We start from the raw sequence: 115343 nt of genomic DNA, 5'->3' as shown, positions 1-115343 counted from the left end.
TGGTGTGTATCTTTCAGGACTTCCATACAGTTTTGAAAACACACGTATTCTATATCGATCAATTTTTTATGCGATGAATAAAGAAAATCAAATGAAACGTTACTTCGCTTCCAATATACACTGTGAAGTGAATGTTTATCCACAATCAGTAGCATTATTGAATAATACGCATGAAACGCAAAAAACGATATTCTATGATGGTTTAGGTAAAGGGCAAGAGATAACCCTTGAGCCATCGGAAATTAAGTGGGGTGAACGCAATGAAGAAACTGTTGAATGGTCTTATTAATGTAGGTGTGTTTATCTTGGGTATTTGGATGGTAATTCATTTCCAAAAAACCATTTCAATGCAATCATTATTCATGATGATTATTGGTTTGGGAATGTTACTGTATTTGCTCTATCGATATAATAAACGTTTTCTTTAGAGTATTAAAATAACACCTGATGAGACAGGTGTTATTTTGGTCTAGAATAGGACTTTAGAAGGATAAAATATGGAATCTATAAATGAAATAGTTAAAGCATTTTATTTGAGTGGAGATGTAAAGGAAATTGTTCCATTTGGAAATGGACACATTAATGATACTTATCGCGTAGTTTGCACCCAGGGAAGCTATGTTTTACAGAGAATTAATCATGAAATATTTTTAGACCCGAATGGACTTATCGACAATATTGAAAAAGTAACAAAACACATTCGTCAAAAAGTAATAAAACGTGGTGGGGATCCAAGTCGTGAGGTTTTAGATCTCATACCAACAATTCATGATAATTATGTTTTTAAGAGTGAAATGGGTGATTTTTGGCGTGCTTATAATTTGATAGAAAATTCGAAATCATTAGAACGTGTTGAAAATAGTGAGGATTTTTATCGAAGTGGTGTTGCCTTTGGATCGTTCCAGAAAGATTTAGAAGATTTTCCGGTTGAATCGTTAAATCTGACGATTCAAGATTTCCACAATACACCCAAACGATACGAGGATTTCATTAAATCGATTGAAATAAACAAATCAGGTCGAAAACATTTAGTATCTGAAGAAATTAAATTTGTGCTTAAATATCAAGACTTTGTAGAAACTTTATGGAATTACTATAATCAAGGACTTTTACCACTGAAGGTAACACATAATGATACGAAACTTAATAATGTTCTTCTGGATAAAGATTCAAATGAGGTGTTGTGTGTTGTGGACTTAGATACGGTTATGCCAGGGTTTTCTTTGGATGATTTTGGGGATTCGATTCGATTTGGTGCAAGCACTGCATTGGAGGATGAGAAAGACCTGTCAAAAGTGCACTTAAGCATCCCTTACTATGAGGCATATGTGGACGGGTTCATTACTGGTGCTGATGGAAGTTTGTCTGATCTAGAAATAGAACTCTTTCCAGAAGGTGCCAAAATGATGACACTTGAATGTGGCTTGCGCTTTCTTAAAGATTATATTGATGGAGACACTTACTTCAAAACAAATTATCCAGATCACAATCTAGTAAGGGCACGTACACAGTTTAAATTAGTGCGAGAGATGGAAAATTCATGGGACACGCTCAAAAAAATTAGTGAGGACCGTCTAAAAGTGTAATTATGAAACTTCTAACTGAAAACTATGAATTTTAGGTGATATCGGTTACAATGATTACTATATAAAAAGAAGGTGACATAATGATACGATTAGCTACGCCCGATGATTTAGAGGCAATTCGTTTGATTGCTTCGATTACATGGAAAGAAGCGTATAAGGATTTAATCCCACTGGATATTATTAATCGTTTTATTGAAGATGCTTATTCGCCCACAGTCCTTGAGCGTCGAATTGAAACGACAAAGCTTGTGGTAGCAGTTCAAGATGATTATATTGTTGGATTTGGAAACTATGAGATTCGTGACAATGATTTATATATTGTTGCATTGTATGTACTTCCTACACATCAACGTGCAGGTGTAGGATCGGAATTACTTTCATATATTGAGAAGAATGTTCCAGACTCTATTAATCAAGCATATGTTGATGTAGAAAATGGTAATGTTAGCGCAGAGTCATTTTATAAGAAATATGGATTTGTCCAAAAAATATGTATTCCAGATACACTGTACGGTTACCCACTCAAAACTTTACGTATGGTTTATGAAGTAAAACGTTGATGATTCAACGTTTTTTTATGAACTTTTGAATACAACCATGCTATGCCAATAACCAATGAAATAATCGTCTTTGAAGCAAGGTGGTAGAAAAGGATATTTGTGTGTATCTTGATTAATGGCAAAAATGAATTGTGAAAAAAGTGAGGATGTTAATGACAAACACTGTAATTATAGAGTGAAAAACACCACGAACAAATAAAACACCTTGTTATGACAAAGAAAGCGAAGTGTGAGCAAAAAGTTCTAATAACACGATAAAAACGAAGATTTAATCGATATAAGATAAACATATTATGAAAACCAAAGCAAATACTTAGAGTTGATTATACTTCTATGTTATCGTGTAAATGCGTGCTTACGGAATGGGGAGGGGAATTAAATAAACGCAACACTTTAGTATGGATAAGAAAAGGAGTATTTTATGATGAAAAAAAATAAACTATTAAACAAGATTATGACAATTGCATTAACATTTGTCTTGCTCGTTACAAGTATTTCAATGAATCAAAATTATACAATATCTGCACAAGAGACAGAGGAATTGTTTCCATTCCGAGGCAATAAATTACAAAACCCCTATCTACGATACGGTATTACTGATAAGACTATACCCAATTGGAAAATTACGTCCACAAATAATGTATATGGTGGAGAACAACAAGGTGTAATAAACACGAAAGTGGTTGATGGTTTTAGAGATGTCGGGAAACCTAATTATTTAATCGGTGAAAAAAACAATACTGACCAAACTGTATTTAAATCAAAATCAACAAAAGAAGCAAGTGCAACAACTGCGGAAAATGTTGCATTTATTTTGTTTGGACAAACCGTCCAACTTCAATCCGGATATGAGTATTACTTCCGAGCAGAACTTAAAAGTTCAAAAGGTACTAATAAAGGGGTATTAAACATTTATCCAAATTCTGCTACTTCAGGAGGGAATGTACTTCGTTCTCAAGCTTTTGAAGTCTCAAATAAAATGCAGATTGTAAGTGTACCATTTACGGCTGAAGGTAATGGGGAAGTAACGGTCTCTTTACGTCATTTTGCGAATAAAGACAAAAATACAAACCTAGAAATTCATCGTATGGGATTCTTTTTGAAAGATGACTATTTAATTCAAGAGGATACGCATGCACTATTTAATGATAGTGAGTTTACTGAGTTGGTTGGGAAAGATACCAAAGAAATTCAGAAAAACATTGATGCAATCCGAGCTAAAATTACTGCATCAGGAAACCCTTATGCAAGTGATGTTAAAGCATATGTAAACGACTTACTTGATAAGGCTCAAGCGTTATTAGATCATGCAAAAGGAATTGAGAAAGCGATTAAGGATACTTTTGAAAACTTTGATGAAAAAGTATTAAAAGGCGATGTAACTCAAAACACAATCGATGAACTGAAAAACAACATTGGTGAAGTATCAAGTCCTGGACTTAAAGAAAAACTAACTAATGATTTAAAAGAAGTTGAGCGTGTTTATGAATTGCAAGAGTTAAAACCAGTTCTTAAAGATGAACTTGAGAAGAAAGCTAATGAAGCAATCAAAAAAATTGAGGACTTAAAAAACGTATCTGAGTCTGAGAAAAAAGAAAAAATTGAAGCTATTCAAAAAGAATTAGAGACTGGGAAGAAGGCTATCGAAGACGCGAAGACGCGTGAAGATGCTACGGATGCAAAGGATACATCAGCTGGAAACATTGATAAAATTGTAAGCGATGTAACTCTTGTCGATCGTAAAAACGACTCAAAATCTGATCTTGATAAAAAAGCTGAAGATGCTAAGAAAGAAATCGATAAGTTACCAAACTTAACGGATGATGAAAAGCAAAAAGCTAAAGATGACATCGATCAAAAAACGCAAGACGGAAAAGATGCAATTGATCAAGGAACGACACCAAAAGATGTTGAAGATGCAAAAAACACAACGGATACAGCGGTGAAAGAAATTGTCGATCAAAGTACATTACAGGATGCAAAAAATAAAGCGAAAAAAGAATTAGAAGCAAAAGCCGATGAAACAAAAAAAGCGATTGATGCACTTCCTGGAATTTCCCAAGAGTCAAAAGATAAAGCTAAAAACGAGATCGATAATGCACTAAATAAAGGTCTTGAAAATATTGAAAAAGGTAAATCTATTGAAGATATTACTAAAGTAGTAACAGAAACTTCAAAAGAAATGGATGCCATTAAAGATGCACTCATTAAAGAAAACAATGATACAATCGATGCTTTAATTAATGATAAAAAGTCAAGTCTTGATGCAGAAGCAAAAAAAGCAAAAGAAACAATCGATAAACTTGAAAACTTATCGCAAGACGAAAAAGATGAAGCAAAGAAAGTAATTGATAAAACTGTTAATGATGCTTCAAAAGAACTTGATAAAGCAACAACACCATCAGATATCGACTCAATTTATAATCAAGGTAAAGATACTATCGGTAATGTTGTTGTAAAAGCAGAACTAGATGATGCAAAGACTAAAGCTATAGCTGATTTAAATGCTAAAGCTAAAGAAGTCCGAAAACAAATTGCTGATAAGCCGGCATTAACCGATCAACAACGTAAAGAAGCAAATGATGAAATCAACAAAACTCTCGCAGATGCAACTAAGCGTATTGAAGATACAGCGGTTCTTACGGATATTCCTGAAAACTTAAAAACAGGAATCGATGAATTAGATGCAATTGAAAAAAAATATGAAGCAAAAAACACTGAAAACTTAGACAAGAAAAAAGAAGATTCTAAATCAGAGCTTGATAAAAAGTCTGAAGATGCTAAAAAAGAAATCGATAAGTTACCAAACTTAACCGATGATGAAAAGCAAAAAGCCAAAGATGAAATCGATCAAAAAAATCAAGACGGAAAAGATGCAATTGATAACTCAAACGATCCTAAAGACATTGAAAAAGTTGTCGATACAACTGATAAAGGGATTAAGGACATCGTTGAAGACAATGTGCTTCTAGATACTAAAAATAAAGCTAAAAACGATCTTGATAAAAATGCGGAAAATGCTAAGAAAGAAATCGATAAGTTACCAAACTTAACGGATGAAGAAAAGCAAAAAGCTAAAGATGACATTGATCAAAAAACGCAAGATGGAAAAGATGCAATCGATCAAGGAACGACACCAAAAGATGTTGAAGATGCAAAAAACACAACGGATACAGCGGTGAAAGAAATTGTCGATCAAAGCACATTACAGGATGCAAAAAATAAAGCGAAAAAAGATTTAGAAGCAAAAGCTGATGAAACGAAAAAAGCGATTGATGCACTTCCTGGTCTTTCCCAAGAAGTAAAAGACAAAGCTAAGGTTGAAATCGATAATGCATTAAATAAAGGTCTTGAAAACGTAGAACTTGGTACGTCAACTGAAGCAATTAATAAAGTTGTAACAGACACAAAAACCGAAATGGACGCTATTAAAGATGCGCTCGTTAAAGAAAATTTCGAAACGCTTGAAAAACTTAAAGATGACAAGAAAGCAAGTTTAAACGCAGAAGCTGAGAAGGCAAAAGAAAAAATCGATAAACTTGAAAACTTATCACAAAACGAAAAAGATAAAGCGAAAAAAGAAATTGATAAAACGGTTAATGACGCTTCTAAAGCTCTAGATAAAGCAACAAAGCCATCAGACATCGACTCAATTTATAATCAAGGTAAAGATGATATTAGTAATGTTGTTGTTAAAGCAGAGCTTGATGATGCAAAAATCAAGGCTATTGCAGATTTAAGAGCAAAAGCAGAAGAAGTTCGTAAACAAATTGCTGATAAACCGTCACTTTCAAATCAACAACGTAAAGAAGCAAATGACGAGATTAACAAAACTCTTGCAGATGCAATTAAGCGAATTGAAGATACTGCGGTTATAACGGAGATTCCTGAGAACTTAAAAACAGGTATCGATGAATTAGATGCAATTGAAAAAAAATACGAAGCGAAAAACACAGGAAATTTAGACAAGAAAAAAGCAGATTCTAAATCAGAACTTGATAAAAAAGCAGAAGATGCTAAAAAAGAAATCGATAAATTACCAAACTTAACGGATGAAGAAAAAAATAAAGCTAAAGATGATATCGATCAAAAAAATCAAAACAGCAAAGATGCAATTGATAACTCAAACGATCCTAAAGAAATTGAGGACGCGATCGATACAACCGATAAAGGGATTAATGAGATTGTTGATGACAACAAGCTTCTCGATTCCAAGAATGAAGCTAAAGACGATCTCGATAAGAAGGCTGAAGAAGCTAAAAAAGAAATTGATTCGTTACCAAACTTAACGGATGAAGAGAAAACCAAAGCTAAAGATGATATCGATCAAAAAAATCAAGAAGGAAAAGATGCAATTGATCAATCAAAAGATTCTAAAGAAATTGAAAAAGTGATTGATACAACGGATAAAGGAATCAATGAGATTGTTGATGATAATAAACTTCTCGATTCCAAGAATAAAGCTATAGACGATCTTGATAAAAAAGCTGAAGATGCTAAGAAAGAAATCGATAAGTTACCAAACTTAACCGATGATGAAAAGCAGAAAGTTAAAGATGATATTGATAAAAAAATTCAAGATGGTAAAGACGCAATTGATCAAGGTACGACACCAAAAGATGTTGAAGATGCGAAAAATACAACAGACAAAGTAGTGAAAGACATTGTTGATCAAAGCACGTTACAAGATGCAAAAAATAAAGCGAAAAAAGATTTAGAAGCGAAAGCAGATGAAACTAAAAAAGCGATTGATGCATTACCGGGACTAACTCAAGACGAAAAAACTAAAGCTAAAGCCGAAGTAGATAAAGTCTTAAAAGAAGGTCTTGATTCAATTGACTCTAGTTCGAAAATTGATAAGATAAATAAATCTTTAAATTATTCAATTAATGAAATGGACAAAATTGTTAAGAATTTAATGAAACCACAACCGGTTCTTCCTGCAGCTGGAATTACTGCAAGCAGTATTCGTTTATACGGACTACTATTGAGCCTTGTTGGTATGTTAATCTTTGTAATTCAAACAAAGAAAAATCGTTATAATAACTAAATAATTTAATATAAAATGTATTAATAGCCGAAACTCATTACTTTAACTGAGTTTCGGTTTTTTTTATGAATTTCAAACTCTTTATTAGCAACTTTCAACATTTTAAGTGTGTAAAATATCGTACAATATCACCCAAAACACTTTGACACCCATAGGTGCATTTGTTATTATTAATACATAAAGGGAGTAGAAGCCTATTCTTTAGGTCCACAGTTTCGTCAACACGACTTTAGAGTCCGGAACGTGTATAAATTCGAGACTTTATCCAAGTTTTTTTAGGCACGGATAGGGTCTTTTTATTTTACTTACTATCCAATGTATAAGGAGGAAGCCTGTGAAAGATACAAAATGGTACGCAAAGTCACTTGAAGAAGTGGCAGCAAAGACGGATATCGTCAAAGGATTAACGGATGCGCAAATTGAGGCATCACGTGAGAAATATGGGATGAATAAATTGGCTGAAGCAAAGGGACGTAGTTTTATGATGCGTCTATTGGATCAGTTTAAAGACGTAACAATCATTATTTTACTTGTTGCTGCTTTAATTAGCGGTATTGTGGGGGAACATGCAGATGCGATTTTAATTTTCGCAATCGTAGCATTGAACGCACTTATTGGAATGATTCAAGAAGACAAAGCTGAGAAGTCCCTTAAAGCACTTCAAGATATGTCTACCCCAACCGCAAAAGTAATTCGCGGCGGTGAAGAACAAACAATTAATTCGAATGATGTTGTTGTTGGAGATTTGATTGTAATGGATGCAGGGGATTTAGTGCCTGCCGATTTACGAATTGTCCAATCAAATTCCTTAACTGTACAAGAAGCATCTTTAACAGGAGAATCTGTCCCTGTTGAAAAACATGCGGATGTTGTATGTGCTGAAGATGCGGTCTTAGGAGATCGTAAAAATATGGCATATTCATCCGGAATGGTGAGTTATGGTCGTGGGCAAGGAGTTGTCGTTGCTGTCGGTATGGACACTGAAGTAGGTAAGATTGCTACGATGCTAACCGAAACAAAATCAGATCCGACACCACTGCAACAACAATTAAATCAACTGGGTAAAATCCTAGGCGTTGGAGCGATTATTGCTTGTGGAATTATTCTCCTTGTTGGTGTATTGAATAATCATGATTTCTTACAAATGTTCTTAACAGCGGTTTCTCTAGCGGTCGCAGTTGTTCCCGAAAGTTTGCCAGCTGTTGCTACAATTGTTTTAGCACTTGGTGTTCAACGTTTAGTTGAACGTCATGCAATCGTTCGTAATTTACCATCTGTTGAAACGCTTGGTTCCGCAACGGTTATCTGTTCAGATAAAACTGGTACTTTAACACAAAATGTTATGACGGTAAAAGAATATTGGACTGAAAGTGAAGTGAATGAATTATCACGTGGTTTATTACTCTGTAATGATGCACGTAAGGTCGATGGAAATTGGCTTGGAGACCCAACTGAGACAGCACTATCTGCATGGGCAGAAGCGCTTGATCTTGATGCTGTTGGCTTGATTCAAAAGCATACACGATTAAATGAGGTTCCTTTTGATTCAGGACGTAAACGTATGAGTACCATCAATGATATTGATGGGGATGCTACAGTATTTGTAAAAGGTGGCGTTGATGAAGTTCTTGCCGTTGTAACACAATACCAAGATGAAAATGGTGTTCGTGCAATTACTCAAGAAGATATTGAACGCATTCAAAAAAATAATCAAGAAATGGGTGTCAAGGCACTACGCGTTCTTGCACTTGCTAAAAAATCTGTTTCAAATACAGACTTAGAAGCAACCGAAATTGAAAGTGAATTAACATTTGTTGGATTGGTAGGGATGATCGACCCTCCACGTCCTGAAGTTACAGAAGCAATTAAAACAAGTAAAAAAGCGGGTATTCGGGTCGTAATGATCACGGGTGACCATGCTGTTACCGCATCTGCAATTGGTCGTGAAATTGGACTCCTTGAGGATGGACAACGTGTTATTTCTGGAAAAGAATTAGATGCAATGACGGATGATGAATTGTTTGAACAAGTTCAACATATTGGCGTGTATGCACGTGTTTCTCCAGAACATAAAATGCGCATTATTTCCGCTTGGAAACGTCATGGTGATATCGTGGCGATGACAGGTGATGGTGTTAACGATGCGCCTGCCCTAAAACGTGCTGACATTGGTGCAGCAATGGGTATTGTTGGAACGGAAGTTGCTAAAGGTGCAGCGGACATGGTTCTAACAGATGATAACTTCGCAACAGTAGTAACTGCAATTGGTGAAGGTCGTCGTATTAAAGATAATATTATGAAAGCAATCTCTTACTTACTATCATGTAATGTTGGAGAATTGTTACTGTTATTAATCGCGGTACTCCTTGACTGGGATGCACCCCTTCTACCAATTCACTTATTATGGATTAACCTTGTAACGGATAGTCTTCCAGCATTAGCACTTGGTGTAGATGGTGCAGAAGATGGTATTATGGAACGTCAACCGGACCGTACAGGCTCACTTATCAGTAAATCAATGCTTTGGCGTATTGGGTACCAAGGTGCTGTTGTAGGGGGAGTTGCACTTTTCGCTTACATGTACGGTGCAGGTCGTCTATGGGCTGTTGGTGATACTGAAACAGGTACGACAATGGCATTTATCGTATTAGCATTCTCACAATTAATCCATTCCTACAGTATTCATTCAAGTGAAAAATCAGTATTCACATCATTCTGGAAAAATAAATACCTCATCATGGCAACGCTCATTAATGGGCTCATGATTCTTGCGGTATTATTCATTCCGGTTCTAAACGATTTATTTAAACTTGGAACACTTGATGGACATCACTGGATGATTGTTGTTGTGTTGATGTTTGTACCAATGATTATCGTTGAAATTATGAAACTACTTAAACTTAACGGTAAACATTAATTAAATTGAATAACCAAAGAGAGGAATATCCTCTCTTTTTTTATGGAGATAAGACCACTTTCACCTTTAAATAGAAGGGTCTATGTTATAATAGGCCTATAAAAAGGGGATGGGTTTTTGATATGCACATAACGAAAATCTTTAATAATAATTGTGTCGCTACATTTATCGATGGAGAAGACATGGTTGTTACGGGTTCAGGAATCGGTTTCCAACATAAAATAGGGGACGAAATTGATGCTTCGCGCATTGAAAAGATGTTTAAAGTGGTTCGTGATAGCCAAGATGACTTTGAACAACTTCTTAATAAAATACCAGTGGATTATTTTGAAGCCACGCGAGCGATTGTGGAATATGCTCATTCTGTTTTGGATATATCACTGAGTGATACGATAAACGTGGCACTTACAGATCATATCTACTATGCAGTACTCAGATCAAAAGAGGATGTTGAATTGCCAGGACTTTTTACGGAAGAAATTAAAATGTATTATCCTGATGAATTTAAAGTAGGCACATGGGCTTTGAATTATATTAATAAACGCTTCGAGGTAACACTTCCTGAAGATGAAATCGGCTATCTCGTAATTCACATCGTTAATGCAAGTAATGGGAATATATCGCATCAAGCTCAAAATACCATGATGTTTCTAAAAGATGTTATGGCGATTGTTCAAAGTGAGTTGGGTATTGAGATGAATACCAGTCAACCTGCGTATACACGTCTTGCAACCCACCTAAAGTATCTTGCACAACGGATTATTGGAAATCAAAGTTCCAGTCATCCATTTGATGAAAGTATTGGTGAACTGAATCTATTTATTGCAGCGAAGTTAAAAAAATATAACGATTGTGTCGCAAAGATTAATCAATACGTCAATACACGATTTGACTATGAACTCTCGATGGATGAACGCATGTATCTTGCAATACATCTTTACCAAATTATGAAGAATGAAAAAAACCGGTAGCGATACCGGTTTTTTTATAGAGTAGGATAATACGTGTACGATTATTTGATTAAGTTTTTGAATTCATCGGCTACAAATTGTACGTTTGTACCTACGATAACTTGAAGACTGCTTCCACCAGGTCTTACGATACCTGCTGCACCAGTTCCTTTAATTGCTTTTTCGTCAATATTTTCAGTTTCAAACAATTCAAGACGAAGGCGTGTTGTACAGTAGTCAACACTCTTAACATTTTCTTTACCACCAAGGGCATTTAAAATAATTTCAGCTTGGTGTGCAAATTTGCTGTCTGATGAAGTGAGTACTGAATCATCAATTAATACTTCTTCACGTCCAGGAGTTTTAATATTAAACTTAACGATCAAGAAACGGAAGAGTACGTAGTAGATTACAAAGTATACAACACCAAATACAACAATCATATAAGGTTTGTTTGCAAGTGGTAGACGTGAGCTTAAGAATAAGTCAACAAATCCAGCACTAAATCCAAATCCTGCTGTCCATCCAAAGGATGAAACAATAAATAATGAAAGTCCTGTTAGGATTGCGTGTACTAAGTATAATGCTGGAGCTACGAACATAAATGAGAATTCAATCGGTTCTGTTACCCCAGTAAAGAATGCTGAGAATCCAGCTGCAAGCATGAGCGATCCTACAACCTTTTTATTTTCAGGTTTTGCGGATTGATACATTGCAAGACCAGCACCACAAAGACCAAACATCATAACTGGGAAGAATCCAGCTTGATACATTCCGGTAATTCCTTTAACACCGGTACCGCCCCAGAAGTTTCCAATGTCATTAATACCAATAGTATCAAACCAGAATACGGAGTTTAAAGCATGGTGTAATCCTGTAGGGATTAAGAGACGGTTAAAGAAACCGAATAAACCTGCTCCTAGAGGACCCATGGATGAGATTGCGGTACCAAAGGATACAAGTCCACCATAGACGATTGGCCAGATATAGAGTAATGCAATGGAGATTGGCATCATCACAACAGCAGTCATGATCGGAGCCAAGCGTTTACCACTAAAGAATGCGAGTGCGGTTGGGAGTTCTGTTTTGGAGAATTTGTTGTACATTAATGCACCAACAACCCCAGAAATAATACCAATAAAGGCATTATCAATTTTCCCAAATGCTGCATTCACAGCTTCAGGTGCAATTCCTTTTAAGTTTGCTACAGATCCCACAGAGAGTAATGTGGTAATCATTAAGAAACCAACGAGTCCACTTAAGGAAGCAGCCCCATCTTTATCATTTGATAATCCATAAGCAATCCCGACCGCAAAGATAATCGGAAGTTTTTCAATGATTGCTTTACCCGATCCAATTAAGAAAGCGGCAAGAACACTGTTAGCTCCCCATCCAACAGGGTCAATCCAATAACCAATACCCATTAATAAACTTGCAGCCGGTAATACCGCTACTGGAAGCATTAAGGCACGGCCTAATTTCTGTAAATGTTTCATCATATAAGTCACTTCTCCTTTTCTATATGATTTAGAAATTGTTACGTAAAGATATAAAAAGACCTACAAAAATAGCGTATCGCCATATTTGTAGGTCTTGCCTTCTTCAGTAACAATCCTATCTTACAAGCACATATTAGCACGAGGTGTAACCGCTGTCAATAAAAAGCGAAAGAAATGTGTGTCTTTATGTGATGAGTGGTAAATGAGGATATGATGAGACATTTAGAGAATTGAATGTTTTGAATTGGCTGTGTGGTAATCTAAGGGTATCAACGCACATTTCGACAGTATCCCCATAATATCGGTTATAACTGATAATTAAGTGTCGAAAGTGGCGTTCAGTGTTAGAACTTGGTGGATTTTAAGTGTTTTTGTCGAAGAATGATGAAACTAAGGACGAAACCTCATCCCCTTCGTACAATAGAGACAGTTAAAGTCACCATTGAAAAAGAAGGAGTATCTATGAATACAAAAGAACAAATTTATCAGTATCTTGTTTTCGAAACACAAATTCTACTCGATCATGACTTTTCCTTACTCACAACCGCAGTGATCTCAGAATCGTTACACTTAAGCCGTTCCTTAGTATCGCAATACTTAAATGAATTATTTCAGGAAGGGCTCTTGATTAAGGTATCGTCACGACCGGTGTATTACTTTGATAAACACGAATTTGAGAAGCGCTATCGTGTTCAAAATGTATCGCGTGAGTATTTAAGTGTTAAAGCACTCATGGATGAAATAAAAAGTTCGGAAGGGTATGATTCCTTCCAAGATTTAATTGGCTTTGATGGATCGTTAAGTCACATCGTTCAACAAATTAAGTCTGCCTTGCTTTATCCAGGACGTGGATTACCGATTGTTTTGTTTGGAAAACGCGGAAGTGGTAAGACGTATTTATCGCGTATGATTCATAAATTTTGTGTGGAACATGACTTAATTCAAACAGGACAAAGCGTCTACCATCTAAAATTTATTGATCCACAATGTGATTATGAACGCCTGCTTTTTGGGGATGAAACACAAAGTGGTTTATTGGAACAAAAAGATATCGGTGTTCTCTATCTTGAACATGCAGATCGCATGCGTCCAGACATCCAATATCAAGTATCTAATGTTATTAAAGATGGCTATTACACCAAAGACCGTAAGGTTGTGAAGGTTCATTGCCGCTTGGTTTTTGGAACTTCTTATAATCCCGAAGATGCCTTTGATTATTCCTTACTTCAAAGTCTTCCAATTATATGCAAGATTCCGCACTTTGATCAACGTGGAACTCAGGAAAAGGAACACTTCATCCTGAAATTCTTTAAGCAAGAACAACAAAAACTCGGCTTAAAAATCTTTATTTCATACAAGTTGTTAGAGGCATTGCTTCAACTTAAATTTGATGAAGATATCCATGAGTTAAAAAAATGCATCACGCGCATCTGCGCAACAGCCCTAGAATCAGCGCAACAAGGTGTCATGCATTGTCACTTATATCATTTACCAGAAGATAAATTGAACTACAGCATCTCAAAAGAACAAGATTTGAAGCTACTTATTGAAATTGATACCTATATTATTCATGAATCAACGGATAAAATAGTACATCTATTTAAAAACATCTTAAAAGCGTTTAATGGTTTTCAAAGCAATCAGATATCGTATCGTGAGATGTTAGCACAAGATTTTGAGTCCATGCGTAATTATTATGATTTGATGATTTTCGATCAATCGTATAGCCTTCAAAAAGTATATGGACTTGAGAAAATTATTGATGATGTGCTTGAAGATGTGAAACAAAAAAACAAAATCAACATTCCCAGCAATTGCAGTTTTGTCTTATCACGGGTTTTGTTGTCATCATCACATGAAAAAATAAAACTTGATCGGTGGACGTATAAACATCGTAACGACATCAATGCTTTATTAGAGTTTTTAAAAGAAGAAATGTATGACATTTTCATGATTTCAAATGAGATTTCAAAGATGATTTACCAAGCTTTAGAGTTAAAACTTAATGATTTCAATCTAATCTTTCTGATTTTAAATATTTATTTCTATAACGACAACATTAAACACAAAGATACGGCGGCCGTGATTGTATCGCATGGATACTCGACGGCAAGCAGTATTGCGGATGCTGCCAATCAATTGTTAGAGGAACATATCTTTGATGCCTTTGATATGCCACTAGATAGTAGCAGTGAAGAAATCATTATGAAGGTGAATGACTATATCGCCTTAAATCCGTATTATAAGAATTTGATTTTACTGGTTGATATGGGATCGTTGGAATTAATTGGGGATCGCATTCTTAAAGATTTAAATGTTGGTGTCATTAATAACAGTTCAACGGCAATTGCCTTGCATATTGGTTCAATGGTTCGTCAAGAATATCCACTGGAAGAAATCTTAGCGAAAGCTTCGAAGCAAGCCGTAACCAAGTATAAAATCTTGAATCGTGCAGAGAAGACAAAAGCCATGGTCTTTGTGAGTGATGCAGGGGTATCCGTTGCAGATCGGATGGTCAACCTCTTTAAACAGTCCTTGCCTAAATCCATTGATCTTCGTTTTATTCGGTATGACTTTAAAGAATTATTAACAAATGGTTTAAAGGATCCCTTATTTGATAAGTTTGAAGTGATGTTAATGGTGAAACCACACTCATTACTGCTGGATTCGATTCGCAGTGTAAGTTTGGAGGATATTGTCAGTTTTAAAGATATTTCCATTGTGGATAAGGCCTTGGAAGATTATCTGGATGCAGATGAGATTGAAGTGTTTAACCGGAATCTGCTTAAAAACTTTTCACTTCAAAATGTGATGCAGAATCTAACGATTCTAAATGCAAACAAACTTTTGAACTTTGTCAGTGATTCCACATCTCATTTAGAACGCAAGATGCAAAAGACATTCCAGAGTAAGACGATTGTTGGTATTTATATTCATGTCTGCTTCTTAATTGAACGACTGGTAACCAAAACAGCGATTGACGACTATAAGGACGTGAAGCGCTTTGAGAAAGATCATCAAGCCTTTATTCGTGATGTGAATGATAGTTTTGGCCCTATGCTCGAACATTATAATGTTATGTTGCCGGTATCAGAGATTGCACTCCTTTATGACTATATTGAAAATGATAAAAATCGAGAGCATGGAGAGGATGATTCATTTTGAAACTATCAGCAATGAACAGTCACTATCGATATTATAGTTTAAATACATTTTTTAAAACCATTTCAAGTCTAGGTTTTGATGCATGTGAGATATGGACCAGTCCACATCACTTCTTTGTGGATTACCAACAGTATGATGATCCTTTTGCACTCAAAACCCATGCAGAACATTTTGGGTTACAGATTATCGCAATCTGTCCTGAACAGACAAATCCTAAGCCCCATAACATGGCGACAGGATCACTTGAACAACAAAATCGTGTGTATGCTTACTTCCGTAATATGATTGATATTGCGCATACAGTCGGTGCGAAACTGGTGGTGGTAACAAGTGGTTGGGCATTCTATGACGAAGCCCTAGAAGCAGCCTATCAACGCAGTGTCGCAATGATGCGAAGATTGTGTATTTATGCGCAAGAGAAAGGAATTCTTCTTGCCATTGAGGCATTACAACCTTATGAATCACGCTTGGTCAATACCGTTCAAGATTTGAAAGCGTATAAAGATGCTGTGGCGTGTGAAAACTTAAAAATTTGTCTGGACCTTGGGGCAATGACCCAGACTGAAGAAACAATTGATGATTACTTTAATATTTTTAAAGACGATATTGTTCATGTGCATTTTGTGGATTCAGGACATTGTGCGTGGGGGGATGGACATCGAAACATGCAGGAAGATCTTACAAAATTTAATCAATATAAGTATCGAGGTTATTACTCGCTGGAAACAGCCAAACAATGTTATGAAGCAAAACCAGGTGATGCGGATTTACAAAGTCTAACGAAATATAAAGAACAGGGAGGAATCTAAATGAAACACTATATTATCGCAAGTCATAAACACCTGGCCGAAGGATTCTACAGTGCCGTCAAAGCCATTGTCGGAGATGTGGATTCCGTTCATATTATTTCCGCCTACGTTGATCATCATGATCTCACACAAGAAATTATGATGTGCTTCGAGGGAATTCCAATTGAAGATGATTTGGTGGTCATGACGGATATTTATGGCGGAAGTGTCAATACAGAGTTTATGAAGTTATTGGGGAGCCGTGATTTCCATCTCATTGCCGGCGTTAACCTAGCGCTTATTATTTCAATCATGGTTGAAATTCAAGGCCCTATAACGCGTGAAGAACTTATAGAAAAGATCGAAGCGTGTCGTATGTCGTTACGATATTGTAATGACGATCTTGTTGGAACGGACGTCGAAGACGAATTTTAGGAGGAACTTATGATTGTATTATGTCGTGTTGACCATCGTCTCTTACATGGACAGGTTGCATTCTCTTGGACCAATGCCCTGGGTGCAGACTGTATCTTGATTGCAGATGATGATGTCGTTTCCGATGATATTTGGAAGACCACATTGAAACTGGCAAAACCAGCCAATGTTAAGTTAGTCATAAAGAATGTTGAAGATGCAATAAACGCATTAAACAGTGGCGTTACAGATAAGTATCAGCTGTTAATTGTCGTACGGACCATTGACGTTGCGTATAAGCTTGCGCAAGCATGTCCACAGATTCAATCCATTAACCTTGGTGGAACGAAAAAAGAAGGTGATGATGAACAAATCAGTAAAGCCATCTTTGTTAGTGAAACCGATAAGAAATTGTTGAAGGAATTAATGGATGCTGGAAAAGAAGTAGAAATACGGATGTTATCCAGCGACTCAAAGCAGGTAGTAAAACTATAAAAGGAGGAAGAATTCATGTTACAAGCAATATTGATTGGTTTAGTAGCGGCATTGGGTGTCTTCGGGGATCAACTGGGATCACTGTATATTAATCGCCCAATTATTCTTGGACCCATTGTTGGACTTATCTTAGGAGATGTTCAACAAGGTGTTATTATTGGTGCTACTTTAGAATTATTCTTTATGGGGGCCGTGTCAATTGGTGCCTATATTCCACCGGATGTAATTGTTGGTGGGACACTGGCTACAGCGTTTGCAATCTCGATGGGATCTGGAACCGAAGCAGCGATTGCGCTTGCTATGCCACTTGCATTAATCTCACTTGCAATTGGAAATATCTTTAACGTTGTCAATTCCTTTATCCTACGCATTGCTGATAAATCGGCAGAGGCAGGTAGTGTTGGTGGTATTAAAACAGCACACTGGGGTATTGGAATGATTACAGTAGTTCGTCGTTTCTTGTTAGTATGCCTTGGATTTTACTTCGGTGCTGAAGCAATGTCTAATGTTATTGCATCCATACCAGAACAAATTATTGCCGGTATGGATGCAGCTGCGGGACTTCTTCCTGCGCTTGGATTTGCGATGTTAATGCGTATGATTTTAAACAAGAAACTTGTACCATTTTATTTCTTAGGATTTGTTTTATCTGCTTATCTCAATGTACCGGTATTAGGGATTGCGATTATCGGTGTCATTATTGTAATTGAAAAATTTGACTTCTTAGGGGGCTTTAGACAAGCACCGGCAGGATTAAATGTGGAGGACGATGATGATGACTTCTAACAACAGTGTAATTACCAAACAAGACATTACCAAGATGGCCTTCAATGCTGGAAGTTTAGGCATGGAGTTTTCTTGGAACTATGAACGTCAGATGCATCTTGCATTTGGCATGATGATGGATCCAACCCTTAAAAAAATCTATAAGGATGATCAAGAAGGTTATGCAGAAGCGTTACAACGTCATATTGAATTCTTTAATATTACACCCCAATTAGCGCCATTTGTTGGTGGTATTGTGTGTTCGATGGAAGAGAAACATAAAGATGGAGAGGTCGATGCAAAGGCGATTAGTGCGATTAAAACGGCGTTAATGGGACCCCTATCTGGAATTGGAGACTCGATCTTTGTAGGGTGTATTCGAGTTATTGCATTAGGTGTTGGTTTATCACTTGCGATGAGTGGGAATATCCTTGGACCCATCGCTTACTTTTTAATCTATAACATCCCTGCTTTCTTAGCACGTTATTTTGGGGCACATCTCGGTTACAATATTGGTTTTAATTATCTTGAGAAAATGCAACAAAGTGGTGTGATGGATAAAGTTCTTGCGGCAGCAGGTATCTTAGGGATCATGGTTATTGGTGGTATGTCGAAAGAAATGGTTTATACAGGATTGGCCTTACAAATTGGTACTGGAGAAACGGCACAACCCTTCCAAGAAATATTGGATGGTATTATGCCAGGACTTGTCGGTCTAGGAACAACATGGCTTTATTATTGGTTACTTAAGAAAAAAGTAAATCCCCTTATTCTTATTGTTGGGACGATGGTAGTAGGTATTGCTGGTGTTTATTTAGGAATCTTTGGATAGGAGAAACGTATGTTAAAATTTGATAAAGAAAAGCAATTAGCGAGTTTTAAAGGGGGATTAGCCCTTCGACCTGAAATTGAAAAGGTTGCTGATGCAATTCATGATAAAGGTTATAACGGTATCTATTTTGTAGGGATTGGAGGAACTTATGCTTCTGCACTCCAAGTTGCTCATCACGTAAAAGAGATGAGTACACTGCCAATTTATGTAGAACATGCTGCGGAATACTTAGTAACCGGGAATAAGAACATTACAAAAGATTCAATTATTGTTTATTCTTCTGTAACTGGGACAACACAAGAGGTTGTGGCCGCGGTTAAGGTTTTAAAAGAAGTTGGGTGTACGATTGTCGCATTCGTCGATGAACCCAATTCAATCCTTGCGGAACTGGGTGATTACACCATCTCTTACGGTCTGAATGAACAACTTAAGTTCTTTATGTTTATGGATCGTTTAATGCAACGTAAGGGTGATTTTGATGATTATGAAGCAATGTATCAAGAATTTGATCAATACTTACCTGAAGCACTTGTTGATGTGGAAATCAAAGCCGATGCATTTGGAGAAGCTTATGCGAAACGTCATCACGATGATGCCATGCATTACTTTGTGGGTGCAGGGAATCAATGGGGTGCAACGTACTCCTATGCAATGTGTTATTGGGAAGAACAACATTGGCTTCCTACAAAATCAATTACAGCACCTGAATTCTTCCATGGTATGTTTGAGATTGTAGAACGTGACACCCCTGTAACGATCTTCGTAGGAGAAGATACATCTCGTCCATTATCAACACGTGTTGTCGATTTTATTCCGCGTATATGCGCAAACTATGAAGTCATTGATAGTAAAGATTATGAACTGAAAGGGATCAGTGAAAAATATCGCGGTCACATTTGTCATCTTGTAATGATGGCGGTTAACCGCCGTATTGATGCTCATATTGAGAAAATAAACTGTCATCCTACAGAAATTCGTCGTTATTACCGACAATTGGATTATTAAGCGAAAACCCACTTTAAACAAGTGGGTTTTCTTTCTTAAATTTTCAGTTCAAACACATTGTTATTCGCTTATACATATGTTAGACTTATCTTCCATGGAGGTTTAGCTCAGTTGGGAGAGCATCTGCCTTACAAGCAGAGGGTCAGCGGTTCGAGCCCGTTAACCTCCACCATTTTTATTCTGGATCACCCACGACGAGGGTGGTTTTTTTATGCTTTCTCATCTGTGGATTTTGAGTGTGGGGAATGCGTCTAATTTCAGGGCAAATAAAAATAGAAAACAAGGAAATCCATGAACAGTTTAACTCAAAATTAAATGCACCTTTGTAGGTTCATTTTTGACTTACGGCTCCTTTTATGACTATAATGAAACCGCTAAGCTTTTGTTTTTTAGAAAAACATGAGTAAACTCGGTAATAAATAGCGCATCATTTTTTGGGGAAATGGATGTAAATAGAATTTGGATAAGTGGGTGGGGAATGTTTATTAAGAGAAGAAATGAATTTCGGTATTATGTTTTGCTTTTTTGTGTATCACTATTTTTATTTGGATTTATGTTCTTAAATGAATTGGATATCTATCAAATCATCGTTTCGTATTTCCAAAATAGTAACGAAAGTTTATTTAATTCTGATGTCGGGATTTTCTTCTCAGACAGCAGTGAGATCACATTTATCAAATATACTTCAATTGAACTCCATAATGCATTGAAGTATTCAAGTTTTGAAGCGAACTTAACAAGGGCTCTGTCACTTTTCCAAATCGTGGTTCCTTTACTTGCTTCATTTGCGGGATTAATAATGTATCAAAACCAAACCAGTTGTAATGTTTTAAAATCATACCGTGTAAAAAAATATCGTAACTTTATTCGCAATGAACAGTTAAGAATCGCGATAAGCGTGGCGGGTTCAATTTTTAGCGCATACGTTTTATATTACCTACTTATTCTATTTATAAGCGGAGGACGATTTGACGGATACACAATTCACACGGATTTATTTTTAGATGTACTGGGAAATAAATTTTACTATCAACACCTCAAGTTTTATTATTTTTTACTGGGGATTGTAAAGTATTTACTCATTCCATTTGTTTTAGCCTATTTATCAACATCGATTGCGCTCTTCTCAACTAAAAAGAGTACGGTGGTGTTTGGGCTCTTAATTTATTATTTTGGTCTCTCGGTTCTTATGTTTCCTCTGGTTTCTGTGGGAACAATTGATAAGTTTCCAATTGCCATGTTGTTTGCGCCATCCACTATTTTTTCGATTAGTGATTACAATACAGCGCCCACAATACTGCTTTTTATCACAAACTCAATGCCCCTTATTTTAGGTTATGTATTATTTAACCATAAGACGCGAGGTAAGCATCTTGAGATTAGTTAAAAAAGCAGCATTTGCAGGCTATATCATGTATATTAGCTTTATATTTTTGATCGGTAATGCAGCGTCATTCCAAAATCTTTTCAATGATATATATTTTGTTATTGGTACGGTTGTCTTGTACTTTTCGATCTATATAAAAGAAGATTGTGAGATGATGACGGTACATCGATATGGCTCAAAAATAAATTTTGCTTTAAAAACAATTGGGAACGCTGTGTATCATGCTTCAGTGCTTTATTTTAGTTTAGTTCTATTTTATCTAATCCTATCAATCTATTTTTATTCGGGTTTCGATTTTTATTATTTTCTGAAAATAATGGTGCTGGTGGTAGTGTTAGGGATATCGGAAGTGCTCGTAAAACTTTTACGTCTTGGCTCAAAGTTACCCATAACAAGTTTTGTGGAATTTCTGTTAATTCTTTCCTCTACAAGTTACTATATGCCAATATTGGATAATCCCATGAATCCGTTCTACTTTTTTTATCATTTAGAAGGCTTAAATTGTGGGTTGATTATTTTAAACTATCTACCCTATGTATTCTTGTTGATGTTAGTCTTCTACTTAAAAATGGAGGATTTAGAATTATGACCGTATTGATTTATTTTATCACCTTGATACTTGGAATTATAATCTCTTTACTCCAAATATTCCCTGGGCCGCATGGAGTCATAACATTGAGCGATCTTATGAATGTATTATATTTAAACTTTGAAAGTTTTCCTTTGTACGGCATTGATCAAGCAAGCATTCAAAATGTCATTGTGTTTACGTTAATTACAATTACATTAATGAATACCGTTTTAAGGGAATTTAAAGACTTACAATCATTTTATGGTCTCTTACTTTATCGGAAGAATATAATCACGTCTTATACAGTTCTAGCGAAGTATCATGTTTTGAATGCAATTAAGATGATGGTCATGACCTTTATATTTTTTGTTTTCATGACTTTAGTCTATAAGAGTACATTAACTACGATGTTTGTAATCATACTTTATCTCACCCGATTAACAAGTCTAATGCTAGCGATTGGACTGTTATTTGAAGCAATCAGTATCCGGTTCAGTGAGAATTTGGTTACATCAATTTTTCCATATTTTATGATTATGATTATGATATCAATTGATTATTACAGTTCAATAAGTATTGTTTCTTTTGTTGGTGAATTAGAACTTGAATTGATGCGAATGATTCTAGCTTTCGTATTTGTTTTAATTGCCTTCGGAGGTTCCATACTTATTTTAAAAAGGAGTATTTATTATGATTCAATTTAATGGCGTTTCTAAAAAGTTTAAAGACCTACTTCTTTTTGAAGATGTCAATATTAATATAAGAGAAGGAAAAAAGACCGCCATCGTAGGTCCAAACGGTAGTGGTAAGAGTGTGTTATTGAAACTCATCGTCGGCTACTCTGTCCCAACATCAGGGAGTATTGTGATTGATGGGAAGAAATTGCAGCAGGATATCGATTTTGTACCCAATGGCGGTGTAAGTATTAATGCACCAGAGTTTATTGGTTCATTAACAGGACTGGAAAACCTCCGTGAAATTGCACGCATTCGAAGATGTGTGAATGAAGCGGATATTATCCTTCTCGCTAAAAAGGTTAATTTTGAAGCGGAGTTATCTAAGAAATATAAAACGTATTCCTTAGGAATGAAACAAAAAATGAGATTGATTCAAGCTTTAATGGAACGTCCTGATTACTTAATCCTTGATGAACCCTTTGATGGACTGGATCGATTAAGTAAAAAAATTGTGATAGAAATGTTGGATGAATATGTTGAAGAGACAGGATGTACCCTTGTTTTTACCAATCATGGGGAAGAAGTTTTTGAAATTGCCGATGTTGTATATGAAATTGATGATAAAAAACTAAGACTCATCAAAGGTGAATCGGAATGTTAATGAAAAGACGGGTTCTCATTTTTTCGTTACTTATAACACTCATTCTTGTTGGATGTACACATCAAGAAGAACCGACATTGTCATTAAATGAAGAAGTGTTAAAGGAAATTAGAAATTCCGCATTTATTTTTAATGATAACTATAAAGATCCGGTAATTAAATCCTATTCCGATCGTTATACTCAATATTATTTAACGCTTGGCGATCACAATAACGCCACAATTTATCAAGTAGTGATGGATAGCGAGGAAGATGAAATTCTTGAAATTGTAAAATCTGAAGAAGTGCCATTGATTGAGAAACCAGGTTTTGGATACTATTTTGAGGCTGAATACAATGATACAAGTTATGAATCAGATTTTATTTACCTCGATTTTGATCGTCATTTTTTAAGAGTGTGTATTTTAGAGTCAAATCCGAGTGATTATCCAGCCACCGACATCCACGCTTACGGTCAAAATTTTTATCTAGAACCAACCGCTTTAGATTTTTTAGATCAATAATGCATTGTTTTAATTGATTTGAATCCTGCAATTTTTCACAGAACCTGTTGTTAAGGTTCTGTTTTTTATAGATTTACAAACTTAATAATCTATGTTATTCTTTTATTACTTTGAGTGTCAAAGTATATGAGGTGACAATGAAACATTTAAGAAAATTAATAATCGTTGCAGGTATATTGGTGGTACTACTTGGTTTTGCGGGTGGGTACTTCTTTAAACTTGCATCGATCCCGGGGGATAAAGATTTTATAGACGCGGATGTGAAAGCTATATGGAAGCCCGATCAAGAATGGTTAAAATCGGTGAATAAAACGTCTCAAGAACTTGTCAGTGATTCCGGATTGAAACTTAAAGCGTGGTATGTTCCTGCGAAAACAGAAACGAAAGATACAATATTAGTTGCACACGGTTATGGCAATAACAAAGACCGTGTGGGTCATTATATCCGACTGTTCCATGAGATGGGATTTAATGTGCTCGCACCGGATGCACGATCACATGGTGAAAGCGAGGGAAACCTTATTGGATTTGGTTGGCCAGAGCGATTTGATATTGAAGCTTGGGTCCAAAAAATCATAAATCAAAATGGTGAAGATTCTCGAATCGCATTATTTGGTCTTAGTATGGGAGCATCCACGGTAATGATGGCAAGTGGTCTTGATCTCCCAGACAATGTCATGGCTGTTATTGAAGATTGCGGTTATACCAGTGTTGCGCATCAACTGTCTTATAAACTCAAAGATATGTATAATCTACCCGCCTTTCCAATGATTCCAATTACAAGTATGATTACGCAAGTCAAAGCAGGCTTTAATTTCTATGAAGCATCTGCAGTCGAGTCTTTAAAACGAAGCACGTTGCCTACGTTATTCATTCATGGGGATGCAGATGACTTTGTACCTTATGAGATGTTGGATACCTTATACCAAGCACATCCTGGTCCCAAAGAAAAGATCGTAATAAAAGGGGCAAATCATGCAGAGAGTTATGAAAAAGATCCTGTATTTTACAAAAAATCCATTGAGTCATTTCTAACTCGTTATTTAAGTCAAACACCAAATAATTCTTAACCTTAAAGAATGAAATACGCTCTTTTTAAAATATCAATTCTATGGTATTATATCCATGCATTGATATGCGTCCGTGGCGCAAGGGATAGCGCGTTTGATTCCGGTTCAAAAGGTTGCAGGTTCGATTCCTGTCGGGCGTACCAATTTATAATTAATTAAGAGTCTCAAGATATTATCTTGAGACTTTTTTCTTTCGTTAAAATCATTAGGTTCTTCAGCTTTAGAGGGATTAATCTACACATAACTATAATATGAATCGGTGTGCGTTTATGGTACATTTAAGGAAAGGGCGGCCTTCTTATCAAAAAAATAAATATGGTTTTTACGATATTGTTAGCAATCTTAATTACTACAAGCAGCTTTCAAGTATTCAATTATGAGTACCAGGTAGGACTCAGGATTTTAGGTACGGACCAAAGTCTTAGAGAAAATTTAAAACCTTACTATATTAATATTACTCCGAGTGCAGTGAATCGTTCGATTAATGATTTGATCGAAGACGTTCGAACTTTCGAAGAAAAATACGAGTACGATGTTGCGATTACAACTTCTGAGGGGGATTATACTAATCAAGAAAACGGTGTGTATTATTTTATAAGTGGTAATGAATCGGAACTCTTAAGCCACATAATCGTGAAAGAAGGGAGATTAAAGGAAAGTTTTTTTGTTAATGACGATTGGGTTATATCTAATAATCACCTCAAAAAACTAAGTTATTTAATTGATTATCTTGATCATCGTTTCTATGATTTTGATTCAACTTATAAAGATCCCATTTCAATCTAACCCTTGTCCAAAATAGAAGAATACTATCCATCAAGTGGTATTCAAACTTTAGTTACAATTTTTGTTGACGAATATTCAACACAGATACAAGAGACGATCGTTGATTATTTTCAAGTTTATAATTATATGAATGACCCTTCCGAAATTTTTGTATATGAGTTAGGACAAATGAATGATGTAAGTGTGGATAGAGAATTACAGCCGGCTACTGTTGTTGCTGCGATCAGCGTTCTTATGTTAATGGTACTTACAGTACTTAAAAATGGTAAGGAAATCGGGATACGTTATTTGCAAGGACAGTCAACAATACAAATTATAAAAAAATTATTTTTAAAAGACATTATAGGTCTATCAATTCTATTCGCTTTTACGATTTTTTGTACAGCCTTTGTCATCTCGGATTCTTATGGAACGTTACTATTTATGTTTTTAGTAAAACTGATTCCATTTGTTCTTATTTATGTTTTTAGTATCTTAGGATGTTTATTCGTTACATACTTTTTGATTGTTAAACGAACGTCTAATGAAATTTTAAAATCGAGCATGTCAATTGTACCAATATATATGTTAACGCTTATTTTGAAAGGTCTATCCATAGTTATTCTTCTTATTCCTGTTTTTACTCGAATTCAAAACATTGATTACAAACAGGCCCATATAAATTCATTGACAGAAAATCCAATGGTTTTAAATTCTAAGCGCATTGCTTATGCTTCAAAATCTCCTGAGGACAACGATTACAAGGATTATGAGAAAGATTTGTTTGAACTCGTAACCCAAAATGATATTGCATACGCAAATCATGATGCATATGATTTCTACCTCAACGACCTAAAACGAAATCAAAACGGGAACAGTGAAGTATCGATGGCTGAATTTGTACCGCCATCCGTTCACATTAATAATGCATATTTAGATTATATTAATATCACTGACGAAACAAATCGAATGTTAAATCCTAAAATGTTATCAAAAGATAAAAATTATATCTTGGTTTCTAAGGAACGAGTTAATACTTATTATAATTACTTAGAGCCATATATGAGTAACTATGAAATTTTTTATATTCAATCAAATTCAACTTATGTATCCGCCAATAGAACGATATCCATTCCAGCAGGGACCATAAATGATCCTATTTACTTTGTAGATAATGTTTACTCAAGAGGGATTGATAACTTTACTGTGAGCTTGTTATACAACGGAGATTCCAATAGCCTTACAAAGATCTTGGAACGTATGGATCAAGAATATGATGCGAGCTATAAAGTTGTGAAATCGCGAGATATCTATGAATTAAGTATTTTTGAAGTGAAAAATGATTATTTAGTTTGTTTGCAATTGATTGGACTGTATTTTTTAATACTACTAATAATAAACTATACATCAATTAAAATCTATGTTGATGGCTATAGCAAAGAAATTGCCGTTAGATATCTCAATGGGACGAATTATTACAATCGCTATGCAGTGCTCATTAACGGATCAGTCTTTTCAACAATTGCTGCTTTTACATATCTTCTCTACCAGGCATCAGGAGACAAAGCAATTGCTGCGGTATTATTAGGAATATTTGTCGTGACATTAATGTTGGAATGGATCACCATTAAGGTGAGCATAAGAAAATATGAATCGACGGAAGTGTCTACAATTTTAAAAGGAGATGACTAAATGGAATCAATTATAAAGTTAGAAGGGATTTCTAAACAGTTTAACGATATACCAATCTTAACTGAAATTAATCTAGAAATGCCATCTCATGAAGTTATTGTAATCTCAGGCCCATCAGGAAGTGGTAAAAGTACATTATTAAATATTATTGGACTCCTGGATACGCCAGACGAAGGCACAGTGACCTTGTTTGGAAAAGCAAATCCTAAACCGTTTTCTAAAGAAGCAACGACATTATTACGCACAAAAATCGGTTATCTTTTTCAAAATTTTGCGCTCGTCGAGAACAAATCCGTCGAGTATAATTTAATGTTAGCTTTAGAGAACGTTAAGCTAAAGAACAAAAAAGAAAAGGTGAGTGAGGTCCTAAAAAAAGTAGGTCTCGATGGATTTAAAGATAAAATTGTTTATCAATGTTCCGGGGGAGAACAACAGCGTATCGCACTTGCACGAATCCTTTTAAAACCTTGTGAACTTGTCTTGTGTGACGAGCCGACAGGGAGTTTAGATGAGCGAAACAGAGATAAAATCATAGAATTATTGATGATGTTGAAGGATGAAGGGAAGACAGTAGTGATTGTTACTCATGATTCCTATCTTATGACACTGGCAGATACACACTTAGTCCTAGAAAGTAATGATGGTGAACCAGGTTTTTCAATCAATAAAAAATCCGGAGCGACATCATTTTGAGGCGGCATGGAATCTAATAAGACCTTCAATTTAAAGTGATTAATAATAGTGTTCGTGAAAAAATCTCGAGATTTGAACTTGAGATTTTTTTTGTGGATACAAATCAAGGGTGAATCGGGAGGATGAATACGCTGTTTTTGACTTCGTGTTAAAAATATCTAGATAGCGTTTACATTTTATGTGTAAATGCTATTATAAAGTTAGAAAGAACGTACCAAGGGGGGGAACTATGTTCAAAATAAAAAAGCTTTTATGCGTGGGATTATTGCTTCCGTTATCGGGTTGTGGGACAACATTAGGTTCAGATTCAATTCAGATTCAGCCGTTTGATTTATCAACGCTTTTAATCGAATCATCCATTGCTAAAACGGATCACGATGTGTATTTTGTCGAGAATGCATCGCTTTATTACTATAATATCAACCGACAAAAAGTAGCACGATTAACCGGGATGTCCTTTGCGGATGACCAAGAAGTTGAAAATGATCGGGTATCCTATACACGCTACTTTGAGAGTTTTGTGCAAGATAGCGACTTAATTTATTATGGGGATTATCTTTATGGACTTTTCGCGCGAATGAGTGCCGATGGTGGAAGTGCTTATTCGCTTGGACGCTTGAATCGCAAAGGGGAAGCTTATGAAGAAGTTCTCCGCTTTGAAACCTTACCGCTTCGTTTTCGAATTGATTCAGGCTTCATCTATGTTCTTTTTGAAGATGAAGTAACCGGGGAATCCATTATTGAAGTTTATGACCATCATTTTAAACTAATTGAACGTAATCTGTATCCTGAATCCATACAGACATATCAATTCTTCATTGATAAAGGGCAATTGAGAATTCCAGAAGAACCGTTGACCGTTTATGAAGAGGAGACCATGCGACTTTATTATGAGATCCATCGGACAACAGATGATTCAAACACTTCTTTAGAAAACGCTCGCGTCACGGCTGTTTTTTCAAAGAATGATCACGAAATTAGACTTGATAATAAAATTATTATGTATGCAAATAAAGATTATTTCTATACTTCAAGTCTTGATGGCATACAAGCATATGAACAGTATGATCATAATGGAACCTTGATCAGTAGCGTAGTACCCGCTGAGACAATCACATCTCTCGGACCGGAGCGCGCGATGTTTACGCGTAGTGATTTTTCACTGATGTTACGCGTCGTGGATGATCGTTATGTTTTCGGGAAATCACAGGAAGCTCACTTTATATGCGATTTGGCGATGAAGGAGTGTGATTATCTTGTTAAATAGGTTGGAAGTAAGGAATTTAAATAAGGCTTATGGCGCTACGAAAGCTGTGAATAATCTTAGCTTTGATATGGAGAACGGGATTTATGGGCTTGTTGGGCATAATGGTGCAGGGAAGAGCACTTTAATTAAAATACTTGCAACCTTGATAAAAGCAGATTCGGGAACAGTATCTTTTAATGGAGAATTGATAAAAGATTACACCGTATTTCGAAGTCTTTTGGGTTATATGCCTCAAAATCAATCGTTACCTGCACAGATGACTGTCGAGCATTTTCTCTTCTATATCGCATCCCTAAAGGCGATTCCAAATGATTTAGCGAGATTGCGGATTGAAGATCTTTTGACGCGTTTTAATTTGGAAACAAAGAAACATCAAAAATTAAGTTCTCTTTCCGGTGGGATGAAACAACGGGTCTTGCTTGCGCAAGCGATGTTGAATGACCCCGCAGTTTTAATCTTGGATGAACCAACCGCTGGTCTTGATCCTGTTGAACGGAGCAATCTAAGAAATGTAATCATGGAACTTTCTGGTGATAAAATTGTTTTGATTGCAACGCATATTATATCCGATATCGAATATATAGCCGATAAAATAATGCTTCTTCAAAAAGGAAATATCATTGAATTTGATACACCGGATAAACTTATTTTAAAGATGCGTGTCTTTGAATCCACGCTATCTTTTGAGGCGTATAAACGTTTTGCTCAAGAACATAAAATTATCAATAACATTCGCATTGGGGAACAGGTAAGAATTCGCCATTTTAGTGATGACATTGAAGGGGTAAAGGTTAATCCAACAATCGAGGATCTTTACCTGTACGCACTATCATGATCCATCTTGAACTCAAAAATCTAAAAATGCGCATGAATTTTCGAATGCTCGTGGTGATTGTTTTAGCCTTTGTCTCTTTAAATAGGGTTTATTTGAAATCTACAAGTGCGTATGATGCACTTTATAAGGAATATTCTAAGCATACCGACTTGTTCACAAATGATTCAGTCGATGATGCCACAATGTATTTTGAAGAACAGATTAAATACATATCAGGTTATCATGAAAACATTGATCAAGAGCTTCAAGAAATCAATGACAAACGTGAGACTGGCCTTTTTGAAGATCCCAAAGATGTTCATAAATTGAATAAGGAACATGATTTTTATGAGAAGCTCAAACTTGAACCCGTTGAATTTATAAACATCCAACGCCATGAACTAATTTTACGCAGTCCAACGCCTAAGATTGTGATGCTGCTCTTTGGTTTTTATTTACTCTCCTTACTCTTTGGAGAAGATCTTTTAGAAGGGACACTTGAGATTTATCAGCCAACACAAAGAGGTCTTTCAAAATTATTTCGTTCAAAAATGGTGGTACTAACGGGGTTACTCTTCGTTGTGATGGGCCTTCTAATATTATTTGATGGGTTTAGATTGGGGTTTTCAAAGGCATCCATTCACAGCATTCCCTATTTCAAACATGTTTGGCTTATGGGAAGTGTGTTTCACTATTCAATGTTTAGGTATATCTCAATTTTTGTAGTGACCCTAATGCTTTTACTGTTAACTTTAATTTTTATGACCCTTACGCGAAATACACTTCTTACAGTAATCGCAGGATTAAGTGTTTTCTTTGCGCAAGGCATGCAATATGCAATGATTCCGATTCATTCAAAATATGGCTTCCTTAAGTTTTATAATATTTACTATATGGTTGTCCAAGATAAAGGCGATTACCCTTATAATTTACTTCTTTTTAGTGTAGTTCTGACTGGAATTTTGGGCATTGTTTCATATGAGTGCTACGTAAAGCGTGGACCAATCCGTAAGCATAAGGGGGTGGGAATTCCGATTCGAAGTACACATCGAATTGTTCATAGCATGTATCAACTTTGGATAAGTTCTTATGGGTTAATAATTCTTGTTTTTGTACTAATGTTTGGTATCTATAATATTAAAACCTTTTCGATCAGTACGACGTCAAATGAACAGTCTTATCAACTTTATAAACAAAATTATCTTGGCCCCATTGATGATTCAAGTATCATAAGACATAACCAAGCACTTGAGATAATTCAAGAAGCTGTAAGAGAAAAAGAAAAGATTCAAATAATGATTGAACGGGAACCTGAGCGCGCTCATGATCTCTATGTGGAGCATGACGCGGTATTTAAACGTGCCCATGAAATTTCAAATGCACTCCGATTTGATGAAGAACTGAAACAGGCACAGATGTTGGGTGTTGATACCATGATTGATAATCGTGGTGCCTCACTCATCGTTATGAAGAACCAAGTCTTCTATCGTCTTATTTTTATGGGTGTTTTACTGGTCCCAATGTTTTTCTTAGGCTATCAACAATACCACCTTATTTATGACCGCCGTAATGAAGGATTTATTCATGTAAGTAAAACGGGATTGAAGAACTATCGAAAGACCCATAGATATTCACTCTTGATTGATTCAATGATAATGAGTTTCACAATGATTGCGATGCATATTCTAAAAATTACCAAGGTCTTAAATGTAGATTTTTCAAATACAATGAAAGACCTCCTCATTACATCGATTCCGGTCACGTTAAAAACAGGCATTGTTTTAGTGTGGGTTATGTTGACGCTCATGAGTTATGGTATCGGACGCATTGGAAATCTGATGTATTTAATCCAAAGGAATGTATTTAATGATAGCCTTTAAGTGATTTATAATCTTTTTAAAATTCATCCGTAATTCTAGAGAATACGATATAATAGAAGATATTGAAATGAGGATGAGATATGCGATTGGATAAATTTTTAGCTCATAATGGATTTGGAACACGAAAAGATGTAAAGATTCTTGTGAAAAAGGGTATGGTTACGGTAAACCACGATGTGGTACGGGATGCAGGTATGGTTTTAAACCTTGAAAAGGATGAAGTCTTTGTTCAAGGGGAAAGTGTATCGTACCAGAAGGATATTTACTTTATGATGAACAAGCCGGCTGGATATATTTGTGAACATAATCCTGAAATGTATCCCTCTGTTTTAGAACTCATCGAATCGTATCATCGTGATTTGGTTTTTGTCGGTCGCTTGGATGCGGATACGGAAGGGTTACTCTTAATTACAAACGATGGCCAGTTTTCACATCGTGTTGCGCACAGTAAAAGTAATGTTCATAAACAATATTATGTTGAGTTGAATAAACCGTTTGACCTGCGCTTTTGTGAGGAATTAGAAAAAGGGATGATGTTAGGGGATGAACTCTTGAAGCCTGCTCAAGTTGAGGTTGTGGGGGAACGCGCCATCCACTTAACAATCGGTGAAGGAAAATACCATCAAGTGAAACGCATGATGCATGCCTGCGATAATGAAGTTACGTATCTAAAACGCATTAAGATTGGTGCGTTGGAACTGGATTCATCTTTACAACCTGGTTCATATCGAGATTTATCAGAAGAAGAAATAAACTTATTTATCAAATAAGTGGTAATATGATGAGTCTTATGTGATTTGGGTATCTTTTTGAATTAAAAGGTACTACGATTAATGTAATATGAGTTTATAAACTTGAAAGGAGCATTGATATGGAACCATTAAAACGTTCAGACAAAGTGAAAAAGTTCAGATATGTTGGTTCAGTTGCGGTTGTTTTGATTCTGGTAATTATTGTCTTTGTATATCAACTAACAAAACCAGCCAAACCAACAATCGTATTTAAAGATAATGCGCAATTAGAACAATACACTTACTTAAGTAATGCCGCACTACAAGATGCGATCGATCTCGAGAAGAGTAATTTTGGAACGTATCACGTTGAGTTTTTGAAAGATGGTAAGATTGTGGATCCAGAGACCATCCGACAAGAACAAATCCAGTTGTATACAACAATGCATAACATTCCCTATCCATTTCCAGAAGGCTTTGATGATAAGGGAATTATAGACTTGTTGGATAACGGGGATGAAATTCCTGTTGTTGGTGATTTAGAAATGCGCTTTATCGCATCGTTTTCAAATGGTGAAGAAGCAACCTTCGAGAAAGTCTGTAAAGCCGTTGATACAATTCCACCCAAAGTAACGTGTCTTTTGGATGATAAAGAAGTTGAAAGTGGTGCGCGTATTGCGGTCCAAACAGGGGGTGATGAAGGGGAGTTGCGTGTTACGGACACGCGATTTGATCACGATATTGAGATTCAATTCAATGCTTCAAAAACACCTGTGAAAGAGGCGACACTGCTTAAAATTGAAGCTTCTGATGGTGTCAACGAAACGCAGTATCAAGTCTATCTCTATTATGTGGATCTGGAAAATGTTTCCGAAGAGATGTATCAAATCTTAAAAAATGCCGGAGTTATTAATTTAGATCGTATCCAAGTCAAAGAGTCGTAAGACTCTTTTTTTATGGTTCTCATTAATATCTAACACGATGTTAGATATTTGTTGACTGAAAAGACCACTTGTGTTAATGTTTATCTAACATAACATTAGACGATGATATAACTAAGTGTGGGAGGATGGTTTATGATCCATAAATTAAAACGCGCATGGCGCGAAAGCAATCGTTTCAATCGATATGTGGTACTCCTTGGTAGTTTCGTATTAATTGGAGCCATGGAATTAATGGCATCGCAATATTTTGGAGCACTAACCCAATCGATATTACTGCGTGATTTTACTCAAACTCAAGCCAGCTTAATAGGGTTTGGTTGTCTTACCCTCCTTGCGGTTTTGATGACTTATCAGGCTCAAAAATATCAAACTCAAGTGATTGAAACAATGCGCAGTCAATTTAAAACAAAAACAGTTGATTGCATTTTGGAAAGTGATTATCGTGTCAGTTCACAACTGGAACAAGGTGATCTCATTGGACGGCTTGAAAATGATGTTTCCAGCATTGTTTCCGCAACAAATTTAAGTGCCACCTTATCCAAAGCGGTTGTACTTTTAATAATCTTATCCTTTGGGATTCTTCGTATTGATGTGCGTTTATTAATCTTGTATTTTATTCCCCTTCCACTGGCTTTTATCATTCAACGTTATGCTTCTCAAAAATCCAGTGATTTCATCCTTCCATGGAAAACGGCTATGGGTAAAACCAACGCCCTCACACAGGATGTCATGAATAACCGAACGACCATAAGAACCTTTGGTTTGTATGATACGGTTGCTTCATGGGTCGAAAAAGCACTGGTGGATTCACGGGATAAGGGAATCTACGGAATCCGTTCCCTCTACTTACTGCAATTTCCATTTTCAGTCTTTGCCATGCTTCCTAATTTCCTCATTGGTATTGGTGGAACCTATCTTATCGCACACGGTGAGCTCGAATTGGGTCAACTTGTCAGCGCCTTTCTTTTAGTTCAACTGATTTCAAATGAATTTAATGTTATTGCGAATATGGTTCAAAACATTCCGCAATTATTGGTTTCAACGGAACGAATTTATCCAATTTGGGATGCTGCGAAAGAATCGTTCGGAAATGCGGTGGGAGCAGAGGATAGCGATCCTGTTATTGCTTTTAAAGATGTATCTTTTGGATATCCAAATACGGATACTCTCGTATTAAAGGGCTTCAATCTTGAGATTTATGATCAGGAACACGTCGGTGTTGCGGGAACCAGTGGTTCAGGGAAATCAACGCTGATGAAGCTCCTGTTAGGACTGTATACGCCTCAATCCGGGGCGGTTTATTATAAAGGGATTTCGATTCAAGATTGGGATAAACAAGCCTTACGTAATGACTTGGCGGTTGTATTTCAAAATAGTGAATTGATGAATCAAAGCATTCGTCAAAATCTTCAGTATGGCAATCAGATGGTATCGGATAAGCAACTTCATGAGGTGCTGGATCACGTTCATCTCTCAGACTTTGTGGATCAAAACGGTTTGGACTTTATTGTTGGCGAAAAGGGAAACCGTTTGTCCGGGGGACAACGTCAACGCTTGTCGATTGCACGAGCACTGCTTAAAAAGAGTGATGTCTTGTTGTTTGATGAAGCAACTTCGGCTTTAGATGTGGAAACAGAACAGCTCATCCAGCATGTTATGGATACGACAGAACGTACGCAACTGATTATTGCGCATCGTCTTGCAACCTTACGCAATTGTGATCGCATTATTGTGATGGATCAAGGGGCGGTTGTTGCGAGTGGAACGCATCATGAACTGATGGCTCAAGACGGAATCTATGCAAGCTTAATCGCAATACAAAATGGAGGTGATCATCATGACAAACGTATTTAAAACCATGCGACGAATATCCAAAATTGGTTCTTGGGCGTTTGTTGGCGCAATTCTAGGCGGTTGTGTTGCCAGTCTCGCAAATTTTGGCCTTAACTTTACGTTTGGAAAGATGACGCAGATTTCCATCGAACAAGCTACAGCAGGAACTTTTGATTTACAAATCCTCCTCACAATAACCGGTCTATTCCTCCTTATGTTTCCACTTCTTGTAATGGGACAAACGGGAAATCTCATGGGGGGATTAAACGCAGAGAAACGTCTCAAAGAACACATGATTCATCATATCTTACGTCAAAAAGAAGCAACAATTCGTGCTTCACATACCGGAGATATGATGACCTTATTAACCAGTGATGCGGATGTCATTAATAATTATTATTTCCAAGCATTCAATTACATGTTTATTCATCCTACTGTGGGTGGTCTTGCAGCTTTAATCACAACATTCTTTGTGGATGTACGATTTGGGGTGATTGCGGTTGTGCTGGGAATTGTAAGTGTATGGGTGGCAACACGGTATGCAGACGCAATTCAAAACGATTACGTATCAGCACGAAACTTTCAAAACAAAGCAACCAATCAAGTCTCTGATATTATTGCGAATGAAACAATGGTGCGTTTGTATAATGCACAGAATACGGTGGTGGATGATTATCGTGAATTAAACCAAGCGCATGCAAAGGCCCTCATAAATGCGGAAGTTAAAAAGCATCGAGTTACTATGTGGAATGATGGATTTGGGGCTTTGGGTAAAATATTGTTTGTGGGAACTGGCTTTTACTTAGCACGGACCACTGATTTTGAATTTGCGAAGGTAATGTTGTTGTTACCATTACAGGCATCTATTGGATATATGTTTGGAAACTTTGGTGTTGCTTGGAACTATATTTTGGAAGTTCAAACATCTGCGGATCGCATCTTAACGATGTTGGACATGGAATGTGAAGAGGGTCGTATTGATAGACCAGACCTAAGTCTTGGGAAGGGTCATGATTTAATTACCTTTGATCAGGTTCAATTTGGATATCAACCAGATCATACCATTTTAAAGTCTGTTGATTTTACGATCAGTCCACAATCTAAGGTGGCGTTTGTGGGAGAATCGGGAAGTGGGAAGTCAACCATTTTTCAATTACTTCTTGGCTTTTATAAACCCGAACAGGGGCGGATTTTGTTGGATGGAAAGGATGTGCAAGATTATTCTCTGCAAAGTGTCCGAAATCAAATTTGTTATGTCCAACAAGAATCCCCCTTGTTCAACACCACCATCCGAGAAAACATTCGTCTAGGCAGTAAAGGCATTGTCAGTGATGCGATGATTGAGGCAGCCGCACACAAAGCCGCAATCCATGATTTTATTGTATCGCTTCCCCAAGGGTATGATACACATGTGGGCGAACAAGGTGGAATGCTTTCAGGGGGACAACGTCAACGCATCGCGATTGCACGTGCACTAATAAGTGAAGCACCCATTCTCATTATGGATGAACCAACATCCGCATTGGACAGTGAGTCAGAACAACTGATTCAAAAAGCCATCGCAAACATCCAAAACGAAAAAACAATTCTTATTGCGGCACATCGATTGAGCACCATTCGAGATGCTGATAAAATTATTGTATTAAATCAGGGTGTGATTGTGGAAATGGGAACCCATGATTCACTGTTAACAGAGCACGGTGTCTATGAACGCTTTGTGCAGTCCCAACATATTTAAAGGAGTTTACGATGAAATTTGAGAAAAAACTAAATTATGAATTTGAAGCTTATGTAATGTTTCGACGTTTTTTGACCCAAGAGGCCCCTTATGCAGAGGATGCTCATGCGATTCATGATCGCATTGATTCAATTTATAAAGGGTGTGAAGCATCGATGCTTCAAGTTCAAAAAGATTACCCCCATGCAACTGAAATTCTTGAATTACTTGGCAATGAAAAAGCACAACTGTACTATATTCCCTTTAAATGTTTTCTTGAAATCCAAACACGTAATCAAAACGAGATTGAGGCTTTATTGGTCGAAACCATTGAAGATATTTTAAAAGCATTTTTTAGTGAAGGATCCACGCGTCATGAAGAGATTTTCCAGGTAATCAATCATGCATCGTTAAGTTATTCTGAAAAGTGGGCATTAGTAAGTATGGTCGAGTCCGCTGATGTGCTGTATCACGAGTTTAAAGGTATTGTGACAGACCTTTCAAAACCGCTGAAACAAATGTTATCGGTGTTTGATCAAGAAATTGAGATCTTAAACCAAGAGTGGACCGCGCGTCTTGAGTCAAATACTTATATTGAATATCTTCGTGATACGTTTGGAATTGTTTGGGATGATCATGAGGGGATTATTTATCCAAGTGTGATGGCTAATAATTCATTTGTGGATGTAACGTATTTGGGAATTACGATGACAGAAGCATTTTTAAATCGAAATCAACTCAGCGATAAAAATGCATGTAAGATGATGAAAAGTATGGGTGATCCAAGTAAATTTGCGATTTTAAAAGCCTTGAATCATGGACAAAAATACGGAAAGGAACTCGCGACCCTGCTTGATTTAACACCCGCAACCATTTCCTATCACATCCAAGAATTATTAAATGATGGGTTGATTCAATGTGAACCCAGCAGCAATAAACGGGTTTATTATAATATTGCGAAAGACAGGGTTCGAGAATTGTTGGTGTTTGTGGAACACGAATTGGAACTTTAAACAAAAACACACTCTTAGAGTGTGTTTTTTTACGGAAATAGAGGATCTAATGATTCAATCAGGGATATAGACATTGTATAGATACAAAATGATTTGAGTTAATAATTTGATGAGAATACTCTAGTAGTGTATCAAAAACACAATAAATACTTACAAAAACAACAAGCAAATCAACAAATAATGCGTTGTACAGCATTGTCTAGAATGATAAACTTATTATTAATACGGGGGAAAAAATGTACAAATCAAGTAAAAAAAATTTACTATCAATTATGTTACCAATAATTGTAGTCCAAGTTATTTTTGTTTTAAAGCAAGAAATATTTAATTTCGATGCTTCTTTCTATTATTATACAATAACAAATCCAGGATTCTTTTTTGTTTATTATTTAATAATAATTAGTTTAGAGAGCATATATGCTCTAAATTTCGAATATCTCATCACACAAAATAAATTTGATGATTTAGTAATATTAAGAACTGGATATTTTAAGTATTATTCGAGCAAGATCAAAAACGTAATAAAGCGAACTCTTTTTATTTCGTTGTTACAACAAATTTCGTTACTATTAATCATTATATTTATCAAATCTCCACTGACCTTTGAAGTCAATGATCCGACATTAACGCAAATGTTACCGTTTAGCACGCATAATACGATTAATTTCTTTGTTTATTTTTTACTTTCAATTATCGGAACCACAGTTTATTGTGTCTTTTTAAGCAGTTTAATTTATTATATAAAAAATAAATACTTATATACTGCACTAAGTCCATTAATTTCTATCACAACTATTTTTATAGTTGGAGTTTTTATCATTCCATTTACGAATAAATTAAGTGCATTGAAGAACTTATCAATGTATTTCTATGGCTTTGTTATAGGAAATCTTCCAACAGTTGGCAACTTCTCATCGGGAGCAAACAGACTTAACATATTTCTTGCTTCTGTTGTTCTTTACCTTTTAATAGCGATTCTTTTTTATGTTATAACTGTTAAAAAGAGAGAAACAGAAGGATGAACCCAAATAGAAAAATACTTTCGTGTGTTTCAAAGAAACAGTATATCTTGTTGTTTATATTTACAATTCTAAATATAATTGAATACGCTCTTATTTATAATTCAGGAGCGCGTGCTATCGCTGTTTTGTTGAATCATAATTTTTATTGGATGAGTTTAAATGTTGTATGTCTAATAATTGGTTTTACTATAGTTTATAAAATCTCAAAAACAAAAATTTTTCTGTTGGCTCGTGTAAATGATCGCGAATTATCGATAAGGTTACAAAGGACTATTTTTTTAATTTTTTTCTATGGTACGCTAGCACATATAATACCCGTAATATTTTTTGTTAAATTTGAATTTCTCACAATTTTATTTATCTATATCTTGTCACTACTTTTACTGTACTACAGTATATCTTTACTCTTATCCTTCGTAATTTATTTTAATAATCGATATTTTTTATTTGTTTCGCTCTTAAGTTTTTTGTTAACTTTTGGATTTCACGTTGTGTTTATGTCAGTTTTATAAAAAGGAGTAACCTATGTTAATATTAGAAAATATAAAAAAAAGCTATAAGGATTTAACTGTTTTAGAAAATCTAAATTTAGAACTAAACGATCATTCAATCATTTATATAAAAGGTAAAAACGGATGCGGTAAATCAACTTTATTAAAAATTATATCTGGAATACTAAAAGCGGATGGTGGCAGTATAAAAACAAATTATAAAAATATAGGGGCTCTTATTGAAAATCCCTCTTTTATAGAAGACCAAACATTATTAAAAAACCTCAAATTTTTATTTAATATAAAATCAAATTTTAATTATGAATATGTAAAAGAATTAGCAGACGCTTTTGATTTAGAGATTGATAGTAAAATCAAAATGAAAAATTATAGTGTTGGGATGAGACAGAAAGCGGGTCTAATTCAGGCAATCATGGAAGATCAAGATCTTATTCTTCTTGACGAGCCAACACGAGGTCTCGATGATGAATCTATTTTAAGTTTCACAAATATAATCAGTAATATGAAGGCGAAAACAATCATAATTTGTTCACATGATGAAATAGAAGACATAAATTTTGATAAGAAATTAGAGCTCGTAAATGGTAAATTGGAAAAAATATAGATTTTTCTTACTTAACCTATTATTAATATTGTCTTGTATAACAAAAAATATCGTAGAGAGTAGTCAGATTGAACACCTTATTTTTAAAATTCCTTCGAGTAATTTCACATTAATGAAACTTTGCGCTTCTCTATTAGTTTCTATTTTTAATATTCTATATGTATTTGATTTCTTGACTCCATATTTGGATGTTGAGACAAATATTAAAATCAGAAAAAAAGAGAAGTATTATTATTTTATATTTGAAAAATTAATATTCTCAATCATAACAATTTATACGACCAATTCGCTTTTTATTTATTTTGTTCAAGCAGATTCTTTAGGTGTTTTCAGACATTTAGAATACTACTTATTACTTTGTCTTTTTGGAATCATGTTTCTTTATAACAAGAAAAATTCACACATTACTTTTTTTGTGTCTTTAGTAGCGATGATTGCTTATAGACTTATTTAAAGGGAATCAATTCATTTGTAATTACAAAATTAACCAAGGATTTCGTTCAGTGTTCACACATTGTTGTTTGTGAAACATGAATTCTAAGCAAAAAACACACTTCTAGAGTGTGTTTTTTACGGTAATAGAGGCTTTAATGATTCAATCATGGATAAAACTGCGGTTGTTCCCCCTTCGGTTAGGTACCAAACTTCAGGATCCACATAGATGATATGGCCATTTTGGTAAGCTCGCGTTGCTTTCACAAAGGCATTGTCCATCAAGACTTCCGCATTTCCTTCACCACCGGTTACCCGGGAGCGATCCATTACAAGGATAAAGTCAGGGTTAAGGTCTTGGATTTGTTCAAAGGAGAGGGTAGAACCATGGGTTGAGACATCAAATTGTTTGGAAACGGGCGTAAATCCGAAATCACGGTACACATGATCATATCGACTTTCAGGTCCGAAGGCTTTAATCTCATTACCATTGGCCATTAAGAAAAGTAAGGTGCCCGTTTGTTTTTGTGCTTCATTCTTGAATGCATCTACCTGACTTTCTAAATCAGTCATCAAGCCTTCAAGATCACGACCTGGGTAGAGTTGATGAAGTATCTCAGTATTTGCCTTCATCGATGCGATTAAGCCATCAGGATGGCTGTCTCTTCCCATATGGATCGTAGGGGCAATTTTTGAGAGGGCTTCGTAATGTTTCGCACTGCGACCGGATATAATAATCAGATCTGGCTGGGCTTCGCTCATGCGTTCATAATTGGGCTCAAAAAGGGTGCCAATATCGGTGAGGTTTGAATCCAACTTCGACTTCAGTGTTGTCGTTAAGGAGGCAGTAGGGACCCCGGAAATTGGTAAATCATAGGATTCCATCATATCAATGATTCCCATATCAAAGACAAATACGTTCTGTGGGTTTTCGTTAGCCTCGGTTGTTCCTAATTTATGTGTAATGGAAAGGGTGGTATCTTTTGTTTTTTGAGGTGTACATCCCGTCACGAAGATGAGGGCAAAGCACACGATTAATGTTTTAAAGTTCATAGTTCCTCGTTTCTACACAACATTGTTTGATTGTGTTATGGGTGAAAATTGTAAAGTCTAAATCATAAAGCTGTTTTAGGATGGGTTGTGTTAGCGTTGAATCGACAGCGCCATGCGCAATGCATTCCCCATCTTTTAAACAAACAACCGCATCACAATACCGATATACCATATTTACATCGTGCATAATCATGACGATGGTTTTATTGCGATGGCTTACGAAATGGTTCATGCATTGCATGAATTCATGGGCATGTTTTAAGTCCAAATTATTTAACGGTTCATCCAAAAGAATTATTTCGGTATCTTGAGCTAAGACCATCGCGATATAGACACGCTGAAGCTGACCTCCAGAAAGGGTTTGGATGGATTGGTCTTTAAAATCCCAACATTCCATGTCTTGAAGACATGTCCTCACAATTTGGTGATCTTCATCCGTAAGGTGACGTGGATTATGGGGGTAACGACCGTAGGATACAAGATCGTAGACACTTAAATTCAAGTTATGGTGATTGCGTTGTTTTAAAATCGAAACGTGTTTCGCAAAATCAATGGCTTTGAAGGTTTGGATATCGTTGTCGTTAAGATATGTTTTCCCTGATGAGGGATGGGATAATCGTCCAATCAGATTGAGTAAGGTTGATTTGCCCGATCCATTTTCGCCAAGAATGGCGGTCATAGCACCTTTTTGAATTGTGATTGCACAGTTCTCTAAAGCATTAAGGCTCCCATAGGTTTTAGTAAGGCTTTCTGTTTTAATCATGTTTACGCTCCTTAATCATAAAAATAATAAGTGTGAACGAGCCAATCAAATTAATAAAAACGGTGATGGTTCCGGTGAAATTAAAAAGACGTTCAAAGATAAGTTGGGATCCGAGAAGCAGTATAAAGGCTAGAAGCGTTCCGGTGATGATAATCGGTTTTGTCTTAGCATTTGGACACAGTTCTTGGGCTAAATTGCTGGTCAGTAGACCAAGAAAGGTCAGTGGTCCGACAAGACTTGTGACAAGGGAACTTGAGAGAATGACAAGAAATAAGACTTCCTTGTGGACCAAAGGGACATCCAGACCCAAACTTTGTGCAGTATCATCCCCAAGGACTAAAACATCAAACTGGTGGCGTTTGTGGTTATAGATGCCGATGATGAGAAGCGTAAGCAACACGGAAATACCTAAAAATTGTGGTTGGATGGCATTAAAGGATACAAAGTTTTGACTTTGAAGGATACTGAATTCCAGGGGGTCCATCATCATTTGTAAGGTTGTGGACAGTGCACCCATTAAGGTTGAAAAGATTGTCCCAATTAGAAGCAACAGATAGATGTCATTTCCACATCGTTTTAAGATTTTTGGGTAGATTATGAGGCCGATGATTGACATGGTGAATAAGGCGATAAGTGGATTGAGCATTGGATTGTTTAGAATCATAAGACACCCGATCTGAATCAAAAGGTACATGCGTTCAAAACCCAATAAAGCTGGAGAGACAATGCGGTTGTGGGTTAGCCTTTGGAATAACGTTGTGCTTAGATTAACCAAATAAGAAGTGATGCATAGGGTGAGGATTTGAACGCATCGTCGCTGAAAGATATATGCGCTGTTTAAGCCACTCCCCAAATAATAAACAGCACAGATAAAGGCAATCCATCCTAAGATTTTTTTATAATTCATGGCGGATCATCCCTAGAAATCCTAAAGACCCAATAATTCCCAATATAAATCCTACGGGAAGTTCGTAGGGGAAGATTACGATGCGTGCAATGAGATCACATACTAAGACCAGGCATGAACCATAAAGCCCACACAGTAAAAATGAGTTGGATGAACCATAACGCATGGCAACCATATTGGGGACAATCAGGCCTATAAAAGGCAATGTTCCCACCGTCACTACGACTGAAGCGGTAAGCAGCGATACGAGTACCAATGCAAGGTTCATTACGGACTTAGGTTTTAAGCCAAGATTACGCGCAAAATCATCACCCAGTGATAGAATATCAAATTTACGGGCGGCAAATAATGCACACAATAACAGCGGAACGGACGTAAAAAGCAACTCATAACGCCCTGCAATAATTTGGGTAAACGATCCCGTCATCATCCCTCCTAATGCTTGCATTAAATCAAACTTAAGGGCTAAAAAGGTGGTGATCGATTCAATCATGGTTCCGACCATAATCCCAAGCAGGGGAATAAAGACCACATTCTTTAAGGGAATTAGACGTAAAAGCCTCAGAAAAAGGGCGGTACCTAAAATCGCAAAGCCATAGGCAAGCAAAGTCTTATGCAGTAATGATGCCCCTGGAAAGACAATCAAAGCAATGAGAATTCCCATCCGGGCTGCATCCATCGTAACAGCGGTTGAGGGAGACACAAATCGGTTACGCGTCACCTTTTGCATGATCATGCCCGAAATGGCTAATGAGCTACCGGTAAGAATAATCGCGCAAAGACGGGGAAGACGGCTTGTAAGCAGAATCGACCACGCATCACCACTCCCTGTAATCAAGGCGTTAAAAGACAAGGGCAAGACGCCTACAAATAAGGATCCAAAACTTAAAACAAACAAGATCATTACAGCCCATGTGGTGTGTCGATCTTTAAGCGTAAAACGAATAAACATATTCTCGATTCCTTTCTGTTACTGCCCTTTTAGTGTATGGAAGTGCTTTAGAACACACAAGCAAAACATTAATTAAGTTTGGCTCTTTTTTCACAAACTCTCGATATTCAGCTCTTGTTCTGATTAAAAATGACGTTTTCGAGGTCTAAATGATACTGGTTTTCGTTATCTTGTGAAAAACTACGCTTCATCAACAAAAACCACCCTGATTGCGCTTCTAAAATGAACGTTTTGTGAAAAGCGTTCATTTTATGACAAAAATTGAATTTTTCAGGACAAGAAAGCGGTCTTTATGTGTGGAAATGATACGATGTCGTTGTAGAAAAGTGTCCGTATATGTGTTTAATGGATTGTAGGTAGTCAAAAAGGAGTTTTTGTCTTTTAATTATTAAACGAAATTAGGATACTTTTGTGTATAATTGAAATTTTCAAACAGATGGATTTAGCATAATTATCCCATATAGACTAATTAAAGCGATGAAATCCTTAATGTTGTATATGTCGATGAAAAAGAAGTATTGATTGTGATTCTTTGAAAAGAACGGGTTATTGAATATCATGGTGATGTAAAACTATTTCTTATTTAGAAACGGCTACGGATAAGTGAGGAACGCCATATAAAACACTTCAAAAACAATGGTGTGGATACACATTTAAACAAGCAAATGACTATGATGTAGAAGGCTTGAATTATAGATTGATACCCTCTTTTAGCAATACAAAAATTTACGGAAATAACATTAGCATCTATACCAACAATACCAACAATACCAACTCCTAAAACGCCTACATTATCTTAAACTGGAGTAAACAGTCACGTGCTACTTATAGCGGTATGCGTGTTTGTGTTGAATTTCTAATCGTTTTCAAAATAGAAAAGGTCAGTCTTAGACCCAGAAAGGAATAAAAAATGAAAAAAATAATGACTACGATCTTAATCGTTCTTGTCTTGGTATCAGGATGTTCTAAATCAAACAAACCAACTGATGAACAAAAAGCAAAGCTCAATGAAGCTTCAGATCGTTTAATGAACGCAAATGCAATTGATATGGACTTAACACTTGAGATGAAACCAGAAAAGCGTGAACAGCTTAATGATGCGGTATCCGCAAATATGGGAATACAATATGCGAAAGGTGAATCAGTCCTTGATTTTGATTTGATTTTCAAAATCAACGTACCTGATGAAAAAGATGCATCAATGAACATCTATAAAAAAGGTTCTGATGTTTATATGGACTTTATGGAACAAAAAATGAAGATCGATCTTAAACAAATTCCACAAGTTGGTATGTTCTTAGAATTACCACTTAACGATATGCAATCAGAACCGGTTGATATTAATTTTGAAAAAGCAACCGTTGTATCGGAAAACAATCAACTGGTGTATACCTTTGACTTAAATGACTTCTTACAATCCGAAACTTTTAAAAATGCGTTGGAAGAACAAGGTCAAGATGTGGACTTAGATTTCAAGCAAGGTCAAGCGATTGTGAAGGTTGGGGAAGAGATTGAGAACATCGACCTGAGTTTCATGGTCACCGAAAAAAAATCAATGGAATCGATGGAATTATTGATTACGATTGAAGTAGTTGGGTTAAATGATTCAGTAGAAATGTCATTCCCAAACTTTGATGCATTCATCGACATGACTCAGCTATACCAGTAAATATTAGTAAAATTTACGCAATAAAAAAAGCAAGAAAATAACATTTCTTGTTTTTTTATTACATTGCATTAATCTTGTAAACTGATAAAATAAACTTAGAAGAAGCCAAGAATTGGCCTTGGGAGGTAGTATGAAAGTTTTAGTTACAGGTGGTGCTGGTTATATTGGGAGTCATACATGTGTTGAATTATTAAACCAAGGATTTGAAGTTGTTGTGGTTGATAATTTAAGTAACTCAAGTGTCGAAGCACTCAAACGTGTTGAAGCAATTACTGGAAAAACCGTTACGTTTTATGAAACCAATGTTCTTGATAAACCAAGCTTAAATGCAATCTTTGAAAAAGAATCCGTTGATGCTGTCATTCATTTCGCAGCCTTAAAAGCAGTTGGTGAAAGTGTATCCAAACCTTTAGAGTATTATCAAAATAATATTACAGGTACACTTACACTTTGTGAGGTAATGCGTGATAATAATGTAAAGAATATTATCTTTAGTTCATCCGCAACAGTTTACGGAGCACCTAAAACGGTTCCAATCAATGAAACATTCCCACTTTCCACGACAAGTCCATATGGAAGTACAAAACTCATGGCAGAGGATATGTTGCGTGATTTAAATATTGCGGATCCTTCATGGAATGTTGTAATTTTACGTTACTTTAATCCAATTGGTGCTCATGAATCGGGAACGATTGGTGAAGATCCAAAAGGTATTCCAAATAACCTTGTACCTTACATTACTCAAGTAGCAGTTGGAAAATTAGATCATCTATCTGTATTTGGAGATGACTATGACACGGTTGATGGTAGTGGTGTTCGCGATTACATTCATGTGGTTGATATTGCTTTAGGCCATGTGGCAGCCCTTAAGAAAATGACAGAAACACCGGAATACCGCGTTTATAATCTTGGTACAGGTCAAGGCTATTCGGTTCTTGAGATGGTTAAAGCATTTAGTGATGTTGTGGGACATGAAATTCCTTATGAAATTAAAGAACGTCGTCCTGGTGACATTGCGGAATGTTATGCCGATCCACAAAAAGCTCGTGAAGAGTTAGGATGGGAAGCAAAACGCGATCTTCATAAAATGTGTGAAGATTCATGGAACTGGCAAAAATCAAATCCTAACGGATATGAACAATAATCTTAAAAAAGAGATCGCACGCGATCTCTTTTTTAACGTGCTGATTCAAGTTGAATGCGGGAAGTAATAATTTGTGGATAAATCTCATTCCCGTCTACCATAAACTTAAATTGCCCCACTTGCTCATTCACATTCACAGCCATAAATCCATCAAGTTTTGGTTCATCATAATGATAGACAAGATTTTTGGTTGTAGCAGTAAAAATAACGTGAGGTACCTTATCAATCATTTGGTTGGAAATACTCATCTGTTCAAAGTTACGTGCTTTCGAGTAAATATAAAAATAAGCATTGTCCTGGGTATCGCGTATGAAGTAAAACCCTTCGTTAACTATAGACAGTTCGTTTTGTATGGTGGATAAACAAAGATCCGTATGACTTACAGTTCGGATTCCATCATGCATCGACTCAGCACTGCTTTTCGCATTACATCCAGTAAGTGCAATAAGTAAGATTACAAAAACCATGAAACGCTTCATAAACACGCCCCCCTTTACAGTCATTGTATCACTAAGATATAACAGTTACTTTAAGGATATTGCTATCATTGTGTAATTACGGTGAGATTTAAAATTTGTAGGTACTACCTTGTTGGCGTGCACCCAAAAAATAAAACGGACAATGTATAATTGAAAGTGTATAAGGAGGGCTTTTCTATATGCAATATGTTTACATGTTTTCTGAAGGAAGTGCAGCGATGCGTCCAACCCTAGGTGGTAAGGGTGCAAACCTCTGTGAAATGACCAATTTGGGGTTACCGGTACCTCAAGGATTTGTAATCAGTACGGATGCGTGTCTTCATTACTATGAAAAAGATCATGCGATCGCGCAAAACATCCTTGATGAGATATTTGAAAATCTTAAAAAGTTGGAATCGTTAACGGGTAAAACGTTTGGTGGAACGGATAAACCATTGCTTGTATCCGTTCGAAGTGGTGCTCGAGTTTCTATGCCAGGGATGATGGATACCGTCTTGAATCTCGGTTTGAATGATCAAGTGGTCGAAGCGCTGGCCAAAGATAATGAAAAGATGGCTTATGACTCGTATCGACGTCTAATTCAAATGTATGCGGATGTGGTTATGGGGATTGAAAAGATGAAGATGGATCGTGAGGTTGCTTTAGTGGTCCATAAATATGGTGTTGACAGTGATCATGATTTGAGTGTTATCGCTTTAAAGGAATTGATTCAACGTCTTAAAGAAACGTATCGTATTGAAGTGGGTGAACCATTCCCGGATTCTCCTCAAGTTCAATTGGTGCATGCTGTAGAGGCAGTCTTTAGAAGTTGGAATAATCCAAGAGCGAAGTATTATCGTAAAATGCATGATGTTCCCGATGATTGGGGAACTGCGGTAAATATTCAAGAAATGGTTTTTGGAAATCGTGGCGAAGGGTGTGCTACAGGTGTTGCGTTTTCTCGAAATCCGGCAACCGGTGAGCATGAACTTTACGGTGAATTTTTATACAATGCTCAAGGAGAAGATGTTGTTGCGGGAACACACACACCGCTACCCATCTCAACACTCAAAGAAACGATGCCAGAGGCATATCATGAATTTGAACGACTCGCAGAAAAACTTGAAAAGCGTTACCATGATATGCAAGATATGGAGTTTACCATTGAGAAAGGAAAACTCTTTATGTTGCAGACACGAAGTGGAAAACGAACGGCTCAATCAGCTGTGAAAATTGCTTATGATATGGTTCATGAAGGAACCATTACCAAACAAGAAGCCATCAACAATCTTGATGTATCCATTTTGGATGGATTACTCCATCCTCAATTTGATACCGAAAACCTAAAAACAATTGAACCGATTGCGAAAGGATTACCGGCATCACCCGGTGCATCAAGTGGTATGATCGTCTTTGATACGCTTACGGCAGTCAAATACACGCAAAAAGGAAAACCTGTTATATTAGTTCGTTTAGAGACATCACCTGAAGATATTGAGGGGATGCATCTAGCTGAGGGAATTCTCACAAGTCGTGGTGGGATGACCTCACATGCTGCGGTTGTAGCGCGTGGGATGGGGAAATCCTGTATTGTAGGATGCAGTGATGTGATTGTGCATGAAGATAATACCTGTGAAATTGATGGTAAGGTTTATAAACTCGGTGACGAAATCTCAATTGATGGAGGAACCGGTTGTGTTTACCATGGTCGACTTAAAACACAAGAAGCAACCATGTCACAGGAATTTGAAACCCTCCTTGAATGGGCGGATGCATTGAGTCCCATTGATGTATACACCAATGCCGACACACCAAGTGATGCGCAAACCGCAATTGAGTTTGGTGCGAAAGGGATAGGATTAATTCGTACTGAACACATGTTCTTTGAACGTGATCGTATTCGTGCAATGCGTGAGATGATATTAAGTAGAACACCCAAACAACGTGAGGCTGCATTAACGAAAATCTTACCCATTCAACGAAAGGATTTCGAAGCAATCTTTACGGTAATGGAAAATCGAAGTGTTACTGTGCGCTATCTCGATCCACCCTTACATGAGTTTATGCCAACCACAACCCAAGAAATTGAGGAATTGGCAGAATCAATGAACTTGGGCGTTGCGGAGATTAAGACAGTCATGAGATCGTTACATGAATATAATCCAATGATGGGACATCGTGGTTGTCGTCTTGCAATCACGTATCCTGAAATTGCGCTTATGCAAACACAAGCATTGATTGAAGCTGCAATCAATGTCAATCAAAAAGGTCACCATGTGAATCCAGAAATCATGATTCCACTTGTAGGTGACGTCGATGAGTTTAATTATCTCGCAACTCGTATTCGAAACCTTGCGGATGCATTAATTGAGAAGTCGGGAGTAGAAGTTCATTATCGTATTGGTACCATGATTGAGCTTCCGCGTGCATGCTTGCTCGCTGATAAGATTGCGGAAGAGGCAGAATTCTTCTCATTTGGTACCAATGATCTAACTCAGATGACTTATGGGTTTTCACGTGATGATGCAGGAACGTTCTTAAAAGATTATTATGATAAAGGTATTTATCAAAATGATCCCTTCGCATCTTTAGATCAGGAGGGTGTAGGACAATTAATTAAACTTGCGATAGCAAAAGCACGCGGCGTAAAACCAGACTTAAAGATTGGAATTTGTGGTGAACATGGTGGTGATCCACGTTCGGTTAAATTCTTCAGAGATGCTGGATTTAATTATGTATCCTGTTCACCATATCGTGTCCCTATTGCACGCATTAGTGCAGCACAAACTGTCTAAAAGAAAACACCTCGTTTTAAACGAGGTGTTTTTTGTATTGTTTAGGCATCGGGTGAGGCACATGCTTTGGTACCATCACTGATGTAGATATTAATATGGTCGGTTGTGGATACAAATTGGTTGTTTTTGGAAGCACGTACAACCGTTCCTTTTTCACCACATTCCGCAACGCGAGTCACATCATAGGTGATGTGTGCGCCTTTACCACTGAATTCATAGAAATAAGCCGGTAAATCGCCTTCTGTCAAGCCTACAAGACCTTTAATATAAGGTTGACCAATGGAGTAGTAAACAATCACAATCGTCTCAGGATCATCGTTTAGAATAGTTCCTGGTTCTGTGTTTTGTTCAACAAAAGCGCCATAGGGGTAATTCATTGTGTAAATTTGTTTTTGAATTACTTGGGCACCCATTGAATTGATTGTATCGAAAGTATTGAGATCAGAAGAGGAATAATCAGGAACACGTACGGCTTTCCCTTTTGAAATTACGAAGGTAAGTTCATCATTTTTCGCAACTTTCTCTGCTGCACTCACGCTTTGTGAGATCACACCGCCTGCTTCGATTTTGTCATCAAATTGTTCTTCATAGGTAAAGTTACTTACAAATTCTTTTTCTTTTGCCCAAAGTTCAATATCCATCTTTGTTCGATTTTTAAAGTCTGGAACGATGATGTTTTTTTCGTATTTTTCCGGTCCATTAGAAATTTTAATAAGTGCTTTGTTTTTACGTTGGAAATGATCTTTCGTTACATTTTTATCTTTTATTTCAAATGAGATAAAATTACCCTTTGCGACATCTTTGGAGAATACATTTTCGACTTGGATGTAACGCATTTTTTGGTCTTCAATCCATGCATTGATTTCAGTTCCATTAAGTTTTTCAAAATCAGGGAGCTTAATGACTTCTTCAAGATTGGGTCCCTTACTAATCACGACACTTACCAAGCTGCCTTTACGGATTTTAGTTTTGGGTTCGAATTCTTGTGAGATGATAACATTTTCATCGTATTCCAAACTGAATTCATCTTTGAAGTCTACTTCGACTTTGTGTCTTTTAGCCCATATCTCGACTTCTTGACGTTGTTTGTCTGTAAAGTCAGGCATGATTGTATGAGATTGTTTATTCCAAATTACACCGATGAGCAGCAGTGATAGGACCATACCGATTGCGATAAAAACCATCTTTTTTTGTTTTTTTGCTTTATAGGAGGGATCAAGTTCCGTTTCTTCTTCACGCACATAGAAGCGCTCCTCATCCTGATAGGTGCTTGTGGATTCAAGGTCATCCATTTCTATGACTTTCTTTTCAGATTTTTCAGTTCCTATATGTATTTTATTTCGGTCATAAACACCGGGTTTAAACTGATCAAGAAAATTACTCATTCAAGTCACCTCTACTAATTTCTTCCAATGATCCTTTTTTTAGATATAAAATTTTATCGGCTTGTTTAGCGATTTCTTGGGAGTGCGTCACAACAATAACGCATTTCTGGTGATCATGGGCAAGATGTTGGAAGATATTAATGATTTCAGCTTCCATTTCTTCATCCAAGTTACCAGTCGGCTCATCCGCTAGAATTACATCCACATTGGTTGATAAGGCACGCGCAATCGCAACTCGTTGTTGTTCTCCACCGGAAAGCATGGTTACAAGACGATCGGCCTTGCTTCGGGTAATGCCAATAAAATCAAGAAGATTGTATGCAACTTCTTTTGTTTCTTCGGGAAGTTGGTTGGCAGTGATGTTCATGGCTACAAGTACATTTTCGACAGCCGTTAAATGAGGAATAAGATTATAACTTTGAAAGATAATTCCTATTTGGTCGCGTCGATACTCGGCAAGTCCAATCTCGGAGATGTTTTTATCTTTATAGTAAACAGCACCTTCACGCGGTGTATCAAGTGCACTCAGTAGGGATAAAAAGGTCGTTTTTCCAGATCCGGATTGGCCCAAAATGGCATAAAAGGTACCGGCTTCAAAACTGGTATTTACATCACGTAAAATAAAGCGACGTTGATCCCCATCTTGGTAAAAATAATTAATGTTTTTGGTTTCTAATAGTTTCATGATCGCGCTCCTACATTAAGATTTTCTTTGGTTTCATGCGTGTAACATAAAACATTGGAAGGATGCTTGAAGCAACCGCAACACCTGCACCCAAGAGATAGACAGACAAGACATAAGAAGGGGACAGTTCAATGCGATAATCTTCATTCACTTCAATCATATTAATTGAAGGGAGATAAGAACTTTCCGTGTCAATAAATACGTCATCCATATAAGAATCCGAAATAAGAACATCTGAGACCTTATTCGCAAGCATTAAACCCGTTCCAAACGACAAGGTTAGACCCATAAGTGTAATCATAAGCACCTCAAGGGTTACTTGCCCTAATACACCCCATTGACGATCTCCTAACGCAAGATAAATTCCCATCTCATGTTTGCGATCTCTTAAAAAGAGAATCACCACAAGGGAAAGCACGATCGTTGTGGTAATGGCTGCACCTTTTAAGGTATAGTCTGCCATCACATTCAACATTGCCATGGGTGCTGCAATCATTTCAAACGATTGTTGGGAGGTGCGAACCATGAGGCCATCCTCCAAAAGCTCTTTTGCTTGTTGTGTAAATGCGTTTAAATCTGCTTCCGATTCCATCACAAATACGGAATCTCTATAGTTATATTTTTCTTCATTATAGATTGAGTCATTACCGAGGATATCAATCCCTTGTGCTTCCGCAATCTTCGCTTCTTCAGCACGTAGCGTTCGTAAACGATGATTAGGAATGTAGATTCGGTTATACATGGAGGCAAGACCCCAGTTTTCATTATCGGATTTTTGACTAAACGATACCGGTTTAAACGATCCTACAACTTTAATTTTAAAGCTTATGTTTTGCGCTGCTTCACTCTCATTAACACCATAATTAGGGAGCATCGTTTTAAGTTCGATGACTTCATCAAGACGAATGTTATTTTCAGTCATAACTAAATCCGAAAGAATGACTGGATAGACATCAGACTTTAAATCATCATCGGTAAAGGTTCGTCCTGACGTGAGTTCGATACGACCGGTTTTCGTATCGAGAAGGTCAAGATATTCGACACCTTGAAATGAGAAATAGTGAATCGGCTCTTCAGTATCTGCACGATCTCGTGCATGAGGCATTTGATAGGATTTTAGAGAACGCGATTGAATATCATGCTTTAACGCGTAATCAAAAAATGCGACCTCAGGGAGTTTTCCTAATTTTTGAATGGTTGATTCGCTAATCTTAAGCGTTTCGAAATCAATACGATCAAAGGCTTCGTAGTCAAGCGCTACGGTTGCATTATAACCCAGCTTCTCCTTAAGATTTGTTTCAACACGTGATGTGCCTTGTTTAATAGCAAATGTTCCTGCGATTAAGTTACCGAGTATAAATACAACGGTTAAAAGAATTAAAGATTTCCCTTTTCGTCGTGAGACACTCAACCAGGCTCTTTTAAAATGATTCATGATACCTCCTACTGTACTGCTTGCAATAGTACGCCTGAATTTATAATAGCGTTTACATTACCGTAAAGCAAGAAAAATAACACAAGAGGAAAAGATATTTATATTATGTGCGAATTGAAGTGGATTAGTGTATAAACATTTCAAAATTATGTTGGTTTTTAATAAAATTTCATTCCGTAAAACTAAATTTATGATATGATTTATACGGTTAAAAGGAGAAGGAAATGAAAAAAATAATTGTAGCAGTATTATTTTCACTTGTACTTGTCGGATGTTCCGCAAATAAGAACGTTTGTACAGTAGAAGCTGATGGCATTAAACGTACACTTAAGTTGGAAGTGAAAAATTCTGAGGTTGTTGGTTTAGAAGAAGAAACCGTAATCCAAATGGATAAAGCAACTCAAATGAATACCTATGATGACTTGTATAAGCAATTTGCTGAATCAAAAGTAACAGATGGTGTTACCTTTGAATATGAGAAATCCGATACCGCAATCACAGTTAAAACAACTGTCGATCTTGCAGTTGCTAAAGGTACTCAATTAGAGAAATATTTCTCATACCTAAGCAAGTCTGGTCAAAAAATAATTCTTGATCAAGAAGACTTAAACGTTGATGCTGTTAAAGCAGTTCTTGAATCAGAAGGTTCATTCAGCTGTTCAGGAAAATAATATAAAAAGCATCCGGCATCGGGTGTTTTTTTATATCTAAAATAAAGAGATTGATACCAAACGTTACTTTGAAAACATAAAACCCTTATAATAAAAGCTAAGGAGGGTTTGAATATGCATCATAAAATTCGTAATTTTAGAGATTTAGGAGGGATTCCTGTAAAGGGAGGCCACGTAAAATACCATAAACTTCTAAGAGGGGGTCCCTTATATGATTTGGATGAGACTACAATTGCACATCTCATCAATGAATACCACTTGAAAACGGTTATTGATTTACGATCCGATCGTGAAATTGAAGAAAAGCCAAATATGGTCATTGATGGTGTTGAAGATGTTCATCTTGATATCATGACCAAAGCACAACAAAATGCAGACCCGGAGAAAATGGCACTTAAATATCGACGTGAAATTTCTACGGAACACATGAAAGGTTTAAACCGATTGTTCGTGGAAAGTCACTACGCTCGTGATGAGTATCGTACATTTTTTAAATATCTCCTTAATAATAAAGAGGGATCTCTCTATTTTCACTGTACAGCAGGTAAGGACCGAACAGGTTTCGCGGCGGCTCAAATTCTTAAAATATTGGGTGCGAGTGATGAAGAAATCTTAGCGGATTACCTTGAAACCAATACGATGACTCATGAACTTGTTGAAAAAGAATTGGCGGGATTTAAGGTTAAAGAAAATCTAACGGACGATCAAGTAGATAATATTCGGGGATACATGACGGTTGATACAAGCTATCTCAAAGAAGCATGGGATGCGATTAAAGAAATCTACGGAGACTTTGAAACCTATGTATCTAAAGGTCTATTACTTTCAGATGAAGATGTGGAAACACTTAAACAAATTTATATTGAAATCTAACGGTTGCCATTGGCAATCGTTTTATTATAAATTATGGTATAATATTCACGAAAGTTTCACAAAGTGATTTGAGGGGTTTAGATTCATGGCATCTCGTTTTAAAAAATGTATTAATGTTATTCTCGTGTTCGCATTGATTGGTATTCAACCCATCGATGCCTTTTCACGTAAAGACTATGAGCGTGATGAGGGGTATTATCATGAATTGTGTTCGGGTGCTAAGGCTCGCGATCATCAGGACGAATGTACCGGATTCACAGAATATATTAATGAAAAACTTGCCGACTCGGAAACCTTATTGCGGCGTATTCGTGAGCAGAAAGATACTGTTTTAGAAGAAATTGAAGATAATAATGAATTGTTAGAGGTTTATCAAAAAGAAATTCTTGTTTTAAAAGAACGTGTTACAGAAATACAAGAGAGTATTCGAACGATCGAAGCTGATGTTGTTGAGACGGAAGCTAAGATTGAAGTGTTTGAGAAAAAAATTAAAATATTGGAAGAAAAGGTAAAGCTTAATATTCGCGCTTCGCAATCTTCGCTTTATGTTAATAATTATATCGATTTTGTATTTGGTGCTGCAGATTTTGTAGATTTGATTCGAAGAATGGAAGGCTTAACTCGTATTAAGCAAAGTAATGATGGGGTCGTTAATGAATTGATTGAAGCGCGTAAGGCTTTTGATGAAGAGAAAGATCACTTACTTTCTCAGAAGGAACAAATGGAAGCGAAGGAAGCATCAGTTAAAAAAGAGGAACATGACATTAAAGTTTATCAGATGGAAGTTCGAGATTTAATTCAATCGTTAATGGCAAAACATCAAGTTCTTGAAGATCAAAGTAAAGAGGTTCAAGAAAAGCTGAGTTTTGAAAATAAATTGTTCTTAGACCTGCGTAATTTACCTAATGAAAATGGATTTGTACGACCGCTTAAGTCGAACTATTGGGTATCAACGGGTACGTGGCATTATGCGAAGGGTGGTCGTCATATGGGGGTCGATCTGGCGCATATTGATGCCCGTGTTGGAATGGATATTTTAGCACCAGGGTCTGGAATAATTACGGGAACGCAAGGTGGCTGTCCAACCTATGGCTCTTATCCTCGTGGAAATTGTAATGGGGGATGGGGTAATTATCTTACAATGATGTTTAGTGTGAATGGAAAGGTTTATGGAGCGCTGTTTGCGCATCTTGAAGAAAACTCGTTCAAGATGTCACCGGGTTCTGTGGTTCGCGCTGGTGATGTGATTGCGAATATGGGATCTTCAGGATTATCTTCTGGTCCTCACCTACATCTTGAAATTTATTATCTTGGATCTGATAGTATTGAGGCTGCATACGATCGATGGGATGGAAATATCACGTTTGGCACGGGTGGTGCAAATTGGGGTAATGGTTGGGAGAAACGTTGTGAAATGAATAATCATGATGCACCCTGTCGCGAAAACCCCATGAAACTATTTAATTACACCTATGAAGCAGAATATTAAAAGTCGAGTGAAAATCTCGATTTTTTATTTTTTTTGAACATATCCATTGACAAAAAAGAAGAACAAAGTTATTCTTTTGTTGCAAACGTTTCGCATTTAAACGAACTAATGTGAATTTAGGGTAACACCTAAATCATTCATATTTAGGAATTGCAAGGGCACGAAGGTGAGGATTTAAAATGAAAAAATTAGGTTTAATGTTATTAGTCTTGATGATGCTTGCAGGGTGTCAGTCACAAAAAAAAGATGAATCTGGAAAATTAAAGGTAATGACAAGTTTTTATCCACTCTATGATTTTGCGCAAAAAGTCGGAGGGGACAAAGTATCTGTTGAAAATATCATTGAAGGTGGGGAAGCACATGGTTATGAACCCAGTGCAAATGACATTATTCGCATTCAAGAATCTGATGTTTTTATCATTAATGGAGCAGGTTTTGAGGCATGGGCTCCCAAAACATTACAAAGTGTAAAAAATGATAAATTAAAGATTGTGGATACAAGCCAAGGTGTTACCCTTCATGAGGGCCATGATCATGACCATGACCATGACGATCACGATCATGAGGAACATCATCACGGAGAATATGATCCACATATTTGGATGAATCCGATGAATGCGTATCAACAAATGAAAAATATTAAAGATGCTTTTGTGGAAGTAGATCCCGAAAACAAAGATTATTATGAAGAAAACTTTAAACGCTTTGGTGCGGAATTTGAATCATTGAGTAATGATTTTGAGAATAAGTTACGAAATGTGAAAAATAAAGAAGTTGTCGTCGATCATACTGCCTATGGATATATGCTTGAACCTTATGGTATCGAACAAGTTGCAATCGCAGGAAGTCTCTTAAGTAGTGAGCCAACTGCAAAACAAGTTGATGAATCCATCCAGTATATAAAGAGTCAAAACATTAAGGCTATTTATATGGAATCACTCAGTAATGATAAATTACTCCAAACGATATCCAAAGAAACAGGTGTAAAAATCTTGAAGCTCAATACACTTGAGAGTTTATCAAAGCAAGATTTAGAAAACGGAAACGATTATTTTAAAGTCATGAATGAAAACTTAGAAAGTCTCGTTGAGGGCTTGTCGCTCTAATGATTAATAAACGAAAGAGTGTAAGTATACTCATAGTGCTTTCACTCTTTTTTTCAACCTCGACCATTCATGCACTATCTGAAAATGACTTTAAAAAGGATGAAGCATATTTTCATGACTTATGCTCAGGTCAGGCATCACGTGACCATGAAACTTTATGCAGTCAATTTACAGAGTATATAAATCAAAAAATAAGTGATTCGCAAACCCGTCTAAAAAATATCGAAAAACAAAAAGACGATATTAGTACATCAATTGAAAATCAACAAGAAACGATACGGGTGTATCAAGAAGAAATTAACGCGCTCTCTACAACAGCTCGGGAATTAAAGGCTTCAATCACCGCAATCAACGAAGACATTAAACAAACGCAAATCAATATCGATGTCTATCAAAAAGAAATCGATGTATTAAATGAAAAAGTAAAGAAAAATATTGCGACGTCTCAATCACAGCTTTATGTAGATCCACTTGTAGAGTTTGTTTTTGCAGCCGTAGATTTTGTCTCCCTAATTCGCCGTGTCGAAGGTATTGCACGTATCAAAGAAAGCAATGATATTACCGTTAATAAATTAATTCAAGCAAAGAAGGTATTTGATTTAGAAAAAGAACACTTGAACCATCAACGACGTGAGTTAGAAAAAAAGAATAAACTCATTGAAGAACAAGAAACGATTAAGAAAACATATATGGAAAAAGTCAAAAAGACGATTGCATCTTTAATGGAAAAGAATAAAGCGCTCGAACTTCAATATGACGAACTCCAGGAAAAAATTGACCTTGATAGTCGATTGTTAAGTCGTATTTCAAGTTTAGAAGAAACAAATGGCTTTATTCATCCGGTTGAAAGTGGGTATTGGGTATCGGCGGGAACGTGGACCTATCCCTGGGGAGGCCGTCATATGGGGGTAGACTTGGCTTCCGTTACAGGATCAATCGGTCTCAATATAGTGGCACCGGGATCGGGACTTATTACTGCAGTTAATGGGGGCTGTCCCACATATGGATCTTATCCAAATGGATCTTGTAATGGGGGATTTGGTAATTATATTACCATGATTTTTAAGACCAATGGTATTGTTTATGGCGCGATGTTTGCGCATCTAAAAGAAGGTAGTATGAATGTATCCCCTGGTGATATCGTTTCGGGGGGAATAGTGTTAGCTCAAATGGGCTCTTCGGGTTTGTCCATGGGTCCGCACTTACATCATGAACTTTACTATCTTGGTGAGGATTCAATTGAAGCTGCGTATGACCGATGGGATGGTTCGGTAACCTTTGGTACTGGTGGTGCTTATTGGGGGAATGGCTGGAATATGCGTTGTGATACTAATGGACGAAGTATACCTTGTCGTGAAAATCCAATGACGATCTACCAATACACACTCGGAGGTGAATATTGATGCGAAAATACCTATCCCACGGCGTCATCCTATTAATTATTATCGTATGTTCGTTATTAAGTGTTTACTTTCAAAATCATGCCGTTATGGCACAGTCCGTGGAGAGTAAACAGGAGGCTTTGTATCAAGGTACAGTGACTAAAGTACGAACCGAAAAAGATGAGACTTCTAAAATGACAAAATTATTTTTAGACGTATATTCTGAATCCTTTCCCTATCTCAATAAAACAATCTCAATCGAACAATCCTTGAGTGAAAATACGGCTCAAGCCCTTCTTCCGTTACAAAAAGGTGACTCCGTTCTGTTGAATCAAACAACCAACGATGAGGGCGTACAGTACACCCTCAACGGTCCAACCCGCAGCATGCGTGTATTTGTCGTGATTGGGATATTTAGTATCATCTTACTCCTTATTGCTCGAAGACAAGGCTTGAAAACGTTAATCTCGTTTGCGTCAACGGTTTTTGTGGTAGGAACTGTCTTTATACCAGGTATTTTAGCCCAACAAAATATGTATCTTTTGATACTAATTGTGTCCTTGTGTATAACACTTTTGTCATTTATCACATTATCCGGATTTTCCAAGAAAACAATGGCTTCGATTGTGGGAACACTGGGTGGTGTTCTGGTCGCAATTGTATCAGCGATGCTTATTGTCTTTTTTTTGAAGATTCGAGGCGCGGCTTCAGAAGAATATTCCTATATTGCGATGATGAATCGCGAACAGCCTTTCAATGTAAATCAAATACTTTTTGGATCTGTGATAATCGGGGGCCTTGGCGCGATGATGGATATTTCAATGTCGATTGCTTCATCAATGTGCGAGATGATCGAAATCGAAGCTTCATTACCTAGACGTGATTTAGTGAAAGCGGGCATGAACGTAGGAATTGATGCGATTTCAACAATGGTCACAACATTAGTGCTCGCGTATACAGGAGGCGCGTTGCCATCCATAATTCTTTTGAATTTATATCAACGAAGTGGTACGTACATCCTTAATAGTTTGTGGTTTTCGGTTGAAGTCCTCCAAGCTCTTGTCGGTTCCATCGGTATGATGGCAGCCGTTCCGTTGACCGTATATTTTATGAGTTGGATTCAAAAGCGATCACGTCAAAAAGCTATCACAAAAACGTGAATCTAAATGGTTGTATAACATAGTTTTTCATATCTATGTGTGGTAGAATTATCATCAGTACAAATAGATGATAAGGGGTGTTTATATGAAAAAAACTATTGTACCAGAAGGGTATCAGTCCAGACTTGGTGTTTATGACACACAAACTGCGATTGGTTTTATTAAGCGTTGCTTCGAAGAGGCGCTCACAGGAAGTTTAAAACTAAAACGGGTTTCTGCGCCTTTGTTCGTGGCACGAAATTCGGGTTTAAATGATGACTTAAATGGTGTGGAGCGTCCTGTTCGTTTTGACGTTCCCTCACTGGATGCAGAGGGTGAAGTAGTACACTCCTTGGCAAAATGGAAACGCATGGCATTACATCAATATGATTTTAGAGAAGGAAACGGTCTTTATACGGATATGAACGCAATCCGTCGTGATGAAGAGTTGGACAACATCCACTCTATCTACGTGGACCAATGGGATTGGGAACGTGTGATTTCACGTGAACAACGTACCCTCGACTATCTTAAGGATACAGTTCAAAGTATCGTGAATGCGATTGTGGAGACATCAAGTCGCTTGCATACGAAGTATCAAGATGTGGATGTCATGATTGACTCTAATGTGGCCTTTATTACAAGTCAGGAATTAGAAGATCTTTATCCAAACCTGAGTTCTAAAGAACGTGAAAATACATTTGTTAGAGAACATCATACAACGTTTATCATTCAGATCGGTGATAAACTGAAGAGTGGAAAACCGCATGATAATCGCGCGCCTGACTATGATGATTGGTCTTTGAATGGAGATTTATTGTTCTGGCATGAACCGCTTGGGATTGCACTTGAATTATCAAGTATGGGAATTCGTGTTGATCGTGATGCGATGTTATATCAACTTAAAGAGGCAAAGCAAGAAGACCGCTTAAAGTATGATTTCCATAAGATGATCGTCGACGATGAACTACCACTGACAATCGGTGGTGGGATCGGACAAAGCCGTATGTGTATGTTGTTATTAGGAAATGCACATATTGGTGAAGTTCAAGTAAGTCTTTGGGATGATGAGACTTTAGATACATGTAAGGGTAAAATAGAACTCTTATAAATCAACACAAAAAAAACCTCTCGATTTAAATGGAACTAGGTCAGTTCCAATTGAGAGGTTTTTTTGTTTTAGAAAGCTGGTGAGAGTGTTGCGCTGTGTTCTTTTGTTAAGAATTTACGAACAGCATCACTGGTCATTGCTTTTTTAAGTGCTTGAATTTTAGCGTCATCTTTATTATCTTCACGAGCTACTAATGAAATCGCATAGTGTCCGTCTGATTTTTCTAAAATAAGGGCATCACTTGGTGTAAGTCCAACTTGTTTTATATAAGTAGGATAGTTGAATACAAGATCAACTTCTTCATATGCTTGATTTAAAGTTAAGAGATCAACTTCAATAAACTGATAGTTTTTATGATCTGTTACGTCTTTGATCGTTGCATCATATTTAACGCCATCTTTTAATGTAATGAGTCCAGCATCTTGCAAGATTAGAAGGGCACGTGCTTGGTTGACTGCATCATTTGGAATTGCAATTTTAGCGTCATCTTTAAGATCTTTAATGTCTTTAAGATCTTTAGAGTAGAAACCTACGATTGCGTCATAGATTGGCTGAATGCCGACAAGGGTTCCACTTTGACTCTTGTTGAACATTTCCATAAAAGGAACATGTTGGAAGAAGTTTGCATCGATTTCTTTATTATTAAGAGCAGTATTAGCTTGGGTATTGTCTGAAACGGATACAAGTTCAAGTTCATAGCCGTCTTTTTTCAATTCCTCTTTAGCAATTTCGACAACATCCGTCATTGGCATCATGTGTGATGCAACCTTTAACTTCATGTCATCTGGATTTTTTTTGGCGCCACATGCGGTAAGCATAAGCATTGCTGTGAGTAATACAAGTCCTTTTTTAATCATCTTTTCTCCTTATCGCTTATCAATTCGTTTAGCGATTCTATTACCTGTAAATTGAATCATCAGTACAAGAACAATCATAATGAGAATGGTTGCATACATGATTTGCCACTCAAATCGCTGATAACCATATCGCATTGCGAAGTCCCCAATCCCGCCTCCGCCAACAACACCCATCACCGTCGAGTAGTTTACATAACTAATAATGGAAGATGTAAGTCCGAGGACAAGTCCTGATCGTGCTTCAACAAACAGAAATTTAAAAACAAGTTGAAACGGTGTTGCTCCAAGTGAAAGGGCACTATCGATAATTCCTTGAGGAACCTCAAGGAGTGCTTGTTCAACAAATCGAGCATATAACGCCGCTGCAACAAAACTCATGGGTACTGAGGCTGCATAAGTTCCAAGTGAAGTCCCAATTAAGAATCGAGTCACTGGAATCATAAACACAATAAACAATAAAAACGGAAACGAACGTACCACATCCACATATCCATTTAAGATAAACGAAACAAATCGGTTCTCGTAATACCCGTCTTTGCGGGTAAGGTAGATAAGTGTGCCCAGTGGTAATCCAACTAAAAGTGCAGAAAGAATTGAAAATCCTAAAAGAATAAAGGTTTCGCTCAGTGCTTTAAGCAACTCAGCATGAAATTCAGCGTATATCGATATCATTGTAATAAGTAGTCCTTTGCATGGATTGCGTAAGAGCGTGCTGTATTATCTTCGTCGTGACGATTTACTGAAATCACTTCATGAAGCGTTCCATTATCCAAAATCGCAACCCGATCACACAGCGTCTTCGCAACCTCTAATTCATGAGTAACAATCACAATTGTTGTGCCGAATTGTTGATTAATCTGTTTTAAAACCTCAAGAATTTCTTTGGTAGTATGAGGATCTAAGGCAGAAGATGGTTCATCACAAACCAGAATCTTAGGTTTTGTAATCAGTGCCCGCGCAATGGCGACACGCTGACGTTCACCACCACTAAGTTGTGCAGGATAGTGGTGGATCTTTGATTCTAAGTGTACAAAGCAAAGTGCTTCAGACACCATATTACAATCTTTATTCTTTGCAAGTCTTAGTGGCAAGGCAATGTTATCAAACACTGTACGATTCCCCAACAAATTGAAATTCTGGAAAACGACGCCAATCTCTTTACGAAGTGAACGCAGTGCGTTACTTGATAGTGATTTTAAATCGGTGCCATCAATGAAAACCGCACCCTCATCGGGCAGTTCTAATCCATTGATTAAACGCAATGCAGTTGATTTACCGGCTCCGCTTTCACCAATAATTCCAAAAATTTCGGATTGATTGATTTCAAATGAAACGTTGTCGAGTGCCTTGAATGTTTTGTTTTTACCTTGATAATGTTTAGAAACATTTTTAAACTCAATAATAATAAAACCTCCCAGCTCATTAACCCACCGTTATTATAGAGTCTCCACTCATCTTTTTCACTCAATATACTCAAAAAAACACAATTGAACAACGTGATTTTACTAACAAAATGAGCGTTCTGGAGGCTCATAAATACAGACTCATGTATAATAATAAAAAAAGGAGAATGATAAACATGACATCGATTTATAAAACAACGGCTATAAATGAAACAACTGTGCCAAATCAAACGCGAATTGAAGATGGGCTTGCACTTATAATGACACCGCCTTTAGATCAACAAGAAGGTTCCAATCCAGAACAACTTCTTGCAATGTCATGGGCAACATGTCTTAATGCCACAAGTCAAGCACTTTTAAAAGCAAGAAAACTCGAACATAATTCAAGAGTACGTGTTGAAGTAGACCTTCATAAAGAGGCAAATGGAGTAGGATTTCACTTCAGTGCCTATGCCTACTTAGCCGTCGAAGGTTTTACACTTGAAGAAAGTGAACGCCTTGTACGTCAAGCTCATGAACGATGTCCTGTATCGAAACTGATACATGGTAACGAACATGTGGATGTGTTTGTGGAATCATACTAAGCAGTCCTAAAGACTGCTTTTTTGTATTATGTTATTTAGTGTAAAGTTTGGGAATGAGGCTTTGTTTGCATTAAGTCATGATATAATCAAAACGTAAAAAGGTGGTATAAGATGAAATTAGAAAATGAATCGTTACTTTTAGAATTTGATTGTAAAGGTGCAGAACTTCGTCGCGCATTAAATAAAGAAACACAAAAAGAATTAATGTGGAACGGTGATGCTGCATTTTGGGGACGTGTTTCTCCAGTCCTTTTCCCCATAGTAGGAAAAGTATTTAATGGAAAATATACGATCGATGGCCAAGACTATCATTTATCCCAACATGGGTTCTTAAGAGATCAAGAATTTGAAGTGGTCCGTCATACTGAAAATGAATTTGTATTTGAGTATCACAGTGATGATGCAATGTTAGGCGTTTACCCATTTAAACATAAAGTGCAGATTGCTTATAAATTAGATGGAAAACGCATCACTGTAACGTGGCATATCTTTAATAAAGATGAGAATGAAATGTTTTATGCAATTGGTGCACATCCTGCTTTTCTGCTTGATGATGAAGGCGATTATGAGTTTGTCTTTAAACAAGCTGAAAATGTTCATCAATACGGACTTAAAGAAGGGTTTATTGATGGTAAGGTTCCGGTTCAATTGGATCGTCTTGAGGTGAATGAAGCAAACTTCAAAGATACAACCTTAATCTATGATCATACTTCAGAAGTGATATTAATAAATAAGAACACCCAAGAATCTGTTACGCTAGGGTATGAAGGTTTTGACTATTTAGCGCTATGGCGTCCTTGTAAGGAAGGTGTTATGGCACCTTTTGTATGTATCGAACCTTGGGTTGGTATTGCGGATGAATACGGTGGATATCGTGATATTCGCGAAAAACTTGCAATTAAGCGTCTTCAGAAAGGTGATGACATTGTCCATCAATATACGGTGACGTTTCAATGAAACAAAAATTTATTCAAATGATGCAGGGCCGTTATGGAACGGATAAGTTGAATCAACATCTTCTTTATTTAGGTGTGGTTGTGGCGATTGTTGGGATTTTTACCCGCCAGGTTTGGCTACAAGGGGTTTGGCTTTTACTCTTAGTTTATGTCTATTACCGTACCTTTTCGCGTAAGATTCAAAAAAGATATCAAGAGAATCAAGCTTATCTTACATTCTTAAGTAAGGTAAATGCGAAATGGGATCGTATAAAGTCATGGCCAAAGTACAAATATTTCACATGTGAGGCATGTAAAACGCGACTTCGCGTACCCCGAAGAAAAGGAAACATCGAAATAACGTGTCCAAACTGCAAAACAAAATTTGACGCAAAATCATAAAACTTACTAAATTCGTGATAGTTTTCACAATGAAAACGCTTAACTTGTTTCTTCTTCACGAATTTAGTTTTTATTTGCGCATTTTTACGTTGATTTGTTTGAGTCATCCTTTGATCCAACATACAATATGTATGTGAAAGAAATAACAAGGGAGGTCACATACCATGACAACTAAAAAAGTAGAATTGGACAACGAAGTCAATGAACTCGTTGCGAATGCTCAAAAAGCGTTAAAAGGTTTTATGGATTTAAATCAAGAACAAGTCGATTATATCGTTGCGAAAGCAAGTGTTGCTGCACTCGATCAACACGGTGTTTTAGCTCAACTTGCTGTTGAAGAAACAGGACGAGGCTGTTTTGAAGACAAGGCAACCAAAAACTTATTTGCATGTGAACATGTTATTAACCATATGCGTCACCTTAAAACAGTTGGCGTTATCAGTGATGATGAAATCACAGGAATTACCGAAATTGCGCATCCAGTAGGGGTTATTTGTGGAATTACACCCGTTACAAACCCAACATCAACTGCAATTTTTAAATCATTAATTTCATTAAAAACAAGAAATCCAATTATTTTCTCATTCCACCCATCTGCACAAAAATGTAGTATTGCGGCTGCGAAGGTTGTTTATGAAGCTGCAGTTGCTGCAGGTGCTCCTGAACACTGTGTTCAATGGATAGAACGCGGATCAAAAGAAAAAACAGATGAACTTATGAATCACGACGGTGTTGCGACAATTCTTGCAACCGGTGGTAATGCAATGGTTCGTGCTGCTTACTCATGCGGTAAACCTGCACTTGGTGTTGGTGCCGGAAACGTTCCTGCATATATTGAAAAATCAGCAGATGTTGCCCAAGCTGTAAATGATATTGCCCTATCAAAATCATTTGATAACGGTATGATTTGTGCTTCAGAACAAGCAGTTATTATTGATGCAGACGTTTATGATGAAGCAATTGAAAAATTCAAAAAATACGGTATGCACTTCCTCTCAGCTGTAGATAAGAAAAAAGTTGAGAAATTTATGTTTGGTGTTTCCAGTGGCGATGCAAATGTCCTTGAAGCAAAATTAAATCCAAATGTTGTAGGTAAAGATGCAACATGGATTGCTGAACAAGCAGGGATTAAAGTACCTTCAAATACAGTAATCTTAGCAGCAGAATGTAAAGAAGTAGGCCCAAATGAAGTTCTAACACGTGAAAAACTATCACCTGTTCTTGCAGTCTTAAAATCAAAAGACAGCGACGAAGGAATTAGCTTAGCACGTCAAATGGTTGAATTTGATGGATTGGGTCACTCAGCAGCAATCCATACAAAATCAAAAGAACTTTCCGAAAAATTTGGAGAAACTGTTCCTGCAATTCGTATTATCTGGAACTCACCATCAACCTTTGGAGGAATTGGTAACATCTATAATGACTTTATTCCTTCATTAACACTTGGTTGTGGTTCATATGGACATAACTCAGTAGGCGATAACGTAAGTGCTGTTCACCTCTTGAATATTAAAAAGATTGGGAGACGTAATAACAATATGCAATGGTTCAAAGTACCATCAAAAATTTATTTCGAAAGAAACTCAATTCAATATTTAAAATCAATGCGTGATGTTGAACGTGTATTCGTTGTAACAGACCGCGCAATGGTTGATTTAGGTTACTACAACTTAATTGTTGAACAACTTAATAAACGTCGTAACAAAGTTCAAATTCAATTATTCTGCGATGTTGAGCCAGATCCATCATTAAACACTGTTAAACGTGGTTATGAAATGATGAAATCATTCCAACCTGATACAATTATTGCTTTAGGTGGTGGTTCACCAATGGATGCCGCTAAAGGTATGTGGATCTTCTATGAACATCCAGATGTAGACTTTAATGATTTAAAACAAAAATTTGTGGATATCCGTAAACGTGCATTCCGTTACCCAGACTTGGGCGAAAAAGCACAACTTGTATGTATCCCAACAACTTCCGGTACCGGTAGTGAGGTTACACCATTTGCAGTTATCACTGATACAGATGCAAATAAGAAATACCCACTTGCTGACTACTCACTTGTTCCAACTGTTGCGATTGTCGATCCAATCTTCACAACAAACCTTCCTGCATCCGTAACTGCAGATACAGGTCTTGATGTGTTAACACATGCTACAGAAGCATATGTTTCAAACTTTGCAAATGACTATACAGATGGTCTTGCAATTCAAGCCATCAAAATGGTCTTTGAAAACCTTGAACGTGCAGTATATAACGGTAAAAACGACTTAGATGCACGTGAAAAAATGCATAATGCTTCAACTCTTGCAGGGATGGCATTTGCGAATGCATTCTTAGGTATGAGTCACTCATTAGCGCATAAAATTGGTGGTAAATTCCACGAAATGCCTCATGGACGTATTAATGCAATTCTCTTACCATATGTTGTACGTTATAATGGTACACATCCAGAAAAACCTTCATTATGGCCAAAATACAATGTATACCGTGCACATGAACGTTATGCTGAATTAGCACGTATCCTCGGATTACCTGCAAGCACAACTGAAGAAGGTGTTGAAAGTTATGCTCAAGCATGTCATGACTTAGCAGTTCGTTGTGGTATTAAGATGAGTTTCCAAGAACAAGGTGTAAATGAAAAAGCATTTATGGCTGAAACAGAAACCATTGCTTATCTTGCATACGAAGACCAATGTTCACCATGTAACCCACGTCTTCCACTTGTTAAGGATATGAAAGAAATTATTGAACATGCTTACTATCCTGCAGGAAAAATTCCTACAAAATCAAAAAAATAATATAATGATTTAAAAAGCATCGCTCTACCGGTGCAAAGAAAAAGCCCACATCAGCAGATGCGGGCTTTTCTTTAATTATTTAAAATCTTTTTCGAATTCGTCAAGGCTTTCTTTAAGTAGTGTTACCGTATATGCCATGCTTGGACCACCACCAAATGCAACAGAAACTAGTGCAGCTTCTTCAATTTCTGGACGTGTTGCACCATGTTTTAATGCTTCATGTGTATGGTAAACAATGCAGTATTCGCAACGGTTATATACCGCAATCCCAACACTGATTAATTCTTTCGTTTTAGGGTCCAATGCTCCGGGAGCATAACTTTTTCCTAAAAGATTCATAAACGCACCAACACCCTCGCGTTGTGTACGTGATAATTCAGTTAAACCACCTGTAAAAGCTTTATACATTTCTCTAACATCATATTGTGCCATGATCGTTCCTCCTGTATGTATATGTCCATGCTAACACAAAAAGAAATATCTTCAATTGTTTTATCCATACTTTTTTTGAATTACCGATATTTGTTAAACTTATGGAAAACGGTGGCTGCTGAATCAATTGTGTAAAAGGTTCTTCACATGAATAAAATATCAGTTACAATAGAAGTAAGAATGGAGGGGGAATATGAAAAAAGTTAGACTTAAAGATATTGCGAAGTTAGCCCATGTTTCAGAAGCATCCGTTTCTTTAGTATTAAATGACGCGCCCTCACGGATTTCAGAAGCTAAGAAAACGGAGATTAAGCGAATCGCGAAAGAGCTAAATTACCGACCAAATTATGTTGCTCGTAGTCTCTCTACCAATAAAACGCAAACAATCGGCTTAATTATTCCAGATATTGAGAACCCTTATTTTTCATCGTTTTCGAAACATGTCGAAGACTTACTCCGTAAAGAAGGATATCTCGTTTTTATGGTCAACAGTGATGATCATGTGGAAAATGATCGCACGCTTATTAAAGAACTTAAAGATCGGCAAGTTGATGGGTTAATTCTCTGTCCTGCTTTGGATGCATACCGTGTGAATGCGGATGTACAGCAGGAATTGGATTCGATTGGTGTTCCTTTTGTGTTGGTAGACCGCATTTTTGAAAACATTCAAACAAATCAAGTTTCCTATGATAATGAATATGGTGGATATCTCGCGACACAATACCTTATTGAACAGGGTTGTAAACACATTGCATGTTTTACCGGATCTTTGCTTACTTATGGGGGACGACAACGTTATGAAGGACATCTACGTGCTTTAAAAGAATCGGGACATTCTATAGCGAAAGAAAACCGTTATGAAGGGGATTATCGTTATGAGACGGGGTATGTTTTTGGGAAGGATGTTGTAGCACGTAAAGACATTGATGGGGTTTTTGCATGTAATGATCTCATGGCTTACGGATTGCTTAAGGCGATGGATGAAGCAGGGCTTACTCAGAAAACCCTTAAAGTTGTGGGGTATGATAATTTAAAACAATCAGAGATGTTTGGGATTCCGTTAACTTCTGTCTCTCAAGACCTTTCCGTTTTAGCGATGCATGCATGCAAACAACTGCTTAAACAAATTGAAGATCAAAGCTACCAAGAAGATACTGTATTAAAACCGGAACTTGTTAAATAAGCATGAACAATTGGTTCATGTTTTTTTATTGATTTTAGGTTAAACGCTTAATCTAAAACTATTGACAGCGGTTACAAAGCGGTGTAAACTAGAATTACAAGGAGGTTAAGCGCTTAATCATGAAGAAACAAGTATTTGAAATTAAAGAGAACGTGCTTACTCCGGAGCTTTATCAAGCGATGCATTCAGTCTGTAAATTTAAAGCATATGCTTTAGAGGATATTCGAATTGCGCTTGATCATGATTTATACGATGTTGTGGTGTTTGATGGTGACCAAGCGGTTGCCATTGCCCGACTGGTCGGTGATGGAAGGATTGTGTTCTTTCTCAAGGATGTCATCGTACATCCGCAATATCAACATCAAGGCTGTGGCGATTTACTGATGCAATCAATCTTTAAGTATCTCGCACGGGTTGCCTGTCAAGGTGCTTATGTAGGTCTCATGGCAACGCCAGGTGTTGAATCGTTTTATGTTCAGTATGGTTTTATCACAAGACCGACTGAAGAACTAGGAAGTGGGATGGTGTTATTTTATGAGCAGTAAGATTTATGTACTTGGAAGTATTAATGTGGATTTGATGATTTCCGCAAATCGTATGCCTCAACAAGGTGAAACGATTGCAGGCTATGATTATTTTGAAGCAATTGGTGGTAAGGGTGGTAATCAAGCAGCAGCATGTGCAAATCTTGGTGCCCCTACATTTCTCATTGGAAGTGTTGGACGGGATTATCATGGTCAACTTGCTTTAAATGCTTTAAATAATTTTGGGGTTAATACAAACCATGTTCTTCTCAGTGATGATGACCATACAGGGGTTGCGATGATTTTAAAAACAGATCACGATAATCGTATTATCATCAATCAAGGTGCTAATGCGAATATTAGTGTTCCACGCATCCACGAATCCCTACAGGGAACAAACCAGGATTTCTTTTTAACCCAATTTGAAGTTCCACTCTATGCTGTTTACGAAGGTCTCAAACAAGCAAAAACCTTGGGAATGACAACGGTGGTGAATCCAGCCCCTGCGGTTGTGATGAATGAAGATTTCTATCCCTTAATTGATTATCTTGTGGTAAATCAATCAGAGAGTGAAATTTTGACAGAAATCTTCCCACATGATCTTGAGGATTGTAAGCGTGCTGCCACCACCTTATTTGAACGAGGAGTTAAGACGGTTGTCTTTACCTTAGGTGGCTCTGGAAGTATCTGTATTTCTAAAGATCACGTTGATATCATCCCATCTTATGCAGTGGATGTGGTGGATACAACGGGAGCAGGTGATGCTTATATTGGAACGTTCCTATACGGTCTTAGTAAACAATGGAATCTTCAAAAAGCATTAACTTATGCAAGTGCTGCAGGTGCTCTTGCATGTACAAAACAGGGTGCTCAAGAGGCGCTTCCCACACTTGAAGCGTTAACGGATTTTATGAACCAAGGAGGAAATCATGAGTAGACGAAAAATTATTATTGATACAGATCCAGGCATTGATGATGCTGTTGCACTGGCAATCGCTTTATTTTCAGAAGAACTGGATGTTCAGTTGATTACAACAGTTGCAGGTAATGTAAGTATTGAGAAGGTTACAAAAAACACATTAAAGTTGTTGCCTTTTTACGGTAAAAAAATTCCAGTAGCTATGGGAGCATCCCGTCCCTTACTAAGAGAACCGATTGATGCAAGTGGTGTCCACGGTAAAACAGGGATGGATGGTTATGATTTCCCTGAGGAAGATCAAAGCCTACTTCTCGATAAAAATGCGGTGGAGGCAATGCATGAGGTCATTATGAACAGTGCGGAGAAAATTACACTCGTTCCAATTGGTCCGTTAACCAATATTGCCTTATTAATTCGAGAATATCCGGAAGTCATCGAACGCATTGATGAAGTGGTATTAATGGGAGGTAGTGTCGGTCGAGGTAATGCAGGTGTCTATTCTGAATTTAATATTAAAGTAGACCCAGAAGCTGCGAAGATTGTCTTTGAAAGTAGTTTAAATATTGTGATGGTAGGTCTTGATGTAGGTCTTAAAGCCCTTGTTTATCCTGAAGATTCTGCATTGATTAAAGACATGAATCCTGTTGGGAATATGTTTTATCACTTATTTAAAACCTATCGAGGCGGAAGCTTTAAGGTTGGTTTAAAGATGTATGACAGTTGTGCGATTGCATACTTACTTAAACCAGAAATGTTTGAAGTTGTGGAGACATTTGTAGGTATTGAGACCCAAGGGGAATATACATCAGGTGCTACCGTGGTAGACCTGAAAGGATATTGTGGTCAGCCCGCAAATGCGAAAGTTACGACTGATATTGATGCGGATATGTTTAAAACATGGTTCCTCGAATCAATTCAAAAGTGTCAAACGAAAAACTAATATAAAGGAGAATGAAGGTTATGAGTCCAATTGTTATGTATGGAGCTGGCTTGATTGCGGTCGCAATCGTGGTTGTAATGCTTCTTAAAAAACTAGATATTAAGATTACGTTATTTGGTGTTGGTATTTTACTGATGATGGTTGCGATTATGATGGGGAATGCGGTCATTGAAGAACCGGTTCATATCTTAGTTGATCCACTACTTGCGATTATTGATCAATTTAAGAAAACACTCCCAAGTTCTGGGTTTGTGATTCTTGTATTGGGTGGTTATACGGCTTATATGAATGCGATTGGTGCAAATGAGGTAACGGTTAATACACTCACAAAACCCCTCAAAGGCATTAAATCAGCATACGTTTTGGTTCCGATTGTATTCTTACTCGGGAACTTGTTATCCCTTGTAATTCCAAGTGCATCCAATTTATCCATTATTTTGCTTGCAACCTTGTATCCAGTTTTAAAAGAATCGGGTATGTCGACATTAACCGCAGCCGCAATTATTGCGACAACGGCAACGGTTATGCCAACACCATTAGGTGCAGATAACGTTGCGATCGCTGCGGAACTTGGAATGCCTGTTGCAGACTATGTCTTCCAACATCATGCAATTGTTTCGGTACCAACACTTCTTGTGATGGCACTTGCACATACATTCTGGCAAAAATACTGTGATAAAAAACTTATTGCAAGTGGTGAAGAAAAGGTTGTTTTGAATGTAGAAGCACCCAAACAAATTGAAGGTAGTGGTCTTTACAAATTTGTCTACACATTACTACCCTTGTTACCAATCTTAATCTTACTTGTTGTTTTTGCGATTAATGCGATAACAGGATCAAGTTTGAACTTATCTGTTGAAGTGGTATCGATGATGTCCTTTATCATTGCGATTGCGTGCGAACTGATACGTCATCGTGATGGTAATAAGGTATTAACCGCTACGGAATCTTTCTTTAAAGGTATGGGAAATGCAATGGGGATTGTTGTATTACTTGTTGCTGCTTCAACCTTTGTGAACGGTCTTAAAGCGATTGGTTTAATTACCCAACTTCAAACGGTAATGCAAACAACTCAAGCTTCAGGCTTTGTCTTACCACTGATTCTTGCACTCTTTACAGCACTGATTGTGCTTTTAAGTGGTAGTGGAATGGCACTCTTCTATGCAATGGTACCGCTTATGGTTCCACTTGCAGCAGCAGCGGGCATTAGTCCATTTGCGGTAACTGTGCCAATGGGACTTGCAGGAAACTTACTGCGTGCTGTCTCTCCGGTATCTGCCGTTGTGATGATTGTTGCAGGAACTACAAAAGAAGAACCGTTTGATATTGTGAAACGTACATCCGTTCCAATGATTGTTGGTACGGTCTTTATGTTTGTACTTTCGATGATTATATTCTAAAAAAAAAAACACATCACCGCTTAGGGTTGATGTGTTTTTTTATGAATGTCAAAGTCTAAAATCATCCTGACGGTTTTGTCTGTTAAACTGTCTGTTTGATCGTACCCTCGAAGAAAGGATACAAAATAATTGAGAAATTCTTCAACATGGTCTTTATCGTTTGTATAGGATCCTTTGAGAATACGACGGATAATCCCTTGATGCATAATATAAGCAAAATTCACAATCGTTGAAACATCATCGGCTTTAAAATATCCTGCTGCAACACAAGGATCAATTGAAAGTTGATTACGTCGTTTCATCCCTTGTCCTAAGACAAGATCACTGATATGTTTTGCGGGTTTGCTTTTATGCATTGGGAACGTTGCGTTGTAAGCATCCATATGACTTAGAATTTCATCAGATTTATCAGAATCGAATACGTATGTGTAGATTTCAGGATCTTTAAAAGACCAGTCGGAATAACATCGCCACATTAATAAATACTTATCAAGTGCATTTAGCTCTAAGTTGATTATGGTTTCAAGGTCACTGAGGTAATCGGTGATGGTATGGATCATTGCGAAGGCAATAAGTTGGTCAAGATTTTCAAAGTAATTATAGAGGGTAGCACTGTTGTATCCGGCAATGTCTGCGACTTTTCGGATGGTAATTGCTTGCATGCCTTCGGTATTTACAATTTCTTTGGCTGCCTGCATAAAATAGAGCATGGTTCGTTGTTTTTTTAATTTTTTATGGCTCATTGTCATGACAACCTCCTCACTATGTGAATTATATAACATATACAAATAAATCACAGTGGGTTTCCGGTTTTTTTGGTGCTTTTTTATAATGTTTATCGATATTTAGGGTATTTATAGCTAAGTTGGTGAATTATGTGCATTTTCGTTCTTTACACCAAAGGTAATGAATCTCTTTCAAGGCTATGCTATAATTAAAGAAATTAATGGGAGGAATTTATATTTATGGCTACACCACATATTAATGCTGAAAAAGGGCAAATCGCTAAGGTTGTATTAATGCCTGGAGATCCACTTCGTGCAAAGTTTATTGCGGAAACATTTTTGAAAGATGTGAAACAATTTAACGATGTACGTAATATGTTTGGATATACAGGAACCTATGAAGGCGTTGAAGTATCAGTAATGGGTTCAGGAATGGGACAACCAAGTATTGGAATTTATTCTTATGAACTTTATTCACAATTTGATGTTGAAGCAATTATTCGTATTGGTTCAGCAGGATCTTATGTTGAAGGACTTGATGTTTATGATGTAATTCTTTCAGATAGTGCATATAGTGAATCTTCATTTGCGAAGGTTGGATTTGGATATGAAGAAGATGTTCTTGAACCAAGTACTTTGTTAAATGATCAATTACGTGCTTCTGCACAAAAATTAGAGATTCCTATGCAAGAGGGACGCATTCATTCAAGTGATGTCTTTTATCGCGACTCCGGTGTTACATGGCAAGAACTTGCAAAGAATCATGGTGTCACATGTGTTGAGATGGAATCATTTGCACTCTTCGCAAATGCTAAGAAATTAAACAAACATGCAGCATGTCTTCTAACAATTTCAGATTCATTTGTAACACAAGAAGTAACTTCAGCTGAGGAACGTCAACTCTCATTCACAAATATGATGAAGATTGCGTTGGATGCAGCAATTTCTTTAAAATTCTAAAAAAATGAAACTCATCGATGATCGGTGAGTTTTTTTTATTTCTCATAGAACTACATTTGTAGTCACGATACTTGATATCGAAGAAATGTCATGATAAACTACAAATGTAAACGATAAAGGAGGACCAAAATTATGGATAAAAAGACATATAACATAACTGGGATGATGTGTGCATCCTGTCAAAGCCAAGTTGAAAAAGCATTGCAAGGTGTTGAGGGGGTTGATCATGTGGAAGTTAACTTGCTTACCAATCAAGCAGTTGTTTCTTCTCAAAGCGACATCCCCGAAGCAGACTTAATCCAGGCCGTTGAAGATCAAGGTTATGGCCTTGAAATCCCCAATCCTATTCAAGAAAAAACGGTGGATCTAAAACTTACTGACATGACCTGTGCATCCTGTGTTGCGAATGTAGAAGGTGCACTCCAACACTTAGAAGGCGTTATGTCCGCCAGTGTTAATTTAATGACGGAACGTGCACGTGTGACCTATGACCCTCATAAACTAAAATTGGTTGATATGATTCTAGCGATTGAAAATCAAGGCTATGGCGCAAGCCGTTTGGATGAAGTTGAAGCGATATCCACGGATTCTCAAAAACACCAAAATCAAAAAGAGAATCGTGCGCTTTACTTTAGTTTAATCTTAGCTGCAACCATGCTCTATATTACGATGGGTCAAATGTTTACCTATAAACTACCCTTACCATCCTTTATCGATCCTAATATTAATCCTTTGAACAATGCGCTCTTCCAAATTGTTATTACCATCCCTATTGTTTGGTTAAATCGTGATTACTTTAGAAGAGGCTTTAAAACATTATTTAAAGGGCATCCTAATATGGATTCTTTAGTAGCGATAGGAACCGGTAGTGCAATGCTTTACAGTTTCTATGGATTCTTCAAAATTTTAAATGGAGAACCTCATTTTGTACATCATCTCTACTTTGAGTCTGCAGCGGTGATTTTAGCGTTGATTCGTCTGGGGAAAACCATGGAGTCACGCAGTAAAGCGAAAACAACCAGTGCCATTAAGGCTTTATTAAATCTTAAACCAGAAACGGCACTTTTGATTCGTGAGGATGGTGTTGTGGAGATTGATGCGGATGAAATCCGAATTGGGGATCATCTGCTGGTAAAACCAGGTACATCTATTCCAATGGATGGTCGAATTTTAGAAGGTGAAAGTGCGGTCGATGAGTCGATGTTGACCGGAGAAAGTATTCCGGTTGATAAAACGCGCGATGATGATGTTGTGATGGGTACCATGAACCTTAACGGTCGTCTTGTCATCGAAGTGACCGTTGATGATCAAAATACAAAACTTGCGCAAATTATTCGTTTGGTTGAAGATGCACAAAACGAAAAGGCGCCCATCTCTAAAGTAGCGGATAAAGTAGCGGGTGTGTTTGTTCCTGTGGTAATGGTCATTGCGCTTATTTCTGGAATTTTATGGTTTATCGCTACCAAAGATCTAGAACGTGCTCTCACCATTTTCGTAACGGTACTCGTTATTGCTTGTCCATGTGCACTTGGACTTGCAACGCCAACGGCCATTATGGTCGGAACCGGAGTGGGCGCACAAAATGGAATTTTTATTAAGTCAGCGGAAGCACTTGAGGCTGCGGCTCATATTGATACCGTTGTTTTCGATAAAACAGGAACCTTAACACATGGGAAACCTGTCGTGACGGATATCGTCACGAACTTGCCTGAAAATGAATTCTTAAGTATTGTTGGTTCACTTGAAAATGCTTCCGAACATCCCTTAGCACACGCGCTTGTTTCAGAGTTAGAAAAGCGAAATCTAGAAATCTTAGCCATTGATTCATTTAGATCAATCTCAGGAAAAGGTCTTCAAGGAAGTGTTGGTGGAAAATCCATTGCAATTGGAAATGAAGCGTTGATGGATTCGTTAAGCATTCCTACAAATGGTTATGAAGCGGATGTGAAACGTTTATCTCAAGAAGGTAAAACAGCTATGTACGTTTCAAATCAAACATCATTAATGGGGATTGTTGCAGTTGCGGATACCGTTAAAACTGAGTCGATTGAAACCGTAAAAGCATTACAAAATATGAACTATGATGTCATCATGCTTACTGGTGATCATCGCGATACGGCACATGCAATTGCTGATCAAATTGGCATCAACCATGTCTTAGCAGAAGTGATGCCTGAAGAAAAAGCAGCCAAAATTAAAGAACTTCAAAGCCACGGTAAAAATGTCTTAATGGTTGGGGATGGAATTAATGATGCGGTCGCCTTGGTTCAAGCCGATGTTGGGATTGCAGTCGGTACCGGAACCGATGTAGCCATTGAATCGGCGAAAATTGTGCTTATGAAAGACAATTTGAAAGATGTTGTGAATGCACTAGCCCTCAGTAAGGCAACGATGCGTAATATTAAACAAAACTTATTCTGGGCATTTGCGTATAATGTTGTCGGAATTCCATTTGCAGCTGGTGTTTTTAAAGTCTTATTTCAAGGTCCACTTCTTGATCCAACGATCGCAGGTGCTGCTATGGCTTTAAGTTCCGTAAGTGTTGTTTCAAATGCATTGCGTTTGCGTCGTTTTAAGATTAAAATATAAGAGAAAGGCGGTAACTATGAAGCATATAATTTTTGTCGATAATATGAAGTGTGAGGGATGCGTTAAACGTATTTCAGAAGAATTGGATAACACACGTGTGGATTATACGATCAGTTTGGTCAATAAATCCGTAACGGTTGAAGGATCAAACGACACCGTCCATGCAGCAAAACAAGCAATTCAATCAGCAGGCTATTCTGTAAAATAGCCTGTTTTTCTTATTTTCGAGTAAAAATAAAGCAATTTAGTAGAAAAAATCATCAATAACTATATGAAGCAAAGACGGATTTGCACAAGCAACAAACATATAAGTGTGAAAATATTGGTTTTAAACCGTTTTCATGTGTGAAAGCGTAAACTACTGCACATGATTTCATTGAGAAACCCATTTGTATTTGTTATAATGGGAAAGGTAAATAAGGAGGCAATTATGACAAAAAGAACTGTCAGTGATTTGGATGTTGCTGGTAAGAAAGTCATTGTACGTGTTGACTTTAACGTTCCATTAAAAGATGGCGTTATTACAGACGATAACCGTATCAATGGTGCACTTCCAACAATCAAATATTTGGTAGAAAACAATGCAAAAGTTATTCTTATGTCACACTTGGGGAAAGTAAATCATAAGGATTCAGAAAAAACTGAAGCAGACAAAGCTAAAAATGATATGGCACCTGTTGCAGTAAGGCTACAGGAATTAATGCCGGAAACAAATGTTAAGTTTGTTCCAGTTACACGTGGTAGTGCGTTAGAAGATGCAGTTGCAGCTATGGCTGATGGCGACATCGTGTTAATGCAAAACACACGTTATGAAGTTGGCGAAAGCAAATGTGACGACAACTTATCACAATACTGGGCAAGTTTGGGAGACTTATTTGTAACAGATGCATTTGGATCTGTTCACCGTGCACATGCTTCAACTGTAGGGATTGCACAACATCTTCCTTCAGCACTTGGATTCCTTGTTGAGAAAGAAGTTAAGTTCTTAACAGAAGCAATCTATTCACCAAAAAGACCATTCGTAGCGATTTTAGGTGGTGCTAAGGTAAGCGACAAGATTAATGTTATTGAAAACTTATTAGACGTAGCTGACAAAGTTATTGTTGGTGGTGGAATGGCTTATACATTCTACAAAGCAAAAGGTTACGAAATCGGATCATCACTTGTTGAAATGGACCGTATTGATGTAGCGAAAGCAATTATGGAAAAAGCAGGCGATAAATTAGTATTGCCAGTTGATACTGTTGTTGCTAAGGAATTTGCACCAGATGCAACACCAGTTGTTGTGCCTTCAAATGAAATTCCTGCAGATATGATGGGACTTGACATTGGTCCTAAGACAATCGAATTATTCGAAAAAGAATTACAGGGTGCGAAAACTGTTGTTTGGAATGGTCCAATGGGTGTGTTTGAATTTGACGCATTTGCTCAAGGAACATTGTCAATCTGTAAAGCAATTACAGAACTTCCTGATGTATTGAGTGTTATCGGTGGTGGAGATTCTGCAGCCGCAGCAATTCAATTAGGATTCAAAGACCAAATTACTCACATCTCAACAGGTGGGGGAGCAAGTTTAGAATTTATGGAAGGAAAAGAATTGCCAGGTATTGCAGCAATTCAGGATAAATAAAACATGAGAAAACCGATTATCTTTGGTAACTGGAAAATGAATAAGACTATTGCAGAAGCAACTGAATTCGTTCAAGGTGTTGATGCATTTGTTACAGATAAAGCAGACTTTGGTGTTGCAGTGCCTTTCACAGCATTACAAGCATCCATTGCAAATGCTAAAAAATTACATATTGCAGCTGAAAATGTTCACTGGGCAGCTAACGGTGCTTATACAGGTGAAATCTCAGTTGAAATGTTAAAAGAAATTGGCACAAAATGGGTTGTTATCGGACACTCAGAACGTCGTCAATATTTCAATGAAACAGATGAAGACATCAATAAAAAAGCTGCTGTTTTAATCGAAAATGGTATGACTCCAATCGTTTGTGTTGGGGAAACATTGTTTGAATTTGAAGCAGATAAAACAGAAAAAGTTGTTCGTAAACAAGTTGCGGGTTGCTTAAGTGGTTTAAATGCAGAAGATGTACAAAACATCGTAATCGCATACGAACCTGTTTGGGCAATTGGAACTGGTAAGAGCGCTACTGTTGAGATTGCTCAAAACACATGTGCTTTAGTTCGTGATGAAGTTAAAAACTTATTTGGAGAAGAAGTTTCCGATAAAGTTCGTATTCAATACGGCGGATCAGTTAAACCTGAAAACATTGAAGAATACATGTCACAAGAAGACATTGATGGTGCATTAATTGGTGGAGCTTCACTTCAAGTGGATTCATTCAAAGCAATCATCGATGCAATTAAATAATTTATTAACGAGTTAATAAAAGAATAAATAGAGGCTCAGGAGGATATAACATGCCAAGTATTATTGATATTTATGCACGCGAAGTCATGGACTCACGCGGTAACCCAACAATTGAAGTAGAAGTAACTACAGAATCAGGCGCATTCGGACGCGCAATGGTACCATCAGGTGCTTCAACTGGTGAACGCGAAGCGTTAGAACTTCGTGATGGTGATAAATCACGTTTCGGCGGTAAAGGTGTATTAAAAGCTGTTGCTAACGTTAACGATATCATTGCTGAAGAATTAATCGGCTTTGACGTAACACAACAAAACTTAATTGACCAAGCTACGATCGAATTAGACGGTACACCCGATAAATCAAAATTCGGTGCTAACGCAATCTTAGGTGTTTCAATGGCTTGTGCTATTGCTGCAGCTGATTTCTACGATATGCCACTTTACAAATACTTAGGTGGATTCAACGGAAAAGAATTACCTGTTCCAATGATGAACGTTATCAATGGTGGTTCACATGCTGACTCATCAGTTGATTTCCAAGAATTCATGATTATGCCAATCAGTGCAAAATCAGTTAAAGAAGCAATCCGTATGGGTGCTGAAACATTCCACGCATTAAAATCAGTATTAAAAGAAAAAGGTCATGTTACAGCTGTTGGGGACGAAGGTGGTTTCGCACCAAACTTAGCATCAAACGAAGAACCTTTAGAAGTTATTGTTGAAGCAATCAAACGCGCTGGTTTCGTACCAGGTGAAGACATCGTTCTTGCAATGGACGTTGCTGCTTCAGAATTCTACGATGTAGAAAAAGGTGTTTATGTATTAAGTAAATCAGGCGGCGAAGAATTAACAGCTGACCAAATGATCGATATGTATGAAGGATTCTTAAACAAATACCCAATCGTATCAATCGAAGATGGTTTAGGAGAACGCGACTGGGATGGATGGAAACGTCTAACAGATCGTATTGGCGACCGTTGCCAAATCGTTGGTGATGACTTATTCGTTACAAACCCTGCAATTCTTGCAGAAGGTATCGAAAAGGGAATTGCAAACTCAATCCTTATTAAAGTTAACCAAATCGGTACTTTAACAGAAACATTTGACGCTATGGAAATGGCAAAACGTGCAGGATATACATCAGTAGTTTCACACCGTTCAGGAGAAACAGAAGATGCAACAATCGCTGACATCGCAGTAGCATTTAACGCAGGTCAAATCAAAACTGGATCAATGTCACGTACAGACCGTTTAGCTAAATACAACCAATTAATCCGTATCGAAGACGAATTAGGTTCAGCAGCTAAATATTCAGGTGCTAACACTTTCTTCAATATCAAAAAATAATTAAACTTTGATGAAACTCACTCGAAAGAGTGAGTTTTTTTATGCGACAGAATCATCCCAACTCAATAAATGAAACAATATAATCTCATAAATTTGTATTGATATCGTTTTCAGCCAAGTAATACAATAAATAGCAGTTATCAAGGCTTGCATGTTACATCGGCTCATGTTAGGCTTAAGGTATGAAAAAACTCCATATATTTCTGGTAATAGGGTCCGGAAGTTTCTACTTACATCCCGTAAAGATGTAAACTATGGCAAAAGAGCCTTATCTTCATGATAGGATATTTTCACGTCTCTTTCTGCCACATATAATGGCAGTTTTTTTATATATTGAGGAAGAGGAGGACATTACGTGAAAAATATTCTCAATAAATATTTTGGGATTGAAGAAGCAGGTTCGACAATCAAACGCGAATTTGCAGGAGGGTTAACGGCATTTCTATCAATGTCATACGTTATTTTCGTTAATCCAATTATTCTAGGACAAGCAGGAATGCCGAAGGATGCAGTCTTTATCGCAACCATTATTTCCTCGGCAATTGCAATGTTAATTATGGGGCTTTATGCGAAGTTTCCTTTAGGCCTTGCACCATGTATGTCGATGAATGCATTCTTTGCTTTTAGTGTTGTCATGCAAATGGGGATTTCATGGCAAACGGCTTTGGCATCGGTGCTTGCATCGTCGATTCTATTTATTATTCTTGCTGCATCGGGGGTTCGATCGAAGATTATTAAATCGATTCCGTTGACCATTAAGCAAGCAGGAACGGTAGGTTTAGGAATTTTTATTGCTTTTGTAAGTTTTAAAAACTCAGGGATTATTGTTCCCGACCCAGGTATGTTTATTACATTTGGTGGTTTTGATAATCCTAATGTTATTATTGCTTTTGTAGGGATTATTACGGCTGCGTTTTTCTTAGTTCGTGGAAATCAATATGCTGTATTTCTCGGTATGGTTGGTGCAGCGCTTTGTGGCTTGTTGATGCGTTTAGGGGTAAATATGGGTGTATTATCAATGGCACCGGATGTAGTTGCAACTTTACCGCAATTGCCAGCAGGAAGCCCTATAGTGTTCCCTATAGAACCGATTCAGACAATGGTTAATGAAACGATGTTTGTGGCGGTGAAGGAATTACCGAACTTATTGAATCCACAAGCAATTATTGTGGTCTTAACATTCTTATTCTTAGACTTCTTTGGAACTGCAACAACATTATCCGCTGCAGCATCACAAATTCCACATATTCCACAAGAAGAATTTGAAAACAACAATCGTATTTATATGGCTGATGCCCTTGGTACTTTTGTAGGTTCTCTTTTTGGAACGTCAAATCTTTCAACCTATATCGAATCGGTATCGGGAATTATTAATGGTGGACGAACAGGGCTTATGGCAGTTGTGACTGCGGTGTTGTTCCTATTATCGATGTTCTTTTATCCTTTATTGTCACTTGTAACACCAGCCGTTACAACACCAGCGATGGTTGTGATTGGAATCTTTATGATGCAAAACATTACAAATATTGAATGGCACTCAGGTTTTGAAAATATTATTCCTGCCTTCTTAACGATTGTGATGATGCCATTAACCGGCTCGATCGCGTTAGGATTAACTTTAGGATTTATTTCCTATGAAATGTGTATGATTTTTGCGGGACGTGGTAAAGAACTTCCTAAGATTATGCACTTTATTACCCTGATTTCAATAGCATATATTTGTACGTTGTAGTATAATACTAAGTAAAATTGAAAGAAGGTACCCATGAAATTACTCGAAGAAATAATTCAAGAAAAAGGTAAAGTTAAATCTGAAGAAATTGTGGATGTGAGTTCATTCCTTAATGCTCAAGTCGATCCTAAAGTTATGGAAGCGCTTGGGAAAGATTTCGCAGATTTCTATGCAGATTATGACTTTGATTTGTTTGTAACCGTTGAGACATCGGGAATTGCTCCCAGTGTTTTCGCAGCTTTGTATGCAAACAAACCCCTAATCATTATTAAAAAAAGTTTAACTGAAAAAGATGACCCTAAGTTTATCCAACAATCATGTTTTTCATTCACAAAGAAAAACGGTTATCACTTAACCGTTCCAAAACATCTTATTGAAGGAAAACGTGTTATTCTTCTTGATGATTTCCTTGCGAAAGGAAGTGTCGTTCATAATGTGGATAAGCTTCTTACGCAAGCAGATGCATCCCTGGTTGCTACGGGTATTTGTATTTCAAAGAATTTCCAACCGGGCTATCAAATGCTCATAGATGAAGGTCATGATCTTTATTGTCAGGCTCAAATTGAATCAATTGATGTTGATTCCGGAATTATTACTTTTAAATCATAAAAAAAGAAAACAACGTTAATTAACGTTGTTTTCTTTATCTTCAAGTGGTTCATCTACGGTAATGTCATTGAAGTGAATTGAAGGCGTTTTTTCAGTTTGGGACGCTAATAATTCACGCTCTGCTTCAAGACGCTCTTGCTTAAGGCTTTCTTTTGCGGCTTTCTCAATCCGTTTGGCTTTACGTTTCGATTTCCAGACTAAATCTAAAATCAATCCGATGATGTTTGAACTTAACATCACAATTATCCAAATAAACAGACCGTTGAAGGCAATTGCATTGCCGCCAGAACGTTCTACAGAGAATGCGAGTGCCCAAAATGATGCGACCATCCCTAAAACAAAAAATACAATACCAACCCATGATCCATATTGAATCATAAAAAATGCATAAAGCGATACGACGAGTGCGAGGACTACTTCATTGAATAAAATATCCATTTGAAAGGGAACTTTAAAAACGAAGAAGGTCATTACGATAAAAGCGAGGATGGTAATGACTAGAACAGCTAGGCTTACCATCAGTTTTTGTTTGAAATTTAATTTTTTCATTGTTGACTCCTTTATTAAAATATAGCACATTTAACTTTTTTTTCACCTATTATACTGTATCATTAGAGAGAGAGGTGATTAATATGAGTAATAAATTAACGATTGAAGGATCAGGCAGTGTGTATGTAACACCTGATATGATGCGCTTTAGTTATGAATTAGTGCAAGATGGTGCATCGTATGCGAGTTCATTTGATGCCTTAAAAGCGCAATATGAGAATATCGTGAAAGCATTTAAGCGTGTGGAATTTAATACCAGTTTGATTAAGACATCAGGGATTGAAGTCTCAATCCTACAACCTTCAGATAATCAACCAAAGTTGTTCCGTTGTGTCCAAAGACTTGTATTTGAAGACAATATAAATCTTACGAAAATGTCGGAACTGTTAGATCATCTAAGAACCAGCGATGACTTTAATTTCAGTCTTTCGTATTTCTTAAAGGATTCAACGAAAGCGGATGATGATGCTTTAATACTCGCAATAAATCAAGCTACAGACAAAGCAAAATTGATTGCGGATACTTCAGGTATTCGTTTGGGTCATATTTGTGATATGGAGTACATGAATCATTCCAGTGCAAGACCGATGCACCGTATGGCAAGCGCAGATATGATGGGTTCAACCATGACCGCAAACGACTTAGCCGTTACACAATCAATTCGCATTAGTTGGGATATTAAGTAAGAGAGGAATTGTTGGCAATTCGTCTTGTGTTTCCAAATAAAAATACTACAACCGCTTCATTAGGGTGTAGTATTTTTTATGTTTTTATTATTAAATTTCAAGAAGTATGGGTACTTGTAACCGAATAAACATATCACGACGACCCGAATTGGTGTTAGGCATTTCATAAAGAACTTCACAAATATAATCCCCATTAATGATTAGGTTTTGTTCGCGGATTAGGCGATGAAACGTATGCATTGCTTTCGTTTCGTCTTCAAAGGACTGACAGAAGAAGACAGCGTAATCACCTTGTGGTAGGCTGTCATTTGCTTGCGTAGGATCCTCTACAAAAACAAATAGTTCTTTGGAATCAAATTGTTGATGAATAAAGTTATTTTGAGACATAATTGAACCAACACGATTAAATGCAGTGATGGCTTTAAGGTGGTGTTTAAAATCTCTGAGCGCATATTCATACTCATCAATGGACATTTCATATATATTTTGAGTAATGGGATATCGGTAGATATGACGTTTGTGAAATGAACTGATTTCCATCCAATGTTTATCCATGTTTTGTGTATACAAGTTTGTGGTTTCCATAAAACGATGAATGGATTGAATTTGATGAATAATCGTACGATGTGCTTCAAGAAGTGTTTCTTCTTTCGTTTTTAAAGAATTTTTTAAAGATTCAAAACTGATATTTTGTTTGAGAATGTCATGAATCTCAGAAAGATTGAAATCAAGACTTTTTAGAAATTGAATCATATCCAGGGCGGCAGACTGTTCAATTGTATAATAGCGATAATGTGTTTCTGGGTCGATTGAAGCCGGTTTAAGAAGACCGATTTCATCATAATAGCGTAATGTTTGAATGGAGACGTCATTTAATCGTGCAATTTCACCAATTCTCAACTTTTGCATAAACCCTCCTTGACTCTCACCTTACTAGAGACATTATACTATAGTTGTGAAATTAATATCAAGAAAATAGGAGGCTTAGATATGAAACACGAAAAAATACGCGTTATACAATACGGCTGTGGTAAAATGGCGGAAGTTATTGTTCGTAATTTGGTTGATCATGGAGCAGAAATCGTTGGAGCGATTGATGCGAATCCAAAATTAGTTGGGATGGATGTTGGAGACTTTGCGAATTTAGGACGTAAAACTGGCGTGCTTATTTCCGATGATGCGGAGAAGGTATTGTCTGAATGTGATGCGGATGTTGCGATTGTGACTGTATTTAGTTATATGAATGATATGTATTCAATTTTTGAGACCTGTGCAATTCACGGTGTGAACGTCATTACCACATGTGAAGAAGCAATCTATCCTTGGACAACCGCACCTTCGGAAACAAACCGTCTTGATCGTCTTGCGAAAGATTATAATATTACCATTACGGGAAGTGGCATGCAGGATATTTATTGGATTAACATGCCATGTTTAGTAGCAGGAGGCGTGAATCATATTCAAAAAATGTATGGAACGGCTAGCTATAACGTAGAAGATTACGGACTTGCATTGGCGGAAGCACATGGTGCAGGTTATGATCTTGAAAAGTTTGAAAAAGAGATTGCGCAAGCAGAAAGTTTACCAAGCTATATGTGGAATGCGGGCGAAGGAATTTGCGCGAAAATGGGATGGACCATAAAGTCAATCTCACAAAAGAGTGTTCCTTATGTGCTTGAACAAGCTATTTACTCGGCGACTTTAGGAAGAGAAATTCCAGCAGGCGATGCAATCGGTATGTCAGCCGTCACCACTATCCTGACACATCAAGGTCCAGAACTTGAAGTCCAATGTATTGGGAAAGTTTATGGTGAAAATGATGGGGATCTTTGTGAGTGGAAGATTGTCGGAGATCCAGATGTTGTATTCTCTGTAGAAAAACCCGATACTGTAGGCCATACATGTGCGACGGTTGTGAATCGTATACCACAAGTCCTTGATGCACCTGCAGGATTTATTACTGCCGAGAAACTTGAGGAAATTCATTACCTGACTTATCCAATGAATCATTACAATTAATAAAATAGAAAAAGCATACTCAGTGTATGTTTTTTTTATTTTATAACATCTGGAAAATTTCCCACAAGCTTGAATATCTTTTGGGAAATTTTCATCTATAATAGAAATGTAAACGATAACATTAATTATCGTCAAGGAGGAGAGAATGGATCGATTTATTCAATTTATTGAAGAAAAAATGGTTCCACGCGTTGCAAAGGTAACGAATACACGCTATTTTAATGCACTAAAATCGGGATTTTTGGTAATTATGCCACTCACGATTATCGGATCATTATTCTTGTTGATTACTGATTTCCCTTTACCAGGCTATGCTGAATTCATGGCTGGAATCTTTGGTACAGAATGGACATCATATTTGGACTCTGCTTATCGAGCAACGTTTAATATGATGGGATTCTTTTTAACAGGGACTATTGCATATCGACTTGCAGAAGATTATAAATTGGATGCATTATCAACAATGATATTAGCGCTCGTATCGTATATAGTAGTATTGCCGAAATCAGTTGTGGCTGAATCGGGTGAAGTTATAGGTCGTGTATTATCTTTTACATGGTTAGGAACACAAGGCGTTATAACAGCTATTATTATGGGTTTTGTTACTGTTGAGATAGTCCGGTTCTGTGTTGAGAAAAAAATGGTTATAACGATGCCGGAATCAGTACCCTCAATGGTATCTCAGTCTTTTAGTGCATTAATTCCGGGAATAGTAGTTGTAATTATTAGTCTTATTTTTGCAGGGATTGCAAAAGTTTTTGCTGGTTCATTTCCAGAATTAATATATCAGATTATCCAAATTCCGCTTGAAGGATTAACATCTTCAATTGGTGCCATTACAGTTGTAGCTGGTTTGAACGGATTCTTATGGTGGTTTGGAATTCATCCAACTGTTGTAAACTCTGTGGTCAATCCACTACTAAACGCAAACTCAGTTAAAAACTTAGAATTGTTTAAAGCTGGAAACTTGACTATGGCTACTGGAAATGTTGGTACAATACAAATGATCGATCAATTTGCAACAATAGGGGGTGCAGGGTTAACACTAGGATTAGTTATTGCAATGCTGGTAGTAGCACGCTCCTCACGTTTGAAAGCAATGTCAAAACTAGTTGGAGTACCGTCATTATTTAATATTAACGAGCCTATCATTTTCGGATTACCAGTCGTTTTTAATCCTTTGATGTTAATTCCAGTAACGATTGCACCTATGGTGTCAGTTCTCATAGCGTATTTTGCTATGATGATTGGTTTTATGCCAATGTTTAATGGTGTTATAGCTCCATGGCCAACTCCACCAATTTTTTCAGGCTTTTTGGTAGCCGGATGGCAAGGAGCAGTTGTACAAATAATTTGTATTGCTGTCTCAACAGTTATTTACTATCCATTTGTTAAGGCATTGGATAACCAATATCTTGAGGAAGAACATATTCAATAAAGTTAATGTATAATTTAAGAGAAACGGAGGAGTTGCTATGAGTTTACAAAAACAAATTTCAATTCATATACATAGTCTTACTTTTATGGAGAAAGAACTTCTCCGTAATCTCTTAGATAATTTTGAATCATTCGAATATAGGTATTTTACGATAGAAAATATTGCAGATCGATTTAACGTATCAAAAACAAGTGTTCATCGCTTTACAAAAAAACTGGGTTATGACAGTTTTACTTATTTTAAAGATGATTTTTTTGGGCGTGTCGTTCAGGATGAGGTTTTTGCATATACAAGAATTCCTTATGTAGATATGCTTACGCATACTTATGAACTGGCAACAAACACCATTACAGATGACATTGTACAAAAAATGATTAATTCAAAAAGAATTACAATTTATGGAATGGGGATGAGTAATTTTCTTGGAAAGATGTTTCAAATAAAATTACAACTTTATGGAAAAACAGCAGAGCAATACGACGATTCTCGTTTTATGAGACTATCAGCACGTGCACTGGTTCCAAAAGAAGATGTATTATTTGTCTTATCTCGTAGTGGAAGACCGCCTGAAATTGTTGAAGCAGTCGTTGAGGCAAATTTGAGAAAAATTGATATCATACTTATAACTGAAGTTCCAGATTCTCCTATCGGAATGATGGCTACTCACATTATCCAAACATCACAGAGTAAAGATCTAGATAATGATATTGATACAAGACTAAATGCACATATTGCGATGGATCTATTAATGGCAAGATTTATTGAATTAAGAGAGAAAGAAGAAGTTAGTAATGAAGAAAAGTATTAAAACCCTCGAACGAATTGGTAATGGTTCGAAAAAATGGGATAAAACCTATATTTCAAAAAGGTTTCAGATAGAAGAACCAACACAGGTTTATCCAATGTTTATTGCTGATATGGATTTTCGACATGACGATAGAATTATTGAACATTTGAAATCAATAATTGAACAAGATGATTTTGGATATTTTGACGTTACGGATTCATACTATCAGTCGATCGTCAGGTGGCATAAAGATAATCATAATCTAGCTATTAAGTCGGATTGGATTATTCCCGCCAATGGTACAATTACATCGTTACATTTTGTTATGGATACGCTGAATCAAAAAGGTAATATACTATTGATGACACCAGTCTACGGCGTATTTCAATCTATTGCCGATCATTTTGGTAAGCGTTTCAACTTTCCGTTGACATTTGAAGATAATAATTATGATATTGATTTTAAGGAGTTAGAAAATACAATTCTAACAAGTTCTATTGATACAATATTGTTTTGTAATCCACATAATCCCTCTGGAAAAGTTTGGTCCTATGGAACCGTAGAGTCATTGGTTAATCTTTGTAAGAAATATGATGTGCTTTTGGTATCAGATGAGATTCATGCTGATTTTGTTCATGAAGGATACACCTTTAATTCAATTCTTAAATTCAAAAATGATTATGACAAAATAGTTGTTAGTACTTCAGCAAATAAAACATTTAATCTATCAGGTTTGAATAGTTCCTATTTGTTGTGCCCTAATGAGTCCCTTAGAAATAAAATCCAAGCTCATTTTAATCGTTACCATATTTCCATTAATCGTATTGGGATGGAAGCGACGCGTATCGCATATGAAGAAGGATATAACTGGATGGAAACCGTGAAAGATTGTGTGGTGGACAACATCTCGTGTCTATACGACGTCATTCAGAATACAGACATGCAAGTAATTAAGCCGGAGTCAGGATACTTAGTCTGGCTATATTGTCCTCGTATTCAAGATATGGATGCTTATGTGATTGATCTTGCTCAAAGAACTGGAGTATTGTTGGAGACTGGATCCCGTTTTGTGGATAACTATAAACACTGTTTACGCATAAATGTTGCAATGGACACTGAAAGTGTAAAAGAAGCAATGAATAAATTTGTTGAGCATTACACAAACTATAAAGGAGACACAAGTGAAATCAATTAGTACGGAAAATGCACCAAAAGCTATTGGTCCTTATGTGCAAGGTAAAATGTTCGAAGGACTAATATTTACGTCGGGACAACTTGGCATAAATCCCAAAACAAATAAGCTTTGTAATGGTATTGAGGCTCAGACTCGTCAAGCTCTTGATAACTTGAGTGCAGTTCTTTTAGCAGGTGGAAGTAATATGGAATCTGTTGTTAAAACAACTGTTTTATTAACGAATATAGATGATTTTAAAGTAGTAAATGAAATCTATTCAGATTCGTTTAGAGGTGTATTCCCTGCTAGGGTAGCTTATCAGGTAGGAGCACTACCTATGGGCGGGCTAATAGAAATAGAAGCTATCGCAGTACAAGACAAATAAATCTAAGCACCTTGTATTCTAAAATGAAGAATATGAGGTGTTTTTCTTATGAAGTGATGTGTTGTGATACGCAGTGAAAATCGTTATAATGTGCGTAAGGAGGGTCCATTATGAGTAATCAAGATTTTAAGTCGGTATTTGATATTATTGGGCCAGTTATGGCCGGACCAAGTAGTTCTCACACTGCTGGTGCGGCACGGATTGGAAAGATTGCGCGCAGTATTTTTGGAGAATGTCCAGAGCGTGCTAATATTTATTTGTATGAATCGTTTGCGAAAACGTATAAAGGACATGGTACAAACGTTGCTTTAGCGGGTGGTCTTTTAGGGATGGATCCGGATGATACACGTTTGCATGAATCCTTACTTATTGCGCAAGAAGAAGGTATGAAGGTAACCTTTATTCCTTTAGTGGATAAGGTAGATCATCCAAACACAACGAAAATTGTAATGCACAAAGACGGACGTAAATGTACGGTAGTAGGGATATCAATTGGTGGCGGTAATGTTAAGATTACTGAAATCAATGGAACCAAGGTTGAAATTGACGGTGGTGTCGCTACAATCCTAATTTTCCATGAAGATTGTCCGGGAATGATTGCGAAGGTCGCAACCATCTTAAGTGAGATGCATATTAATATTGGATCTATGAAAGTAGATCGCGAAGAAAAAGGTAAGAAAGCCTATATGGTTATTGAATTGGATCAAGATGACTTAGAAACTTCACTTGATCGCTTACGATGTGTGGAGAATATTTATGAAGTTCTCTACATTGCGAAATAGGAGATATTATGTTTAAATCAATCCAAGAATTAGTTGATACAGCCACAAAACGTGGAAGTTTAGCCGAAACAATTATCGAACTTGAAATGCAACGTTCTGAAGAATCCCGTGAGGTGATTGTAGCGCGTATGGGATCTCAGTTAGACGTAATGAAGCGTACGATTGAACAGGGGAAACGTGGTGTAAAATCCACAACAGGTTTAACAGGTGGCGATGCTACAAAGATTTCTGAATATATTAACCGTGGTGAATCGATTTGTGGACCTACGGTCATGACTGCTGTTCAAAATGCTGTAGGAACCAATGAAGTGAATGCTGCGATGGGGATCATCTGTGCAACCCCTACTGCCGGAAGTGCAGGTGTTGTACCGGGAGTATTATCCGCAATTTCAGAGCGGTATACTTTGACCCGAGAGCAGGAAATTAATTTCTTGTTTGTAGCTGGAGGGTTTGGTTTGGTGGTTGCGAATAATGCTTCTATTTCGGGAGCTACGGGAGGATGCCAAGCAGAGATTGGTAGTGCGAGTGCAATGGCTAGTGCTGCAGTTGTGGATGTTTTAGGGGGTAGTCCGAGGATGTGTGCTCATGCTTTTGCGATGACCATTAAAAATATGCTGGGTCTTATTTGTGATCCCGTTGCAGGTCTTGTGGAAGTACCCTGTGTTAAACGGAATGCTTTAGGAGCATCCCAAGCTTTAGTTTCTGCGGATATGGCTCTTGCAGGTGTTGAGAGTGCTTTGACTCCCGATACGGTTGTGGAAGCGATGTATAAAGTAGGGAAAGAGTTACCGAGTAAATTCCGAGAAACCGGAGAAGGTGGACTTGCTGACACGATTGAAGGTAGAGCGCTTGCGGAAGCAATATTTGGAAACGAGAAGACTGAATAATCAGTCTTTTTTTTCATTAAGCACAAAAATACACCCGTTTAGGTCGTATGAGCACTATTCTACATAAAAATTTGGTAGGATACCCTTATATTCTAAGGAGAAGATGATGATTCAAATTAAAAATTTACAGGATAACAGTAATATTGTGGAAGTAGCTTCCATGGGATGCTTTAAAGTGTTGGAATACCAAAAAGACTTAAGTGTTAATGCAGAAAGTGCAATTGCAGCATACTATGCATCCGAAATGAATATACGTAAACGCCAAGTCTATATTCAACTTCAAAATCAAGCCGTTACGGTGAGTGCCGGTGCCATGCAATGGTCTGCAGGTGATGTGAAAATGGGGGCAGACGTAAAAGGTGTTGGTGATTTTATTGGGAAAGCAATCAAAGGTTCTGTAACCAAAGAATCCGCAGCAAAACCTCGCTATTCAGGAACAGGATATGTGATGTTAGAACCTACATACAAACACATCTTGCTTGAACGTGTAGAAGATTGGGGTAAGATTGTGCTTGAAGATGGCTTATTCCTAGCCTGCGATTCAGATATCAAACAAAAAGTAGTATCACGTGGTAATTTCTCATCAGCAATGATGGGTGGCGAAGGTCTATTCAACCTTGCGTTAGAAGGTCACGGAGTAGCCGTTCTTGAAAGTCCAGTTCCACGTGAAGAACTGATTGTTGTGGAACTTCAAGATGATGAAATTCGAATCGATGGAAACTTTGCGATTGCTTGGTCAGGATCATTGGAATTCCGTGTAGAAAAATCCACAAAAAGCTTAATGGGTTCTGCTGTTTCTGGAGAAGGATTTGTGAATGTATATCGCGGTACAGGTAAAGTCTTGCTTGCACCGATTGCCTAAAAGAGTCTTTGACTCTTTTTTTTGTATCCTTTGTGTACATATTGATAACGGACGCTACCTAAAAACCTATCATTATGGTATATTTTCATTAGAAAAGAGGTGATGTGATGAATTCGAATAAAATAAGTCTAAATATTCAGATAGAACCTACAATGGAAAAGGATTTAAAAAACCTCCAGCAGTTATGGGCGGACCCCAAAATAATGTATCACGTGGGTTTTAAAGAGGGATTGGTGATGGATGATGAAGCGATGTCCACCTGGCATAAACAAATTCATGAGAACCCAAACACGTTTCATTTTAGTGTTTACCAAAATACGGAATACGTTGGTGAACTTTTTTATCGTGTTGTGGAATCATATGTGCAACTTGATATTAAATTGTATCATCGTTTCCATTTAGGTGGGTATGCACTCAGTTGGTTGATTCATCACGTTTTAAAGAATACCTCTTGCACAAATCTTTATGTCGATCCAAGTCCAGATAATCACATCGCGATTCATTTGTATAAATCACTTGGTTTTATTGAAGTTGATCCTCCTGAAGGATATCGACCAAGTCCAATGCTTCTTGAATTAAGTTGGGAACGCTTTAAACCAAATCAATTATTTTTAGAATCGATCATTAAATTAAGACCCTTCCGCCATGTGGATTTACCACGAGTATGGGAGTTATCTGCAAAGGAAGCACATTATGCATGGTGTGATTTGGATGCACCTTATTTTGAGGAATACCAACAAATGTCTCTTCGTGAATTTATTGAAAATGAAGCGCCTTTCTATCTCAACAATCCAAGATCTTTGGTGATTCTCTACGATGATGTTATTATTGGTCGTGCTTCGCTTTATTGGCAAGATCAACGAACCCGTTGGATGAATAGTGGTTTTGATATTTTTGATGAAAGATATTGGTCAAAGGGAATTGGAACTGTTGTAATGAAACAATTGATTCAAGAAGCGTTTATGTATTATGAGATAGAACGTATTGGCTTTGTAACATGGTCTGGGAATGCGAGAATGCAACGCATTGGCGACAAATTAGGATTGAAGCGTGAAGCAGTTATCCAGAAGGCACGGTATTATAAAGGTGTCTACTATGATTCAGTGTCATATGGTATAACCCGTACGCAATGGGCTTTAAGAAGTCACGAATTATATCGAGCTACTGACTGGTCGATTTATAAAATTCCTGAAGTCATAACGCATCTCCAAAATGATTTTCAGTCTTTAACACTTACTGAGGATCAAGGTCTTATCACTGTAGGATCACCTCAAGCATACCTAGGTTTTATAGTTTATGAAATTGCTGGTGAAACAAGTCTTAAAATACATCAAATTGAAATACTAAAAACTTCAACCGATTCAGTTTTAATTGAAATTATGATAGATTGTGTTGAACAGATTGCAATACGCCGACAAATTCCTTATATTATTATAGAATCGTCGTTTAAGAAGGAGCTAGAAGGTTTTAAGCTACTTAAAACAGAAGGTTTATTCATTAAAACGATGCATTACAATGAACCAAGGAGTTAAAGACATGTATACAATCACGATTATTAGTCATCATCAGGATCTTGATATTTTGGATTGTCTAGATCCGACATGGTGTGTGAAATATGTACATACGTTTCCACTTCAGTCAGAGGATACGGATTGTTTTTTAGTTGATATTGACTATTGTGATCATGATGGTGCAGCATTAATTTCGTGGCTCAATCAAAATTACCACAAACCCATCGTCATCTTAACAACACGATATCGTCCGAAGCGCACCTTGGAACTTTTAGTTCAAGGGGCACAAGATTATTTGGTTGAACCTTACAATTGTGAGATTGCAAGCCAACGTATTACAAGATTAATTGAAGCTTATGAGAAAAGAAAACACATCTAACGATGTGTTTTCTTTACGCCTTCTTTAGCGTGAATCATATGAGTAATTGCTAAACATACGGGTGTAGCGATACCATGTTTCGTTCCAAGACGTGCAATGGCACCGTTGAGATAGTCAATTTCTGTTTTACGTCCTGCAGCCATATCTTGATATAGGGAAGGATAATGATTGCCAGCCTTTTGAGGGTCGTATACAGCTTCGATTTTTGATACCAAGGCATCCTTATCAAGCACAATTCCTTCTGCATTCGCAACCGCAATTACTTCATCGACCACAAGTTCAGTGAGGATGCGATTGTTTTCATAATGTCCATACTCTGCAACATTACAGTCAATCAGTGTACAGTATGTATTCAGTACGGAATTCAAAGCAACTTTATTCCAAATAGATTGTTTCACATCATCACTGTAAATAACATTGAGGCCTGCTTGGTTTAAAGTCTCAAGGAGTCTTTCATTAAATGATGATGGAATTTGATGAACTTGTTGGAGTTCAATAGCACCGGTTCCCACAGCATCAACGATTCCTGGACCACCAAGACCTGAAGTCCATACCGTAACACCTAAAAAGATATTCTCTTTGGGAACATAACGTTCGATCACCTCTACATTACCCAATCCATTCAGTAAACAGATAACACGTGTTGTATCTGTAATTACGTGTTTAATGTCTTGCATCATGGCATCAAGATGCATCGCTTTGGTAAAGACAAACACAAGGTCAAAGGTTCCTTCGACTTGATTTGGTGAAACGGCGGGAATATGAACAAACCCTTCATCAACACCATCAATAATCATCTTGAGTCCATGTTCGTTGATTGCGTCACGATGTGCTTGCCACCCATCCGCAAAAACAATGTCATTACCACTACGGTGTAATAAGGCACCAAAACGAGCACCCATGGCACCCGCACCTGCAAATAATATTTTCATTACAATCTCCTTTTTACTTCACAAGTATTGTATCATCATCCAGGAAATTAAGAGTGAGGTGTGCACATAAAAAGCAGCCGACGGACTCAGCTGCTTTTTAAATAAGGACTAGACGACAGTTTTCTCCACATGTGAAGGAGGATAACCAAATAAGTGTTTAAATATTTTGGTAAAATAAGAAGTAGAATTATAGCCACAGGCTTTAGCGACCTCTCCCACACGTAGGTTTGACTCACTTAATAGTTCATAAGCATAATGACACCTTACCTCATTGAGGTAGTTATCGATCGTAGTATCCGTTTCCTCTTTAAAAAGACGACAGTAATAAAACTTACTGATACCAATATCACGACATATTTGATCAAGTGTTAATTCCTCTTTGTAATTTTTATGCATATATTGAATTCCTTGTTTCACAATATCAATTTTAGAGTGTTTTCGATCGGTGTGAACAGGGATTCGTGGTTGATATTTAACCAGCATATCAAAAAGCGAATACGTTAAGGGACTGAGTGATGATGTGGTGTCATTAAGGCTTGCATCGTATTCAAGTGATATAACATGCAACATGGCTACAAGTTCTGGCCTCAGTGATACCGTTTTAAACTGTTTGTGTTCTAAATCAAGATTAAAATTCTCAGGATAACGATGATCAATGATATAGCGATCCAGTGTTATTCCTTCTGTTTTTGGTACAATACGTCGTGTTTGACCGGGGTTGATAAAAACGACGGTGTCTTTCATTGCTGTAAAGACCTCATCCTCAATATCAATCTCACAAAGACCGGTTTTGACTAAGATGATTTCAAAGTCATTATGCCAGTAAAAAGCATTGGTTGCAGTTGAAAGATCAAACTCACAATGTTCCACAATCAATGGCGAATCTGCACGACTAAAACTATAATGTTCGAAATAAAGATTATTCATACCCTAGCACCCCTAAACAATTCTTTATATATCATTATCTTATAATTTCAGTATAGACTTGCTTTTATCAAGTGTCAAGTAAACGCTTACAATTTTCAAAGTGTTCACAATAAATGCGTAGTATATTATCTATTTTAGCGGTAAATCGATATATTTTGTCATTTCTTTGATTCATTTCACAAATTGAACATGCATTTAAAAGATAGGAATCTTGCTCTTAAAAAAAACCAAATCTTTTGATTTGGTTAGAATTTTGAACTGAGGTAGGCAATTCCGAGATCAATCGTTGCTTTGATGGCGTCTTCATGCGTACGTTCAAAGCTGTGAGATGCATCAACACCAGGACCGATGAGTCCTGCTTTAAAATCATAACCTGCACGTAATGCAGCGGAAGCATCTGATCCGTAATAAGGATAAATATCAATTTTGTGAGGGATGTTGTTTTGTGAAGCAAGCGCTACAAGACGTTTACGAAGATCGTAATCATAAGGACCGCTGCTATCTTTTGCACAGATTGTTACTGAGAATTCGTCTGAAGTTTGTCCTTGTCCAGGTGCTGCCATATCGACTGCAATGAATTCAAATGTCTTTTCAGGGATTGCGGCACTAGAGCCATGTCCTACTTCTTCAAAGGTAGAGATAAAGAAATTGGTCGTGTAGCTTGGTTTTGTTTTTGTGGATACAAAATGTTCGGCCATACCAAATAACGCGATAACACATGCTTTATCGTCGAGATGACGAGATTTGATAAAGCCACTATCTGTAATCTTGCAGCGTGGATCCAAATGAACATAGTCTCCAACATTAATCCCTAAAGCAACAACATCATCATGTGTCTTAACTTTTTCGTCAATACGTACTTCTAAGTTTTTTTGTGTACGTTCTGTTGTTGAGGTTAAAGCACCATGGACGTGAGACGATGCGACATTGGTAAGAATAGTACCGGTATAAAAACTTCCTGATAGGGTTTCAATTGCGACATGTTCACCTTCGATGGTAGCCCAGGCATAACCCCCTAATTGAGTAAGACGAAGCTTACCATCAGATGTAATCTCTTTAACAAGACAACCAAGTGTATCCACGTGTGCGGATAAGGTAACTTCTTTTTCAGTACATTCCCCTTCTAAACTTGCGATTAGGGCCCCTTTGACGGTTCGACGTGTTTTTAAACCAAGTGCTTTAAAGCGTTCTTCACAGAATAACACTGCTTCTTCAGTGTTCCCAGTAGGACTTTTAATATTTAAAAGTGTTTCTAAATCATGGATAAGATGTTTCATAAGTGTCTCCTTTATAATACAAGTATTATGCCATAGATGAAGTTTTAAGCATAGGTTATCCATAAAAAAAAGAGCATGAAGCACGCTCTAAATTACAAATCCAATAATCATAATTGTTTTTTCTTGGCTTGGGTCAAAATATTCATAACGTTCCAAGATTACCTTCGGTTGACGCTCCGCCTCTATGACATTAGCCTGTTTTAAATGATCCCATGCGAAATCAACAAGGGGTGTTTCAAAGAGTTCACCATTTTGTGTTGAACCTTCTATAAACACATTAACGAGGACCCCATTAGGTAAGGGATAACTGTCATAGGATGCCGGTACTGGTGCATCACTTCTGAAAATTTGCCCGATCCAATAAGCATCATCTTCCGCCACCAAACCGATGGGTGATGCATAATGGGGTGCACTTTCCTTCATGACATCTTCAAATAAATCCCCTTCAAACCATGTTTTCCATTGGTTTTGATACATACCGTTTTCTTGATCCGCCTCTGTATATCGTGTTCCAATTATTTTTAGGGAATGATGTACAACTTCATTTTCCAACTCAACAACCTTTAACATAATCAAAATCTCCAATCTCTTTCAATTATCATACGCTACATGAGGCGGTCCTTCAATTATTATTTTCGGTTTTGAGAGGAGGGTGTTATAATACTTATAGGAGTGCGATCACAATGAAAGATTCAAAAAAAATCATGATTTGGTCCGTAGAAATTCTTGTTTGCGCAATCTTTTTTATGGTTTTTGACCTTGAAGTTAAGATAACAGGAATTGTGGTAATTATTTTTGTGTTTATTATGTTGAACGAACATTTTCTTTATGGCTTATTAGGTCTGAAAGATGAAGAACGCAAGTAGTTAGTTTTTATAATTGGTATTCTATATTTCTTGTGTTTTAAGTAATCTTGTGTTAATCTCATATATCAAAGAGGTGATTTTATGGGAACAATCGTAACAATCGGTGGGGGCACCGATGTATTTGGTAGTGCACCCGCAATTGAAAAGGAATTAGTGGACATGACACGTAAGGCGAAACCACGTGTCTTGGTATTACCAACCGCAAGCTCTGATGGTGTTGAATATATTGAGGCGCTTACACAACGATTTGAAGCACTTGGTTGTGATGTGGATGTATTAAAACTTGTTTCGGAGTCTCCATCCCAAGCTGTGATTCAGTATAAACTATTAAATACTGATTTAATTTATGTTGGTGGTGGCGATACACGCATGATGGTTAAGGTTTGGCGTCAACGTGGTGTTGATCATGTCTTAAAAGATGCTTATCATCGCGGTATTATTCTTGCGGGACTTAGTGCTGGATCAAACTGTTGGTATCAATACAGTCATAGTGATTCCGAATCGTTCCATAATAAAGAGGATTGGAAGTTTATCATGACTTCATGTCTTGGTTTTATTCAAGCGGTTCATGTACCCCATTATAATGAACCGGGACGTGATACCTTTGATGAGTTTTATAAAGCTTATCCGACAATGCCAGGGATTGCTTTGGAAGATGGAGTTGCAATGATTTATGAAGGTTCAAAAGCACATATTTTTAAAGAACATAATCATTGTAAAGCGTATGTATTTACACATGTTGAAGGATTAGTTCAAAAGCATGAACTTCACGAAGATGATGTCCTTGAAATCGAAATTAATATATAAAAAACAGTTAGCCGTTTCAAATGGAACGCTAACTGTTTTTTTGTATATAAGCATAAAAAAAACCACTCGAAAGTGGTGTAATAAACTCAATGGTGCTCCGTCACGGGCTCGAACCGTGGACCCACTGATTAAGAGTCAGTTGCTCTACCGACTGAGCTAACGGAGCGTTTGCCTTTATATTATAACGCTATGATTTTTAATTTCAATAAAAACTTTCACTTTTTTTAAAAACATCAAACTTGAATGCGAAAATCATATATCATATAATTGAAAGAGTTTGAAGGAGATATCTATGAAAGAAACCGATGCATTAATAATTGGTAAGGGACCAGCAGGGATACAGGCTGCCGTGTATCTTAAACGTGGGAATGTGGACACGACTGTAATAGGAAAAGATTTGGGTGCTAGTGAAACGGCTCGTGATGTGGATAACTTCTATGGATTCACATCCATTGGTGGTGTTGAATTGGTTGAACGCGGGATTAATCAGGCCATTGAACTTGGAATTGATGTGGTGACAGATGAAGTGTTATCCATTAGTTTTGATGGTGAAGGGTATTGTGTTGAAACAATCCATGAGACGTATAAAGCCATCAGTGTTTTACTTGCAACCGGATCACATCGAAACATTCCGAGAATTCGTAAAATTCGAAATTATAATGGACGCGGTGTTTCTTATTGTGCAGTATGTGATGCGTTTTTCTATCGTGGTAAAACCGTTGCAGTTGTGGGGAGTGCAGAGTATGCAGCCCATGAGGCAGCGGAACTTGTTGAGATTGCATCCAAAGTATACGTGCTAACAAATGGTGAACCGATAACCGGAACCTTTGACGAACGTTGTATCATCCTTGAAGAAAAAGTAAAAACTGTTGTCGGTGAGGAGAAGGTTACTGGCGTAGAAATGGAATCAGGTATTATTGATCTGGATGGTATTTTTGTTGCGATTGGATCTGCAACGACAACGGATCTAGCGAATAAATTAGGCTTGGGTGTTGAGAATGGTCGCATTCTTGTAAATGAGAATATGGAAACAAATATGCCAGGATTGTATGCTGCTGGGGATTGTACCTTTGGTGTCCAACAAATTGCGAAAGCCGTTGGAGATGGATGTATTGCGGGTATGAATATGATCAGTTATATTCGTGGTATTAAACGTGGTCTGAAAGCATGATCCAAGTTTTTGCCAGCGATTATGATGGAACGCTTTTTCGAAATTCTAAAGTCAGTCAAAAAGATCTTGAAGCGATTAAGGCATTTCAAAGACGAGGCCATAAGTTCGGTATTGTGACAGGACGTACAATTCATTCAATATGTGCGGAAATTGATAAATATGGGATACCCGTTGATTTTATTGTTGGGATTAATGGGGGTGTTGTCTTAAGTCATGATTATCAAGAGTTGTTTTTAAGCAATCTTAATCAAAATGTCGTGGATTCACTGATTGTAGATATTGAAGCTTTTGGGGTTTTGTTTTATGGTGTTAATGATGGATATCGCTTAAGTCGTGTGGTCATGGATGCATTAATTCAGCCAGTTAAACCTAATATTCCGCTTACTGATTTATCGGATTTAAAACACGAACGTGGTGTTCAAGCGATGTATGTCGTGACACAATCACAGGATAAGGCTTTAGTCCTTACCAATGACATTAATGAAAAGTACGGTGATCATGGTGTTGTTGCGTATCAAAATGTGAGTGCTGTCGATATAGGTATGCGTGGGATTTCTAAAGCAACGGGATTACAAGAAATTCTTGATTTCTATGATTTCGAAGGACCTGTGTATACCATGGGTGATAGTTATAATGACCTTCCAATGATTGATGCGTTTTGTGGCTTTGTGGTTTCTGATGGCGAATCATCGGTGAAAGCAATGGCACAAGCCGTTTTTTCAAGTGTTGGGGATGCGATTTACTCACTTTTAGATAAAAAATAACGAAACAAGCATTTTTGCTTGTTTTTTCTATGTTCAAAGCGCTTAAAACTGTTATTATAGAGAACGAAGAGGGGAATTCTATGAAGATTTTTAAGAGGTTTCAGATGCTTCTTGGCTTTATTGTGTTTTTAGCCGGAGCAATTCTTGCTTTAGGTGCATGTTTTTATTTCCTCGCACCAGGAAAACTTGAGATATCGATTCAAATGCATGGCTTGGGATTAATGTTAATGATTCTGGGTTTTATGATCAGTGGTGAACTAACAAAACTTGGTCAGAAACATGAAATTTGTATGTGTATTCCAGGACAAATTTTACTTGCATTAGCGTCTTTATCCGTCATTATGTGGATTTTGTCATATTCTGTTTTACGCGTCTTTGACTTATACTACATCTACATGGGACTTATTATTGTTTGGAGTATTGGTTTAGGAATTTTAAATTGGTGGCGTTGGCCCGGGAAATGTGTTCGTCCCAAACGTCCTGTGAAACAACAAACCCATTTTACCGAAGAACAAGCGTTTCGTAATGCACTGGAGTCACAGTCATACCAAACGATGTGTCAGATATCTAAAATACTGGATATTCAACGTCAAGTGGAAAACCAAGCTAAGCTGGTAAAACCAATCCGCATTGATACATGTATTCAAAATGTATTTGGACACAGTCTTAACTTTGATACCTATGAGAACTTTTTAAAGGGTATCGATGTACGTTATTTAATAACGTTAACTCAGTGGATTTTAGATCCATCTGATTGGAATCGTTTGAATAAAGAAATTGAAAATGATCGCTATAACTTTAATGGTCCGAAAAGTATGTTTGATAATCGCTTCTTGGAGATTCATCGTCTCAGTGATTATCTTTTAAATGAGTCGATTGAACTACCGGGAGGAACGTCTGATTTTTTCCGTACAACACGCGTAAATACAGTTTTCGTAACCATTGCGAGCGCCATTGCGATTTCAAAACTACTATTCTTTGAACGCATTGCAATGACTTTGGATGCACGTCATCCTTTATATAAGATTTTATCGGAAGCGTGTTTTAAAACCGATTCTGTAGTTGGGGTTTATCATGAAACACATGAAATCTATGCATTAGATCCTTTACCAGGAATTCGGGTTCAATTTGAATACCGTTATCTTGTGAATGATTTTTATCATAGCAAATATGATCAAGACGGTCGATCTATCTTTAATGATGTGGTTGTGGATCCTGAGAAGAGTCTTCATGATAACATTTGTATTTGGCTGGAATATTATGCGAAAAATCCAGAGTGTGCACATGAGAGTATTACACGTCCAATTGTGCATGCGTGCATTCGCCGTGGTTCGCTGATTACAATGACAAAAACAAAAGACATTATTTGGATTTTAAGACAACTTGAAAACTATGAGGCATACTTTAAAGATTATCAATCAAAATATGTGGATACGTTTCAAGCTTTTGAGGAAGAAAAAGAACGCGATCAATCCTTAGATCTAGCCTGTGCTCATATCAAAACGGATTTACAGTTTTACCAGTATACCAAAGACTTACTCAGTAAGTTTTGTTATACGGTGTTGGGACGTGATCAAGAAGTGAACCCATCGGAGATGGTTCTGTATCGTGCAGATGGCTTTACGTACTATGTTCGTATTCTATATATGAAGTCTTGTGTCGATCAACAATCTGTGATGGAGGGCTTAACTTCTCCCTATTATGATCGTGCAGATGCTCATGTTATTCTTTCAAATGCGAATTACACAGAGGAAGCGCGCGTGCTGGCAGAATCCAATAAGATTCAATTACTAAATGGTAAAGATTTAGGAATCATCAAACACTATGCAACACGAAAGAAACGCATTCATGATTTAGATATCATTAAGCGTTTAGGGGATTTAGAAACAGTTTAAAAAAAGTGGCGATGCGAAAGAATGGCATCGCCACTTTTTTCTGTTTTGGGCTTGTGGTTTTAAATAAAGCAATGTATAATATGAATATATGAACAACCACTCATATGAAAGGAACCCCGATTATGAATCAAAAAGAATTAGAACACGATGAAATTAAAATTCTTCAAGAAACACTTTTAGCCGAAGATGAATATACTGATTTATCGATGCTATTTAAAATGTTCGCCGATCCAACCCGTTTAAGAATCTTTACGATCTTGTCACATCAAACGGTTTGTGTTGATGATTTAGCGGAAATTCTTGGTATGACGCAATCTGCTGTCTCACATCAGTTGGCATCACTTCGAAAAATGAATCTTGTAAGAAGTTCAAAAGTTGGAAAAAATGCTTACTATCAACTCGCAGACAGTCACGTAATGCAAATCTTTAGTCAAGCACTCGATCACGTAAAGGAGTAAACGATGAAAACAATAAAAGAAGTTAAATTTGAATTGGATGGATTACACTGTGCCGATTGTGCCGGTAAAATTGAACGTGAGCTTCAAAAACAAGACTATATTGAAGATGCACGCGTTGATGTTGTTTTAGGAAAAGCAAAACTGAAAATTAAAGAAGGTGTTGATGTGGATGATGAATTTGTAAAGAATGTAACCAATTCCATCCAGAGTATTGAAAACATCGGTGTCAGTTTAGAAGGCGGTCTTCAAGAGCATCCTAAGGATGAGCATGAAGGTCATGATCATGGTGATGCAGGGATGTCTCCCTTTATTTGGTTGGGTGGCTTTATCATTGCATTACGACTATTTATGGACGCACCGTGGTTAAATATCGTGACAATTGGGGTTTATTTTGTAGTTGGATGGCCAGTCCTTAAAGCCTTTGTCAGTGGTTTATCACGAAAACAATTTTTTGATGAAAACGTTTTGATGTCGGTAGCGACACTCGGAGCACTTGCGATTGGTGAATACGGAGAAGCCTTGGGTGTTATGGTTTTCTACAGTGTTGGGGAGTATTTCCAACATAAAGCTGTCGATGATTCCCGTGCTTCAATTAAAGCCCTCTTGAATAAACGTCCTCAATTTGCACGCAAACTTGTGGATGGGGTTGAGGAAATTGTAGCGTGTGAAGCGGTTCAAGTTGGTGATCGCATTCGTATTAATCCTTCAGATCAAGTTCCTTTAGATGGGCTTGTAGTTTCAGGGAATACAACATTCGATATGTCATCACTAACCGGTGAGTCGATGCCTGAAAACATTTTTGAAGGGGATACGATTCTTTCGGGATCGATTAACCTTTCATCTCCAATTGAAGTAGAAGTAACAAAAGAATATTCAAATTCCACAATCTCGAAGATGTTAACGCTGATTGAAGCATCTTCCGATAATAAAGCGAAAACAGAAATCTTTATGACGAAATTCTCACGTATTTATACACCAATCGTATTTGTACTTGCGCTTGTGATTATGCTTTATGTCGGTATAACAACAGGGGTAGCCTATGATGGTATCTATCGTGGTCTCGTCTTCTTGGTAATCAGTTGTCCTTGTGCTTTAGTTCTGTCCATTCCGCTTGGTTATTTTGCAGGGATTGGTCGCGCAAGTAAATCGGGTATCTTAATTAAAGGCGGCGAATCGATTGAAGCGCTCGCAGCAGTTGATGGTGTTGTCTTTGATAAGACGGGAACGCTAACCAAAGGGGAACTCGTCGTTACAAATGTTTCAGGACGTGAAGACGTTTTAGAAATTGCAGCACATTTAGAATCGTATTCAAATCACCCAATTGGGAAAGCGATTGTGAATGCATACGACAAGCCCGTAAACTTAGAACGTGTTTCGGAAGTTAAAGAAGTGTTTGGTAAAGGGATTCGTGGACTTTGGGATGGTGAGTCTGTTTTTGTAGGATCGCTTAAAAACGTAAAAGAAGAAGGTTATGATGTAAGTAGTTATGAAAGTGACATGACTTCGGTACTTGTTGTCTTAAATGAGGTCTTAATTGGTGGTATTGAATTGGATGATACACTGCGTGAAGACAGTAAACAATTAATCCAAGATTTACATAAACGTCATATCTTCAGCATCATGTTAAGTGGTGACCGTCAAAGCGTTGTGGACCGTGTCGCCAAAGATATGGGTATTGACGATGCTTACGGGGAATTACTCCCAGAAGATAAAGTTTCTCAATTTTCAAAAATCAAAGCAGAACGCAATGCAACCTTGGCTTATGCTGGGGATGGAATGAACGATGCAGCAGTATTAGGACTCAGTGATGTTGGATTCTCAATGGGAGCAGTCGGAAATGATCTCGCAATTGAATATTCAGATGTTGTCTTAGTGAATGATAACCCGCATCAAATTCTTGAAACCATTGATATTGCGAAGAAAACGCAACGCATTACATACATGAACATTATCTTGATTATGGTTATTAAGATTTTAGTCCTTGTACTTGGTAGTTTAGGACTTGCGAAAATGTGGATGGCCATTATTGCGGATGTTGGTGTAAGTATTCTTGCAGTTCTTAATGCAATGCGAATTATGCGTATCAAACGTTAATTAAACAAAAAAACATGAATCTTAAGATCCATGTTTTTTTGTGGTCATGAAGGTAAAGTGAAGTAGGATTGAAAATCACGGTTTGAGTAAAGTGTGATTGATTGTAAACATTTTTCATGAAAAATATCATATATTTACATTTTATGAAACAAAGGTTATAATATCACCAGTAGAGAGATAAGGATGATGTACATGCAGGAATTATTAAACAATGGTTATTTTTGGCAGAAAATCGATTCACTCGTATTATCAACAAATGTAGTAATTTCTCAAGTCAAAGGGTCTCACCATCCTAAGTATATGAATATGGTGTATCCCGTTGATTATGGGTATCTTGAAGATACAGATCAAATCAAGGTATTTAAGGGGAGTTTAAAACGTTCAAGTGCAGACGCTGTGATGATTGTCGCTGATATTTTAAAGAGAGATTTAGAAGTGAAATTATTATGGGGTTGTACCGAAGCGGAAGAACTTGAGACCATTCGTTTTATTAACCAAACGGATTATCAAAAAGGAATTTTAGTTCGCCGTGGGAATGTGTTACCGGAATGGGCAATGACTGATTAAACTACACCCAGTGTAGTTTTTCTTATGTCAACATGAATTGAAATAAAGTCTTTATGTGTTTAAAATGTAGTGTATGCATCATCAAGTTAATATGATGTGATGGGTAACTTTAAATGAGGAGGACATATCATGGGTCGTAAATCACGTGAAAAGAAAAACCGTGTTCCTGGGGAACATGTAAGTAAAAAACAGTTAAAACAAGCTGCTGTGAAAGAAGAACAAGCGAATGAGAAAACGGAAATTGCATCCCTCGCTTTAAGTATTGCTTCGTTAATTTTTGTCTTTATTGGAGTCTTTACAAAACAACAATGGTATCTATACATTGCGATGGCGTGTGTCTTGGTATCGCTTGTGCTTAAATATCTTGGAAAACGTCGAAAATAATCAATTAACGACAAATTGAAAACTGGGAAACCAGTTTTTTTTATGTTTGTCCGTGAAGAAACTATGAAGTTTATTGTAGAACCTTGCTATGTATTTCACAAAGTAAGGTGTATTTTGAGTGTTTTCTCCTGAATTTTATAAATTTCATGATTTTTGGGTGTTGAAACGCTCGTCAAAAATTCATGATGATGACTATAATAGTACCTGTAAGTAGCTACTACAAAAAATGAGGTGATTCAATGGAAAAAGCTGTTTCATTATTGAAGAGTTTAAACTTTTCAGAATCAGAGTCAAAAGTCTATTTAACGCTTTTACAAAATAATCCCATGACGGGATATGAAGCCAGTAAATTATCAGGGGTAGCCCGTTCTAAGGTGTATAACATACTCGAGAGCCTTAGAGACAAAGGTGCTGTATTGGTTTCGAAACAAACAGATCCTCTCCATTACAGTGCAGTGGATATTCAAGAGGTTATTGATAACTTCAAATATCAGATGAATGACCGTCTTGGAGATGTATCGCATGAATTACAACGTTTTAGTCATAAGATTGAATCAACGGAGTTGTGGAGTTTAAAAGGTTATGAGAATGTCTTTAACCGATGCCGCCGTTTGATTTCTGATGCGAAATCAACAATTCTTTTACAAGTTTGGGAAGAAGATTTACCGCTTATTTATGACGAACTTAAGCAATTTGAAGCACGATCAGGAAATCTTGTCGTGATTCTTTACAGCAAGGATAAGAACTACGATGTGGATTTAAAACACGTTTACGCCCATGGTTTTGAGGAAGCGATGTTAGCGGAAAACCGTGGTTGTCGTTGGATCAATCTTGTTGTCGATGATGAAGCACTCATCTTTGGTCATATAGAGCCACAAAATGTAGAGGTCTTGTGGACAAAAGCACCCAGTATGGTGTTTTTAGCTAAAGAGAATGTACGTCATGATGCGTATTGTTTAAGATTGATTGATGCGTTAGATGAAGAAGCGAAGAAAGAATTTGGACCCGACTTACTCAAAATAAAAACACTATTCTAAGGGAGAAAACATTATGTTAGGAATAATTTTAGGAGCAATCGTTTTAATTAACGGAACCTTCTTAGTGAAATTTGTTATGGATTTATTAGCACACCGTGAAGAAACAAAAGCAGAACCTGCACCAACTGTAGGTCTTGCAATCTCATCATTTATTATGTTCTTCTTATCAACATTTGGAATCTCAGACTTTGCGATTTCAACGGTTTTATACCGTAAGTTAAAATGGGTAGATGACAAACGTTTACCGGGTACGCTTAATACACAATGTGTTTTACCGGTAGCGGTAATGGCGTTATCATACATCTCAGGAATTCAAGTCGATCTTAAAACTTTACTTGTATGTATTGGAGCACAAATTTTAGGTGCTTATGTCGGACCACGTTTTGTTGTGAAATTACCGGTAGAGTTAATCCGTAAGTTTATTGGTATTGGACTTGTGATTGCATCAACATTAATTGTTGCTGGTAAAATGAATATTATTCCATCAGGTGGAACGGCTACAGGACTTTATGGCGTGAAACTTGTTGTGACTGCGATCTTAATCTTTATCTTTGGTGCTTTAAATAATATTGGTATTGGTTCTTATGCATTAACAATGGTTACGGTTTATGGAATGGGTCTTAACCCAGGGGTTGCCTTCCCAATTATGATGGGTGCTGCAACATTCTCAGTTCCTGTTGGAAGTATGCAATTTATTAAATTTGGTGAATACAGCCGTAAGATTACATTATTCACGTCAACACTTGGAGTTCTCGGTGTTCTTATTGCGGTTTTCCTTGTGAAATCTTTAGATGTAAGTATGTTACAATGGCTTGTAGCAGGAATTCTTCTCTATAGTGGAGCAAGCATGATCTATGAAGAGTTCTTTAAATCTAAAAAATTGGTAGAAGCAAACTAGGAGGCTATGATGTTAGTTATTAGTAAAAGTGATATCGAAAATATATTTTCAATGAAAGAAGCAATTGAAGCGGATAAAGAAGCGTTACGCATGTATACAGAAGGTGGTACAACAGTACCTCTTCGTACAAATATTGATGCGAAAAATGGGCAAAACTTATTTATGCCTGCTTATGTTTCAGAGTTAAATACTACAGGTATTAAAATTGTTTCAGTGTTCCCAAATAATCCAAGTCTTGGAAAACCAGCAGTACCTGCACAAATGGTGCTTCTTGATGGGGAAACTGGGGAAGTTTGTGCCATGATTGATGGTACTTATTTGACACAATTAAGAACGGGTGCTGTTCAAGGTGCTGCAACGGATTACCTTGCATGTGCTGATGCGAAAGAAGCGGTTTTAATTGGAGTAGGTGGACAAGCGGAATCTCAACTTGAAGCAATGCTTGTTGTTCGTGATTTAGACCGTGTGGGTGTTGTGGATCTTAACCGCGAATTCGCGGAAAAATTTGTAGCACGTATGAATGAAAAATTTGCGTCATACAATACTGAAATTTATTTAGTTGAAGATGTAGATGCAGCCATTTCAAATGCTGATATTATTACAGCAGTAACAACATCAAAACGTCCTGTATTTGATGGTTCTCTTGTGAAAGCAGGTGCTCACGTTAATGGTGTGGGTGCATATACTTCAGAAATGAAAGAAGTTCCTGTTGAAGCGATTGCGAAAGCAGATGTTGTTGTGGTTGATACATTTGATGGTGTTTTTGCAGAAGCTGGGGATGTCTTGAGTGCTCTTGAACAAAATCTAAAAACAAAAGAAGACTTTGTGGAAATGGGTACCTTAGCACTTGATGGTTCAAAAGGACGTCAAAGTGATGATCAAATTACATTCTTCAAGTCTGTAGGAACTGCTGTTCTTGATGTTGTTGTGGCTCATAAGATTTATGAAAAAGCACGCGAATTAGGAATTGGTACTGAGATCTAATAGAATTGATATGTTTGTAGTTTCAATCAAACAAAGCTATATTTTAAATTAAACAAAAAAGCCTTATCCATGTTTATGGAATAAGGCTTTTTTATTTGTAATGATATTTTTTTCAGGGTGTTTTTAAATGCGAGTTAATTTAGAAATGGACACAGTTGTTTTACCTGAACCATCATTTCACTTTCCTTTTCGTGTCCATAAAGGACTCGCATGCATCAAACGGATTTAAAGCATGTTAGTTCCTTCGCTGTCCGTTATCATTCAACAATGAGGCTATTATGCGCCTTAGCGTTGATTTAAAAACAACTGTGTCTACTAAAAAGGATTATTGAGCCCCTTGAGGGATAATCGGTTTTTCGGAATCCTTAAAAATTTGATCTACATAAGCGCTTGATTGAGGTTTTCCATACAGAAGATCCGGTGTGATAAAATATCCGGCAACCGATTCCGCAAAGGCTTCATAAGTATTTGTGGAGCCATAGGTGCCATCTTGCCATTCTTGCAAATAGATTTCTTTCCACTCTAAAGTATCATGAACACCTGTAGCAAATCCGTATAAATGAGCCATCTCATGATACATGCTTTCTGTATCCATAATCATCCAATCTTGAAGTAAATAGATATATGGTTCATGTGGCATAACATACGCATACGAACCTTCTGGAACCTCGTGGTAGCCACGACGAAATGCATAGAAATATTGACGCAGTTTGCTAGGCATACCTGCAATCATTGGGTGAGAAAGATCGGGTTTGTCGCCATTATAATTATAATTGATGCCATAGGATGAAATATCCGCTTGTTCTAAATTCGAATCCGCATCATCTTCTGTATCCGTCTCATCAAGAATTTCTTCCTCAATGGGCGGTGTGTCAACCACACTGATGTTTTGGTAGCGCCGTAAAAGTTCGGGTACGACCACGTTTTCGAGGTGCTCAACTTCTAAGACATCCGATCCAATTGCCCCTTCGGTTTTCGAATACTGTTTTGTTTCTTTGTGACACCCACTTAATAAAAGGAGCAGGCAAAGTGTGTAAAGTGTTGGTTTCATAGATCCCCCTTGAAAGCAATAAAACGCCTGGTACGGCGTTTTAGAATAATGTATGAATTGCGTTATAGATGCCGTTATCTAAAATATCGGTTGTGACATAGTCTGCTGCTTCCTTAACATGTTCAGGTGCATTACCCATGGCAACCCCAATAGCAGCCATTTCAAGCATTGTAAGGTCATTGGCGGCATCACCAAATGCGATGACCTCATCCCATGTTAATCCAAGACGGTCTAATACAATTCCGATACCAGCTATTTTACCAGCACGGTTTGAATATATATCATAGGCATCGGCATAGGCTTTAGCGTAATGACCATCTGGACATAGCGCTTTTGAGGCTTCGATGAGGGATTCATCACCCATTAAAAAGAGACCCATAGGGACTTCATCACCTTCTTCGATAGACTTAGCATCTGTATAATCCACAAGAATGTCTTGTTTTTCACTGCCTTGCATATAAACCGTTTGAAAGATTTCAAGATTTCGATAGACACGCATATCATGCTGCATTTTCATAGCTAAACCAATGTCGTGGTGATTGCAATAGTCAATAATTGCATTGACCTCACTTCGTATCATTGGCACATTAAAAATTACATCCTTATTATGATCATAGACACACGCTCCATTAATTGTTACATAGTAATCAGGATTAATCGTTTCGTGGATATCATCATGGATGAAGTAAAAAGCACGTCCGGTCGCAATCATCACTTCGATTCCTTTCGCTTTGAGATCATTAATTGCTTGAACTGCTGTTGTTTCTATTTTGACTTTTCCGCGTTTGATGAGGGTATCATCAATGTCAAAAATCGCGAGTTTTATTTTTTTAGTTTCCATATTCACTATTTTAGCACATTTTGCTTTCATATTAGCGTTCTTTTATGTATAATATACCATAAGTTTATGGAGGTAGATGAATATGATGAATGGTAAAGTAATTAAAGAAGCTTACACATTCGATGACTTGCTTTTAGTTCCTGCAAAGTCAGAAGTTGTGCCAGCTCAAGTTAAATTACAAACGCGTCTAACGGATAAAATTACACTGAACATCCCTATTGTTTCAGCTGCAATGGACACTGTTACTGAAGATGCCATGGCAATCATGCTTGCGAAATTGGGCGGTATGGGATTTGTGCACAAAAACATGCCCGTTGAAGCTCAAGCTGCAATGATTAAAGCCGTTAAAGAAACTGAAGTTGAATCATCATTCGAGGATGCAAACATCGACCCACAAGGACGCCTACGTGTAGGTGCTGCAGTTGGCGTTGGCGAATCATCATTAGAACGTGTACGTGCACTTGTTGAAGCAGGTGTGGATATCGTTGCGGTTGATAGTGCTCATGGACACTCACAAGGTGTTATTGACACTGTGCGTATGATTCGTGCCGAATTCCCAGAATTAGATATTGTTGGTGGTAATATTGTTACTGCACAGGGAGCAACAGATCTAATCTATGCGGGTGCTAACGTTATTAAAGTTGGTGTTGGTCCTGGATCAATCTGTACAACACGTGTTGTAGCTGGTGTTGGGGTTCCCCAATTGACTGCTGTAAACGATGTTTACTCTGTAGCACGCCAATATGGTGTGGGTGTTATTGCCGACGGTGGTATTAAACTATCCGGGGATATTGCAAAGGCACTTGCAGCCGGTGGAAGTTGTGTTATGCTAGGTGGGTTACTTGCGGGTACTGAAGAAACACCTGGAGAAGTAATGGAAGTATTTGGTAAAAAGGTTAAAGGTTATGTTGGAATGGGATCATTAAGTGCGATGCAACGTGGTTCAAGTGATCGTTATTTCCAAGGTGGCGTTTCTGAATTGAAGAAGCTTGTACCAGAAGGTATTGAAGCGACGGTTCCTTTTAAAGGATCAATTCGTGATGTTATTTATCAAATGCTTGGTGGATTACGTTCTGGAATGGGTTACTGTGGTTGCGGAACGATTGAAGAAATGCACCAAAAAGCGCAGTTTGTGAAAATCACAGGCGCAGGACTTCGTGAAAGTCACCCTCACGATGTTGACAACGTGAAGGAGGCACCAAATTATCATGGCAAATAAGATTATTGTTTTAGACTTTGGGTCACAGTATAATCAATTAATTGTTCGTCGTATTCGTGATTTAGGCGTATACAGTGAATTATTAGATAATGAGATTACAGCTGAAGAAATCCGCGCAGATAAAGATATCGCTGGTATCGTTTTATCCGGTGGACCCAACTCAGTGTATGCAGATAATGCATATCATATTGATCAAGAAATTTTTGAACTTGGATTACCAATTTTAGGTGTATGCTATGGTATGCAACTTATGGCGCACCAAAATGGTGGTAAAGTTGAATCACATTCAAAACGTGAATACGGCTTAGCACCGATTGAAGTAAAACAAGACAACCCAATTACTCAAGGATTACCATCATCATATAATGTATGGATGAGCCATGGCGATCAAGTTAAAACAGTTCCTGCTGGATTTGACGTATATGCTTCATCAGAAAATACAGACATCGTTATGATGGGTAATGATGAAAAGAAACAATATGGAATCCAATTCCATACTGAAGTACGCAATACTGAAAACGGTATTGAAATGTTAGAAAACTTTGTAGTTAACGTATGTAAAGCTGAAACAGGCTGGGATATGGAACACTTTGTTGAAGAACAAACTGCAATCATCCGTGAAAAAGTAGGTAACGAACATGTTATCTGTGCGCTTTCAGGTGGTGTTGACTCTGCTGTTGTTGCAGCACTTTTACACCATGCAATTGGCGATCAACTAACATGTATTTTTGTAGACCATGGTCTACTTCGTAAAGGAGAAGCAGACAGTGTAGTGGAAGTATTCCAAGATCACTTTAAGATGAATTTAATTAAAGTTGATGCACAACGTCGTTTCTTAGATAAACTTGCGGGTGTTGATGATCCTGAGAAAAAACGTAAAATTATCGGTAACGAATTTATTTACGTATTCGAAGATGAAACTAAAAAGCTTCGCGATGCGAAATGGTTAGCACAAGGGACTTTATATACAGATGTTATTGAATCAGGAACAAAGACCGCTCAAACAATTAAATCACACCATAACGTTGGGGGATTACCCGAAGATATGGACTTCAAATTGATTGAGCCACTTGATACACTCTTCAAAGATGAAGTGCGTAAATTAGGACTTGTTCTTGGTTTACCAGAACATATCGTTCATCGTCAACCATTCCCAGGAC

Annotated in this window: 107 protein-coding genes, 3 tRNA genes and 1 riboswitch (2 of these 111 running past the window's edge); of the genes, 87 read left to right on the top strand and 23 right to left on the bottom strand. The window is 37.1% G+C overall.

Going from position 1 to position 115343, the window contains the following annotated elements; genetic code table 11:
* The 7 genes from gnpA to LLS04_RS01790 all read left to right on the top strand — a co-directional run.
* Nucleotides 1–289 carry the final stretch of a 1,3-beta-galactosyl-N-acetylhexosamine phosphorylase gene (gene gnpA / locus LLS04_RS01820; RefSeq protein ID WP_323611610.1) on the top strand. The gene continues 1898 nt to the left of window position 1, outside the view, so the window shows 289 of its 2187 coding nt (coding positions 1899–2187); its start codon lies off the left edge, out of view; the stop codon is at nt 287–289.
* Nucleotides 261–428 (top strand): DUF6903 family protein, encoded by a 168-nt coding sequence (locus tag LLS04_RS01815; RefSeq protein ID WP_164762396.1) that lies wholly within the window; start codon nt 261–263, stop codon nt 426–428. Before gnpA ends, LLS04_RS01815 begins: the two co-directional genes overlap by 29 nt.
* A 69-nt stretch (nt 429–497) precedes the next feature.
* Complete coding sequence (locus LLS04_RS01810; RefSeq protein WP_323611607.1) at nt 498–1586, top strand: phosphotransferase enzyme family protein; 1089 nt, start codon at nt 498–500, stop codon at nt 1584–1586.
* 80 nt (nt 1587–1666) lie between these two features.
* Complete coding sequence (locus LLS04_RS01805) at nt 1667–2146, top strand: GNAT family N-acetyltransferase (RefSeq protein WP_123171097.1); 480 nt, start codon at nt 1667–1669, stop codon at nt 2144–2146.
* 421 nt (nt 2147–2567) lie between these two features.
* A complete protein-coding gene (locus LLS04_RS01800) occupies nt 2568–7196 on the top strand; it encodes a DUF1542 domain-containing protein (RefSeq protein ID WP_323611606.1) in 4629 nt (1542 codons plus the stop codon).
* Nucleotides 7197–7530: 334 nt separating this feature from the next.
* Nucleotides 7531–10113, top strand: coding sequence for a calcium-translocating P-type ATPase, PMCA-type (locus LLS04_RS01795; protein WP_323611604.1), 2583 nt, complete (start codon nt 7531–7533; stop codon nt 10111–10113).
* Between the two features lie 122 nt (nt 10114–10235).
* A complete protein-coding gene (locus LLS04_RS01790) occupies nt 10236–11084 on the top strand; it encodes a PRD domain-containing protein (protein ID WP_323611603.1) in 849 nt (282 codons plus the stop codon).
* 41 nt (nt 11085–11125) lie between these two features.
* On the opposite strand, the gene nagE is transcribed toward LLS04_RS01790, so the two are convergent.
* Nucleotides 11126–12562 (bottom strand): N-acetylglucosamine-specific PTS transporter subunit IIBC, encoded by a 1437-nt coding sequence (gene nagE / locus LLS04_RS01785; RefSeq protein WP_200548863.1) that lies wholly within the window; start codon nt 12560–12562, stop codon nt 11126–11128.
* 462 nt (nt 12563–13024) lie between these two features.
* Here nagE and LLS04_RS01780 point away from each other — a divergent pair, with 462 nt between their 5' ends.
* From LLS04_RS01780 to LLS04_RS01645, 28 genes are all read left to right on the top strand, one after another.
* Nucleotides 13025–15727: a sigma 54-interacting transcriptional regulator gene (locus LLS04_RS01780; RefSeq protein WP_323611602.1), complete on the top strand. Its 2703-nt coding sequence runs from the start codon at nt 13025–13027 to the stop codon at nt 15725–15727.
* Nucleotides 15724–16536: a sugar phosphate isomerase/epimerase family protein gene (locus LLS04_RS01775; RefSeq protein ID WP_323611600.1), complete on the top strand. Its 813-nt coding sequence runs from the start codon at nt 15724–15726 to the stop codon at nt 16534–16536. The genes LLS04_RS01780 and LLS04_RS01775 overlap by 4 nt, the downstream gene beginning before the upstream one ends.
* Entirely contained in the window at nt 16537–16950 is a 414-nt protein-coding gene (locus tag LLS04_RS01770) for a PTS sugar transporter subunit IIA (RefSeq protein ID WP_323611597.1), read from the top strand. It abuts the gene before it with no gap.
* A 9-nt stretch (nt 16951–16959) separates the two neighbouring features.
* Nucleotides 16960–17424, top strand: a complete 465-nt coding sequence (locus LLS04_RS01765; RefSeq protein ID WP_003774783.1) for a PTS sugar transporter subunit IIB — start codon at nt 16960–16962, stop codon at nt 17422–17424.
* Nucleotides 17425–17439: 15 nt separating this feature from the next.
* Nucleotides 17440–18210 carry a PTS mannose/fructose/sorbose/N-acetylgalactosamine transporter subunit IIC gene (locus LLS04_RS01760; protein WP_323611594.1) on the top strand — a complete coding sequence of 257 codons (771 nt, stop codon included), beginning with the start codon at nt 17440–17442 and terminating at the stop codon, nt 18208–18210.
* Entirely contained in the window at nt 18197–19021 is an 825-nt protein-coding gene (locus tag LLS04_RS01755) for a PTS system mannose/fructose/sorbose family transporter subunit IID (protein WP_456237508.1), read from the top strand. The genes LLS04_RS01760 and LLS04_RS01755 overlap by 14 nt, the downstream gene beginning before the upstream one ends.
* A 9-nt stretch (nt 19022–19030) precedes the next feature.
* Nucleotides 19031–20026 (top strand): SIS domain-containing protein, encoded by a 996-nt coding sequence (locus LLS04_RS01750; protein ID WP_123171107.1) that lies wholly within the window; start codon nt 19031–19033, stop codon nt 20024–20026.
* A 96-nt stretch (nt 20027–20122) separates the two neighbouring features.
* Nucleotides 20123–20198 (top strand) — tRNA-Val (locus LLS04_RS01745).
* Between the two features lie 306 nt (nt 20199–20504).
* Nucleotides 20505–21413 (top strand): hypothetical protein, encoded by a 909-nt coding sequence (locus LLS04_RS01740; RefSeq protein ID WP_323611592.1) that lies wholly within the window; start codon nt 20505–20507, stop codon nt 21411–21413.
* Nucleotides 21400–22002, top strand: coding sequence for a hypothetical protein (locus tag LLS04_RS01735; RefSeq protein ID WP_323611591.1), 603 nt, complete (start codon nt 21400–21402; stop codon nt 22000–22002). Before LLS04_RS01740 ends, LLS04_RS01735 begins: the two co-directional genes overlap by 14 nt.
* 98 nt (nt 22003–22100) lie before the next feature.
* On the top strand, nt 22101–22688 hold the full coding sequence (locus LLS04_RS01730) for a hypothetical protein (RefSeq protein ID WP_323611590.1): 588 nt from the start codon (nt 22101–22103) through the stop codon (nt 22686–22688).
* The gene (locus tag LLS04_RS01725) at nt 22675–23322 is read left to right on the top strand and encodes an ATP-binding cassette domain-containing protein (protein ID WP_254006861.1); all 648 of its coding nucleotides are present in this window, start codon (nt 22675–22677) and stop codon (nt 23320–23322) included. The genes LLS04_RS01730 and LLS04_RS01725 overlap by 14 nt, the downstream gene beginning before the upstream one ends.
* The gene (locus tag LLS04_RS01720; protein WP_323611588.1) at nt 23316–23825 is read left to right on the top strand and encodes a hypothetical protein; all 510 of its coding nucleotides are present in this window, start codon (nt 23316–23318) and stop codon (nt 23823–23825) included. The genes LLS04_RS01725 and LLS04_RS01720 overlap by 7 nt, the downstream gene beginning before the upstream one ends.
* A gap of 137 nt (nt 23826–23962) precedes the next feature.
* Complete coding sequence (locus LLS04_RS01715; RefSeq protein WP_323611587.1) at nt 23963–24895, top strand: alpha/beta hydrolase; 933 nt, start codon at nt 23963–23965, stop codon at nt 24893–24895.
* A gap of 67 nt (nt 24896–24962) precedes the next feature.
* Nucleotides 24963–25038: transfer RNA gene (locus LLS04_RS01710), tRNA-Arg, on the top strand.
* A 172-nt stretch (nt 25039–25210) separates the two neighbouring features.
* Nucleotides 25211–25681: a hypothetical protein gene (locus LLS04_RS01705; protein WP_323611586.1), complete on the top strand. Its 471-nt coding sequence runs from the start codon at nt 25211–25213 to the stop codon at nt 25679–25681.
* Between the two features lie 168 nt (nt 25682–25849).
* Complete coding sequence (locus tag LLS04_RS01700) at nt 25850–27352, top strand: bacteriocin transporter (RefSeq protein WP_323611585.1); 1503 nt, start codon at nt 25850–25852, stop codon at nt 27350–27352.
* Nucleotides 27353–28045 (top strand): ATP-binding cassette domain-containing protein, encoded by a 693-nt coding sequence (locus LLS04_RS01695; protein ID WP_323611584.1) that lies wholly within the window; start codon nt 27353–27355, stop codon nt 28043–28045. It abuts the gene before it with no gap.
* 229 nt (nt 28046–28274) lie between these two features.
* Nucleotides 28275–29312, top strand: coding sequence for a hypothetical protein (locus LLS04_RS01690; RefSeq protein WP_323611583.1), 1038 nt, complete (start codon nt 28275–28277; stop codon nt 29310–29312).
* Nucleotides 29293–30147 carry an ABC transporter ATP-binding protein gene (locus tag LLS04_RS01685; protein ID WP_323611582.1) on the top strand — a complete coding sequence of 285 codons (855 nt, stop codon included), beginning with the start codon at nt 29293–29295 and terminating at the stop codon, nt 30145–30147. Before LLS04_RS01690 ends, LLS04_RS01685 begins: the two co-directional genes overlap by 20 nt.
* A gap of 92 nt (nt 30148–30239) precedes the next feature.
* The gene (locus LLS04_RS01680) at nt 30240–32006 is read left to right on the top strand and encodes a lantibiotic ABC transporter permease (RefSeq protein WP_323611581.1); all 1767 of its coding nucleotides are present in this window, start codon (nt 30240–30242) and stop codon (nt 32004–32006) included.
* An 80-nt stretch (nt 32007–32086) separates the two neighbouring features.
* Complete coding sequence (locus tag LLS04_RS01675; RefSeq protein ID WP_275164114.1) at nt 32087–32776, top strand: pseudouridine synthase; 690 nt, start codon at nt 32087–32089, stop codon at nt 32774–32776.
* A gap of 101 nt (nt 32777–32877) precedes the next feature.
* On the top strand, nt 32878–33681 hold the full coding sequence (locus tag LLS04_RS01670) for a hypothetical protein (protein WP_323611579.1): 804 nt from the start codon (nt 32878–32880) through the stop codon (nt 33679–33681).
* 132 nt (nt 33682–33813) lie between these two features.
* Nucleotides 33814–35535, top strand: coding sequence for an ABC transporter ATP-binding protein (locus tag LLS04_RS01665; RefSeq protein WP_323611578.1), 1722 nt, complete (start codon nt 33814–33816; stop codon nt 35533–35535).
* Nucleotides 35519–37252, top strand: a complete 1734-nt coding sequence (locus tag LLS04_RS01660; RefSeq protein WP_323611577.1) for an ABC transporter ATP-binding protein — start codon at nt 35519–35521, stop codon at nt 37250–37252. The genes LLS04_RS01665 and LLS04_RS01660 overlap by 17 nt, the downstream gene beginning before the upstream one ends.
* A gap of 11 nt (nt 37253–37263) precedes the next feature.
* Nucleotides 37264–38244: an ArsR/SmtB family transcription factor gene (locus tag LLS04_RS01655; RefSeq protein WP_323611575.1), complete on the top strand. Its 981-nt coding sequence runs from the start codon at nt 37264–37266 to the stop codon at nt 38242–38244.
* Between the two features lie 236 nt (nt 38245–38480).
* Nucleotides 38481–39266: a hypothetical protein gene (locus LLS04_RS01650; protein WP_323611573.1), complete on the top strand. Its 786-nt coding sequence runs from the start codon at nt 38481–38483 to the stop codon at nt 39264–39266.
* A 525-nt stretch (nt 39267–39791) separates the two neighbouring features.
* Complete coding sequence (locus LLS04_RS01645) at nt 39792–40382, top strand: ABC transporter ATP-binding protein (RefSeq protein WP_323611571.1); 591 nt, start codon at nt 39792–39794, stop codon at nt 40380–40382.
* 570 nt (nt 40383–40952) lie between these two features.
* Here LLS04_RS01645 and LLS04_RS01640 read toward each other — a convergent pair.
* Genes LLS04_RS01640 through LLS04_RS01625 form a run of 4 tightly spaced genes read right to left on the bottom strand, consistent with a single transcriptional unit; the run spans nt 40953 to nt 44489 of the window.
* A complete protein-coding gene (locus tag LLS04_RS01640) occupies nt 40953–41867 on the bottom strand; it encodes a siderophore ABC transporter substrate-binding protein (RefSeq protein ID WP_323611570.1) in 915 nt (304 codons plus the stop codon).
* The gene (locus tag LLS04_RS01635) at nt 41857–42630 is read right to left on the bottom strand and encodes an ATP-binding cassette domain-containing protein (protein WP_323611569.1); all 774 of its coding nucleotides are present in this window, start codon (nt 42628–42630) and stop codon (nt 41857–41859) included. Before LLS04_RS01635 ends, LLS04_RS01640 begins: the two co-directional genes overlap by 11 nt.
* A complete protein-coding gene (locus LLS04_RS01630; RefSeq protein ID WP_323611568.1) occupies nt 42623–43537 on the bottom strand; it encodes an iron chelate uptake ABC transporter family permease subunit in 915 nt (304 codons plus the stop codon). Before LLS04_RS01630 ends, LLS04_RS01635 begins: the two co-directional genes overlap by 8 nt.
* Nucleotides 43527–44489, bottom strand: a complete 963-nt coding sequence (locus tag LLS04_RS01625) for an ABC transporter permease (RefSeq protein WP_323611567.1) — start codon at nt 44487–44489, stop codon at nt 43527–43529. Before LLS04_RS01625 ends, LLS04_RS01630 begins: the two co-directional genes overlap by 11 nt.
* Before the next feature lie 910 nt (nt 44490–45399).
* Between LLS04_RS01625 and LLS04_RS01620 the strand changes: the two genes are divergently transcribed.
* Together LLS04_RS01620 and galE are read left to right on the top strand one after the other, a co-directional pair.
* On the top strand, nt 45400–46158 hold the full coding sequence (locus LLS04_RS01620; RefSeq protein ID WP_323611566.1) for a hypothetical protein: 759 nt from the start codon (nt 45400–45402) through the stop codon (nt 46156–46158).
* Nucleotides 46159–46288: 130 nt separating this feature from the next.
* Nucleotides 46289–47302, top strand: a complete 1014-nt coding sequence (gene galE, locus LLS04_RS01615; RefSeq protein WP_254006847.1) for a UDP-glucose 4-epimerase GalE — start codon at nt 46289–46291, stop codon at nt 47300–47302.
* A 32-nt stretch (nt 47303–47334) separates the two neighbouring features.
* Here galE and LLS04_RS01610 read toward each other — a convergent pair whose 3' ends face one another.
* Nucleotides 47335–47781, bottom strand: coding sequence for a hypothetical protein (locus LLS04_RS01610; protein WP_323611564.1), 447 nt, complete (start codon nt 47779–47781; stop codon nt 47335–47337).
* Between the two features lie 179 nt (nt 47782–47960).
* Between LLS04_RS01610 and ppdK the strand changes: the two genes are divergently transcribed.
* The gene (ppdK, locus tag LLS04_RS01605; protein WP_323611563.1) at nt 47961–50555 is read left to right on the top strand and encodes a pyruvate, phosphate dikinase; all 2595 of its coding nucleotides are present in this window, start codon (nt 47961–47963) and stop codon (nt 50553–50555) included.
* A gap of 41 nt (nt 50556–50596) precedes the next feature.
* On the opposite strand, the gene LLS04_RS01600 is transcribed toward ppdK, so the two are convergent.
* Genes LLS04_RS01600 through LLS04_RS01590 form a run of 3 tightly spaced genes read right to left on the bottom strand, consistent with a single transcriptional unit; the run spans nt 50597 to nt 54060 of the window.
* Nucleotides 50597–51940 carry a PASTA domain-containing protein gene (locus tag LLS04_RS01600; RefSeq protein ID WP_323611561.1) on the bottom strand — a complete coding sequence of 448 codons (1344 nt, stop codon included), beginning with the start codon at nt 51938–51940 and terminating at the stop codon, nt 50597–50599.
* The gene (locus LLS04_RS01595) at nt 51933–52625 is read right to left on the bottom strand and encodes an ABC transporter ATP-binding protein (protein WP_323611559.1); all 693 of its coding nucleotides are present in this window, start codon (nt 52623–52625) and stop codon (nt 51933–51935) included. The genes LLS04_RS01600 and LLS04_RS01595 overlap by 8 nt, the downstream gene beginning before the upstream one ends.
* 10 nt (nt 52626–52635) lie before the next feature.
* Entirely contained in the window at nt 52636–54060 is a 1425-nt protein-coding gene (locus tag LLS04_RS01590; RefSeq protein WP_323611558.1) for an ABC transporter permease, read from the bottom strand.
* A 224-nt stretch (nt 54061–54284) separates the two neighbouring features.
* Between LLS04_RS01590 and LLS04_RS01585 the strand changes: the two genes are divergently transcribed.
* The 7 genes from LLS04_RS01585 (at nt 54285) to asnA (ending at nt 61831) form a co-directional block, all read left to right on the top strand.
* Nucleotides 54285–54731, top strand: a complete 447-nt coding sequence (locus LLS04_RS01585) for a hemolytic protein (protein ID WP_323611557.1) — start codon at nt 54285–54287, stop codon at nt 54729–54731.
* Between the two features lie 114 nt (nt 54732–54845).
* The gene (locus LLS04_RS01580) at nt 54846–55604 is read left to right on the top strand and encodes a tyrosine-protein phosphatase (protein ID WP_323611556.1); all 759 of its coding nucleotides are present in this window, start codon (nt 54846–54848) and stop codon (nt 55602–55604) included.
* An 85-nt stretch (nt 55605–55689) separates the two neighbouring features.
* Complete coding sequence (locus LLS04_RS01575) at nt 55690–57093, top strand: murein hydrolase activator EnvC family protein (protein WP_323611555.1); 1404 nt, start codon at nt 55690–55692, stop codon at nt 57091–57093.
* Nucleotides 57094–57272: 179 nt separating this feature from the next.
* Nucleotides 57273–58199: a metal ABC transporter solute-binding protein, Zn/Mn family gene (locus LLS04_RS01570; RefSeq protein WP_323611553.1), complete on the top strand. Its 927-nt coding sequence runs from the start codon at nt 57273–57275 to the stop codon at nt 58197–58199.
* The gene (locus tag LLS04_RS01565) at nt 58199–59602 is read left to right on the top strand and encodes a murein hydrolase activator EnvC family protein (RefSeq protein WP_323611552.1); all 1404 of its coding nucleotides are present in this window, start codon (nt 58199–58201) and stop codon (nt 59600–59602) included. Before LLS04_RS01570 ends, LLS04_RS01565 begins: the two co-directional genes overlap by 1 nt.
* Complete coding sequence (locus LLS04_RS01560) at nt 59602–60741, top strand: YibE/F family protein (RefSeq protein WP_323611551.1); 1140 nt, start codon at nt 59602–59604, stop codon at nt 60739–60741. Before LLS04_RS01565 ends, LLS04_RS01560 begins: the two co-directional genes overlap by 1 nt.
* Before the next feature lie 85 nt (nt 60742–60826).
* Complete coding sequence (asnA, locus tag LLS04_RS01555; RefSeq protein ID WP_013853277.1) at nt 60827–61831, top strand: aspartate--ammonia ligase; 1005 nt, start codon at nt 60827–60829, stop codon at nt 61829–61831.
* Nucleotides 61832–61899: 68 nt separating this feature from the next.
* Here the strand turns inward: asnA and LLS04_RS01550 are convergent, their stop codons facing one another.
* From LLS04_RS01550 to LLS04_RS01540, 3 genes are read right to left on the bottom strand one after another with little or no spacing between them, the layout of a single operon-like run.
* On the bottom strand, nt 61900–62688 hold the full coding sequence (locus tag LLS04_RS01550; RefSeq protein WP_323611550.1) for a MetQ/NlpA family ABC transporter substrate-binding protein: 789 nt from the start codon (nt 62686–62688) through the stop codon (nt 61900–61902).
* 9 nt (nt 62689–62697) lie between these two features.
* A complete protein-coding gene (locus LLS04_RS01545; RefSeq protein ID WP_003774871.1) occupies nt 62698–63360 on the bottom strand; it encodes a methionine ABC transporter permease in 663 nt (220 codons plus the stop codon).
* Entirely contained in the window at nt 63357–64088 is a 732-nt protein-coding gene (locus LLS04_RS01540) for a methionine ABC transporter ATP-binding protein (RefSeq protein WP_323612129.1), read from the bottom strand. Before LLS04_RS01540 ends, LLS04_RS01545 begins: the two co-directional genes overlap by 4 nt.
* A gap of 179 nt (nt 64089–64267) precedes the next feature.
* Between LLS04_RS01540 and LLS04_RS01535 the strand changes: the two genes are divergently transcribed.
* From LLS04_RS01535 to adhE, 4 genes are all read left to right on the top strand, one after another.
* Nucleotides 64268–64675, top strand: coding sequence for an OsmC family protein (locus LLS04_RS01535; RefSeq protein ID WP_323611549.1), 408 nt, complete (start codon nt 64268–64270; stop codon nt 64673–64675).
* A gap of 111 nt (nt 64676–64786) precedes the next feature.
* A complete protein-coding gene (locus LLS04_RS01530; protein WP_323611547.1) occupies nt 64787–65632 on the top strand; it encodes an aldose 1-epimerase family protein in 846 nt (281 codons plus the stop codon).
* Nucleotides 65629–66012, top strand: a complete 384-nt coding sequence (locus LLS04_RS01525) for a zinc ribbon domain-containing protein (protein WP_323611546.1) — start codon at nt 65629–65631, stop codon at nt 66010–66012. Before LLS04_RS01530 ends, LLS04_RS01525 begins: the two co-directional genes overlap by 4 nt.
* Nucleotides 66013–66176: 164 nt before the next feature.
* On the top strand, nt 66177–68816 hold the full coding sequence (adhE, locus tag LLS04_RS01520) for a bifunctional acetaldehyde-CoA/alcohol dehydrogenase (RefSeq protein ID WP_323611544.1): 2640 nt from the start codon (nt 66177–66179) through the stop codon (nt 68814–68816).
* A gap of 75 nt (nt 68817–68891) precedes the next feature.
* On the opposite strand, the gene LLS04_RS01515 is transcribed toward adhE, so the two are convergent.
* A complete protein-coding gene (locus LLS04_RS01515; RefSeq protein WP_003774883.1) occupies nt 68892–69248 on the bottom strand; it encodes a carboxymuconolactone decarboxylase family protein in 357 nt (118 codons plus the stop codon).
* A gap of 193 nt (nt 69249–69441) precedes the next feature.
* Here LLS04_RS01515 and LLS04_RS01510 point away from each other — a divergent pair, with 193 nt between their 5' ends.
* The 5 genes from LLS04_RS01510 (at nt 69442) to dcuC (ending at nt 74214) form a co-directional block, all read left to right on the top strand.
* Nucleotides 69442–70431 (top strand): LacI family DNA-binding transcriptional regulator, encoded by a 990-nt coding sequence (locus tag LLS04_RS01510; RefSeq protein ID WP_323611543.1) that lies wholly within the window; start codon nt 69442–69444, stop codon nt 70429–70431.
* 119 nt (nt 70432–70550) lie between these two features.
* Nucleotides 70551–70976: a GNAT family N-acetyltransferase gene (locus tag LLS04_RS01505; protein WP_323611542.1), complete on the top strand. Its 426-nt coding sequence runs from the start codon at nt 70551–70553 to the stop codon at nt 70974–70976.
* Nucleotides 70966–71892 carry a ribokinase gene (locus LLS04_RS01500; protein WP_323611539.1) on the top strand — a complete coding sequence of 309 codons (927 nt, stop codon included), beginning with the start codon at nt 70966–70968 and terminating at the stop codon, nt 71890–71892. Before LLS04_RS01505 ends, LLS04_RS01500 begins: the two co-directional genes overlap by 11 nt.
* Complete coding sequence (rihC, locus tag LLS04_RS01495; protein WP_323611536.1) at nt 71885–72814, top strand: ribonucleoside hydrolase RihC; 930 nt, start codon at nt 71885–71887, stop codon at nt 72812–72814. The genes LLS04_RS01500 and rihC overlap by 8 nt, the downstream gene beginning before the upstream one ends.
* Before the next feature lie 20 nt (nt 72815–72834).
* The gene (gene dcuC / locus LLS04_RS01490) at nt 72835–74214 is read left to right on the top strand and encodes a C4-dicarboxylate transporter DcuC (RefSeq protein ID WP_323611535.1); all 1380 of its coding nucleotides are present in this window, start codon (nt 72835–72837) and stop codon (nt 74212–74214) included.
* Between the two features lie 20 nt (nt 74215–74234).
* On the opposite strand, the gene LLS04_RS01485 is transcribed toward dcuC, so the two are convergent.
* Nucleotides 74235–74957 (bottom strand): TetR/AcrR family transcriptional regulator, encoded by a 723-nt coding sequence (locus LLS04_RS01485; protein WP_323611534.1) that lies wholly within the window; start codon nt 74955–74957, stop codon nt 74235–74237.
* A gap of 222 nt (nt 74958–75179) precedes the next feature.
* Here LLS04_RS01485 and deoD point away from each other — a divergent pair, with 222 nt between their 5' ends.
* The 8 genes from deoD (at nt 75180) to LLS04_RS01445 (ending at nt 84552) form a co-directional block, all read left to right on the top strand.
* Complete coding sequence (gene deoD / locus LLS04_RS01480) at nt 75180–75899, top strand: purine-nucleoside phosphorylase (RefSeq protein WP_323611533.1); 720 nt, start codon at nt 75180–75182, stop codon at nt 75897–75899.
* Nucleotides 75900–76031: 132 nt separating this feature from the next.
* Nucleotides 76032–78488 (top strand): heavy metal translocating P-type ATPase, encoded by a 2457-nt coding sequence (locus LLS04_RS01475; protein WP_323611531.1) that lies wholly within the window; start codon nt 76032–76034, stop codon nt 78486–78488.
* Between the two features lie 16 nt (nt 78489–78504).
* Nucleotides 78505–78696: a heavy-metal-associated domain-containing protein gene (locus LLS04_RS01470; protein WP_125163700.1), complete on the top strand. Its 192-nt coding sequence runs from the start codon at nt 78505–78507 to the stop codon at nt 78694–78696.
* 222 nt (nt 78697–78918) lie between these two features.
* The gene (locus LLS04_RS01465; RefSeq protein ID WP_323611527.1) at nt 78919–80118 is read left to right on the top strand and encodes a phosphoglycerate kinase; all 1200 of its coding nucleotides are present in this window, start codon (nt 78919–78921) and stop codon (nt 80116–80118) included.
* 3 nt (nt 80119–80121) lie between these two features.
* Nucleotides 80122–80865, top strand: a complete 744-nt coding sequence (gene tpiA, locus LLS04_RS01460) for a triose-phosphate isomerase (RefSeq protein ID WP_323611526.1) — start codon at nt 80122–80124, stop codon at nt 80863–80865.
* 50 nt (nt 80866–80915) lie between these two features.
* Nucleotides 80916–82211 (top strand): phosphopyruvate hydratase, encoded by a 1296-nt coding sequence (gene eno, locus LLS04_RS01455; protein WP_323611524.1) that lies wholly within the window; start codon nt 80916–80918, stop codon nt 82209–82211.
* Between the two features lie 173 nt (nt 82212–82384).
* Nucleotides 82385–82486: riboswitch (purine riboswitch) on the top strand.
* An 80-nt stretch (nt 82487–82566) separates the two neighbouring features.
* A complete protein-coding gene (locus tag LLS04_RS01450) occupies nt 82567–83943 on the top strand; it encodes an NCS2 family permease (RefSeq protein ID WP_323611523.1) in 1377 nt (458 codons plus the stop codon).
* Nucleotides 83944–83976: 33 nt separating this feature from the next.
* Nucleotides 83977–84552 (top strand): phosphoribosyltransferase family protein, encoded by a 576-nt coding sequence (locus LLS04_RS01445; RefSeq protein ID WP_323611521.1) that lies wholly within the window; start codon nt 83977–83979, stop codon nt 84550–84552.
* Nucleotides 84553–84567: 15 nt separating this feature from the next.
* On the opposite strand, the gene LLS04_RS01440 is transcribed toward LLS04_RS01445, so the two are convergent.
* Nucleotides 84568–85101, bottom strand: coding sequence for a hypothetical protein (locus tag LLS04_RS01440; RefSeq protein ID WP_323611520.1), 534 nt, complete (start codon nt 85099–85101; stop codon nt 84568–84570).
* Nucleotides 85102–85184: 83 nt separating this feature from the next.
* Between LLS04_RS01440 and LLS04_RS01435 the strand changes: the two genes are divergently transcribed.
* Nucleotides 85185–85787, top strand: a complete 603-nt coding sequence (locus LLS04_RS01435) for an SIMPL domain-containing protein (protein ID WP_323611518.1) — start codon at nt 85185–85187, stop codon at nt 85785–85787.
* Nucleotides 85788–85877: 90 nt separating this feature from the next.
* On the opposite strand, the gene LLS04_RS01430 is transcribed toward LLS04_RS01435, so the two are convergent.
* Complete coding sequence (locus LLS04_RS01430) at nt 85878–86696, bottom strand: MerR family transcriptional regulator (protein WP_323611516.1); 819 nt, start codon at nt 86694–86696, stop codon at nt 85878–85880.
* 81 nt (nt 86697–86777) lie between these two features.
* Here LLS04_RS01430 and LLS04_RS01425 point away from each other — a divergent pair, with 81 nt between their 5' ends.
* The 10 genes from LLS04_RS01425 (at nt 86778) to LLS04_RS01380 (ending at nt 96011) form a co-directional block, all read left to right on the top strand.
* Nucleotides 86778–87806 (top strand): NAD(P)H-dependent amine dehydrogenase family protein, encoded by a 1029-nt coding sequence (locus LLS04_RS01425; protein ID WP_323611515.1) that lies wholly within the window; start codon nt 86778–86780, stop codon nt 87804–87806.
* 145 nt (nt 87807–87951) lie between these two features.
* Nucleotides 87952–89244 (top strand): PTS sugar transporter subunit IIC, encoded by a 1293-nt coding sequence (locus LLS04_RS01420; protein ID WP_003774904.1) that lies wholly within the window; start codon nt 87952–87954, stop codon nt 89242–89244.
* Nucleotides 89245–89281: 37 nt separating this feature from the next.
* Entirely contained in the window at nt 89282–90052 is a 771-nt protein-coding gene (locus tag LLS04_RS01415; RefSeq protein WP_323611511.1) for a MurR/RpiR family transcriptional regulator, read from the top strand.
* On the top strand, nt 90036–91226 hold the full coding sequence (locus tag LLS04_RS01410; RefSeq protein WP_323611509.1) for a MalY/PatB family protein: 1191 nt from the start codon (nt 90036–90038) through the stop codon (nt 91224–91226). Before LLS04_RS01415 ends, LLS04_RS01410 begins: the two co-directional genes overlap by 17 nt.
* Nucleotides 91213–91590 carry a Rid family detoxifying hydrolase gene (locus LLS04_RS01405; protein WP_323611507.1) on the top strand — a complete coding sequence of 126 codons (378 nt, stop codon included), beginning with the start codon at nt 91213–91215 and terminating at the stop codon, nt 91588–91590. Before LLS04_RS01410 ends, LLS04_RS01405 begins: the two co-directional genes overlap by 14 nt.
* A gap of 110 nt (nt 91591–91700) precedes the next feature.
* Nucleotides 91701–92372 carry an L-serine ammonia-lyase, iron-sulfur-dependent subunit beta gene (gene sdaAB, locus LLS04_RS01400; RefSeq protein ID WP_323611504.1) on the top strand — a complete coding sequence of 224 codons (672 nt, stop codon included), beginning with the start codon at nt 91701–91703 and terminating at the stop codon, nt 92370–92372.
* Nucleotides 92373–92380: 8 nt separating this feature from the next.
* Nucleotides 92381–93259: an L-serine ammonia-lyase, iron-sulfur-dependent, subunit alpha gene (sdaAA, locus tag LLS04_RS01395; protein ID WP_323611503.1), complete on the top strand. Its 879-nt coding sequence runs from the start codon at nt 92381–92383 to the stop codon at nt 93257–93259.
* A 106-nt stretch (nt 93260–93365) separates the two neighbouring features.
* On the top strand, nt 93366–94121 hold the full coding sequence (locus LLS04_RS01390) for an AIM24 family protein (RefSeq protein WP_123244896.1): 756 nt from the start codon (nt 93366–93368) through the stop codon (nt 94119–94121).
* Nucleotides 94122–94228: 107 nt separating this feature from the next.
* Nucleotides 94229–95653: a GNAT family N-acetyltransferase gene (locus LLS04_RS01385; RefSeq protein WP_323611501.1), complete on the top strand. Its 1425-nt coding sequence runs from the start codon at nt 94229–94231 to the stop codon at nt 95651–95653.
* A 4-nt stretch (nt 95654–95657) separates the two neighbouring features.
* Entirely contained in the window at nt 95658–96011 is a 354-nt protein-coding gene (locus LLS04_RS01380) for a response regulator (RefSeq protein WP_323611500.1), read from the top strand.
* Here LLS04_RS01380 and LLS04_RS01375 read toward each other — a convergent pair.
* From LLS04_RS01375 to LLS04_RS01360, 4 genes are all read right to left on the bottom strand, one after another.
* Entirely contained in the window at nt 96008–96943 is a 936-nt protein-coding gene (locus LLS04_RS01375; RefSeq protein ID WP_323611498.1) for a 2-dehydropantoate 2-reductase, read from the bottom strand. The genes LLS04_RS01380 and LLS04_RS01375 overlap by 4 nt on opposite strands.
* A 108-nt stretch (nt 96944–97051) precedes the next feature.
* On the bottom strand, nt 97052–97870 hold the full coding sequence (locus tag LLS04_RS01370) for an AraC family transcriptional regulator (protein ID WP_323611496.1): 819 nt from the start codon (nt 97868–97870) through the stop codon (nt 97052–97054).
* Between the two features lie 245 nt (nt 97871–98115).
* Nucleotides 98116–99147, bottom strand: coding sequence for a M42 family metallopeptidase (locus LLS04_RS01365; RefSeq protein WP_323611494.1), 1032 nt, complete (start codon nt 99145–99147; stop codon nt 98116–98118).
* Between the two features lie 87 nt (nt 99148–99234).
* Complete coding sequence (locus tag LLS04_RS01360) at nt 99235–99717, bottom strand: hypothetical protein (protein WP_323611492.1); 483 nt, start codon at nt 99715–99717, stop codon at nt 99235–99237.
* 113 nt (nt 99718–99830) lie between these two features.
* On the opposite strand from LLS04_RS01360, the gene LLS04_RS01355 reads away from it, so the two are divergent.
* On the top strand, nt 99831–100013 hold the full coding sequence (locus LLS04_RS01355; protein ID WP_003774925.1) for a hypothetical protein: 183 nt from the start codon (nt 99831–99833) through the stop codon (nt 100011–100013).
* An 81-nt stretch (nt 100014–100094) separates the two neighbouring features.
* A complete protein-coding gene (locus LLS04_RS01350; protein WP_323611490.1) occupies nt 100095–100820 on the top strand; it encodes a Type 1 glutamine amidotransferase-like domain-containing protein in 726 nt (241 codons plus the stop codon).
* A gap of 90 nt (nt 100821–100910) precedes the next feature.
* Here the strand turns inward: LLS04_RS01350 and LLS04_RS01345 are convergent.
* Nucleotides 100911–100986, bottom strand: a tRNA-Lys gene (locus LLS04_RS01345).
* A gap of 126 nt (nt 100987–101112) precedes the next feature.
* Here LLS04_RS01345 and LLS04_RS01340 point away from each other — a divergent pair.
* From LLS04_RS01340 to LLS04_RS01295, 10 genes are all read left to right on the top strand, one after another.
* Nucleotides 101113–101991, top strand: a complete 879-nt coding sequence (locus LLS04_RS01340; protein WP_123171170.1) for an NAD(P)/FAD-dependent oxidoreductase — start codon at nt 101113–101115, stop codon at nt 101989–101991.
* On the top strand, nt 101988–102755 hold the full coding sequence (locus tag LLS04_RS01335) for an HAD family hydrolase (protein ID WP_323611488.1): 768 nt from the start codon (nt 101988–101990) through the stop codon (nt 102753–102755). The genes LLS04_RS01340 and LLS04_RS01335 overlap by 4 nt, the downstream gene beginning before the upstream one ends.
* Nucleotides 102756–102835: 80 nt before the next feature.
* A complete protein-coding gene (locus LLS04_RS01330; protein ID WP_323611487.1) occupies nt 102836–104650 on the top strand; it encodes a restriction endonuclease in 1815 nt (604 codons plus the stop codon).
* 122 nt (nt 104651–104772) lie between these two features.
* Nucleotides 104773–105108 carry an ArsR/SmtB family transcription factor gene (locus LLS04_RS01325; protein ID WP_013853252.1) on the top strand — a complete coding sequence of 112 codons (336 nt, stop codon included), beginning with the start codon at nt 104773–104775 and terminating at the stop codon, nt 105106–105108.
* A 3-nt stretch (nt 105109–105111) separates the two neighbouring features.
* Nucleotides 105112–107202 carry a heavy metal translocating P-type ATPase gene (locus LLS04_RS01320; RefSeq protein WP_323611486.1) on the top strand — a complete coding sequence of 697 codons (2091 nt, stop codon included), beginning with the start codon at nt 105112–105114 and terminating at the stop codon, nt 107200–107202.
* 192 nt (nt 107203–107394) lie between these two features.
* A complete protein-coding gene (locus LLS04_RS01315) occupies nt 107395–107769 on the top strand; it encodes a hypothetical protein (protein WP_013853249.1) in 375 nt (124 codons plus the stop codon).
* Nucleotides 107770–107898: 129 nt separating this feature from the next.
* Entirely contained in the window at nt 107899–108153 is a 255-nt protein-coding gene (locus tag LLS04_RS01310; protein WP_123171174.1) for a hypothetical protein, read from the top strand.
* 239 nt (nt 108154–108392) lie between these two features.
* The gene (locus LLS04_RS01305) at nt 108393–109190 is read left to right on the top strand and encodes a TrmB family transcriptional regulator (protein WP_323611484.1); all 798 of its coding nucleotides are present in this window, start codon (nt 108393–108395) and stop codon (nt 109188–109190) included.
* Nucleotides 109191–109203: 13 nt separating this feature from the next.
* A complete protein-coding gene (locus LLS04_RS01300; protein WP_323611483.1) occupies nt 109204–110088 on the top strand; it encodes a sulfite exporter TauE/SafE family protein in 885 nt (294 codons plus the stop codon).
* 9 nt (nt 110089–110097) lie between these two features.
* On the top strand, nt 110098–111072 hold the full coding sequence (locus tag LLS04_RS01295) for an ornithine cyclodeaminase family protein (RefSeq protein ID WP_323611482.1): 975 nt from the start codon (nt 110098–110100) through the stop codon (nt 111070–111072).
* A gap of 325 nt (nt 111073–111397) precedes the next feature.
* Here the strand turns inward: LLS04_RS01295 and LLS04_RS01290 are convergent, their stop codons facing one another.
* A complete protein-coding gene (locus LLS04_RS01290) occupies nt 111398–112123 on the bottom strand; it encodes a hypothetical protein (protein ID WP_323611481.1) in 726 nt (241 codons plus the stop codon).
* A 40-nt stretch (nt 112124–112163) separates the two neighbouring features.
* A complete protein-coding gene (locus LLS04_RS01285; protein WP_323611480.1) occupies nt 112164–112994 on the bottom strand; it encodes a Cof-type HAD-IIB family hydrolase in 831 nt (276 codons plus the stop codon).
* A gap of 52 nt (nt 112995–113046) precedes the next feature.
* Between LLS04_RS01285 and guaB the strand changes: the two genes are divergently transcribed.
* Nucleotides 113047–114183 carry an IMP dehydrogenase gene (guaB, locus tag LLS04_RS01280; protein ID WP_216822549.1) on the top strand — a complete coding sequence of 379 codons (1137 nt, stop codon included), beginning with the start codon at nt 113047–113049 and terminating at the stop codon, nt 114181–114183.
* A protein-coding gene (guaA, locus tag LLS04_RS01275) for a glutamine-hydrolyzing GMP synthase (RefSeq protein ID WP_323611479.1) crosses the window boundary here: on the top strand, nt 114173–115343 show its 5' portion. It continues 362 nt past the right edge of the window; the window shows 1171 of its 1533 coding nt (coding positions 1–1171); the start codon lies at nt 114173–114175; its stop codon lies beyond the right edge, outside the window. Before guaB ends, guaA begins: the two co-directional genes overlap by 11 nt.

The organism is Erysipelothrix enhydrae, from assembly GCF_035066605.1.
GTDB classification, from domain to species: domain Bacteria; phylum Bacillota_I; class Bacilli_A; order Erysipelotrichales; family Erysipelotrichaceae; genus Erysipelothrix; species Erysipelothrix amsterdamensis.
The sequence above is the reverse complement of the archived record's forward strand: the minus strand, read 5'-3'. Positions and strand labels throughout refer to the sequence as shown.

What these genes read in the sequence shown, in the direction of transcription:
- LLS04_RS01815 (WP_164762396.1), top strand. Translation starts at nt 261, where the DNA reads ATGAAGAAACTGTTGAATGGTCTTATTAATGTAGGTGTGTTTATCTTG.
- LLS04_RS01810 (WP_323611607.1), top strand. Translation starts at nt 498, where the DNA reads ATGGAATCTATAAATGAAATAGTTAAAGCATTTTATTTGAGTGGAGAT.
- LLS04_RS01805 (WP_123171097.1), top strand. Translation starts at nt 1,667, where the DNA reads ATGATACGATTAGCTACGCCCGATGATTTAGAGGCAATTCGTTTGATT.
- LLS04_RS01800 (WP_323611606.1), top strand. Translation starts at nt 2,568, where the DNA reads ATGATGAAAAAAAATAAACTATTAAACAAGATTATGACAATTGCATTA.
- LLS04_RS01790 (WP_323611603.1), top strand. Translation starts at nt 10,236, where the DNA reads ATGCACATAACGAAAATCTTTAATAATAATTGTGTCGCTACATTTATC.
- nagE (WP_200548863.1), bottom strand. Translation starts at nt 12,562, where the DNA reads ATGATGAAACATTTACAGAAATTAGGCCGTGCCTTAATGCTTCCAGTA.
- LLS04_RS01780 (WP_323611602.1), top strand. Translation starts at nt 13,025, where the DNA reads ATGAATACAAAAGAACAAATTTATCAGTATCTTGTTTTCGAAACACAA.
- LLS04_RS01770 (WP_323611597.1), top strand. Translation starts at nt 16,537, where the DNA reads ATGAAACACTATATTATCGCAAGTCATAAACACCTGGCCGAAGGATTC.
- LLS04_RS01765 (WP_003774783.1), top strand. Translation starts at nt 16,960, where the DNA reads ATGATTGTATTATGTCGTGTTGACCATCGTCTCTTACATGGACAGGTT.
- LLS04_RS01760 (WP_323611594.1), top strand. Translation starts at nt 17,440, where the DNA reads ATGTTACAAGCAATATTGATTGGTTTAGTAGCGGCATTGGGTGTCTTC.
- LLS04_RS01755 (WP_456237508.1), top strand. Translation starts at nt 18,197, where the DNA reads ATGATGACTTCTAACAACAGTGTAATTACCAAACAAGACATTACCAAG.
- LLS04_RS01750 (WP_123171107.1), top strand. Translation starts at nt 19,031, where the DNA reads ATGTTAAAATTTGATAAAGAAAAGCAATTAGCGAGTTTTAAAGGGGGA.
- LLS04_RS01740 (WP_323611592.1), top strand. Translation starts at nt 20,505, where the DNA reads ATGTTTATTAAGAGAAGAAATGAATTTCGGTATTATGTTTTGCTTTTT.
- LLS04_RS01730 (WP_323611590.1), top strand. Translation starts at nt 22,101, where the DNA reads ATGAATGTATTATATTTAAACTTTGAAAGTTTTCCTTTGTACGGCATT.
- LLS04_RS01725 (WP_254006861.1), top strand. Translation starts at nt 22,675, where the DNA reads ATGATTCAATTTAATGGCGTTTCTAAAAAGTTTAAAGACCTACTTCTT.
- LLS04_RS01720 (WP_323611588.1), top strand. Translation starts at nt 23,316, where the DNA reads ATGTTAATGAAAAGACGGGTTCTCATTTTTTCGTTACTTATAACACTC.
- LLS04_RS01715 (WP_323611587.1), top strand. Translation starts at nt 23,963, where the DNA reads ATGAAACATTTAAGAAAATTAATAATCGTTGCAGGTATATTGGTGGTA.
- LLS04_RS01705 (WP_323611586.1), top strand. Translation starts at nt 25,211, where the DNA reads ATGGTTTTTACGATATTGTTAGCAATCTTAATTACTACAAGCAGCTTT.
- LLS04_RS01700 (WP_323611585.1), top strand. Translation starts at nt 25,850, where the DNA reads ATGAATGATGTAAGTGTGGATAGAGAATTACAGCCGGCTACTGTTGTT.
- LLS04_RS01695 (WP_323611584.1), top strand. Translation starts at nt 27,353, where the DNA reads ATGGAATCAATTATAAAGTTAGAAGGGATTTCTAAACAGTTTAACGAT.
- LLS04_RS01690 (WP_323611583.1), top strand. Translation starts at nt 28,275, where the DNA reads ATGTTCAAAATAAAAAAGCTTTTATGCGTGGGATTATTGCTTCCGTTA.
- LLS04_RS01675 (WP_275164114.1), top strand. Translation starts at nt 32,087, where the DNA reads ATGCGATTGGATAAATTTTTAGCTCATAATGGATTTGGAACACGAAAA.
- LLS04_RS01670 (WP_323611579.1), top strand. Translation starts at nt 32,878, where the DNA reads ATGGAACCATTAAAACGTTCAGACAAAGTGAAAAAGTTCAGATATGTT.
- LLS04_RS01665 (WP_323611578.1), top strand. Translation starts at nt 33,814, where the DNA reads ATGATCCATAAATTAAAACGCGCATGGCGCGAAAGCAATCGTTTCAAT.
- LLS04_RS01660 (WP_323611577.1), top strand. Translation starts at nt 35,519, where the DNA reads ATGACAAACGTATTTAAAACCATGCGACGAATATCCAAAATTGGTTCT.
- LLS04_RS01655 (WP_323611575.1), top strand. Translation starts at nt 37,264, where the DNA reads ATGAAATTTGAGAAAAAACTAAATTATGAATTTGAAGCTTATGTAATG.
- LLS04_RS01650 (WP_323611573.1), top strand. Translation starts at nt 38,481, where the DNA reads ATGTACAAATCAAGTAAAAAAAATTTACTATCAATTATGTTACCAATA.
- LLS04_RS01645 (WP_323611571.1), top strand. Translation starts at nt 39,792, where the DNA reads ATGTTAATATTAGAAAATATAAAAAAAAGCTATAAGGATTTAACTGTT.
- LLS04_RS01640 (WP_323611570.1), bottom strand. Translation starts at nt 41,867, where the DNA reads ATGAACTTTAAAACATTAATCGTGTGCTTTGCCCTCATCTTCGTGACG.
- LLS04_RS01635 (WP_323611569.1), bottom strand. Translation starts at nt 42,630, where the DNA reads ATGATTAAAACAGAAAGCCTTACTAAAACCTATGGGAGCCTTAATGCT.
- LLS04_RS01630 (WP_323611568.1), bottom strand. Translation starts at nt 43,537, where the DNA reads ATGAATTATAAAAAAATCTTAGGATGGATTGCCTTTATCTGTGCTGTT.
- LLS04_RS01625 (WP_323611567.1), bottom strand. Translation starts at nt 44,489, where the DNA reads ATGTTTATTCGTTTTACGCTTAAAGATCGACACACCACATGGGCTGTA.
- LLS04_RS01620 (WP_323611566.1), top strand. Translation starts at nt 45,400, where the DNA reads ATGAAAAAAATAATGACTACGATCTTAATCGTTCTTGTCTTGGTATCA.
- galE (WP_254006847.1), top strand. Translation starts at nt 46,289, where the DNA reads ATGAAAGTTTTAGTTACAGGTGGTGCTGGTTATATTGGGAGTCATACA.
- LLS04_RS01610 (WP_323611564.1), bottom strand. Translation starts at nt 47,781, where the DNA reads ATGAAGCGTTTCATGGTTTTTGTAATCTTACTTATTGCACTTACTGGA.
- ppdK (WP_323611563.1), top strand. Translation starts at nt 47,961, where the DNA reads ATGCAATATGTTTACATGTTTTCTGAAGGAAGTGCAGCGATGCGTCCA.
- LLS04_RS01600 (WP_323611561.1), bottom strand. Translation starts at nt 51,940, where the DNA reads ATGAGTAATTTTCTTGATCAGTTTAAACCCGGTGTTTATGACCGAAAT.
- LLS04_RS01595 (WP_323611559.1), bottom strand. Translation starts at nt 52,625, where the DNA reads ATGAAACTATTAGAAACCAAAAACATTAATTATTTTTACCAAGATGGG.
- LLS04_RS01590 (WP_323611558.1), bottom strand. Translation starts at nt 54,060, where the DNA reads ATGAATCATTTTAAAAGAGCCTGGTTGAGTGTCTCACGACGAAAAGGG.
- LLS04_RS01585 (WP_323611557.1), top strand. Translation starts at nt 54,285, where the DNA reads ATGAAAAAAATAATTGTAGCAGTATTATTTTCACTTGTACTTGTCGGA.
- LLS04_RS01580 (WP_323611556.1), top strand. Translation starts at nt 54,846, where the DNA reads ATGCATCATAAAATTCGTAATTTTAGAGATTTAGGAGGGATTCCTGTA.
- LLS04_RS01575 (WP_323611555.1), top strand. Translation starts at nt 55,690, where the DNA reads ATGGCATCTCGTTTTAAAAAATGTATTAATGTTATTCTCGTGTTCGCA.
- LLS04_RS01570 (WP_323611553.1), top strand. Translation starts at nt 57,273, where the DNA reads ATGAAAAAATTAGGTTTAATGTTATTAGTCTTGATGATGCTTGCAGGG.
- LLS04_RS01565 (WP_323611552.1), top strand. Translation starts at nt 58,199, where the DNA reads ATGATTAATAAACGAAAGAGTGTAAGTATACTCATAGTGCTTTCACTC.
- LLS04_RS01560 (WP_323611551.1), top strand. Translation starts at nt 59,602, where the DNA reads ATGCGAAAATACCTATCCCACGGCGTCATCCTATTAATTATTATCGTA.
- asnA (WP_013853277.1), top strand. Translation starts at nt 60,827, where the DNA reads ATGAAAAAAACTATTGTACCAGAAGGGTATCAGTCCAGACTTGGTGTT.
- LLS04_RS01550 (WP_323611550.1), bottom strand. Translation starts at nt 62,688, where the DNA reads ATGATTAAAAAAGGACTTGTATTACTCACAGCAATGCTTATGCTTACC.
- LLS04_RS01545 (WP_003774871.1), bottom strand. Translation starts at nt 63,360, where the DNA reads ATGATATCGATATACGCTGAATTTCATGCTGAGTTGCTTAAAGCACTG.
- LLS04_RS01535 (WP_323611549.1), top strand. Translation starts at nt 64,268, where the DNA reads ATGACATCGATTTATAAAACAACGGCTATAAATGAAACAACTGTGCCA.
- LLS04_RS01530 (WP_323611547.1), top strand. Translation starts at nt 64,787, where the DNA reads ATGAAATTAGAAAATGAATCGTTACTTTTAGAATTTGATTGTAAAGGT.
- LLS04_RS01525 (WP_323611546.1), top strand. Translation starts at nt 65,629, where the DNA reads ATGAAACAAAAATTTATTCAAATGATGCAGGGCCGTTATGGAACGGAT.
- adhE (WP_323611544.1), top strand. Translation starts at nt 66,177, where the DNA reads ATGACAACTAAAAAAGTAGAATTGGACAACGAAGTCAATGAACTCGTT.
- LLS04_RS01515 (WP_003774883.1), bottom strand. Translation starts at nt 69,248, where the DNA reads ATGGCACAATATGATGTTAGAGAAATGTATAAAGCTTTTACAGGTGGT.
- LLS04_RS01510 (WP_323611543.1), top strand. Translation starts at nt 69,442, where the DNA reads ATGAAAAAAGTTAGACTTAAAGATATTGCGAAGTTAGCCCATGTTTCA.
- LLS04_RS01505 (WP_323611542.1), top strand. Translation starts at nt 70,551, where the DNA reads ATGAAGAAACAAGTATTTGAAATTAAAGAGAACGTGCTTACTCCGGAG.
- LLS04_RS01500 (WP_323611539.1), top strand. Translation starts at nt 70,966, where the DNA reads ATGAGCAGTAAGATTTATGTACTTGGAAGTATTAATGTGGATTTGATG.
- rihC (WP_323611536.1), top strand. Translation starts at nt 71,885, where the DNA reads ATGAGTAGACGAAAAATTATTATTGATACAGATCCAGGCATTGATGAT.
- dcuC (WP_323611535.1), top strand. Translation starts at nt 72,835, where the DNA reads ATGAGTCCAATTGTTATGTATGGAGCTGGCTTGATTGCGGTCGCAATC.
- LLS04_RS01485 (WP_323611534.1), bottom strand. Translation starts at nt 74,957, where the DNA reads ATGAGCCATAAAAAATTAAAAAAACAACGAACCATGCTCTATTTTATG.
- deoD (WP_323611533.1), top strand. Translation starts at nt 75,180, where the DNA reads ATGGCTACACCACATATTAATGCTGAAAAAGGGCAAATCGCTAAGGTT.
- LLS04_RS01475 (WP_323611531.1), top strand. Translation starts at nt 76,032, where the DNA reads ATGGATAAAAAGACATATAACATAACTGGGATGATGTGTGCATCCTGT.
- LLS04_RS01470 (WP_125163700.1), top strand. Translation starts at nt 78,505, where the DNA reads ATGAAGCATATAATTTTTGTCGATAATATGAAGTGTGAGGGATGCGTT.
- LLS04_RS01465 (WP_323611527.1), top strand. Translation starts at nt 78,919, where the DNA reads ATGACAAAAAGAACTGTCAGTGATTTGGATGTTGCTGGTAAGAAAGTC.
- tpiA (WP_323611526.1), top strand. Translation starts at nt 80,122, where the DNA reads ATGAGAAAACCGATTATCTTTGGTAACTGGAAAATGAATAAGACTATT.
- eno (WP_323611524.1), top strand. Translation starts at nt 80,916, where the DNA reads ATGCCAAGTATTATTGATATTTATGCACGCGAAGTCATGGACTCACGC.
- LLS04_RS01445 (WP_323611521.1), top strand. Translation starts at nt 83,977, where the DNA reads ATGAAATTACTCGAAGAAATAATTCAAGAAAAAGGTAAAGTTAAATCT.
- LLS04_RS01440 (WP_323611520.1), bottom strand. Translation starts at nt 85,101, where the DNA reads ATGAAAAAATTAAATTTCAAACAAAAACTGATGGTAAGCCTAGCTGTT.
- LLS04_RS01435 (WP_323611518.1), top strand. Translation starts at nt 85,185, where the DNA reads ATGAGTAATAAATTAACGATTGAAGGATCAGGCAGTGTGTATGTAACA.
- LLS04_RS01430 (WP_323611516.1), bottom strand. Translation starts at nt 86,696, where the DNA reads ATGCAAAAGTTGAGAATTGGTGAAATTGCACGATTAAATGACGTCTCC.
- LLS04_RS01425 (WP_323611515.1), top strand. Translation starts at nt 86,778, where the DNA reads ATGAAACACGAAAAAATACGCGTTATACAATACGGCTGTGGTAAAATG.
- LLS04_RS01420 (WP_003774904.1), top strand. Translation starts at nt 87,952, where the DNA reads ATGGATCGATTTATTCAATTTATTGAAGAAAAAATGGTTCCACGCGTT.
- LLS04_RS01415 (WP_323611511.1), top strand. Translation starts at nt 89,282, where the DNA reads ATGAGTTTACAAAAACAAATTTCAATTCATATACATAGTCTTACTTTT.
- LLS04_RS01410 (WP_323611509.1), top strand. Translation starts at nt 90,036, where the DNA reads ATGAAGAAAAGTATTAAAACCCTCGAACGAATTGGTAATGGTTCGAAA.
- sdaAB (WP_323611504.1), top strand. Translation starts at nt 91,701, where the DNA reads ATGAGTAATCAAGATTTTAAGTCGGTATTTGATATTATTGGGCCAGTT.
- sdaAA (WP_323611503.1), top strand. Translation starts at nt 92,381, where the DNA reads ATGTTTAAATCAATCCAAGAATTAGTTGATACAGCCACAAAACGTGGA.
- LLS04_RS01390 (WP_123244896.1), top strand. Translation starts at nt 93,366, where the DNA reads ATGATTCAAATTAAAAATTTACAGGATAACAGTAATATTGTGGAAGTA.
- LLS04_RS01385 (WP_323611501.1), top strand. Translation starts at nt 94,229, where the DNA reads ATGAATTCGAATAAAATAAGTCTAAATATTCAGATAGAACCTACAATG.
- LLS04_RS01380 (WP_323611500.1), top strand. Translation starts at nt 95,658, where the DNA reads ATGTATACAATCACGATTATTAGTCATCATCAGGATCTTGATATTTTG.
- LLS04_RS01375 (WP_323611498.1), bottom strand. Translation starts at nt 96,943, where the DNA reads ATGAAAATATTATTTGCAGGTGCGGGTGCCATGGGTGCTCGTTTTGGT.
- LLS04_RS01370 (WP_323611496.1), bottom strand. Translation starts at nt 97,870, where the DNA reads ATGAATAATCTTTATTTCGAACATTATAGTTTTAGTCGTGCAGATTCG.
- LLS04_RS01365 (WP_323611494.1), bottom strand. Translation starts at nt 99,147, where the DNA reads ATGAAACATCTTATCCATGATTTAGAAACACTTTTAAATATTAAAAGT.
- LLS04_RS01360 (WP_323611492.1), bottom strand. Translation starts at nt 99,717, where the DNA reads ATGTTAAAGGTTGTTGAGTTGGAAAATGAAGTTGTACATCATTCCCTA.
- LLS04_RS01355 (WP_003774925.1), top strand. Translation starts at nt 99,831, where the DNA reads ATGAAAGATTCAAAAAAAATCATGATTTGGTCCGTAGAAATTCTTGTT.
- LLS04_RS01350 (WP_323611490.1), top strand. Translation starts at nt 100,095, where the DNA reads ATGGGAACAATCGTAACAATCGGTGGGGGCACCGATGTATTTGGTAGT.
- LLS04_RS01340 (WP_123171170.1), top strand. Translation starts at nt 101,113, where the DNA reads ATGAAAGAAACCGATGCATTAATAATTGGTAAGGGACCAGCAGGGATA.
- LLS04_RS01335 (WP_323611488.1), top strand. Translation starts at nt 101,988, where the DNA reads ATGATCCAAGTTTTTGCCAGCGATTATGATGGAACGCTTTTTCGAAAT.
- LLS04_RS01330 (WP_323611487.1), top strand. Translation starts at nt 102,836, where the DNA reads ATGAAGATTTTTAAGAGGTTTCAGATGCTTCTTGGCTTTATTGTGTTT.
- LLS04_RS01325 (WP_013853252.1), top strand. Translation starts at nt 104,773, where the DNA reads ATGAATCAAAAAGAATTAGAACACGATGAAATTAAAATTCTTCAAGAA.
- LLS04_RS01320 (WP_323611486.1), top strand. Translation starts at nt 105,112, where the DNA reads ATGAAAACAATAAAAGAAGTTAAATTTGAATTGGATGGATTACACTGT.
- LLS04_RS01315 (WP_013853249.1), top strand. Translation starts at nt 107,395, where the DNA reads ATGCAGGAATTATTAAACAATGGTTATTTTTGGCAGAAAATCGATTCA.
- LLS04_RS01310 (WP_123171174.1), top strand. Translation starts at nt 107,899, where the DNA reads ATGGGTCGTAAATCACGTGAAAAGAAAAACCGTGTTCCTGGGGAACAT.
- LLS04_RS01305 (WP_323611484.1), top strand. Translation starts at nt 108,393, where the DNA reads ATGGAAAAAGCTGTTTCATTATTGAAGAGTTTAAACTTTTCAGAATCA.
- LLS04_RS01300 (WP_323611483.1), top strand. Translation starts at nt 109,204, where the DNA reads ATGTTAGGAATAATTTTAGGAGCAATCGTTTTAATTAACGGAACCTTC.
- LLS04_RS01295 (WP_323611482.1), top strand. Translation starts at nt 110,098, where the DNA reads ATGTTAGTTATTAGTAAAAGTGATATCGAAAATATATTTTCAATGAAA.
- LLS04_RS01290 (WP_323611481.1), bottom strand. Translation starts at nt 112,123, where the DNA reads ATGAAACCAACACTTTACACACTTTGCCTGCTCCTTTTATTAAGTGGG.
- LLS04_RS01285 (WP_323611480.1), bottom strand. Translation starts at nt 112,994, where the DNA reads ATGAAAGCAAAATGTGCTAAAATAGTGAATATGGAAACTAAAAAAATA.
- guaB (WP_216822549.1), top strand. Translation starts at nt 113,047, where the DNA reads ATGATGAATGGTAAAGTAATTAAAGAAGCTTACACATTCGATGACTTG.